The organism is Pseudomonas sp. NY15372, from assembly GCF_048068215.1.
Lineage (GTDB): Bacteria > Pseudomonadota > Gammaproteobacteria > Pseudomonadales > Pseudomonadaceae > Aquipseudomonas > Aquipseudomonas guariconensis_A.
In genome coordinates this window covers 1-90,591 of record NZ_JBLUPY010000017.1, presented here as the reverse complement: position 1 = coordinate 90,591, position 90,591 = coordinate 1, and the positions used below count along the sequence as shown (strand labels likewise).

Sequence of the window (90,591 nt, the reverse complement as noted above, 5' to 3'; positions counted from 1 at the left end):
CTGGCTTTGGGTAAAGGGTTGTCTTCATCGCCGGCAAGCCGGCTCCCACAGGGTGTGGTTGGCGCTGCACCAGTGGGAGCCGGCTTGCCCACAACCATAGAATCTCCCACAAAAGCGGTGCCATATGTGTGCGAGCTGGCTGCCAGCGATGGGGCCGGTGCCGACTTTCAAGACTCGCGCAAGGTCATGCCATTGGCCGGCAGCGGCAGCGCGGTCTTGTAGCGCACCTGCTTGAGGGCAAAGCTCGAGCGGATATTGGCCACCCCCGGCAACCGCGTCAGGTAATCGAGAAACCGCTCCAGCGCCTGGATGCTCGGCAGCAGCACACGCAGCAGGTAGTCCGGATCGCCGGTCATCAGGTAGCACTCCATCACCTCGGGCCGTTCGGCGATCTCTTCCTCGAAGCGATGCAGCGATTGCTCCACCTGCTTCTCCAGGCTCACATGAATGAACACGTTCACGTCCAGCCCCAGCACCTCGGGTGCGAGCAGGGTTACCTGCTGGCGAATCACCCCCAGTTCCTCCATAGCCTTGACCCGGTTGAAGCAAGGCGTCGGCGACAGGTTCACCGAGCGGGCCAGTTCTGCGTTGGTGATGCGAGCGTTTTCCTGGAGGCTGTTGAGAATGCCGATATCCGTACGATCGAGTTTGCGCATGAGACAAATTCACCGGTTTTTTGTGTTTATGCGGAATGTTTATCTGGCCCGTCAGGCAAAGGCAATCAACTTGAGAGAAAAATTCTTCGGCCCTGCCCCTATGATGTATCTAACGCTGACCTACCGGTCACAAGCCGGTACTCAGCAGCGACCGCTTCAAAGCTCACAAAAACAACATTCGAGCGAGCGTAAAAGGCATGAACGAGTACGCCCCCCTGCGTCTGCATGTGCCCGAGCCTACCGGCCGGCCAGGCTGCCAGACCGATTTTTCCTACCTGCGTCTGAACGACGCCGGTCTTGTCCGTAAACCTCCTGTCGATGTGGAGCCCGCCGATACCGCGGACCTCTCCTACAGCCTGATTCGCGTCTTGGACGAGCACGGCAACGCCGTCGGCCCCTGGGCCGAGGACATCGACCCGCAAGTCCTGCGCCAAGGCATGCGCGCCATGCTCAAGACGCGGATCTTCGACAACCGCATGGTCGTCGCCCAGCGCCAGAAGAAGATGTCCTTCTACATGCAGAGCCTGGGCGAGGAAGCCATCGGCAGCGCCCAGGCCCTGGCGCTGCAATACACCGACATGTGCTTCCCGACCTACCGTCAGCAGAGCATCCTGATGGCCCGGGAGGTGTCCCTGGTCGAAATGATCTGCCAGTTGCTGTCCAACGAGCGCGACCCGCTCAAGGGCCGCCAGCTGCCGATCATGTACTCGGTGCGCGAGGCCGGCTTCTTCACCATCAGCGGCAACCTGGCCACCCAGTTCGTGCAGGCGGTCGGCTGGGCCATGGCCTCGGCGATCAAGGGTGACACCAAGATCGCCTCGGCCTGGATCGGCGATGGTGCCACCGCCGAGTCGGACTTCCACACCGCCCTGACCTTCGCCCACGTCTACCGCGCCCCGGTGATTCTCAACGTGGTCAACAACCAGTGGGCCATCTCCACCTTCCAGGCCATCGCTGGCGGTGAGTCGACCACCTTCGCCGGCCGTGGCGTTGGGTGCGGCATCGCCTCGCTGCGGGTCGACGGCAACGACTTCATCGCCGTCTACGCAGCCTCGCGCTGGGCCGCCGAACGTGCCCGCCGTGGCTTGGGCCCGACCTTGATCGAATGGGTCACCTACCGCGCAGGCCCACACTCGACCTCGGACGACCCGTCCAAGTACCGCCCGGCCGACGACTGGAGCCACTTCCCGCTGGGTGACCCGATCGCGCGCCTGAAGCAGCACCTGATCGCCAGCGGCCACTGGTCCGAGGAAGAACACCAGGCGGTCACCGCCGAGCTCGAGGCCGAGATCCTCAAGGCCCAGAAAGAAGCCGAGCAGTACGGCACCCTGGGCAATGGCCACATCCCGAGTGCTGCCTCGATGTTCGAGGATGTGTACAAGGAAATGCCTGAACACCTGCGCCGCCAGCGCCAGGAACTGGGGGTCTGAGATGAACGATCACAACAACAGCATCCATCTGGAATCCGCCATGTCCACCACCACCATGACCATGATCCAGGCCCTGCGCTCGGCCATGGACATCATGCTCGAGCGCGATGACAACGTGGTGATCTACGGTCAGGACGTCGGTTACTTCGGCGGCGTGTTCCGTTGCACCGAAGGCCTTCAGGCCAAGTACGGCAAGTCGCGTGTATTCGATGCACCGATTTCCGAAAGCGGCATCGTCGGCACCGCCGTGGGCATGGGCGCCTATGGCCTGCGCCCGGTGGTGGAGATCCAGTTCGCCGACTACTTCTACCCCGCCTCCGACCAGATCGTCTCGGAGATGGCCCGCCTGCGCTACCGCTCGGCCGGCCAGTTCACCGCCCCGCTGACTCTGCGCATGCCCTGCGGCGGCGGTATCTATGGCGGCCAGACCCACAGCCAGAGCCCGGAGGCGATGTTCACTCAGGTCTGCGGCCTGCGCACGGTGATGCCGTCCAACCCCTATGACGCCAAGGGCCTGTTGATCGCCGCCATCGAATGCGACGACCCGGTGATCTTCCTGGAGCCCAAGCGCCTGTACAACGGCCCGTTCGACGGCCACCACGACCGCCCGGTGACGCCGTGGTCCAAGCACCCGCAGAGCGCGGTGCCCGACGGCTATTACCAGGTCCCGCTGGACAAGGCGGCCATTGCCCGTCCAGGTAACGACGTGACCGTGCTGACCTACGGCACCACGGTGTACGTGTCCCAGGTGGCCGCCGAAGAGACCGGCGTCGACGCCGAAGTCATCGACCTGCGCAGCCTATGGCCGCTGGACCTGGAGACCATCGTCGAGTCGGTGAAGAAGACCGGCCGCTGCGTGGTGGTCCACGAGGCCACCCGTACCTGCGGCTTCGGCGCCGAGCTGGTGTCGCTGGTCCAGGAGCATTGCTTCCATCACCTCGAGGCGCCCATCGAGCGCGTCACCGGTTGGGACACCCCCTACCCTCACGCACAGGAATGGGCCTACTTCCCCGGCCCTTCGCGGGTAGGCGCGGCATTGAAACGGGTCATGGAGGTCTGAATGGGCACGCACGTCATCAAGATGCCGGACATCGGCGAAGGCATCGCACAGGTCGAGTTGGTGGAATGGTTCGTCAAGGTCGGCGATGTGATCGCCGAGGACCAGGTGGTGGCCGATGTCATGACCGACAAGGCCACCGTGGAAATCCCTTCGCCGGTCAGCGGCAAGGTACTGGCCCTGGGCGGCCAGCCCGGTGAGGTGATGGCGGTCGGCAGCGAGCTGATCCGCATTGAGGTCGAAGGCGGCGGCAACCACGTGGACGAGCCGCAGGCCAAACCCGTCGAAGCCGTCGCTACCCCCGCTCCGGCACCGGTCGCCGAGCCTCCGCGCAGCGAACCGCAGGTGGTGGCCAGCCAGCCTGCTACAGCCAGCGCCACCGCGCCCATCGTGCCGCGCCAGGCCAGCGACAAACCTCTGGCCTCCCCGGCCGTGCGCAAGCGCGCCCTGGATGCCGGTATCGAGCTGCGCTACGTGCATGGCAGCGGCCCGGCGGGGCGCATCCTGCATGAAGACCTCGACGCCTTCATCAGCAAGCCCCACAGCACTGCAGGCCAGGCGCCGAGCGGCTACGCCAGGCGCGAAGGCAGTGAGCAGATTCCGGTCATCGGCCTGCGTCGCAAGATCGCCCAGCGCATGCAGGACGCCAAGCGCCGCGTCGCCCACTTCAGCTACGTCGAGGAAATCGACGTCACTGCCTTGGAAGCCCTGCGCCAACAGCTCAACCAGAAGCACGGCGAAAGCCGCGGCAAACTGACCCTGCTGCCGTTCATCGTGCGCGCCATGGTCGTGGCCCTGCGCGATTTCCCGCAGATCAACGCCACCTACGACGACGAAGCCCAGGTCATCACCCGCCATGGTGCCGTGCATGTAGGCATCGCCACCCAGGGCGACAACGGCCTGATGGTGCCGGTGCTGCGCCATGCCGAAGCCGGCAGCCTATGGAGCAACGCCGCCGAGATCGCCCGCCTGGCCAACGCGGCGCGCAACAACAAGGCCAACCGCGACGAGTTGTCGGGCTCGACCATCACCCTGACCAGCCTCGGCGCCCTGGGCGGTATCGCCAGCACGCCGGTGGTCAACACGCCGGAAGTGGCCATCGTCGGGGTCAACCGTATGGTCGAACGGCCCGTGGTGATCGACGGCCAGATCGTCGTGCGCAAGATGATGAACCTGTCCAGCTCCTTCGACCACCGCGTGGTCGATGGCATGGATGCCGCCCTGTTCATCCAGGCCGTACGTGGCCTGCTGGAACAGCCCGCCTGCCTGTTCGTGGAGTGAGCATGCAACAGATCCTCAACACCACCCTACTGATCATCGGTGGCGGCCCTGGCGGCTACATCGCCGCCATCCGCGCCGGCCAATTGGGCATCCCCACCGTACTGGTCGAAGGCCAGGCCCTGGGCGGCACCTGCCTGAACATCGGGTGCATTCCGTCCAAGGCGCTGATCCATGTGGCCGAGCAGTTTCACCAGGCCAGCCGCCTCGATGACCACTCGCCGCTGGGCATCAGCGTGTCCGCACCGCGCCTGGACATCACCCGCAGCGTGGCCTGGAAGGACGGCATCGTCGATCGCCTGACCACCGGCGTCGCCGCGCTGCTGAAGAAGAACGGCGTGAAGGTGATCCACGGCTGGGCCAGGATTCTCGACGGCAAGAACGTCGAGGTCGATGGCCAGCGAATCCAGTGCGAGCACTTGCTGCTGGCCACCGGCTCCACCAGCGTGGAATTGCCGATGCTGCCATTGGGCGGCCCGGTGATTTCCTCTACCGAAGCCCTGGCCCCCAAGGCCCTGCCCCAGCACCTGGTGGTGGTCGGCGGCGGCTATATCGGCCTGGAGCTGGGCATCGCCTACCGCAAGCTGGGTGTGCAGGTCAGCGTGGTGGAAGCCCGCGAGCGTATTCTGCCGACCTACGACGCCGAACTGACCCAGCCGGTGGCCGAGTCGGTGAAGAAACTGGGCATCACCCTGTACCTGGGGCACAGCGTCGAAGGCTACGAGAACGGCTGCCTGCTGGCCAACGACGGCCAGGGCGGGCAACTGCGCCTGGAAGCTGACCAGGTGCTGGTCGCGGTCGGCCGCCGCCCGCGCACCCAGGGTTTCAACCTCGAATGCCTGGACCTGAAGATGAACGGCGCGGCAGTGGCCATCGACGAACGCTGCCAGACCAGCATGCGCAACGTCTGGGCCATTGGCGATGTAGCCGGCGAGCCAATGCTGGCCCACCGCGCCATGGCCCAGGGGGAGATGGTGGCGGAAATCATCGCCGGCAAGGCGCGGCGTTTCGAGCCGGCTGCAATTGCCGCGGTGTGCTTCACCGACCCGGAAGTGGTGGTGGTCGGCAAGACCCCGGAGCAAGCCAGCCAGCAAGGTCTGGACTGCATCGTCGCGCAGTTCCCCTTCGCCGCCAACGGCCGGGCCATGACCCTGGAATCGAAAAGCGGCTTCGTGCGCGTAGTGGCTCGCCGTGACAACCACCTGATCCTCGGCTGGCAGGCCGTGGGGGTGGCGGTCTCGGAGTTGTCCACCGCCTTTGCCCAGTCCCTGGAAATGGGCGCGCGGCTGGAAGATGTCGCCGGCACCATCCATGCGCACCCGACCCTGGGCGAAACGGTCCAGGAAGCGGCCCTGCGCGCCTTGGGCCACGCCCTGCATATCTGACACTGAAGCGGCGACGGCCGATTTGACCCGCTGCGCCCCAGGCGCCGCGGGTCTTTTTTCCCCGGCTTACGCCGTCCTGTAGGAGCGGGCTTGCCCCGCGATCGGGCGCGTAGCGGCCGCAAATCCGGTAAACCTCGGTATCGAGGTGGCTGATTTTACGGCCGCTTCACGCCCGATCGCGGGGCAAGCCCGCTCCTACAGGGGCCGCCTGCAGCTCATTCGAATATGGTGTTCTTGCCCGCCGCCTTGGCCCGGTACAGCGCCCGGTCAGCCCGCGCCAGCAAGTCGTGCTGGTCTTCATCGTCCTGCCAGCGCACCACCCCGAAGCTCATGGTCAAACGGCAATCGCCGATCGGCTCCACCGCCTCCATGGCCTGGCGGATCGCACCTGAAATTTCCAGTGCCTCTTCCACCGGCGTTTGCGGCAGCACGGCAACGAATTCGTCGCCCCCCCAACGCGCCAGCAGGTCCTGAGGGCGCAGGCAACGTCGGACGCACTCGACCACCTCCACCAACGCCGCATCCCCGCGGGCATGCCCGTGGCAGTCGTTGATCGGCTTGAAGTCATCCACGTCCATGACGATCAGCGACAACGGCTGGCGGAAACGCCGGGCTCGTTCGCATTCCTGCTGCAGGGTCTTCTCCAGGCGATAACGGTTGGCAGTGCGGGTCAGCGCGTCGCGCTCGGCAAGCTCGAGGTTCTCGTCGAGCTGACGTTGCAGTTGCTGGTTGACCCAGGACAGCTCCCGGGTGCGCTCGGCCACCAGGGTTTCCAAGGACTGGTTCTTCTGCTGCAGCTCGATCACCAGGCGTTTGCCGGCGTCGATGTTGCGGTGCGCCCCGAGCATGCGTGCCACCGAGCCATCCTCGTTGCGGGCAATGATGTGGCCGCTGTCCTCGATCCATAGGTAGCTGCCGTCCTGGCAACGGCAGCGGTATTCGATACGGTAGCGCTCGTTGCGCTGGTTGATGTAGGCCTCGAAATGGGCCATGACCCGAGGGTAGTCCTCCGGGTGGATGACGCTTTCCCAGGTCAGCACGGTATTGGCCAGGGAATGGCTTTCGTAGCCGAGCATGGCGTACCAGCCGGGGTTGCGGTAGACGTAGCCGGAATTGGCATGCCAGTCCCAGATGCCGTCGCTGATCAGCTCGAACAAGGTATGCAGCTGCTGCTCGCTGAAACCGGCGGGCACCGGCTTGGGCTCCTGACTCATGACGCGCTCCCCTGGGCTCCCCTCGATGGCAAGCATAGCTGCACGGTACAGTGCTGGCAGATAGCCCAAGCGGCCGCTTTCGTGCCTTTGCAAGCCCAGGCGAGCGGGTCTGTAACGTTCACGCAACGCTACAGGAGCGGCTTTGTGCCGCAAAAGGGGCCGCGCAACGGCCCCCCATGGCTCAAGGCTCCTTGACCCCCGTGGTATCCCCGATCAGCGACTCGGCCTTGAGCATCGGCGCCGGCTGCTTGCGCAGACCAGCCACCTGGGCTGCTGTCACCGCAGCCGCCTGGTTGCCCCAGCTGCTGCGGATGAAGTTGACCACGTCGGCCACCTGCTGGTCATTCATCCGCCAGGCAAAGGCTGGCATGGTGAAGGTCGATGGCGCTGTCTGCGTTGCAGGCAAGGTGCCGCCTTCGAGCACGATATGGATCAGCGAAGTGGCATCCTCGCCCTGCAGTACCGGGTTGCCGGCCAACGCCGGGAACACCCGCGCGTAGCCCTTGCCATCGGTGCGGTGGCAGGCGGCGCAATTGTCCACGTAGAGCGCCGCACCGGGCTTGGCGTCGTCGCCCTTCCACAACGCATCGGCGACCTGGCGATCCTCCTGGAACGGCTTGTCGTCCGGGTTCACCGGCGGCAAGGTCTTCAGGTAACGGGCGATGGCGCTGAGGTCGGCGTCGCTCATGTATTGCATGCTGTGCTCGACCACGTCGCTCATGCCGCCGAAGACCGCCGTGCGCTCGTTGCGCCCAGTCTTGAGGAACGCCACGATCTGCGCCTCGCTCCAACTGCCCAGGCCATCCTTGTGATCGCCCCGCAGGCTCTTGGCGATCCAACCTTCCAGTGGCGCGCTGCCGGCCAGGTAGGCATCGCCGTCGTCGGCATCCAGGGCTTTTTCCTGCATGGTCAGTGCTCGCGGCGTGTGGCAGGCGCCACAATGGCCGAGGCCCTCGACCAGGTAGGCCCCGCGAGCCACCACCGGGTCGCGCCCGCCGGCCTCGAACGGCTTGACCTCAGGCGCGAACAACCCGCGCCAGAACGCCAACGGCCAGCGCATGCTCAGCGGCCAGGGGATATCGCTGTCCTTGTTGGCTTGCTCCACCGGCTGCACGCCGTGCATGAAGTAGGCATAGAGCGCCTGCATGTCCTCGTCGCTGACCCGCGCATAGGACGGGTATGGCATGGCCGGGTACAGGGTGCTGCCATTCAGGCCGATGCCCTGGCGCACGGCACGCTCGAAGTCCTCATAGCTGTAGTCGCCGATGCCGCTCGGGTCCGGGGTGATGTTGGTCGAATAGATCGTGCCGATGGGCGTCTCCATGGGCAGGCCGCCGGCGAACGGCTTGCCGCCCTTGGCGGTATGGCAGGCCACGCAATCGCCGGCGCGAGCCAGGTACTCGCCCTGCTTGATCAAGGCGGGGTCGGGCGCATCGGCAGCGTGCAACAGGGTACTGGCGCCCAGGCAGAGGGCGGCGGTCAACAATCGTTTCATGGTCGGCCTCCTATGCCTGCACCAGTGGACCGGGGTTCTTCAGGTACTGCTCGCGAATGGCCCGCGCCGACCAATAGGTCAGCGCCGCCACCAACCCGGTGGGGTTGTAGCCCAGCCCTTGAGGGAAGGCCGAGGCGCCCGGCACGAAAACGTTGTGCACGTCCCAGCATTGCAGGTAGCGGTTGATGGCACTGGTCTTGGGGTCGGTGCCCATGATCGCGCCGCCGTTGAGGTGGGTGGTCTGATACACGGTGGCGTCGAAGTGCTGACCGAACGCCTTCATCGACGCGGCGATGGCCTTGGGCCCCATGGCCTCGGCGATCTTGCGCATCTGCTCGACCATGAAGCGGTTCATCTTCACGTCGTTGTCTTTCCAGTCGAAGGTCATGCGCAGCAGCGGCAGGCCGTAGGCGTCCTTGTACACCGGGTCCAGGTCCAGGTAATTGTCGCGGTAGGACTGGTGCGCGCCATGGGCATCCATCGACAGCATGTGGCTGTAACTGTCGGCCACCGCGGCCTTCCAGGCGCTGCCCCACTTGGGCGTGCCCGGCGGGGTCTTGGTGCCGGAAATGGGCTTGGTGCCAGCCTGGTTGACCCAGAACGGCGAACCGCCGACGAAACCGAGCGGGCCATGGTCGAAGTTGTCGGCGTTGAAGTCATCCACCGCCACGCCATTGCCGCCAGCACCGATGAAGGGGTTGGTGTGGTGGCTGTTCTTGTCGAAGAAGGCGCTCACCGTGGACAGGTTCTGGAAAGCGAAGTTGCGCCCCACCACGCCCTGGTTGCTGACCGGGTCATAGGGTTTGCCGATGCCCGAGAGCAGCATCAGGCGCACATTGTTGAACTGGAAGGCACCGAGGATCACCAGGTCCGCCGGCTGTTCCACCTCACGCCCCTGGGCATCGACGTAGGTCACGCCGGTGGCCAGATTCTTCTCGGCGTTGAGGTTGACCCGCAGCACGTGGGCATTGTTGCGCAGTTCGAAGTTCGGTACCTGGCGCAGGGCCGGCAGGATGTTCACGTTGGGCGAGGCCTTGGAATACATGTAGCAGGCATAGCCGCTGCAGTAGCCACAGAAATTGCACGGGCCCATCTGTGCCCCGTAGGGGTTGGTGTAGGGCCCAGAAGTATTGGCCGACGGCAAATTGTAGGGGTGGTAGCCGACCTCGCGGGCCGCCTTCTCGAACAGCTGCGCCGAGACGGTGTTCTTCTGCGCCGGCAGCGGGAAGTCATCGGAGCGGTCCGGGGAGAATGGGTTGCCGCCCTTGTCGCGCCCCACTACCTGCCCCTTGATCGACCAGGCAGTGCCGGAGGTGCCGAAGACTTTTTCGGCGAAATCGAAGTACGGCTCCAGCTCTTCGTAGCTGACGCCGAAATCCTGGATGGTCATGCCTTCGGGAATGAAGGCCTTGCCATAGCGTTCTTCATAGTGGCTGCGCATGCGCAGCTCCATCGGGTCGACCCGAAAATGCACGCCCGACCAGTGCAGCCCGGCCCCGCCGGTGCCCGTGCCGGGCAGGAAAGCACCGAACTGGCGGTACGGCACGGCCACATCGTTCAGGCTGTGGCGCAGGGTCACGGTCTCGCGGGAGATGTCCATGAACAGCTTCTTGCGCGAGTTGTAGGTCAGCTCGTCCATGGTCTGCGGATAGACGCCATCCGGGTAGGTGTCACGCGCCGGCCCCCGCTCCAGGGCTACCACCTGCAGGCCTGCTTCGGTCAGTTCCTTGGCCATGATGGCGCCGGTCCAGCCGAACCCGACGATGACCGCATCGACTTTCTTCATCACCTGGGCCATTCGCTCAACCTCGCTCGCCACTGATCGATACCGGAGGGAAGGGATAGCGCTCGTCGCGTTCCACCCAATCCATGAAATCGGCGCGCGCGCCGGGGAAGCCGATCAGCTTCCAGCCGACCAGGCCTTGGTTGCCGCCGTGCAGCGGGTCGCTGAAGAAACCTTCGCGGGTATTGAGCCAAAGCATGGCGAAGAAAGTGACAGCAGGCACCGAGGCCAGGGCCGCCTTGCCGCTGTCCAGAGCCTCCAGGGTTTGCTGCTGTTGGGCCGGGTCCAGCTGGGCGAACGGCTTGTTCCATTGCGCCTTGCACCAGGCGTCGGTTTCCTGGATGCCCAGCCGGTAGATTTCCTGGGGGCTGAGTTTGAGCTGGTAACCCAGTTCGGCCGGTGCGTCCGGATGGAAGGGGCCCTGCATGTACCACAGGCCACCGCTGCCGTAGCGGGTATTGAGCTGGCGGTCGATGAATTCCGGTACACCGGCTTCCACCGCACCGGGGCCGAGCGCATCGGCAGGAATGAGCAATGCGACTGCGGCCGAGATGAACGCCCACTCCTGGGCATTGAAGAAGGTCGGCTGGTAGGCGCGGGCGGGTGCCCTGCCCTGTTCGGGGTCCTTGGCGGGTGCAGGTGTGGCGGTATCGGCAAGCACCGCACTGCCCATGCCGGTGCTGGCGAGGGTCGCCACCGGGATGAGGGTCAGTGACTTGCGCAGGAACTCGCGGCGCGCCGGGTGCGCGAAGGCAGGTTCGTCGTTGGACATGGCTTTGGCCTCTTCTTTGACAGGTCAATCAGGTCATACATGGCATTCGCTCCGTTCGTGCGGGGCTGTTGTTGTAATGTCGGGAAAGCATAGACAGTGCTGCCTCCATCGCGGGACAAGCCCGCTCCCACAGGCTGGTGCTCAACACCTGTGAGAGCGGGCTTGTCCCGCGATGGAGTCTGGCGCGGATTAACTGGCCCTGCGCTCCCAGGCGATGGGGTTCACCAGGTTGGCCGGTTTTTCACCCGCCAGGGCGGCGAGCAGGTTGTCCACCGCACAGCGGGCCATGGCCTCACGGGTTTCATGAGTGGCCGAGCCGATGTGCGGGGTCACCACCAGGTTGTCCAATTGCAGCAGCGACGAGTTGGCAGGCAGTGGTTCGTGGACGAACACATCCAGGCCCGCCCCACGGATTCGCCGCTCGCGCAGGGCCTGCAGCAGGGCCGCCTCGTCCAGCACGCGGCCGCGGGCGATGTTCACCAGGATCGCCGAGGGCTTCATCAACGCCAGCTCACGCTCGCCGATGAGGTTCTGCGTTTGCGCGCTCAGGGGCACGCACAGGCAGACGAAATCGGACTCGGCCAGCAAGGCCTCGAGGCTGCGGTGACGCGCCCCATAGCGGGCCTCCACTTCGGGCCGTGGCTGACGGGTGTGATACAGCACCTGCATGCCGAACCCTGCGTGGGCGCGACGGGCCAGGGCCTCGCCGATGCGCCCCAGGCCGACGATGCCCAGTGTCTTGCCGTGGACATCGCAGCCGAACTGGGCCGGGCCGATGCCGGCCTGCCAGTGGCCATTGCGAATCCAGCCATCGAGCTCCACCACCCGCCGGGCACAGGCCATCAGCAAGGCGAAACCGGTGTCGGCAGTGGTTTCGGTGAGCACGTCGGGGGTGTTGGTCAGCAACACGCCGCGGCGGTCCAGCTCGCCGATGTCGTAGTTGTCCACGCCCACCGAGACGCTGGAAACCACCTCCAGCTGTGGCGCCAGGCCCAGCAGCTCGCCATCCAGGCGCAGGCTGGCGCCGAGCAGGCCATGGGCGCCCGGCAAGGCCGCCCGCAGCCGCGCCAGGCCATCGGCCGCTGGCGCCTCGACCAGAGTCACCTCGGCATGGGCCTGCAGGCGCTGCATGAGTTCATCGGACAAACGTTTGTAGAGGACGATGCGTTTTTTCATGGTCGATACCTATTGGCTCGGCGCCAGGTGTTGGCGCCGTGCCTGTTGTGAAGGGTTGAGCACGGCCGTCAGGGCCACCGCTACCAGCAGCGCGCCGCACATGAACAGATAGGAAGCACCCGGGCCGCCGGTGGCACCGTTGAGGTAGCCCACTAGCCAGGAGCCGGAGAACGAGCCCAGCGCGCCCATGCTGTTGATCAGGGCCATGGCGCCGCCGGCAACGTTGCTGGGCAGCAATTCCGGCACGATGGCGAAGAACGGGCCATAGGGGGCGTACATACAAGCGCCGGCGATCACCAGCAGGGTGTACGACCACCAGAAATGCTCGGTGCCAAGGATGTAGGAGCCGTAGAAAGCCAAGGCGGCGATCAGCAGGGGCGGCCAGACGAAACGCTTGCGCTTTTGCATCCGGTCTGACGCCCAGGACACCCCGAGCATGGCCAGCACCGCGCCTAGGTATGGCACCGCCGACAGCCAGCCGGCGGTGACGATGTCCAGCGCCGCGGCCTGTTTAAGGATCGAGGGCAACCAGAGCACGAAGCCGTAGACGCCGATGCTCCAGCAGAAGTATTGCAACGACAGGATGATCACCTTGGGCGAACGGAACGCCTCGCGGTAGTTCTTCACCGGCTTGATGCCCTGCTGCTCGGCGGCCAGGGCCTCGCGCAGCGCGGTTTTCTCCTGTGCCCTCAGCCAAGTGGCCTGCTCTGGGCGATCGTCCACCAGGCGCCACCAGATGAATGCCCACAGCACCGCCGGCAAGCCCTCGATAATGAACATCCAGCGCCAGTCGAAATGCTTGACCAAGTACCCGGACACTACCGACATCCACAGGATGGTCACCGGGTTGCCGAGAATCAGGAAGGTGTTGGCCCGCGAGCGTTCGGCGCGGGTGAACCAGTGACAGAGATAGATCAGCATGGCCGGCATCACCGCCGCCTCCACCACCCCCAGCAGGAAGCGGATGGCGATCAGCAGCGACACGTTCTGCACCATGCCGGTGAGCGTGGCCAGGCCACCCCAGAGGATCAGGCTGACGAAGATCAGTTTCTTGACGCTGCGCTTTTCGGCGTAAATGGCGCCGGGAACCTGGAAGAAGAAATAGCCCAGGAAGAACAGCGCCCCGAGCAGGGACGACAGGGCCGGGGTGATGTGCAGGTCATCGGCCATGCCGGAGGCGGCAGCGAAGCCGTAGTTGGCGCGGTCGAGGTAGGCCAGGCTGTAGGTGATGAAGACGATGGGCATGATGTACCACCAGCGCCTTGGGGCAAGTCGGTCGATCTGCATGGTTGTATCTCCTGAGCTTGTTGTTCTTGTTGCAACAGGTACCGGCCAGGCCGGCAGGTTCGGTTCAACCGCCGAAGCGGCCTTCGTGGGCATTCAATTCATGGCGCTGCGGCAGGCCTTCCATGTCGCCGCGTGATTGCACCGCACGGCTGCCGCACCAGTTGCCGCGGGCCACGGCGCGGTGCAGGTCGTGGCCTTCGAGCAAGGCGCTGACCACGCCCACGGCGAAGGCATCGCCCGCCCCCACCGTGTCCACCACCTGCGCCACGGGGCAAGGCGCGACCACTCCCTCGGCACCCCGGGCATCGCACAGGTAGGCCCCCTCGGCGCCCAGTTTGATGGCCACGCATTGCACGCCATGCTCCAGGTAGAAACCGGCAATGGCTTCGGGGGTTTGTCGGCCCGTGAGCAGGCGCCCCTCCTCCAGCCCTGGCAGCACCCAGTCGGCCTTGACCGCCAGGGCGTTGATTTCCTGGACCATGGTTTGCCGGTTGGGCCACAGCGACGGGCGCAGGTTGGGGTCGAAGGAAATGCTGCGGCCCTTGGCGCGCATGGCATCGAGCAGTTGCCGGGCAAGGTCGCGGCACGATGCTGACAATGCAGGCACGATGCCCGTGGCGTGCAGGTGGCGGGCATTCAGCAGCTCCGGGCACAGCTGTGCCGGCGACATGCGGCTGGCGGCCGAACCGCGGCGGAAGTATTCCACCTGCGGGTCGCTGCCATCGTCGCAGCGCGCCTTGAGCTGAAAGCCTGTGGGGTGCGCGGGGTCGATTTCGACATGAGTGCAGTCCACGCCCTCGCCACGCAGGCTGGCGAGCACAAAGGCCCCCAGCGAATCGTCGCCCACCCGGCTCAGCCAGTTCACCCGCAGGCCCAGGCGCGCCAGGCCGATGGCGACGTTGCTGTCGGCACCGGCAATGCGCTTGCCGAAGCCTGCCACCTGGGCCAGGTCGCCGCACTGCTCGGCCACGAACATGGCCATGGTTTCGCCGAAGCAGAGCACGTCATGTTCAACCATGGCGCACCTGCGCTTCGAGCACGGCCAAGTGTTGGACCTGCTGGCGGGTATAGCCCAACAGATCGTCGGCGACCAACGGATACTCGATGGCACGGGGAACGCCGGGCATGAAATGGGTCATCAACTGCCGCCAGGCAGCCAAGTCCGACGCCTGCGGCGGCACCGCCACCTGGCGCCCGTCGTCACGCCGGGTGACGGCCTTGCAGTGCACATACTGCACCCAGCGGCCCAGCGCTTGTGCGGCCTGCACGGGCGACTCGCCCTGCCAGTACCAATTGCCGATGTCGAAGGTCATGCCCGGTGCCAGGTCAAGGGCGGCGGCACGCTCGAAGAACTGCCGCAGAGGTTCCAAGCGCCCCCCCTGAACAGTCTGGTCGTTCTCCACGAACAGTGCCGTCCTGCGCCCGAGCAAAGGCCGCAGGGCGTGCAGGTCGCACGTGTCGCGGTAATGGCCAAGGGATACTTTCAATGCCACCGCACCGATCCGCTCGGCCAGGTGCAGCCGCTCGGCCACCGCTGGCTCCAGGCTGCCGTCCTCGCGCCACAACTCCAGGGGCGTGGAGAACAGGCTTTCCAGCCCCAGCTCGACACTGGCCTTGGCCAGGGCGTCGGCATCGGGCCAGGTGTCGAACAGCTCCTCACGCCACTCCACGCGGCACGCACCAGCTTGCGCCAACAGCGGCAGGTAGGCGACCTGGCCACGGCGCTTCACGGTATCGGCACCGAAGCTCGACAGGCTGATGGAAACAGGGTTCGCATGCATCGTCGTTGTCCTTGTTCTTGTCGAATGAAACCGGTTTCATTTTCACGCAAAAAACAGCGCGACTCGCGGGTCGCGCTGCGTTCAACTGCGTATCGGGGTGGAGCCTCGCACGATGAGCTGGGCGCGTAGGTCAAGCCGACGCGCCGGCAATTGGCTGCCCTGCAGGCGTTCCAGCAGGCACTGGACCGCTGCGGCCGCGATATGTTCGGTGGGCTGGGCCAAGGCAGTGATACCGCCACCGACCAAGGGGTACCAGTCCAGGTCATCGAGGGCCACCAGGCCCAGTTGCTGGAACAGCTGCTCGCCGCGCCCATGCAGGTGGCGCATGACGTCCAGGGTCGCCACGCCGTTGCAACTGAACAGGGCCTGGGGACCATGGCCGGCGCTGGCCAGGAAGGCCGCCAGCTGCGCAGGCAGGTTGGCGCTCACTTCCAGCACCTGGCCGCGCAACCCGGGCCGCCGGGCGATGGAGGCCTGGAAAGCGGCCACCCGCTCCTGCCGCGAACTGGTTCCGTCGAGGGGTTCACTGACGGCAAGGATGTCGCGGTAGCCACAGGCCTGTAGATGGTCCAGGGCCTGCTCGACGGCATCGGCGTTGTCCAGGCCCACCAGGTCGGTCTGCAGCTCGGCCAGTTGGCGGTCCACCAGCACCATGGGCAGCTCGCGGGCCAGGCTGGCCAGCTCGCCGGCGTGGTGGCCGAGGGTGTTCACGATCAAGCCGTCGACGTTGTAGGCCTGCAACGCCTGCAGGTGCTGGCGTTCCTGGTCGTCGTCGCAGTCGGTGTTGCACACCACCAGGCTGTAGCCATGCTGGCGACAGGCCGTCTCGACGCCGTGCATCACCGCTACTGAATAGGGATTGCGGATATCGGCCAGGAGCATGCCGATCAGGCGCGTACGGCCGCGCTTGAGGGCACTGGCCATGCGGTTCGGGCGATAGCCGAGCTGCTCGATCACCGCCTCGATGCGCTGGGCGGTGGCGTCGGCCAGCAGTTGCCGATCCCCGCCGATATAGCGCGAAACGGTGGCCTTGGAAACGCCGGCAGCCTGGGCCACTTCGCTGATCGTGACCCGTGTACGGGCCTGGGAAAGCGTCTTTTCCACCCGATGACCTTCTTGTATTCGCTTATGTGGGTAGGGTTATGAAAACGGTTTCAATAAAACAGGGAAGCTGGGATTCGTCAAGAGGGTTGCAGTCGTCGAGACAGCTTCGGTGTGTGTGATCGAGCGCCGCGCGGGCGGCGCTCGATCTTGCAGGGTCAATACAGCCGCGCCTTGATCAACGGTCGCAGCAGGTAATTGAGCACGGTACGCTTGCCACTGAGGATATCCACTTCGGCGACCATGCCCGGGATGATCGGCAAAACCTCCGAACCACGGGTCAGCTGGCTACCGTCGGTGCGGATCAGCACCTGGTAGAACGACTCCTTGCCATGGGGCGTATCCTCCTCGATGGTGTCGGCACTGATCTGCTCCAGGGTGCCGCTGAGGTCGCCATAGATGCTGTAGTCATAGGCCGTGATCTTCACCTTGGCTTCCATCCCCGGGACCAGGAAGGCCACGTCCCGTGGTTTGATCTTGGCCTCGACCAGGAGCCGGTCTTCCACCGGGATGATCTCCATGATCGGGTCACCCGGCTTGATCACACCGCCGCGGGTATTGATCAGCACCGTGTTCACCCGCCCCCGCACCGGCGACAGGATCTGCGTGCGGCGCAACTGGTCGTGCCGCTGCTGCACGATCGGTTCCACCTGGGCCAGCTGGGCCTTCTTGTCGGCGCGTTCGGTGTAAGCCTCCTGGAAGTAGGTGTTCTTGAGCTCGGTGAGCTTGCCGGTCAAGGTGGCGATGTCCTGGCTTAGCTTGAGCGCCTCCATCTGGCTGACCGCGCGCTTTTCCACCAATGGCCGCACCAGGTTCAACTGCCGCTGGGCCAGGCCGATCTGCTGCTGCACGGCGCGGGTGCCTTCGTGCAGCTTGGCTCGACGCGAAGCGAACAGCTCCTGCTCCGAGCGCGCCAGCGGGCTTTTGCCGTCGATATCGCTGGGGAACTCGATGCGGTCCTTGCCCAGCACCTCGGCGTCCAGGCGGGCGATCGCCGCACGCAGGACCTGGGACTGGTTGGCCGACTCCTGGTAGTTGGTCAGAAAGTGCGTTTCATCCAGCTGCACCACCGGCTGCCCCACTTCCACCAGGTCGCCCTCGTTGACCAGCAGGCGGTCGAGAATGCCCCCTTCCAGGCTCTGGATCTTCTGGATGCGGCTGAACGGCACCACGCGACCATCGCCCCGGGTCACCTCGTCCAGCTCGGCCCACGCGGCCCAGGCGATGAACAGCACCAGCGTGCCCAGCAGGGTCCACAGCAGCGGCCGATAGGTCGGGTGGGTGGTGGCCAGCAGCGGGTCTTCCAGTTGCCTGCGCAGCGGCAGGTTCTTCGTTTCAACGCCCATGGGCACGCTCCTCGACAACGGGTGAGACCTGGACCTGGTTGCCCTGCACCACCTGTTGTACGGCACCGTCCATCACGACCTGTCCCTGACGCAGGACCACTGCGCGGTCCACCAGGGCCAGCATGCTTTTCTTGTGGGTGGTCAGGATCAGCGTGCGGCCTCCCAGCCAGCGCTGCAGGTAGTTGACCACCTGCAATTCGCTGGCTTGGTCGAAGGCCGCGGTGGGCTCGTCGAGCAACACGATCGAAGGGTCCTGCAGCAGTACCCGAGCCAATCCCACGGCCTGGCGCTGGCCGCCCGAAAGGCTGGCATTGCCCTGGATCGGCATGTCCAGCCCCAGGGCATGGCCCCGCACGAATGGGCCAAGCCCGACGCCGTCCAGGGCCTCGAGCAGGTCTTCGTCAGGCAAAGCGGCATTGGCCAGATTGAGGTTGTCGCGCAATGAGCCATGGAACAGCGCCACGTCCTGGGGCAGGTAGCCGATGCCGCGCTGGCGGTCGGCCGGGTCAATCTGCCCAAGGCTCACGTCGTCGAGCAGCAGGCGCCCCGATTGCGGGCTGGTCAGGCCGCTGAGCAGGCGCAACAACGACGACTTGCCCGCACCGTTGCCACCGAGCAAGGCCACGCGCTCGCCGGCCTTGATGGTCAGTGCCTGCACGTTCACCACCGGCGGGCTGTCGCCATGGGCCACGCGTACGCCTTCGAGCTGGTAATGCCCAGCCAGGCGCTCCTTGTGCACGAAGCGTTGCCCGGAGGGACGTTCCTGGTCCGCCGACATCAACTGGTCCAGGCCTTCCATGGCCACCTTGGTGTGCTGCCAACGGCCCAGAATGCCGGCCACCGGAGACAACGGCGCAATGGCCCGGGAGGCCAGGATCGAACACGCCACCAGGGCACCGACCGTCATCGCTCCGTCGTTGATCCGGTACACGCCGAATACCACCACGCCCACGTAGCACAGCTGCTGGATGATGCTCGAGGTGTAGCTCAAGGCGCTGACCAGGGCCTGGGTTCGCAGGGCCGTGGTCGACAGCTCGCCGGTCAGAGTCTCCCACTGGTGCAGGCAGCGCCCTTCGGCACGGGTGGCCTTGACGGTCTCCAGGTGTTCGAAGGCCTCCAGCAGCACACCGTTCTTCATCGCCCCCTCACGCAGGTTCTGCCGCGACAGCGAGCCGAGCACGCGTTGGGTCAGCAGCCCCGGCAACACCATCAGTACGCAGGCCACCAGCGGCACCCAGACCACATGCCCGCCCACCAGGGCAATGATCAACAGGAAGATCGCCACGAAGGGGATGTCGCTGATCAACGCGGCGCTGGAGGAGGTGAAAAATTCGCGCACCGACTCGAACTCGCGCACCTGGGTGCTGAACGCACCCATCGAGGCCGGCTTGGCCGCCAGCCGCGTACTCAGTACACGGGAGAACAGCAGGGTCGACAGCTGCAGGTCCAGGCGCTTGCCCAGCACCGTCAGCAGATGCCCGCGCAGGATCCGCAACACGCCATCCAGGACGATCGCCGCCATCACGCCACTGGCCAGAATCCACAAGGTGTCGAAGGCGCCGTTGGGCACCACCCGGTCGTACACTTGCATGGCGAACAAGGCCGAAGCGATGGCCAACAGGTTGGCCGCGAAGGCGGCGAACGCCACCTCGGTGTAGGAGCGCCACAGTCGCCGCAGCGGGCCGAAGAACCAGTGTTCGCCCGGCGACTTGGCATAGTCGCCGATGCGCTCGTCAGGGCGGAACCGGCACTTGGCGAAGATCACCGTACCGCTGTACAGCGCCTCGAGTTCGGCCAAGGCCATGCGCTCGACACCGCCATTGCTCTGCGGCACCAGCACCCGTGCGTGCGCCTCCTCCAGCTCCACCAAGAGCACGGTCTGGCCATTTTCGAGCAACAACAGGGCCGGAAGCAGGTAGTTGTCCACCTGGCTCAAGGGCTGCTCGACCACCTGGGCGACGATGTCGGCACGGCGCAGCGCCCGTACCACTTTGCTCAGGGGCAACTGCCCCTGTTCCAGGGCAATGCCATCGACCAGTTCGGCGTCACCGAGTGGACGACCGAGTTGCCGGCACAGCAGTAGCAATCCCTGACGCAACGGATCCTGATGGTTGTCCACCGGCAACGTCACGACCTTCGCTTGGCTGGTATCGATGTCCATGATTCAAACGCCCCTCCACTAATGGGCCCAGCCAACCGACCTGGGCGGCGGCCCGATATTCGACTCGCTTTTGTTCGAAATGCAGGTTGATCAACTGGCGTTCGGCCTCGAAGCGCTCGCGCTGCACGTTGAGCAGGTCGATCACGTCACGCCGACCGACCTCGAACTGCTCGCGGTACAACCCTGCGACCTGCTCCGCTTCCGTCACCTGCTGGCTGAGCGATTGTTCGCGCCAGCGCAGGGTCTCGCCTGTGTCGAACAAGGTCTGCAACTGCCTGCGGATGTCGCGTTGCATGGCATCGGCGGTCCAGCGCGCCGACTCCAGGCGCTGCTGCGCCGCGGTCGGACGCTGGAAGTTGGAAAGCCCCTGGAAGGTGTCCATGCGAAAGCGCAAGGACACCACCGAGTCGTTCTCCAGGTGCCCACCCACCTCGCGCCGCAAGGCCGAGGCTTCCAGGTTCAGTTGCGGTAGCAGCGAGGCCTTGGCCTCACGTACCTGGGCTTCGGCCACGTTGGCATCCTCGACCGCCTTGCGCTGCAAGGGTGAATCGCGGATGACCTGCTTCAGGTCGCTGGCGGCCAGGTAGCGCTGCATGGACATCGGTTGCGGCTCCTCCAGGTCCGCCGCAGGCTGCCCGACCAGGATGTCGTACTGGTTGCGGGCGTCCTGCAGGGTGCCCTTCTCCAGAGACAACTGCTCCTGGGCGCGGGCCAGCTCCAGGTTGGCGCGGTCCAGTTCGCTGCGGTCGGCATAACCGTCACCGCCGCGGTCCTGGGTCATCTGGCGCACGCCATCCAGCCGTTGGAGATGCTGGCGCACAGCCTCCACCCGCTGGGTGGCGGCCAATACGTCCAAGTAGGTCTCGATGATGTCCAGGGCCGCATCGTCCTGGGCCACCCGCACCGCCTCCAGCTGCTTGCGCTCGGTGGCGCTGGCACCGTCGACCTTGCTGCCCACGCGGCCCCAGTCGTAGAGCATCTGGGACACGGTGACGTCGTACACGACCTCACCGAATTCGAATTCCTGTGGCCCGCCGGACATCGACAGGGCCGGGTAATAGCCTCCCTTGGCAATCTTCACCTCGGTGCCGGCGCGTTCGGCCTCGGCGATGGCCGAACGCACATCCGGGTGAATGGCCAGCCCCGACCGTACTGCCTGGTCGAGGGACATAGCCGACGTCAACACCGGCAGGCCGAGTGAAAGGAGCCAGACGGCCCCTTTCACGATCTGCCGCCCCTTGCGGGACTGCGCGGCACGTTTCATCAGACCACGACCTGAACGGTGTTGTCCTCGATCAACAGGGTGCTGCTACCGAACGTGTAGACGTCGTAGGTCACACCGTCGATCAACTGGGTGGTGCCGGTATCGACCGCCCCCGCCACGTTCAGAACGTCGTTGTTTTCACCGGTGATCTGCAACGTGTTGTTGGCATCGGTGATGACATCGACCTCAGCCGCAGTCAGGGTCAGCACACTGCCGCTGTCGCCCTTGCCCAGGTCGATGCGCTCGATGTTGCTGAGCGTGCCGACGCTTGCGCCGTTGTAGTCCAGGTCGATGCCGTTGGCGAGCAACAGTGTGTCGAACCCGGCGCCACCGTCGATGCTGACGAAGTTGTTCGCCGTGATCTGGAGGGTGTCATTGCCGTCACCGCCCTGGACCTGGTCACCGCTGCCCACGTTGAAGATCAAGTCGTGGCCTGCCCCAGCGTTGATGTGTTCGGAGCTGCCGTCGGCACCGGACAGGACATCGTCTCCGGCAGTGCCATTCACATTGATATCACCCAATCCCAAAGTGATACCGTTGCCGCCCACCGTGACGCCATAGGCAGCACTGTCGTTGCCGTTGGCGTCGGTAGCCACGAGATTGACGGAAACCAACGTATTGCCGGTAAGGATATCGGTGATATCTATGCCCAACTGAGGCAGGACATTGAGCAGATTCACGTTGAAGTCCCCGTTGGCGTTGGCCTGGATCGCCGTCAATGTCACCTCTGCCCCGAGCGCGCCTACCCGCACCAGTACACTCGAGTTCGGCTCAGTGGTGCCGCTGATCCCGAGCCGCAAGTCCAGTGGGTTCAAGCTAACGTCCAGGCCGAAGTTGCCGATGGTCACCGGCTGTTCGATGCTGGTACCCACGCCGATGGTGGCCACGTTGCTCGGGTTGCCGGCCGGGTCGCGGCCAACCACCGAGACTTGGGCGTTGAGCAGTTGGTCCCAACCGAAGTCGATGTCCAGGTCGGTCAGCAGGTTCAGCGACGCCAGCCCGCTGTTGTCAGCCGTGACGGTCTCCGAGACAGTCACTCCACCCACGTCCACGGTGACGGTCAGCTCAGTACCCGGCTCCGCGGAAATGGTCAGGATATTGCCCACCAACGACAGCACAGGTGTAGCCGGCGGAATCGTATCGATGGTGAACGGTACCGGTGTCGATACGGTGCCGCCGTTGATATCGGCGGTGACCGTGGAAGCACCTTCCGGGAACGGCCCTTGGCCACCGGGTGGCGTCAGGGTCAGGGTGACATTGCCCGCCGCTATATCGCCTGCGGTGAGGGTATGGCTGACCTCGGCCTCGTAGCCGTTCTGCCCGGCGAACTTGACGGTGACGACCTGGCCAACCTGCATGGTTGGACGCACCGTCACATCCACCTGGATGCCATCGCCGATTTCGGTTGCGTTGATCCAGGTATCGGCGGCCTCCGGCACGGAGAGGGTCGGCGGCGCCAGGTCCGGTGCGTTGATCGTGGCTGGACCACTGACATTACCTGCAGCATCCACGGTAACGCCGGAAAGCAGCTCACCGGTAATCAGCGGTGGCGCGAACGGCAAACTGAAGTTGCCGGCACCATCGACGGTCGCAATGATCGGGTTGGCGGTATCGCCGGCGATGACGATGCGCACCTGGCTGTTGGGCTCGGCGGTACCGGTCAACAGCGCACCGTCGGCACTGATGCTCAGCAGCGGTGCCGAAGGCGCAACCGCATCGACGGTGGTGCTGGCCGGGCCGCTGGTATTGCCGGCCGGATCCTGCGCCACCGCATTGACCACGGTGCCATTAGGCAGCGGCGTGCCAGGGGTGAAGCTCCAGTTGCCGCTGCCATCGGCGGTGGTTTCGCCAATCGGGTTGCCATTGCCGTCGGTGAGGAGCACCGTGGCGCCGACTTCGGCGGTGCCGCTGATGATGCTGCCATTGCTCGCATTGACCACAGGTGTCGCCGGCGCCACCGCGTCGACGGTGGTACTGGCCGGGCCGCTGGTATTGCCGGCTGGGTCCTGGGCCACCGCGTTGACCACGGTGCCGTCGAGCAACGGCGTGGCCGGGCTGAACGTCCAGTTGCCGCTGCCATCGGCGGTGGCCTGGCCAATCGGGTTGCCGTTGCCGTCGGTCAGGATCACCGTCGCCCCCGCCTCGGCGGTACCACTCAGGACGGTGCCATTGGTCGGATCTATCAGCGGCGTGGCCGGTGCCACGGTGTCGACCGTGGTGCTGACCGGGCCGCTGGTGTTGCCGGCCGCATCCTGGGCCACGGCATTGACTACCGTGCCGTTGGCCAGTGGCGTGCCTGGTGTGAAGCTCCAGTTGCCGGAACCATCGGCGGTGACCTGGCCGATCGGGTTGCCGTTGCCATCGGTGAGGGTCACCTGGGCGCCGGCCTCAGCGGTACCGCTGATCACGGTGCCGTTGCTCGGATCCAGGACAGGTGCCGCTGGCGCCACCGAATCCACCGTGGTGCTGGCCGGTCCGCTGACGTTGCCAGCCGGGTCCTGGGCCACGGCATCGACCACAGTGCCATTGGCCAACGGAATACCCGGCACGAATACCCAATTGCCACTGCCGTCTGCGGTCGTCTGGCCGATCGGATCACCGTTGCCATCGGTGAGGATCACCGTCGCGCCAGCCTCGGCGGTACCGCTGAGGACAGTGCCGTTGCTCGGGTTGATGACCGGCGTAGCAGGCGCCACGGCATCGACGGTGACGCTGGTCGGGCCGCTGGTGTTGCCAGCCAGGTCCTGGGCCACCGCGTTGATGACGGTGCCGTTGGCCAGGGGCGTGGCAGGCGTGAAGCTCCAGTCGCCGTTGCCATCGGCGGTGGCCTGGCCGATCGGGTTGCCACCACCGTCGGTGAGGATGACCGTGGCACCGGCTTCGGCGGTGCCGGAGATGTCCACGCCGTTGCTCGGGTCCACGTTCGGCGCGGCCGGCGCCACGCCGTCCACGGTGATGACCGCGGGGGCGCTGTCGACGTTGCTGGGGTTGCGGGCCACCACGTTGACTACCGTGCCGTCCGGCAGCGGGATGCCGGGGGTGAACGACCAGTTGCCACTGCCGTCGGCGGTGACTTGGCCGATGGGGCTGCCGTTGCCGTCGGTGATGATGATGGTGTTGCCCGCATCGGCGGTGCCGCTGATCACCGAGCCATTGCTCGGGTCGACCTGTGGGATCGATGGTAGCGAGGTATCCACGGTGGTGGTGCCTGGCAGACTGGTGTTACCTGCCGCATCGGTAGCCGTGGCATTGACCACGGTGGCATTGGGCAGTTGTGTGCCTGGGGTGAAGCTCCAGTTGCCGCTGCCATCGGTGGTGGTTTGGCCAATCGGGTTGCCGTTGCCATCGGTCAGGGTGATGGTGCTGTTCGGCTCGGCGGTGCCGTTGACCAGGTTGCCATTGGTGGGGTTGACCACCGGCGTCGCTGGTGCGACGGCATCCACCGTAGTGCTGCCTTGCGGGCCGGTGTTGCCCGCCGGGTCCTGGGCCACGGCGTTGACTACGGTACCGTCTGGCAGTGGTGTGCTCGGGGTGAACGACCAGTCGCCGTTAGCATCGGCAGTGGTTTCGCCGATAGGGTCGCCATTGCCATCGGTGAGAATGACCTTGGCCCCTGGTTCTGCGGTACCACTGATCGAAGTACCGTTGCTCGGGGAGACCACCGGCGCTGCCGGCGCGACCGAATCCACGGTCGTGGCCGCTTGCGGCCCGGTGTTGCCGGTCGGGTCGGTCGCGGTGGCCACAATGACGGTGCCGTTGGGTAACGGGCTGGCTGGCGTGAACGACCAGTTGCCGCTGCCATCGGCGGTGACCTGGCCGATCGGGTTGCCGCCGGCATCGGTCAAGGTCACGGTGGCGCCGGGTTCGGCGGTACCGCTGATGGTCGTGCCATTGCTTGGGTTGATCACCGGCGCAGGTGGCGCGCTGGAGTCCACGGTCACGGTGGCCGGCGGGCTATCGTTGCCAGCAGCGTCCTGGGCCACCACGTTGACGACGGTACCATTGGGGACCGGCGAGCTCGGAGTGAAGCTCCAGTTGCCAGCCCCATCGGCTGTGGTTTCGCCGATTGGGTCGCCGTTGCCGTCGGTGAGAATGACCTTGCTGCCCGGCTCGGCCGTGCCGGTGAGGGTGTCGCCCTGGGAGAGGTTGACGGTAGGCGTTGCCGGCGCGATGCCGTCCACGGTCACTGAGCCCTGCGGGCCGGTGTTGCCGGCCGGGTCGGTTGCAGTGGCGTTGATCACGCTGCCATCAGGAAGCGGGATGGCCGGGGTGAACGTCCAATTGCCGCTGCCATCGGCGGTCACTTCGCCGATCGGATCGCCGTTGCCATCGGTCAGGGTCACGGTGCTGCCAGGCTCGGCAGTGCCGCTGATGGTGCTGCCGTTGCTTGGATTGACCACTGGCGCTGCCGGTGCCACGGCATCGACCGTGACGGCGGCTGGCGAGCTGGTGTTGCCCGCCTCGTCCAGGGCCACGGCTTCGACCACCGTGCCATGGGGCAGCGGCGTGGCCGGGGTGAACGACCAATTGCCACTGCCATCAGCGGTCGCCTGGCCAATCGTGTCGCCATTGGTGTCCAGGAGCAGCACGGTGGCGCCAGGTTCGGCGGTACCGCTGAGTTCCGCGCCATTGCTCGGCTCGATGACCGGCGCGTCGGGTGCCACGGCGTCCACGGTGATGCTGGCCGGGGCACTGTCGATATTGTTGCCAGGGTTGCGTGCCACGACATTGACGACCGTGCCATCGGGCAGCGCAGTGCCCGGGTTGAACGACCAATTGCCGCTGCCATCGGCGGTGGTCTGGCCGATCGGGTTGCCGTTGCCGTCGGTGATGATGATCAGGTTACCCGCATCGGCCGTACCACTGATCATCGCGCCGTTGCTGGCGTCGACCTGCGGGACGTTCGGCACCGAAGTGTCGACGGTTGCGGTGCCCGGGCCGCTGGTGTTGCCGGCCGCATCGGTGGCCGTGGCATTGATCACGGTGCCGTTGGGCAACTGAGTGCCAGGGGTGAAGCTCCAGTTGCCGCTGCCGTCGGCGGTGGCCTGGCCAATCGGGTTACCGCTGCCGTCGGTCAGGGTGATGGTGCTGTTCGGCTCGGCGGTGCCGCTGACCAGGTTGCCGTTGGTTGGATTGACCACCGGTGCCGCAGGCGCGACCGAGTCCACCGTGGTGGAGCCTTGCGGGCTGGTGTTGCCGGTCGGGTCGGTGGCCGTGGCATTGACCACGGTGCCGTTGGGCAAGGGTGTGGCCGGCGTGAACGACCAGTTGCCGCTGCCATCGGCAGTCACTTCACCGATCGGGTTACCGTTGCCATCGGTCAGGGTCACGGTGCTGCCCGGTTCGGCGGTGCCGCTCAGGGTATCGCCCTTGCTCGGCTCGATCACCGGTGCGGCCGGGGCCACGCTGTCCACGGTGACAGAGGTCGGGCCGCTGCTGTTGCCGGCCGGGTCCTGGGCCACGGCATTGACCACGGTGCCGTTGGGCAGCGGAGTACCTGGGGTGAACGACCAGTTGCCGCTGCCGTCGGCAGTGGTTTGGCCGATCGGGTTGCCGTTGCCGTCGGTGAGGATGATGGTGGCGCCGGCCTCGGCGGTACCGGTGATGTCCGCGCCATTGCTCGGTTCGACGACCGGTGCTGCAGGTGCCACACCGTCCACGGTGATGATGGCCGGTGCGCTGTCGACATTGACAGGGTTACGTGCCACCACGTTGATCACAGTGCCATCGGGCAACGGTATGCCTGGGGTGAACGACCAGTTGCCACTGCCGTCGGCGGTGACCTGGCCGATCGGGTTGCCATTGCCGTCGGTGATGATGATGGTGTTGCCCGCATCGGCGGTGCCGCTGATCACCGAGCCATTGCTCGGGTCGACCTGCGGGATCGACGGCAGCGAACTGTCCACCGTGGTCGTGCCTTGCGGGCCGGTGTTGCCGGCCGCATCGGTGGCCGTGGCGTTCACCACGGTACCGTTCGGCAGTTGCGTGGCGGGGGTGAACGTCCAGTTGCCGCTGCCGTCGGCGGTCACCTCGCCAATCGGGTTGCCGTTGCCGTCGGTCAAGGTCACGGTGCTGTCGGGCTCGGCGGTACCGTTGATCACGTTGCCATTGGTGGGGTTGACCAGCGGCGCTGTCGGCGCAACGCCGTCGACCGTGGTGCTGGCTTGCGGGCCGGTGTTGCCCGACGGGTCGGTAGCGGTGGCGTTGACCACAGTGCCGTCAGGCAGCGCGGTGCCCGGGGTGAACGACCAGTTGCCGCTGCCGTCGGCGGTGGTTTGGCCGATCGGGTTGCCGTTGCCATCGGTCAGGGTCACGGTGCTGCCCGGCTCGGCAGTACCGCTCAGGGTGGAGCCGTTGCTTGGGTTGAGCACAGGGGCGCCCGGGGCTACCGCGTCGACGGTGATGGTGCCCTGCCCGCTGGTGTTGCCGGTCGGGTCAGTTGCGGTGGCGTTGACCACGCTGCCATTAGGCAACGGGGCGCTCGGAGTGAACGACCAATTGCCGCTGCCGTCGGCGGTGGTCTGACCAATCGGGTTGCCGTTGCCGTCGGTCAGGGTCACGGTACTGCCCGGCTCGGCGGTGCCGCTCAGGGTAGTGCCGTTGGTCGGGTTGACCACGGGTGCGGCCGGTGCGCTGGAATCTATGGTGACGCTGGCAGCAGGGCTGGTGTTGCCTGCGGCGTCCTGGGTCACGACGTTGACGGCCGTGCCATTGGGCAGCGGCGTAGCTGGGGTATAAGTCCAGTTGCCGCTGCCATCGGCGGTAGTTTCGCCAATGGGGTTGCCGTTTCCGTCGGTGAGGATCACCTTGCTGCCCGGCTCGGCAGTACCGGTGAGCGCGGCGCCATTGCTCAAGTTCACGGTCGGGGTCGCAGGCGCGACGCCATCCACGGTGGTGCTGGCTGGCGCGCTGGAGTTGCCCGACGGGTCGGTGGCAGTGGCGTTGACCACGGTGCCGTCAGGCAGCGCCGTACCCGGGGTGAACGACCAGTTGCCGCTGCCATCGGCAGTGGTTTGGCCGATCGGGTTGCCGTTGCCATCGGTCAGGGTCACGGTGCTGCCAGGCTCGGCGGTACCGCTCAGGGTGGAGCCGTTGCTTGGGTTGAGCACAGGGGCGCCCGGGGCTACCGCGTCGACGGTGATGGTGCCCTGCCCGCTGGTGTTGCCTGCAGGGTCCTTGGTCACGACATTGACCACCGTACCATCCGGCAGCGGAGTGCTCGGCGTGTAGGTCCAGTTGCCATTGCCATCGGTGGTGGTTTCGCCGATGGGGTTGCCGTTGCCGTCGGTGATGACCACGGTGCTGCCCGGTTCGGCGGTGCCGCTGATGGTGGTGCCATTGCTGGGGTTGACCACCGGAGCGTCGGGGGCCACGGCATCGACGGTGACCGTGGCTTCAGGGCTGGTATTGCCAGCGGCGTCCTGCACGACCACCTTGACCACCGTACCGTCGGGCAGCGGGGTGTCGGGCTTGAAGGTCCAGTTGCCGTTGGCATCTGCAGTGGTCTGGCCGATCGGGTTGCCGTTGCCGTCGGTGAGGATCACTTTGCTGTTCGGTTCGGCGGTACCGCTGAAGCTCGAACCGTTGCTCGGGTTGATCTTCGCAGCGTCTGGAGCGACGGTGTCCGGGGTGGTACCACTGTCGCTGCCACCGCCGCCGCCACCACCGCTGTTACTGGCAAGAGCAATACCGCCGCCAACGATAGCCACGCCAGCGAGCAGTGCCCCACCAGAGACGCCGGCCGCGCCAGCGGCTGCTGTCAGGGATTCGAAACCAGCCGCACCTTCCTGGGGAACGTAATTGGCGGCGATCACACCGTCAGTATCCGCAGCGGCAAGATCGACTGCGACCAGCTTGTCATCTTCCCCGACCAGGAACAGTTCGCTAGGCGCCTGGCCTTCTGCGTAGAAGTTGGCGATGCGCACGGCTTCGCCATTTTTCAGGTGTACGACAAGATCGGAGCCTTGGCGGGAATATTCGGCTACCGCGTCCGGTGAAATTCCGAGTGCAACGTTACTGCTTTGGGTAAGGGTGAGCTGGCCATCCACCGCTACTGCCGGGGCATCTGCAAGGGCGTGTGAAGGTTGGGTGGAAGCAATAACTTTCGCTTGAATCGACATTCAAACTTCTCCTTGTATTGGTGCGACATGGCAAGGGCCAATCGGCATCCATTGCGAACCCTCAAGCGGGAGACCGTACCGGGAACAAGCCAATATCCTGTGCCCATAGCGCAAGTCTGCTGACGTTGCTATCCGAACCAAAACTCCTGGCAGCCGGACACAATTACGCCCCGCACTGAAACGTTCAAACAGTCGCTTGTATATAAAGTCCAGATCACACAACGAGTCACGTACAGCCCTTGATATAGGCATGCCTGAACCCGAACGCGTTGAACAACTCGATCATTCCCCGCCAACATCCGTTGGTACTCGAACCGTTCCCTTTCCCCTCCTGCACGAACCGGGTGTAGTTGGTTATATATAGGACTAATCGCTTCTATATATATCCCTCTCTCACCGTAAACTTCGATACAGCATAAGAAAGAGCAAACCGAACGAAACGTCAAGGCGCCGAATGAAAAACCTTTTTTGCGAGAACACCGATGCTGATGGGGCTACGAGGCCAGGGCCGCCAAGACATACCTGACAGCGGAAAGCGACACCCGATTGGCATTAACCGGAAATATATAACTCACTTAGTAACTAATCCGGAGGACGAAATACGAAGACACTTGAAACACAGGCTGACCGTATACAGAGCGATTGCGACGTCATTCGCATTTTTTACGACACACCCGCACGCCCCTCGAAAAACCGACTTGCCCAGCGGATAAAAAAGATGTTATCCAAACAAGACCCATGGACGGGAAACTTCGACTTCGAATAAATCACATAATTAAAAAGGTTTTTGCCTGGGCGCTACCGAACAAGAGCGTGAAGAGGGCTCGGAGGAAACATGACGGGAGTGAAACATGACGATGGCGTCCCCGGCAGGAATCGAACCTGCACCAAGGCCTTAGGAGGGCCCCGTTCTATCCATTAAACTACGAGGACGGATAGTGCGGCTCCCAATGAACATGTCATGCAAGGGAGCTTGATGTGACGTCCCGCGGGCAGGGCTGCATGCGAGACGGCGAGCATCTTAACCAGCGACCGACCGTTTGTCATGCCTCAATCCATGTTTTACCTGTAATCCTTTTCGGCATTTCCAGGCTCATTGCCACAGCTAACCGCCGGGTGCGTGGGCAGCCCTGGCGATCAGCCCTTCGTCGGCCAGGAGCTGAAGCAATGCGGCCACGGTCGTGGTCAGCGACAGCGAATTATCTAACACATGCACATCCGGTTCGTCATGACGCTGCAACCGTGCATTGCGCTCGAGCCGCTGCTCGACTTCCTCGGTTGTTTCCCGCCCCCTGGCAAGCAGGCGCCGCTTCAACACCTGTGGCGCGACGTCCAACCGGATAGCCAACAGGCCTGGATAGCGTCGCCGCGCTTCAGGCAGGTAACCGCGGGAACCGTTCACCAGCACATGGCGACCGGCTGCCAACCATTGATCCACCTGCACCGGGATACCGTACTGCAACCCATTGGCCTGCCAATGCATCGCAAACGCGCCCGCCTCGCGCATTGCCTCGAACCGCTCGGGGCTCACCCCATGAGCTGCCTCCCCCTTGGATTCGGCCGAGCGCGTGATCACCCGCCTGGCGATTTCGATGTCGTGGGCCAGCAATTGCGTACGGGCTGCATCGATCAGGGAATCTTTTCCCGATCCGGAAGGTCCAATCAGAAATATCAGGCGACCTGCCGTGTGGGACGTGCTGCTTGCGTCATATCGCATAGCCACTATGCTCAAGTGAGGAAACCTGCGTATTTTAGAGATTTTCCATGGCTTTTGCTGATTTTTAACAGCTTTTGACGGCAATCAGCCGACAGCATGGTGAGTCAAAAAAGGCGAAACTTTTCAAACCAGTCCTCATTTCTGATAATTGGTACTGGCAAAAAGCCTTTATTCGGATCACTATTTGTCACAGAATTGACGCCAAGGAAACGCCGGCCTTAGGGCAAGATGAGCACCCAAATGAGATCCCGGTTGAACATTTTGGTGTCGCCACGGTCGTACCACCACCACCGTGCGGCCAATTTGAGAACCGCTCCCCCTGAACCAGAAAACCGGTCAATGTATATGCGCCCAATGAAACAGGCTATCTATTCGAGCCGCACCGCTGACAAGTTCGTCGTCCGCCTGCCAGACGGAATGCGTGAGCGCATTGCCGAGGTAGCGCGCAACCACCATCGCAGCATGAACTCCGAAATCATTGCACGCCTGGAACAAAGCCTTATCCAGGAAGGTGCATTGGGCGACGAGCTCAGCATGCGCCTGGACAGCCCTGAGCTGAGCCTGCACGAGCGGGAACTGCTGCAACGCTTCCGCCAACTCTCCCATCGCCAGCAGAACGCGCTGGTTGCCTTGATCGCCCACGACGTGGAAATGGCTGCAGACGCTTCCTGAGGTTTGCACCGACCACAAAAAAAGCCAGCTGCTGCTGGCTTTTTTGTGGTCGAAACATTCTGCACGCCCTCCCCCGTAGGAGCGGCCTTTGGTTCAAAGCAGGAACAGCGTAGCCAGGCCTAGGAAGATAAAGAACCCGCCGCTGTCGGTCACAGCGGTGATCATCACACTCGAGCCCATCGCCGGGTCGCGCCCCAGACGTGTCAGCGTCATCGGGATCAACACCCCCATCAGTGCGGCCAACAGCAGGTTCAGGGTCATCGCGGCGGTCATCACCAGGCCAAGCGACCAACTGCCATATAGCCAGAAGGCCACGGCACCAATCACTCCACCCCAGATCAGACCATTGAGCAGCGATACTGCCAGCTCCTTGCGCATCAACCGGCTGGTATTGCCGGGCGACACCTGATCCAGGGCCATGGCACGCACGATCATGGTGATGGTCTGGTTACCCGAGTTGCCACCGATACCCGCCACGATCGGCATCAATGCCGCCAGGGCGACCAGCTTCTCGATGGAGCCCTCGAACAGACCAATCACCCGGGAGGCCACGAAGGCGGTGATCAAGTTGATGGCCAGCCAGGCCCAACGGTTGCGCAGCGAACGCCAGACAGAGGCGAAGATATCCTCTTCCTCGCGCAGACCCGCCATGTTGAGCACTTCGCTCTCGCTTTCCTCACGGATCAGGTCGACCATTTCGTCGATGGTCAAACGGCCGATCAGGCGATCACTCTTATCGACCACCGGCGCGGAAACCAGGTCATAGCGCTCGAACGCCTGGGCGGCATCGTAGGCATCTTCCTCGGGGTGGAAAGTGACCGGGTCATTGGCCATGACTTCAGCGACTTTCTTTTCCGGGTCGTTGACCAGCAAGCGCTTGATGGGCAATACGCCCTTGAGGATGCCGTCGTAGTCGACCACGAACAGCTTGTCGGTATGGCCGGGCAGCTCCTTGAGCCGGCGCAGGTAGCGCAGCACCACTTCCAGGCTGACGTCCTCGCGGATAGTCACCATCTCGAAGTCCATCAGCGCACCGACTTGTTCCTCGTCGTAGCTCAGGGCTGAACGTACACGTTCGCGCTGCTGGGCATCGAGGCTCTCCATCAGTTCATGGACAACGTCGCGAGGCAGCTCCGGCGCCAGGTCGGCCAGCTCGTCAGCGTCCATTTCCTTGGCGGCAGCGAGCAGCTCGTGATCGTCCATGTCGGCGATCAGCGTCTGACGCACCGCGTCGGATACTTCCAGCAGGATGTCGCCGTCACGCTCGGAACGCACCAACTGCCAGACCGTCAGGCGGTCGTCCAGCGGCAGGGCTTCAAGGATGTAGGCGATGTCGGCGGGGTGCAGATCGTCGAGCTTGCGCTGCAGCTCGACCAGGTTCTGGCGGTGGACAAGGTTTTCCACCAGGTCGTGATGATGACCTTCCTGACGATGGGTCAGGTCCTCGACCACCCGTTGGCGCTGCAACAGTTCGATCACCTGGGCCAGGCGATCCTGCAGGCTCTCTTGGGCTTTCTTTACTTCGACTTCGGTCATAGGCGAACTCCACTCCCAGCAGCGGAGCACGCCGGGAGAATCAATCGGTCAGATCTAGCTTGGCAAATCGTGTTATCGAGTAACTACTGGGTAAGTCCATGGTGGTATTCCACAAGCCCCGGCGGGGCTGACGGGCGCAATCATACACTGCATCAGCTGTCAGATCGCTTAAAATTTTGGCCAGAACAATCGTTTGCGCGTTAAAGCTATGACAACGCTCGAAGCCATCAGTGCGACGGTGGCGCGGCGGAAAAAAGCACATCGCTTGCGCTGAGGATGCTTGGCTGTTGATGCAGCAGTTACAGCTGAGCTTAGTTCGACATCACTGACAAATCAGTGATAACGAAAAAGAAAAAGCCCGCTCATTGAGCGGGCTTTTTGGTGTGGCGGACTCAGGAGGATTCGAACCTCCGACCGCTCGGTTCGTAGCCGAGTACTCTATCCAGCTGAGCTATGAGTCCGTAGGTGGTATTTTTAGACCAGATTACCACTGGTTGATGAAGCTGCCTTGATTAACAAAACCGCCCCATTAAATGGCGGACTCAGGAGGATTCGAACCTCCGACCGCTCGGTTCGTAGCCGAGTACTCTATCCAGCTGAGCTATGAGTCCGTGTCTTGCCGCGCATTATAGTTCGCTGAATCGTTTTGCCAAGCACTTTTTCGTTTATTTTCAACGACTTAAGTGATTCGGCCAATTACAGCGCCCTACACGAAAAATGGCGGTGAAGGGGGGATTCGAACCCCCGATACCCTTATGAGGTATACTCCCTTAGCAGGGGAGCGCCTTCGGCCACTCGGCCACCTCACCGCAACACGGGGCGTATAATAACCAGACCCCTCCCCGTTTGCAAACCCTTTTTTGAAAAAAAATCGAGAAAAATTAAAGGGTTGGTTCTTCGTCCTTCTCTTTCTTGATCCGCAGGTAGATTTCCTCACGGTGAACGGCCACTTCCTTGGGCGCGCTCACACCGATACGCACCTGGTTGCCTTTGACCCCCAGGACCGTGACGGTGATTTCGCCGTCACCAATGATCAGGCTCTCGGCGCACCGACGAGTCAGAATCAACATAGCTTTCTCCTCAAGCAATTCAATCAGGGACAACAGTCTGTAGTAGGCTGGGCCGGCCATACATGGCACAAAACCCGGGTAAGCCACTGCACGAGGCAGGACAGGCGCCTGCGCAGCAGCCAGAAACGCGAAGGGCGCGGCAAGCCGCGCCCCTCCAGGCAGCGAGTTACTCGCTCTGTCGGGCAGGAGCGTCGAGTTCGAACGCGGTATGCAGCGCGCGAACGGCAAGCTCCAGGTACTTCTCTTCGATGACCACCGACACCTTGATTTCGGAGGTGGAGATCATCTGGATGTTGATGCTCTCCTTGGCCAGGGCTTCGAACATGCGGCTGGCAACACCTGCGTGGGAGCGCATGCCGACACCGACGATGGAAACCTTGGCGATGTTGGTGTCACCGATCACTTCACGCGCACCGATCTCGCGAGCAGTGTTTTCCAACACGCTGTGCGCCTTCTCGTATTCGTTGCGGTGTACGGTGAAGGTGAAGTCGGTGGTGTTATCGTGCGAGACGTTCTGCACGATCATGTCGACTTCGATATTCGCCGCGCTGATCGGGCCGAGGATCTTGAAGGCAACGCCCGGGGTATCCGGTACGCCACGAATGGTCAGCTTGGCCTCATCACGGTTGAAGGCGATACCGGAAATGATCGGCTGTTCCATGGATTCCTCTTCATCGATGGTAATGAGGGTACCCGGACCCTCCTTGAAGCTGTGCAGCACGCGCAGCGGGACGTTGTACTTGCCGGCGAACTCCACCGAACGGATCTGCAGCACCTTGGAGCCGAGGCTGGCCATTTCCAGCATCTCCTCGAAGGTGATCTTTTCCAGGCGCTGTGCCTGGGGCACTACCCGTGGGTCGGTGGTGTAGACGCCATCGACATCGGTGTAGATCTGGCATTCGTCGGCCTTGAGCGCCGCCGCCAGTGCCACACCGGTGGTGTCGGAGCCACCACGCCCGAGGGTGGTGATATTGCCGTGCTCGTCGACCCCCTGGAAGCCTGCCACCACAACCACGCGGCCGGCCTTGAGGTCGGCGCGGATCTTCTGGTCGTCGATCTGCAGGATACGCGCCTTGTTGTGCGCGCTGTCGGTGAGGATCCGCACCTGGTTGCCAGTGTAGGACACCGCCGGCACGCCACGCTTGATCAGGGCCATGGCCAGCAAGGCGATGGTCACCTGCTCGCCGGTCGAGACGATCACATCCAGCTCGCGTGGAACCGGCTTGTCGGTGATCTGCTTGGCCAGGTCGATCAGGCGATTGGTTTCTCCGCTCATGGCCGACAGCACCACCACCAGGTCGGTGCCTTGTTCGCGGAATTGCTTGACCTTGTCGGCAACCTGCTCGATCCGCTCGATGGAACCGACAGAGGTACCGCCAAATTTCTGTACGATCAACGCCATTTCAAAGGTGCCTCAGCCCTCAAGGGCCCCAAAAAACAATCCAACATGAAGGGGCAGCGACTAGACCGCTGCCCCTTCATCTCAAAGTCCCTGCTCGGCGAACGGCACGGCCAGGGCCAGGGCCTTGTCCAGCGCAGCGACGTCGACGCCACCACCCTGGGCCATGTCCGGGCGACCACCGCCCTTGCCGCCCACCGCAGCAGCGGCTTGCTTCATCAGATCGCCAGCCTTGAGTTGGCTGGAGAGGTCCTTGGTCACGCCGGCCACCAGCACGACCTTGCCCTCATGCTCGCTGCCCAGCAGGATCACTGCGTGGCCGAGCTTGTTCTTCAGCTGATCGACCAGGGCCAACAGGGCCTTGCCATCCTGACCATCCAGGCGTGCGGCAAGAACCTTGGCACCTTTGACCTCAACGGCCGCGTTGGAGAGATCGTCCCCGGCGGCGCTGGCGGCCTTGGCCTGCAGCTGCTCGAGCTGCTTTTCAAGCTGGCGGTTGCGCTCGAGCACAGCCGACAGCTTGTCGATCAGGTTGTCACGATTGCCCTTGACCAGCTGCGCGGCTTCCTTGACCTGCTCTTCGGCAGCGTTCAGGTAGGCCAACGCAGCGGCGCCGGTGACTGCTTCGATACGGCGCACGCCAGAGGCCACGCCGCCTTCGCTGATGATCTTGAACACGCTGATATCGCCGGTGCGCTTGGCATGGATACCACCGCACAGCTCCACCGAGAAATCGCCGCCCATGCTCAGCACGCGCACGGTATCACCGTACTTCTCGCCGAACAGGGCCGTGGCGCCCTTGCGCTTGGCGGTTTCGATATCGGTGATTTCGGTCTGCACCGCGGTGTTCTTGCGCACTTCGCGGTTGACGATCTCTTCCAAGGCCTTGATCTGCGCAGGCGTCACCGCCTCGAAATGGCTGAAGTCGAAACGCAGGCGCTGGCTGTCGACCAGCGAGCCCTTCTGCTGTACGTGCTCGCCCAGCACCTGACGCAGCGCTTCGTGCAGCAGGTGAGTGGCGGAGTGGTTCAGCGAGGTGGCGTGCTGCACATCGGCATCGACGTGGGCCTCGATCTGCGCACCCACGCTCAGCGCACCGCTGGCGACCACGCCGTGGTGCAGGAAGGCACCACCGGTCTTGGTGGTGTCGCGCACGTCGAAACGCACGGCGCCAGCCTGCAGGTAACCGGTATCACCGACCTGGCCGCCGGACTCGGCATAGAAAGGGGTGCGGTCCAGGACCACGACGCCCTGCTCGCCTTCGCCCAGTTGCTCGACGGCCTGGCCGTCCTTGTACAGGGCAACGACCTTGCCCTGCCCTTCGGTGGCGCTGTAGCCGAGGAACTCGGTGGCTACATCGACCTTGACCAGGCTGTTGTAGTCCATGCCGAAGGCGCTGGCGGAACGGGCACGCTCGCGCTGGGCCTCCATCTCGCGCTCGAAGCCGGCTTCGTCGATGGTCAGCTCGCGCTCACGGGCGATATCGGCGGTCAGGTCCATCGGGAAACCGTAGGTGTCGTACAGTTTGAACACCACGTCACCCGGCACTACATCGCCCTTGAGCTGGGCCAGGTCCTGCTCGAGGATGCGCAGGCCCTGCTCGAGGGTCTTGGCGAACTGCTCTTCCTCGGTCTTGAGCACGCGCTCGATGTGCGCCTGTTGGGCCTTGAGTTCCGGGAAGGCTTCACCCATCTCGGCCACCAGGGCAGCGACGATCTGGTAGAAGAAGCTGCCCTTGGCGCCCAGCTTGTTACCGTGGCGGCAGGCACGACGAATGATGCGACGCAGCACGTAGCCACGGCCTTCGTTGGACGGCAGCACGCCGTCGGCGATCAGGAAGCCGCAGGAACGGATGTGGTCGGCGACGGCCTTCAGCGAAGGTTGGTCGTCATTGCTGCAGCCGATGGCCTTGGCCGCAGCCGACAGCAGGTTGCGGAACAGGTCGATCTCGTAGTTCGAATGCACGTGCTGCATGACCGCACTGATGCGTTCCAGGCCCATGCCGGTGTCCACCGACGGCGCCGGCAGCGGGTGCAGCACGCCATCTGCGGTGCGGTTGAACTGCATGAAGACGTTGTTCCAGATCTCGATGTAGCGGTCGCCGTCTTCTTCCGGCGAGCCGGGTGGGCCGCCCCAGATGTCCGCCCCGTGGTCGTAGAAGATCTCGGTGCAAGGGCCGCAGGGGCCGGTGTCGCCCATGGTCCAGAAGTTGTCGGACGCGTACGGGGCGCCTTTGTTGTCGCCGATGCGCACCATGCGCTCGGCCGGCACGCCGATTTCCTTGGTCCAGATGTCGTAGGCTTCGTCGTCACTGGCATAGACGGTGACCCAGAGCTTTTCCTTCGGCAGGTTCAGCCATTTGTCGGAGGTCAGGAAGGTCCAGGCGAAGGTGATCGCGTCGCGCTTGAAATAGTCGCCGAAGCTGAAGTTGCCCAGCATTTCGAAGAAGGTGTGATGGCGCGCGGTATAGCCGACGTTTTCCAGGTCGTTGTGCTTGCCGCCGGCGCGTACGCACTTCTGGCTGCTGACAGCCCGGGTGTAGGCGCGCTTTTCCTGGCCGAGGAAGCAGTCCTTGAACTGGTTCATGCCGGCATTGGTAAACAGCAGGGTCGGGTCATTGCCCGGGATCAGGGAGCTGGAGGCGACTCGAGTGTGCCCCTGCTCCTCGAAGAAGCGAAGGAAGGCTTCACGGATTTCTGCGCTTTTCATTAGGTTCTTCCACGGAAACGGCGGCCGTTACGGCAAACACGTCGAATCGACGAAACGACGGCAAAGGGCCGCATTATATCGGTCCTGCTGGCTCGGTGCAGTGGGTTTGTGCGACAGAAATCGTCGTTTGGACGGATTTTCGGGTCGACGCGAGCAAAAGCATGACCGGGATGCTAAAGCCAGCCTTTCGCTACTGGCAAGCGCATTACCGCCCCGGGCACAAGAAAATGGTGCCAGGGGGATCAAAAAGGCCTTTATGGGCGTATTGGGATCCAAAATAGTCATTAGACGGCAAGCCGCCCTCACCTTTGCGGGAGCGGCGGCCCGACTTGCCCCGCGATCAAAGGCGAAGCCCTGCCAGGTGATGTGATATCGGGCCCGACCCAATCGCGGGACAAGCCCGCGCCTACAGGCTCAGCCCAGACGTTGCCCGGAGTCCGGCACGATCAGGATCCCAGCCCGTAATCCATTCCTGACCTTGGGGTTGGGGAAGATGATACGCGCGCCCTCCTCCTCGACGATCCAACGCATCTCGGCCAGATCCTCGGCCAGCAGGTAGCCTTTGCTCAGCTCGGAGAAGTTCTCGATATCCGCCGGCAGGTGCAGGTGGAAGCTGTCGCTGTGCTTGATGATTTCCCGGGCAACGCTGAACAGTTGCAGGCCATCGAGGTTGTTGTCCCCCTCTGGCTCGGTCCCTTCGATGATCTGCACCAGGCGCGTCTGCAGGCGGTCGAGATTCACCTGCTGGTTCTGCCCGAACGGCCGTGCCTTGCCCAGCTCCAGGGTGAAGGCCTCGACCTCCAGCTGCTCGTAGGTGAAGGCACTGAAAGTGATCGACGACTTGCTTTGCAGCAACACCGCCTCCATGCCGGCGGCGCGCAACCGCGCCAGCTCATGCCGGGAATGCTGACGCCCTTCCTTATAAGGGTACAGAGCGAACTGTTCGATCTTCGAGCCACGGATCGCCGTGTGCAGGTCGTAGTGCAGGCGGGTGCGTCCAGGCAGGCTGAAGAACACCCGGGCGAACTGTTCCAGCTCCGCCGCGCGCAAGGCCTCGGCGCCACTGGAAAGCTCATGGCGGCCATTGAACAGGCGGTTGATGTCCTGCTCGACGAAACGCTCGCCCTTGCGGATGGCCTCAGGGTTGCCGAACAGGAACAGGACCCGCGCACGGGGCTTGATCTCGCCTCGCGCCACGCCGTGCAACAGTTCGTCAAGCAATTCGATGGGCGCAGTCTCGTTGCCATGAATGCCTGCCGAGAGCAGCAGGTCCAACCCAGTGTCCTTGCCCTCGGGCGGGCGTACCTCGAGGGCGCCCTCGCCCAGCCAGCGCAAACGCACGCCGCCAACGGTCACTTGCGTCTTCTCGGCCGGTTCATGGTCGGCCAGGGTCAGGTCAAGCAGTTTTCCGAGGGCGAGCATAGGGCGTTTCCTTAGTGATGGTGACCGCAATCCGGACCATGCACGTGGTCGTCGTCACCGACTTCGGCAGGTTCCATTTCCAGTTGCAGGCTGACCAGGTTGGTGGCCATGGGACGCAGCAGCAAGTTGGCGTACTCGGTATCACCGTCCTCGACGTCGACGCCGATCAGCAGCTGGCCGCGGCCGTCCTGCTGGATCCATACCTCCTTGCCTTGCCAGACCACCGCAAAGCGGGTGCAGGAGGTTTCCAGCTGGGTGCCGTCGTTGTCTTCAAGGATCAGCCGCAGGGCATCGGACATTACAAGTTCTCTCTTCAAGGTTGGCGTTGGAACGGATAGACCGAGCCCAGCTTCAGGATCCGGGTCAGTTCATCCAGGGCCGTACGGCATTCGTCCAGCAGCTGCGGGTCGGCCAGGTCCGCCTCGCCCAGGCGATCGCGGTAGTGCTTGTCGACCCACTGGACCAAGGTGTCGTACAGCGGCGCGGTCATGATAACGCCTTGATTGACCGCCGCCAGCTCATTGTCCTTCAAGGCCACGCGCAACCGCAGGCAGGCCGGGCCGCCACCGTTCTGCATGCTCTGCTTGAGGTCGAACACCTTGACCTCCTTGACCGGGCCGCCCTGGCTGGTCAATTGCCCCAGGTAGGACCAGACGCGCTCGTTGTTGCGGCACTCCTCCGGCACCACCAGCAGCATGGAGCCGTCCTCGCGGCTGAGCAGCTGGCTGTTGAACAGGTAGGAGCGCACCGCGTCTTCCACCGTCACCGCCGCGCGAGGCACACGGATCGCCTGGAAGTTACCGCCCTTGGTGGCCAGTTTAGCCTGCAACTGGCCAAGCACCGCGTCGGTCTCGAGGAAGGCATCCTCGTGGTAGAACAGCACTTCACCGTTGCCCACCGAGATCACGTCGTTGTGGAACACGCCTTGGTCGATCACCGCCGGGTTCTGTTGAGCGTAGACCACACCGTCGTCGGCGAGCCCGTGCAAGCGCGCCACCGCCTGGGAAGCCTCGAGGGTCTGGCGTGCCGGATACTTCTGCGGCGCAGGGTAGCGGCTGTCGAAGGCGCTGCGGCCATAGACGAAGAATTCCACCCCAGGCTCGCCATAGGTGCGACAGAACCGCGTGTGGTTGGCCGCGCCTTCGTCACCGAACTGGGCCACCGCCGGCAGGGCTTCGTGATGAGCGAAATGCCTTTCGTCCGCGAACATGGCACCCAGCACACGGCTGGTGGTCGGGTGCTCGATACTGCGGTGGTACTTGCAGTTGAGGTTGGCGGCGGTGAAATGCACCCGGCCATCAGCGGTGTCGGCGCTCGGGCTGACCGTGGCGGCGTTGGCCACCCACATGCTCGAAGCCGAGCAACTGGCTACCAGCAGCGGCATGGCGTCCTTGGCGGCGCGGCGGATCACTTCGGCATCGCTGCCGGTAAAGCCCAGGCGACGCAGGGCGGCCACATCCGGGCGTTCCTGCGGCGCCAGCACGCCCTGCTTGAAGCCCATGTCGGCCAAGGCTTTCATTTTTGCCAGGCCTTGACGCGCCGCCTCACGCGGGTTGGACTGCTGCTGGCTGTTGCTCTGCGAAGCCACGTTGCCGTAGGACAGGCCGCCGTAGTTGTGGGTCGGCCCCACCAGGCCATCAAAATTCACTTCGTAGGATTTCATCGGCAAGGCTCCGAGACCTGTTGTTATAGGGTGACGCCCGGCGTCAGGGTCGCCGGCAGGGTGAGGCTGGCGGTTTCCAGCGAGGCCACCGGGTAGGCGCAGTAGTCGGCAGCGTAGTAAGCGCTGGCGCGATGGTTGCCGCTGGCGCCCACGCCGCCGAACGGCGCGCTGCTCGCGGCGCCGGTCAACTGCTTGTTCCAGTTGACGATGCCTGCGCGACTGCGCAGCCAGAAATACTGGTAGCGCGCACGCGAGTCCGACAGCAGCCCGGCGGCCAGGCCGTACTGGGTATTGTTGGCTTCATCGATGGCCGCCTCGAAATCGGCGTAGCGGATCACCTGCAGCAGCGGGCCGAAGAACTCTTCGTCCGGGCGCTCGCCCACGGCGGTCACGTCGAGGATGCCCGGGGTCAGCAAGGCGGCGTCGGCCTGGGGCTGGGTCATCTCCAACAGCGCCACGGCGCCCTTGCCCACCAGCTCGGCCTGGGCGGCCATGAGCGCGCGGGCGGCCTGCAGGGAGATCACCGACCCCATGAAGGGCGCCGGCTGCTGGTCGAACGCGCCGACACTGATGCTGCGGCTGACCTCGACCAGGCGCTGGATCAGCGCGTCACCCCAGGCACCTTGCGGCACCAGCAGGCGGCGGGCGCAGGTGCAGCGCTGGCCTGCGGAAATGAACGCCGACTGAACGATGGTGTAGACCGCCGCATCCACGTCCTGGACTTCGTCCACCACCAGCGGGTTGTTGCCGCCCATCTCCAGCGCCAGGATCTTGTCCGGGCGCCCGGCGAACTGCTGGTGCAGCAGGTTGCCGGTACGGCTGGAGCCGGTGAAGAACAGGCCATCGATTCCCGGGTTCGCGGCCAGGGCCACTCCCGTCTCGCGGCCACCCTGGACCAGGTTCAGCACACCGGCCGGCAGCCCGGCCTCGATCCAGCACTTGACGGTCAGCTCAGCCACCTTGGGGGTCAGCTCGCTGGGCTTGAATACCACACAGTTACCCGCTAGCAGCGCCGGCACGATATGCCCGTTGGGCAGGTGCCCCGGGAAGTTGTAAGGGCCGAACACGGCCACCACGCCATGGGGCTTGTGTCGCAGCACGGCAGTGGCGTCGGCCAGCGGCCCGCTCTTTTCGCCGGTGCGCTCGCGGTAGCTCTGCACCGAGATGGCTACCTTGTTGACCATGCTGGTGACTTCGGTGGCCGATTCCCACAAGGGCTTGCCGGTTTCCTCACCAATGCAATGGGCCAGTGCGTCCGCATTGGCCTTGAGCTTGTCGGCGAAGGCTTCCAGCACGCTGATACGCGTATCCAGGCTCAGTTGCGCCCAGGCCGGGAAGGCCTGGCGCGCCGCCTGCACGGCGGCCTGCACCTGCGCTTCGTCGGCGCCCAGCCCCTCCCAGACCACGGCCTGGGTGACGGGATTGAGCGATTGCAGAGCCTGGCCCTGCCCGGCCTGCCATTGGCCGGCGATGTAATGGGTCGTCATTTACTGGGCCTCCCGGCTGGCGGACAGCGGCACGGCGCGCACATTGTCGCCGGCGCCCAGGCGCAGGCGCTTGGCGGTCTGGGGGTCGACCACCAGGGTGCCAGCTGCCAGGCGCGCAGGTGCGGCGGTGATGCGGCAGTCCTCGCGCTTGCGGTTATGGATGAGATAAGGGGTGGCGTCATCGCCCGGCGTGCCAACGGCCAGCACCAGGGTCTGGCTTTCACGCACGGCACGGATCTTCGAGGTTTCGCATTCGATGGCAGGGCCTGCGTCGAAAATGTCGACGTAGCCCTGGTAGCTGAAGCCTTCGCGCTTGAGCATGGCCAGGGCAGGCTCGGTATCGGTGTGCACTCGGCCGATGACGTTGCGCGCGGCCTCCGACAGGAAGCAGGTGTACAACGGGAACTTGGGCATCAGTTCGGCAATGAACGACTTGTTGCCCACACCGGTCAGGTAGTCGGCCTGGCCGAATTCCATCTTGAAGAAATGTCGCCCCAGGCTCTCCCAGAACGGTGAACGGCCATGCTCGTCGGACATGCCGCGCATCTCGGCGATGATCTTGTTGCCGAACAGTTCCGGGAATTCGGCGATGAACAGCATGCGCGCCTTGGACAGCAGGCGGCCATTGAGGCCAGTGCGGTAGTCGCTGCGCAGGAACAGCGAGCACAGCTCGGAGTTGCCGGTCAGGTCGTTGGCCAGGAACAGAGTAGGGATCTCGCGGTAGATCTTGAGCTCCTGGGAAGCGCTGACGGTCAGGCCGACGCGGTAGTTGTACCAGGGCTCGCGCAGGCCGACGGCGCCGGCGATGGCGCAGATGCCGACCACCAGGCCTTCGTCGTTCTCCAGTACGAACAGGTAGTCGGTGTCGGCACGCTCGGCTTCGCCACGGAAGCTCTTCTCGGCCCAGCCGACCCGGTGCCCGAGGCGGTCCTCGTTGGCCGGCAAGGTGGTCAGGCCGGTGCCAGTGCTGCGTGCCAATTCGATCAGCGCGGGTAGGTCGCTGCTGCGTACGGGACGAACGATCATGCTATCTCCTTGTGCGGCGGCCTGTGCCTGCCGCGAATCTCTCGATACCGCCCCGAGGGGCTCAGGCGGCGACCAGGCGCACGCTGCCACCTTCACCGACACCCAGGGCATCGGCGGCTTCACGCGTCAGGCTGACCGGCTTGCCTGGCACCCAGTCCAGCTCCAGCAATACCGCGCGGTAGTCCTGCAACTGGCCGTTGCACACCAGGTAGGCGCGCCCACCCTTGATCGGGCTGTCGTCGAGCTTGACCGGCACCACCCGGCTCTGGGCGATCGAGCGAATGCCCGAGGTGCGTGCGTGCAGGGTCGGGCCACCGTCGAAGATGTCGATGTAGTGCTCGGTCTCGAAGCCTTCGCGCATGAGGATGTCGAAGGTGATCTGCGCCCGCGGGTGGACCTGGCCCATGGCTTCCTGGGCTTCGTCCGCCAACAACGGCACGTAGATCGGGTAGTGAGGCATCAGCTCGGCGAGGAAAGTACGGCTCTTCAGGCCGCACAGGCGCTCGGCGTCGGCATAGTTGAGGTCGAAGAAGTTGCGGCCGATGGCATCCCAGAACGGCGACTCGCCCTGCTCGTCGCTGTAGCCGACGATCTCGGTGACCACCGAATCGGCGAAACGCTCGGGGTGCGAGGCCATGAACAGCAGGCGGCCACGGGAATTGAGCTCAGCCCAGCTGCTGTTCACCAGTTCCGGCAGGACATAGAAGCTGGTCAGCAGGCTGTTGCCGGTCAGGTCGTGACACAGCGACAACACATGGATCTTGTTGTGGATCTTCAGCTCGCGCGAGGCGTGCACGAAGGTCTCGTTGCGAAAGCTGTAGAACGGCTCGGAATAGCCTGCCGAGGCGACGATCGCCGAGCAGCCGGCGAGCTTGCCGGTCTCACTGTCTTCGAGCACGAAGAAATAGCTTTCCTCGCCGTTGAAGCTCACTTCGGCAGCGAAGGACGTTTCCGAGGCGGCGATCTTATCGCCCAGGCGACCGGCGTCGTCCGGCAGCGAGGTGACACCAATGGGGCTGTCGGCAGCCATGCGCTGCACTTCGTTCAGGTCCGCCATTTGCGCGGGGCGCATCACCAGCATGGTGTCACTCCTTTGGGAAAACAGGCCGACAGGTCGGCACGGAAAAACGACGGGCGCGCTGTCTCGTTGCAACATGGGCGCCCGCACTGGAATTCTGGTATCGCCGCCCCTGGCCAAGGTCAGGCGCGGCGAAGGGACCGCAGGGCTGTCAGCCCTGGGTCAGCTTGGCCACGGCGCGTTCGAAGCGCGCCAGGCCTTCGTCGATGTCGGCATCCTCGACCACCAGGCTCGGAGCGAAGCGCACCACGTCCGGGCCGGCCTGCAGGACCATCACGCCCTCTTTCTCGGCGGCATTGAGAATGTCCTTGGCCTTGCCTTTCCAGGCATCGCTGAGCACGCAGCCGATCAGCAGGCCGACGCCACGAACCTGGGTGAACAGGCCGGACTGCTGGCCGATCTTCTCCAGGCGGGCCTTGAAGCGCTCATGCTTGGCCTTGATGCCCGCGAGGGTTTCCGGGGTGTTGACCACATCCAGCACCGCACAGGCCACGGCGCAGGCCAGCGGGTTGCCGCCATAGGTGGTGCCGTGGGTACCGACGGCCAGGTGCTTGGCAAGGTCGGTGGTGGTCAGCATGGCGCCGATCGGGAAGCCGCCGCCCAGGCTCTTGGCGCTGGTCAGGATGTCCGGCGTAACGCCGTAGTGCTGATAGGCGTACAGCGAACCGGTACGGCCAACACCGGTCTGCACTTCGTCGAAGATCAGCAGGGCGTTGTGTGCGTCGCACAGCTTGCGAGCGCCTTCCAGGTAGGCTTTGTCGGCCGGTACTACACCGCTCTCGCCCTGGATCGGCTCGATCACCACAGCGCAGGTCTTGTCGGAGATCTGTGCCTTGAGCGCTTCCAGGTCGTTGTACGGCACGTGGCTGATGCCGGTGATCTTCGGGCCAAAGCCGTCGGAATACTTGGGCTGGCCACCAACGCTGACGGTGAACAGGGTGCGACCGTGGAAACTGTTCACGGTGGCGATGATCTCGTGCTTCTCGGGGCCGAAGCGGTCGTGGGCGACGCGACGGGCCAGCTTGAAGGCAGCCTCGTTGGCCTCGGCGCCGGAGTTGCAGAAGAAAGCGCGCTCGGCGAAGGTCGCGTCCACCAGTTTGTGGGCCAGGCGCAGGGCCGGCTCGTTGGTGAAGACGTTGGATACGTGCCAGAGGGTATTGGCCTGTTCGGTCAGGGCCTTGACCAGCGCAGGGTGGCAATGGCCCAGGGCGTTGACCGCGATACCGCCGGCAAAGTCGATCAGCTCGCGACCGGACTGGTCCCAGACGCGGGAGCCCTCGCCTCGCACAGGAATGAAGGCCGCCGGAGAATAGTTGGGAACCATGACCTGGTCGAAATCGGCACGTTGCACCGGGGCTTGCTCAACGGACATCTGAGTCTCCTGAAGAGGAACGCTGGCCTGGAAGTGGCGAGCGATGAGGGGATTGTAAGGACTGATCGACGCCTGTCCTTGCTGCCAGGCGACAACTTGTTACAGCGCTAAACCTTGTTTTACAGAGGTTTTCGGCAATGCGACAAACACTGTCGCAATCGCGCAGTGTACGGGAGAGAGGGGGATGGGTGAACGGGTGTTCACGGGGAATTGCAGGTGGTGGGTGTAGGATGGAGGGCGTTGCTGTTGCGATCTTCGCCCAAGCGCCAAACCCAAGGCATACACTCCAGGCCACCCTCCCTTCAGCCTTTCTCCGCCGGCGCCGAACTCAACTCGAACGGGCTGCTGCTGCGTCGCTGGTTGCGGTCTTCTCGTGGCGTTGCGCCAAAGAAGTTACGGTAGGCGCTGGAGAAGTGCGGCCCTGAGGAGAACCCGCACGACAACCCGATCTGGATGATCGACTTGCTGGTCTGCATCAACATCTGCCGCGCCTTGTTCAAGCGCAGCTCCAGGTAGTACTGGCTCGGTACGCGGTTGAGGTATTGCTTGAAGATCCGCTCCAACTGGCGGCGGGACACGCAGACATGCTGGGCGATCTCGTCGGTGGTCAGCGGCTCTTCGATGTTCGCCTCCATCAACAGCACCGCCTGGGTCAGCTTCGGATGGCTGGAGCCCAGGCGATTCTGCAGCGGAATACGCTGGCGCTCGCCTCCCTCGCGAATACGCTCGACCACAAGCTCTTCAGACACTGCCCCAGCCAGCTCCGCCCCGTGATCACGGGCCAGCACCGCCAGCAGCAGATCGGTCACGGCCATGCCACCACACGCGGTCAGGCGGTCACGATCCCAGTCGAACAAGTGGCTGGTGGCGATGACCTTGGGGAAGCGCTCAGCGAAGTCATCCTGCCAACGCCAGTGCACCGCCGCCCGGTAACCATCCAGCAGGCCCAGCGCCGCCAACGGATACACCCCGGCGGACAATCCGCCGATCATGCAGCCACTGCGCGCCAGATGCTTGAGCGCAGCGGACAACGCCGCTCCCATGGCCGAGGGCGGCTCGTCCGCCAGCAGAAACAACTTGTGACAGCCTTCCAGGCGGCCATTCCACGGCTCGCCAGGCAAGCGCCAGTCACCGTCCGGGCCGGCATCGGCCTGAAGGAAGGTCAATTCGTAGACCACATCCGGGTGAACCCGCTGGGCCACCCGCAACACTTCCTCGGCCAACGCCAGGGTCAGCGGCCGAGTGCTCGGCCAGATGAGAAATCCGATTCGCTGGGTGGTCATAGGGCGTGGTCCGAAACCTGGGGTCGTTCGAGTCTGTGGCGCCGGGTCAAGCTGCACCTCGCAGCGCAGCATGCCCTATTCTGGTGCAAAGGTGCAGCCTTTACTTCAGGCTGCCGGAGAGAAACTGCTTGAGTCGCTCCGACTGCGGATTGACCAGCACTTCGCGCGGATTGCCGCGCTCTTCCACCAGGCCCTTGTGCAGGAATACCAACTGGTTGGACACCTCGCGGGCAAAGCCCATCTCATGGGTTACCACGACCATGGTCCGGCCTTCCTGAGCCAGCGACTGCATGACCTTGAGCACATCGCCGACCAGCTCCGGGTCCAGGGCCGAAGTCGGCTCGTCGAACAGCATCACCTCAGGCTCCATGGCCAGGGCACGGGCGATCGCCACGCGCTGCTGCTCGCCACCGGACATGTGCCCTGGGAAGGCATCCTTGCGGTGAGCCACACCGACCTTGTTCAGGTAGTGCTCGGCCTTTTCCAGCGCCTCCTTCCTGCTCACGCCCAGCACATGTACCGGCGCCTCGATCACGTTCTCCAACGCGGTCATGTGCGACCACAGGTTGAAGTGCTGGAACACCATCGACAGGCGCGAACGCATGCGTTGCAGCTGCTTGGGGTCGGCGGCCTTCAGCGCACCGTCTTTGCCGGCCACCAGCTTGAGCTCTTCGTTGTTGAGCAGGATCTTGCCGGCATGCGGCTGCTCGAGCAGGTTGATGCAGCGCAGGAAGGTCGACTTGCCCGAACCACTGGAGCCGATGATGCTGATCACATCGCCCGCCTTGGCTTCGAGCGAGACGCCCTTGAGCACCTCATGGCTGCCGTAGCGCTTGTGCAGGTCTTGGACTTGGAGTTTGTACATGCTGTCGGTTCTCACAGAGCGTTCAGTGCTTGCGCGGCGCCAGGTAGCTGAGCCAGCGGCGTTCGGCCATCTTGAACAGGCGCACGAGGATGAAGGTCAGGCACAGGTAGAACACGCCCGCCGTGATGTAGGCCTCGAAAGGCAGGTAGTACTGGGCATTGACGGTACGCGCCGCGCCCGTGATGTCGATCAGGGTAACGATCGACGCAAGGCTGGTGGTCTGCAGCATCATGATCACTTCGTTGCTGTACTGCGGCAACGCCCGGCGCAGGGCCGAGGGCAACAGGATGCGCCGGTACATCTTCATGCGCGACATGCCCATCGCCTTGGCCGCTTCGATCTCGCCGTGGGGCGTGGCCCGCAGGCTACCGGCGATGATCTCGGCAGTGTAGGCACTGGTGTTCACCGCAAAGGCCAGGCAGGCGCAGAAGGTCGCACTGGACAGCCAAGGCCAGAACATACTTTCACGCACGGCCTCGAACTGGGCCAGGCCGTAGTAGATCAGGAACAGCTGCACCAACATCGGTGTGCCACGGATGACGTACGTATAAAGCCACGCGAGCAGGTTCACCACCGGCTGCTTGGACACGCGCATCAGGCCCAGCGGGATGGCCGCCAGCAGGCCGAAGAGCAGCGACAGCGCCAGCAGCTTCAAGGTGGTCAGCAGCCCGCCCAGGTACAGCGGCATGGCCTCCCAGATGACGTTGTAGTCGAAGATCATAGTTCAGCCGCCTTTACGCCCACCGAATAGCGTCGTTCGAGGTACTTCAGGGCCACCAGCGAGACGCTGGTGAGCACCAGGTACAAGGCCGCCACCGCCAGGAAGAAGGTGAAAGGCTCGCGGGTGGCGTCGGCCGCCTGCTTGGCCTTGAACATCATGTCCTGCAGGCCGACCACCGAGATCAGCGCCGTGGCCTTGGTCAGTACCAGCCAGTTGTTGGTGAAACCAGGGATCGCCAGGCGAATCATCTGCGGCACCATGATGCGGAAGAACACCTGCCGGCTGCTCATGCCATAGGCCACGCCCGCCTCGGCCTGGCCCTTGGGAATACCCAGGAAGGCACCCCGGAAGGTTTCCGAGAGGTAAGCACCAAAGATGAAGCCCAGGGTGCCGACACCCGCCACGAACGGGTTCAAATCGATGTAGTCTTCGTAGCCGACCAGCGGCGCGACGCGGTTGATCACATCCTGGCCGCCATAGAAGATCAGCAGGATCAGCACCAGGTCAGGAATGCCACGGATCACCGTGGCATACATATCGCCCAGCCAGGCCAGCCAGCGCACTGGCGACAAGCGCAGCGCCACGCCGATCAGGCCGAGCACGATGGCCAGGGCCATCGACGACAGGGCGAGCTGCAGCGTCAGCCACGCCCCGTCGAGGATGACTGCCCCGTAGCCTTTCAACATGATTGGGATTCCTCGGGACTTGGAATGAAAAATGGTGCAAACCTCAGAGCCTCTGCTGTTTGCACCATTGCACAGGTGAAACCCGACGTCTTACTGAGCTTCAGGCCCGTAGATGTCGAAGTTGAAGTACTTGTCCTGGATCTGCTTGTACTTGCCGTTGGCACGAATCGCATCGATCGCGGCATTGATGCGCTCGCGATTGGCGTTGTCGCCCTTGCGCACAGCGATGCCGACGCCATCACCGAAGTACTTCACATCGGTGAACGATGGGCCCACGAAGGCAAAGCCCTTGCCGGCGTCGGTCTTGAGGAAGCCGTCTTCGAGCAGGGTCGCGTCGGCCACGGTGCCATCCAGGCGACCGGCGGCGACATCCAGGTAGATTTCGTTCTGGGTGCCGTAAGGCACGACGGTGGCCCCCTTCGGCGCCAGGACTTCCTTGGCGAAGCGGTCGTGGATCGAACCGCGCTGCACGCCGATCTTCTTGCCCTTGAGCTCAGCCAGGCTTTCGCTGACGGTGGTGCCTTCCTTCATGACCAGGCGTGCCGGGGTCAGGTAGTAGCGCTTGGTGAAGTCGACCGACTTCTTGCGGTCGTCGGTGATCGACATGGACGACAGGATGGCGTCGATCTTGCGCACCTTCAGCGCCGGGATCAGGCCGTCGAACTCCTGCTCGACCCAGGTGCACTTGGCTTTCATCTCTTCGCACAGGGCGTTGCCGATGTCGTAGTCGAAGCCGGCGATGCTGCCGTCCGGTTGTTTGAAGGCGAAGGGTGGATAGGCGGCCTCGATACCGATCTTCAACGGTTTTTCATCGGCCTGCGATACCAGGGAAAACACGGACAGCGCCAGGGCGCCAAGCAGTGCGAGCTTCTTCATCAGGTAACTCCATCGGTACAGGGCAATACAAGGCAGTTGTAACGGCTGCCCGACATGCGAATGGGTACAACGCGAGCCGCGCAGGGTTCGACCAAGGTCGCAGACCACGAGCGAGTGAGTGGCATTTTAGCGACAGCCCCGTGGTCGATATTTCTTCAAAGCGACAACTAGTTACAGAAGCGCCTGAAACCGCGGCGGGCGATATTGACAGCTCCAGCAAAATATGCAAGAGCAAAAGAAAAATAACCTATAAGCCAAGCAATAAGTGGACCTATTATTGGCAAAGCCTTGTATTCCGGCAAGTCCAGCGTGGCGGGATGCAAAAAATCCTACAGCTTCGCACTGAAATAGCACATGAATGTTTCGGCTCGCCCCGCTTCTGTGCGAAACGGGTGACAGGAAAGGTTACCGATGCAAGTCGGGTAACAGCATTCAAGTAAAGCAAAAACCCCGCCGGTTGCCCGGCGGGGTTCAAGGGAGAACTTGGATTGCCTTGCGGGCCCAATCGCGGAACACGCGCCCCCACAGGATACGAATGTGGGGGCTTGCCCCGCGATCAAGGCGCCCAGCGGCCTCGACTCAGGCCGATGCCAGGCTCATCGCCTTGTGGGTATCGATCAGGTGCTGCACCACTCCAGGGTCGGCCAGGGTCGAGATATCCCCCAGCGCATCGTATTCCCCGGTAGCGATCTTGCGCAGGATACGCCGCATGATCTTGCCCGAACGGGTCTTCGGCAGCCCGGGTGCCCATTGGATGACATCCGGCGAAGCGATCGGGCCGATCTCCTTGCGCACCCAGTTCTTCAGCTCCAGGCGCAACGCCTCGCTCGGCTCCACGCCAGCATTGAGGGTGACGTAGACATAGATGCCCTGCCCCTTGATGTCGTGCGGCACGCCCACCACCGCCGCCTCGGCGACCTTGGCATGGGCCACCATGGCGCTCTCGATCTCAGCGGTGCCCATGCGGTGGCCGGACACGTTGAGCACGTCATCGACACGGCCAGTGATCCAGTAGTAGCCATCCTCGTCACGACGGGCACCGTCACCGGTGAAGTACATGCCACGGAAGGTCTTGAAGTAGGTGTCGACGAAGCGGTCATGGTCGCCGTACAGCGAGCGCGACTGGCCCGGCCAGGAATCCAGGATCACCAGGTTGCCTTCGGCCGCCCCCTCGATCAGGTTGCCCAGGTTGTCCACCAGCGCCGGCACCACACCGAAGAACGGGCGCGTGGCCGAGCCTGGCTTGAGGCCCGTAGCCCCTGGCAGCGGGCTGATCAGGATGCCGCCGGTTTCGGTCTGCCACCAGGTATCGACGATCGGGCAGCGCGCCTTGCCCACGGTCTGGTAGTACCAGTTCCAGGCCTCGGGGTTGATCGGCTCGCCCACCGAACCCAACAGACGCAGGCTGGAGCCGTCGGCACCTTCGACCGCGGCCTGCCCTTCGGCCATCATGGCGCGGATGGCGGTCGGTGCGGTGTAGAGGATATTGACCTGGTGTTTGTCGATGATCTTCGACACGCGAGTGATGTCCGGGTAGTTCGGCACACCTTCGAACAAGAGCGTGGTGGCGCCGTTGGCCAGCGGGCCGTAGACGATGTAGCTGTGGCCGGTAACCCAGCCCACATCGGCGGTGCACCAGTAGACTTCGCCAGGGCGGTAGTCGAATACGCGCTCGTGGGTCAGCGCGGCATAGACCAGGTAGCCGCCAGTGGTGTGCAGCACGCCCTTGGGCTTGCCGGTGGAACCGGAGGTATAAAGGATGAACAGCGGCTCCTCGGCACCCATTTCCTTCGGCGCGCAGTGGCTGGAGGCCACTTTCATCAGGTCTTCGTACCAGATGTCGCGATGCTGGTGCCAGGCGATGTCGCCACCGGTGCGCTTGCACACGATGATCTTCTGCACGCTGCTGGTTTCAGGGTTGGTCAGGGCCAGGTCGACGTTGGCCTTGAGCGGGGTACGACGGCCGCCGCGCACGCCTTCGTCGGCAGTGATCACCACCTTGGAGCGGCAATCGATGATGCGCCCGGCCAGGGCCTCCGGCGAGAAGCCGCCGAACACCACCGAGTGGATCGCGCCGATGCGCGCGCAGGCCAGCATGGCCACCACGGCTTCCGGGATCATCGGCATGTAGATGGTCACCACGTCGCCACGGTGCACGTCCTGGCCACGCAGGGCGTTGGCGAACTTGCAGACTTGCTCGTGGAGTTCGCGGTAGGTGATGTTGCGGCTTTCGGAAGGGTCGTCGCCTTCCCAGATGATGGCGACCTGGTCGCCACGCTCTGCCAGGTGACGGTCCAGGCAGTTATAGGAAACGTTCAGAGTGCCATCAGCGAACCATTTGATATCGACATGATGATCGTCGAAGGAGGTCTGCTTGACCTTGGTGAAGGGCTTGATCCAGTCCAGGCGCTGAGCCTGCTCGCGCCAGAAGCCGTCCGGGTTGATCACCGACTGCTGGTACATGGCCTTGTAGGTGGCCTCGTCGGTCAGCGTCTTGGCTGCTACCTCGGGACGAACGGGATACAGTGGAGCCGCACTCATCTGTTTTACCTCGGTGTAATAGTTGTTTTTGTATGGAAACGTTTGTAACTGTACCAGAGCGTGAAAAACCATTCGACGTTGGTAGTAGCGAAACACGGCTTTTCCTACAAAGCCTTACACAATGGCTCTAGCCCAAGGCCTACAGGGCAGGCGCACGCAAATTCGAGCACGCGACCAAAGGGATTGTTACCGATTCTGTCAAAAGGCGAAAAAACTTTATCAAAACGCCATCTGTTTCCCTCCCCTGCCCCGCCCTAGAATTCACCACGCCACAACGGCAAGGCGATTAACTTCTGAAACAGCAGCCCCCACGAAGGCAAAGTTGATCCCTCTCTCAATGTGATAGTTGAAAACCCTGATGTACTCGCGGCGCCACAAGCGCCGCGTGCCCCCTCACGACCTTAGACAGGTAAATTGAAAATGAAAGCGTTACTGGTATTGGTACTTGGCGGCCTTTGCAGCGCGGCGATGGCCGATGAAGTTGCAAAGGATGTCGAGCAGATTCCGGTTGAACAATACACTTACTCGCAGCACCTGGACATCGCCCGGGTTCTGTCCATGAGCGAAGTGCCCAACGTCTGCGAAGTGGTTCCAGCCCGCATGACCTATGAGGACTCGCAGGGCCAGAAGCACATTCTCGAGTACCGCGTGATGGGGAACGGTTGTTCCAACGGCTGATTTTTCAATAGGGCCCCGCCGGGGCCCTTTCACGGCGAAAGAATATATCGATGATCCGCCTCTGGAACCGGCCTTACGCCGCGAAAGGGCTGCAACGCAACCTCATTCAAATGCCCTTTGATTATTCCGCTGTTTTATTGAGCGCATAATCCCGCAACTTGTTGGCGATCGTGGTATGTGAAACGCCAAGCCGCTTGCCTAACGCCCGACTACTGGAATATTCCGTCATCAACGACTCCAAGACGGCTTTTTCAAAACGCCCGACAATTTGCGCAAGATCCCCGTCCAACGAAAACTCACCCAAGGGTTGTCGCGCACCATAATCCGGCAATCGGATATGCTCCCCTTTCACCACCCCGCCCTCGCACAACGACACGGCTTGGAACAGCACGTTTTCCAGCTGGCGCACGTTGCCGGGCCAATGGTACTGGCTGAGCTTTTCCATCGCTGCCGGCGCCAGGCGCGGCAGCGGGCAGCCGATCTGTCGGCTAGCCTGGTCGAGAAAGTGCTGCACCAACCCTTCCAGGCCATCCATGCATTCGCGCAGGGGCGGGATGTGCAAGGACAGCACGTTGAGGCGGTGATAGAGGTCCTGGCGGAACTCACCGCGGGCACATAGTTCGGAGAGGTCGACCTGGGTGGCGCAGATGACCCGCACGTCCAGATAGACCTCTTCATCGCTGCCCACCCGCCGGAAACAACCATCCTGCAGGAAGCGCAGCAGCTTGACCTGTAGGCGCGGGCTCATTTCCCCCACACCATCGAGGAACAAGGTCCCGCCAGCAGTCAGCTCCAGCAACCCCAGCTTGCCCTCGGCGCGGGCACCTTCGAAGGCTCCCGGGCCATAGCCGAACAGCTCGGTCTCGGCCATCGACTCCGGCAGGCCGGCACAGTTGAGCGCCATCAATGGCGCTTGGCCACGAGGGCTTGCCAGGTGGCAGGCGCGAGCGAGCAGCTCCTTGCCGGTGCCGGTTTCGCCCTCGATCAGCAAGGGCGCGTCCAGCGGCGCCATGCGCCTGGCCTCGCGCACCACCGCGGCCATCACCCGCGAGCTCTGGAAGATGCTGTCGAAGCCACGCAACTCCTGCTTGCGCACGTTGTAGATACGCTCGCCGATGCGGTCCGCCCGGTGCAGGGTCAGTACGGCCCCGGCCAACGCTTCGCTGTCGTCGTGCTCGGACTGCAGCGGCGCGATATCGGCCAGGAACACATCGCCCTTGACCTTGATGCGCAAGCCGTTGATCCGCGACTTGTTGGCCCGCACCAGCTCGGGCAGGTCAAAATCCTCGACGTAGCGGTCAAGCGGGATGCCCGGCACCTCGTCGACCCGCACGCCCAGCAACTGGGCGGCACTGCGGTTGGCGGCGACGATGCTGCCGCCCATGTCGATCGACAGCACCGGGAAATCCAGGGCACCGAGCAGCGCATTGAGCTCCATGTGCCGCCGCTCGCTGGGCATCAGGCCGACCCGCTTGACCCCGAACACGCCGGCGATCGATTCGAACTTCGGACGCAGCGCCTGGAACTGCAGGTTGATCAGGTTCGGGCAGTGCAGATAGATGGCATTGCCGTGGTCACCGCCGACCTCCCCGCGCAAGACGTTGATGCCGTATTCCACCAACAGGTTGAGGATGTCCCGCAGGATGCCGATGCGGTTCTGGCAATGCACTTTGATACGCATGGAAAAGCTCCGAGGCACGCGTTTTTTTCAGCGGCCGATGGAAAAGTCGTAAAGATAAGCTGACAAAATCAACCTAGTCGCCAGCTGGATGTACGTGATTTTCCGGGATCCAGGCTTTTTTGTAAAATTATCGTTACATAAATCGCGTGTGAGCCAACGCTCCTGATACCTCGCACCCCGTGCAAATGCGCCAACATGGGGATATTCCTAAGGCATGTCCTGAACATAACAAGAAAGCCCTCACCAGGAGAGCCACATGAAACAGACGCAATACGTGGCACGCGAGCCCGATGCGCACGGTTTTATCGACTACCCGCAACAGGAACACGCGGTGTGGAACACCCTGATCACCCGTCAGCTGAAGGTGATCGAAGGTCGCGCCTGCCAGGAATACCTGGACGGTATCGACCAGCTCAAGCTGCCCCACGACCGTATCCCCCAGCTCGGTGAGATCAACAAGGTGCTCGGCGCCACCACCGGTTGGCAGGTCGCCCGCGTCCCGGCCCTGATTCCGTTCCAGACCTTCTTCGAACTGTTAGCCAGCAAGCGCTTCCCGGTAGCCACCTTCATCCGTACCCCGCAGGAACTGGACTACCTGCAAGAGCCGGACATCTTCCATGAGATCTTCGGCCACTGCCCGCTGCTGACCAACCCCTGGTTCGCCGAGTTCACCCATACCTACGGCAAGCTGGGCCTGGCGGCCACCAAGGAAGAACGCGTCTACCTGGCCCGCCTGTACTGGATGACCATCGAGTTTGGCCTGATGGAAACCCCGCAAGGCCGCAAGATCTATGGTGGCGGTATCCTGTCCTCGCCGAAGGAAACGGTCTACAGCTTGTCCGGCGAGCCCGAGCACCAGGCCTTCGACCCGATCGAAGCCATGCGCACGCCGTATCGCATCGACATCCTGCAGCCGCTCTACTTCGTCCTGCCCGACCTCAAGCGCCTATTCGACCTGGCCCACGAAGACATCATGGGCATGGTTCACCAGGCCATGAAACTGGGCTTGCATGCACCGAAGTTTCCACCCAAGGCGGCCGCCTGAGCCACCTTGCCGATAACAACTCAAAACGGAAAAAAGACACCCATGAATGCCTTGAACCAAGCCCATTGCGAAGCCTGCCGTGCCGACGCACCAAAAGTTTCCGACGAGGAACTGGCCGAACTGATCCGCGAGATCCCGGATTGGAACATCGAGGTCCGCGACGGCCACATGGAGTTGGAGCGCGTCTTCCTGTTCAAGAACTTCAAGCATGCCTTGGCGTTCACCAACGCCATCGGTGAAATCGCCGAAGCCGAAGGCCACCACCCAGGCCTGCTGACCGAGTGGGGCAAGGTCACCGTCACCTGGTGGAGCCACTCGATCAAGGGCCTGCACCGCAACGACTTCATCATGTGCGCACGCACCGACGAAGTCGCCAAGACCGCCGAAGGGCGTAAGTGATGCATTTCGCGGCCATTGGCCGGGTTCCCGGCGACCCGATCCTCGGGCTGATGGAAGCCTATGCCCGTGACAGCAACCCGGCGAAGTTCGACTTGGGCGTAGGTGTATTCAAGGACGCCCAGGGCCTGACGCCGATCCCTGCAGCGGTCAAGCAAGCCGAACAGCGCCTGGTGGAGCAGCAAGCCACCAAGAGCTACGTCGGCGGCCATGGCGACGCGGCGTTCGGCCGCCTGGTCAGCGAGCTGGTACTGGGCAGTGCCTCGCCACTGCTCGCCAGCCAACGCGCCGGCGCCACCCAGACCCCCGGCGGCACCGGCGCCCTGCGCCTGGCGGCGGAATTCATCGCCCATTGCCTGCCCGGGCGTGGCATCTGGCTGAGCGACCCGACCTGGCCGATCCACGAGACCATTTTTGCCGGCGCCACGCTCAAAGTGTCCCACTACCCCTATGTGGGTGCGGACAACCGCCTGGACGTGGCGGGCATGCTCGCGGCCCTGGAACAGGCACCGGAAGGCGACGTGGTATTGCTGCACGCCTGCTGCCACAACCCCACCGGTTTCGACCTGGGCCAGGACGACTGGCGCGCCGTGCTCGAGGTGGTGCGCAAACGCAACCTGCTGCCGTTGATCGATTTTGCCTACCAAGGCTTCGGCGACGGCCTGGAGCAGGATGCCTGGGCGGTGCGCCTGTTCGCCGCCGAGCTGCCGGAACTGCTGATCACCAGCTCCTGTTCGAAGAACTTCGGCCTCTACCGCGACCGCACCGGCGCTTTGCTGGTGTGCAGCCATGATACCGAGAAGCTGCAGGATGTGCGCAGCCAGCTGGCGCTGCTGGCCCGTAATCTGTGGTCCACACCGCCCGACCATGGCGCCGCGGTAGTGGCGCAGATCCTTGGCGACCCAGCCCTCAAGGCCCTGTGGGTCGAGGAAGTGGACGCCATGCGCCAGCGCATCGCCGAGCTGCGCCAGGGCCTGGTCAAGGCGCTGGAACCCCACGGCCTGGCCGAGCGCTTCGCCCACATCGCCGCGCAACGCGGGATGTTCTCCTACACCGGACTGAGCCCGGAGCAGGTACGCCTGTTGCGCGAGAAGCACAGCGTGTACATGGTCGGCACCGGTCGGGCGAACATCGCTGGCGCCGATGCGCAGCGCCTGGAGCAGTTGGCAGCGGCAATCGCCGACGTCTGCCAGTAGTCCTGCACTAGCCTGACCGACCTCATCGCGGGACAATCCCGCTCCCACAAGGTTATCGACGATCCTGTGGGAGCGGGCTTGTCCCGCGATTTGGCCGGCACTGGCATACCCGCGAACGGCGCCGCAAGGCGGAAAAATTTCAAACTGTCATCCAGACTCCTGTATCCTGCCCGAGCTTTTCGAAGCCTCACACGCGCCTGGCGCAGTCTTTTCACTCACACTTGCGAGGAACGACGAGATGCATGAAATCCCGAATCTTCCCTTCCCAAGCCTGAACCCCGAAGAGCAAACCGTTGCCGCCCACGCCGAACCGGCGCCTGCCGTCGAGCAGGACAACGACGATCAATCCAGCGCCGACCAGGAATAACCGCGCACCCCTCCGACAGTGTGAAAACGGCTGACTCGCGGGACTTTGCCCGTCATCGCGTTTTCACACCGTCCAGATGCCCGCCAGTCTATTCTCGCGCTTCAATCCTTCCGTCTTCCTACTTCGCATGAGCTGAGCACCCGCTTCGATTCGTGTCACCTCTCACGACCCTGGGGGCGCTGTGCACCCTATCGCGGGACAAGCCCGCTCCCACAAAGGGCGCAAAATCAAATGGTTATGCGTTGCCCTGTGGGAGCCAACTGTCTTGAGTTGCTTGCCCCGGTCCTATCGCTGGCAAGCCAGCTCCCACAGGTACGGCGGTATCTCTGAAGACAGCGCAGGCCTGGTGGGAGCGGGCTTGTCCCGCGATGAAGGCTGCACACATCAGCGCCGGGCGTACTGCAACACCACTTCCAGCGGATGGCGCATCTGCCGCTCGGTCATACGCTTGACCTGGCTGCGGCAAGAATAGCCGGTCGCCAACGCCTCCCCTTCCTTGTCCAGCTTGGTCGCCCAGGACTGCTCGAAGATAGTCCGCGAGGTCTGCTGGTTGCGCGCCTCATGGCCATAGGTGCCCGACATGCCGCAGCAGCCGGTGGCCTCGGTGACCAGCTTCAGGCCCAGGCGGGCGAACACCTGCTCCCATTGGCGGGTGCTGGCCGGCACGTTGGTCTTCTCGGTGCAATGGGCCATCAGGCGGAAGTGGCCGGCATCGGCCGCAGGCTGCTCGGGCAATACGTCCATCAACCACTCCTGGGGCAACAGCACCTTGGGGCAGCCCTCCAGGCCATCGACCTTCTGGTACTCCTGGCGATACACCAGGGTCATCGCCGGGTCCAGGCCCACCAGCGGCACGCCGCATTCGGCAAGGGCCTTGAGCTGCGTGGCATTGCGGATCGCGGCCTTGGCGAAGGCACCGAGGAAGCCCTGCACGTGCAGCGGCTTGCCGTTGGCGCTGTAGGGGGCCAGGAACACGCGGTGGCCCAGGCGGTGGGCCAGCTCGATGAACGAGGCCAGCAACGGCGTCTCGAAGTAGCGGGTAAAGGCATCCTGCACCAGCACGATGCTGCGCTCGCGCTGGGCCGGGGTCAGCTCGCGCAGGGCCGGGACACTGGCCATGCCGACGCGGCAGCGGCTCAGGGTCGATTGGAAGTTGAAGCGGCTGATCAGCGGGCTGTCGACCATGCCGACCTTGTCGGCCAGCAGCTTGCTTACCCACTTCGAGCCCATCACTGCGTTGTACAGGCCCGGCGCATGGGCCAGATAGGGAATGGTGAACTCCAGCGAACCGATCAGGTAGTCGCGCAGCGGGCGCTGGTAACGGCCATGGTACAGCTCGAGGAAGCGCGAGCGGAAGTCAGGCACATTGACCTTGATCGGGCACTGCCCCGCGCACGACTTGCATGCCAGGCAGCCGGCCATGGCGTCGTACACCTCGTGGGAGAAGTCCTCCTGGCCCTGTTTGCGTGCCCGGGCGTTGCGCAGCCGTGCCGGCAGGCCCTTGAGCCAGCCTCCCTTGTTGCGCGCCGCAGCCAGCACGTCGATGTCCGACTCGCCCTGCAGGCGCAGCCACTCGCGGATCAGCGAGGCTCGGCCCTTGGGCGAATGCTGGCGCTCGCGGGTGGCCTTCCAGGATGGGCACATGGCGTCGTTGGGGTCGTAGTTGTAGCAGGCGCCATTGCCGTTGCAGTGCACGGCGCTGCCGAAACTCTGCCAGACACGCTCGTCGATGCTGCGATCGAGGTCACCGCGCAGGCTCACGCCATCGACCGGCGTCAGCCCCTCGGCGCTGTCCGGCGGGGTGCAGATCTTGCCCGGGTTGAGCTGGTTGTGCGGGTCGAATGCACCTTTGAGGCGCTGCAATGCCGGGTACAGCTCGCCGAAGTACTCCGGCACGTATTCCGAGCGCAGGCCCTTGCCATGCTCGCCCCATAGCAGGCCACCGTAACGTTGGGTAAGCGCCGCCACGGCATCGGAAATCGGTTTGACCAGTGCCGCCTGCGCCGGGTCTTTCATGTCCAGCGCCGGACGCACATGCAACACGCCAGCATCGACATGGCCGAACATGCCATAGGCCAGGCCATAGCCATCGAGCAAGGCGCGGAAATCGGCGATGTAGTCGGCCAGTTGCTCCGGCGGCACCGCGGTATCCTCGACGAACGGCTGCGGACGCACCTCCCCTTCGACGTTGCCCAGCAGGCCCACCGAACGCTTGCGCATGGCGTAGACCTTGGTCACCGCCTCGGCGCCCTCGGCCAGGGTATGGCCCAGGCGCTCGACGCTGGTATCGGCCTGCAGATGGTCGATAAAGGCTTGCACCCGGGCGTTGACTTCGGCCGGCTCGTCACCGCAGAACTCGACGAGGTTGATGCCTAGGGTCGGCCGCTCGGCGTCGGCCGGGAAATACTCGGCCACGCTGTGCCAGACGATATCCTGCATCGCCAGCATCAGCACCTTGGAGTCCACGGTCTCGATCGACAGCGGCTTGTGCGCCATCAGCGCATTGGCATCGCGCAGGGCATCCATGAAGCTGGAGTAGCGCACATTGACCAGCACCGCATATTTGGGGATCGGCAGCACATTGAGCTTGGCCTCGACGACATAACCCAGCGACCCTTCCGCCCCGCACAGCACGCTGTTGAGGTTGAAGCGGCCCTGCTCGTCGCGCAGGTGCGCCAGGTCGTAGCCGGTCAGGCAACGGTTGAGCTTGGGGAAGGTGCTTTCGATCAGCTCGGCCTGGGTCTGCTGGATTTCCCGGGCCGTGCGGTACACCTCGCCCACCCGGCCAGGCGCGGCACAGGCCTGCGCCAGCGCCGCCTCGTCGATCGGCAGGCTGTGCAGGCGCTCGCCGCCGAGCAACACGCTATGCAGCTCCAGCACGTGGTCGCGGGTCTTGCCGTAGGTGCAGCTGCCCTGGCCACTGGCGTCGGTATTGATCATGCCGCCGACGGTGGCGCGGTTGGAGGTGGACAGCTCAGGGGCGAAGAACAGCCCGTGGGGCTTGAGAGCCGCGTTGAGCTGGTCCTTGACCACGCCGGCCTGGACCCGCACCCAGCGCTGCTCGACGTTGATCTCGAGAATCGTGTTCATGTGCCGCGACAGGTCGACGACGATGCCGTCGGTCAGCGACTGGCCATTGGTGCCGGTGCCACCGCCACGCGGGGTCAGCTTGATGTCGCGAAAACGCGGCTCGGCCATCAACGCGGCCACCCGCGCCACATCGTCGGCGTCCATCGGGAACACCGCCGCCTGGGGCAGGCGCTGGTAGATGGAGTTGTCGGTGGCCAGCACGGTGCGGGTGCCGTAGTCGGCACTGATCTGGCCACGGAAGCCGCTGGCGCGCAGGGCTTCGAGGAATTCGGGGTAGTGAGCGGCAGGCGCACGGGTCGACAGCTGGGCGATCATCGAAGGATGGCCTCTTGATAGGGCTAATTCACGGAAATCCTGTCGTCCCGGCATGAGTTGCTCAGGCGAGGATGACGAATGTGCCAATGTTCCTGTAGTTTCCAGCTGGGGGCAAACGGATATTCCTGCCGCTATCAATGAGCTTTATGAATGAATTACCGCCACCTGACGCCATCGATGTCGTTGCTGCTGGCCTTCGAGGCTGCCGCCCGGCATGAAAGCTACACCCGCGCCGCCGCCGAACTGTCGCTGACCCAGAGCGCGGTCAGCCGCCAGGTCCAGGCACTGGAGCACCAGCTTGGCCTGACGCTATTCCGGCGCGAAGGGCGCCAGGTGCAACTGACCGATGTCGGGCGCCTGTACCAGCGTGAGCTCAGCGAGGCGCTGGGGCGCATCCGCAGCGCGACCCTGCAGGCGCTGGCGTATCAGTCCGGTGTCGGCACCTTGCGCCTGGCCACCTTGCCCACGTTCGGCTCCAAATGGCTGCTACCGCGACTGCATGCGTTCTATACGGCGCACCCGGGGATGCTGGTGCACATTCATTCACGAATCGAAGCGATCAATTTCGAGACCAGCGAGATCGACGCGGCCATTGGCGTGGCGACCCATGACCTGCCCGGGTTGATCTGCCATCGGCTGCATGCCGAGGAGCTGGTGGTCATCCTACCGCCGCAGGCCGCGGCCGATGCACAAGGGTGGGGGCCGGGGCGTATCAGCGAGCAGGTGCTGCTCAATGTGGCCAACAACCCCCATGCGTGGGGCGAGTGGTTTTCGCACCATGGCCTGCCGCATCGGGGGATGCGGCTGGGGCCAAGCTTCGAATTGACGTCGCACCTGATCCAGGCGGTACGGGCAGGCATCGGGATCGGGCTGGTGCCGCGGATCCTGGTGGAAGAAGAGTTGGCCAGCGGGGAGCTGTTCAGTGCCGGAGAGGCCTTTGCCAGCCAGCGCAGCTATTACCTGATCTACCCGCCACGCAACGAGGCGCTGCCTTCGCTGCGAGCGTTCCGAGGATGGCTGCTGGGGCAGATTTGAGGCGCCTGGGCCCTCAGGCCGCTTGAGCGTTCAGGTGCAGTGGTGGTGCTACAGGCCCTATCGCCGGCAAGCCGGCCACAGGACTTTCCGGGCACCCTCGGTTGCGTTGTAAGCCGGTTTGCCGGCGATGGGCCGTGGCAATAAAAAAACCGATGCCAGTCACCTGGCACCGGGTTGGGATGCAACCGACAGAAGCTTACTTGGCCACGGACCCGGCAGCCGAGGCTACCGGCCCACTGCGCTTGCTCTTGATCGCATAGAACAGGTACATCACCACCAGCCAGACCGGAATCGCGTACACCGACACCTGGATGCCAGGGATCATCAGCATGATTCCCAGGATCAGCACCACGAATGCCAGGCAGATGTAGTTGCCGTACGGATACCACAGCGCCTTGAACAACGGCTTCTGGCCAGTACGGTCCAGGTGCTGGCGGAACTTCAGGTGCGAGTAGCTGATCATCGCCCAGTTGATCACCAGGGCCGCCACCACCAGCGACATGAGCAGCTCCAGGGCGTGCTGCGGCATGAAGTAGTTGAGCAGCACGGCGACCAGGGTCACGGCAGCCGAGGCCAGGATCGAACGCACCGGCACCCCACGCTTGTCGATCTTCGCCAGGCCCGCCGGGGCATCGCCCTGTTCGGCCATGCCATAGAGCATACGGGCGTTGCAGTAGGTGCCGCTGTTGTACACCGACAGCGCTGCGGTCAGGACTACGAAGTTCAGCAGGTGGGCGGCCACATCGCTACCGAGCAGCGAGAAGACCTGCACGAACGGGCTGCTGCCGTAGCTGCCGCCAGAGGCGTCGATGCTGGCGACCAGGCTGTTCCACGGGGTCAGCGACAGCAGGATGACCAGAGCGCCGATGTAGAAGATCAGGATACGGTAGATGACCTGGTTGATCGCCTTCGGGATCACGGTCTTCGGCTTGTCGGCCTCGGCGGCGGTGAAGCCCAGCATTTCCAGGCCGCCGAAGGAGAACATGATGATCGCCAGGGCCATCACCAGGCCGCTCACGCCATTGGGGAAGAAGCCGCCGTGGGCCCACAGGTTGGTCACCGAGGCTTCAGGGCCGCCGCTGCCGCTGGTCAGCAGGTAGGCACCCAGGCCAATCATGCCGACGATGGCCATCACCTTGATGATCGCGAACCAGAATTCGGCCTCGCCGAACACCTTGACGTTCATCAGGTTGATCGCGTTGATCAGGATGAAGAAGCCTGCCGCCGTGACCCAGGTCGGGATCTCCGGCCACCAGTAGTGGATGTACTTGCCGACAGCGGACAGCTCCGACATGCCAACCAGAATGTACAGCACCCAGCAGTTCCAACCCGACAGGAAGCCGGCGAAACCGCCCCAGTATTTATGCGCGAAGTGGCTGAAGGAGCCGGCGACGGGCTCTTCGACGATCATCTCGCCCAGTTGGCGCATGATCATGAAGGCGATGAAGCCGCAGATGGCGTAGCCGAGGATCATCGACGGGCCGGCGGACTTCATCACGCCGGCCGAGCCCAGGAACAATCCGGTACCGATGGCCCCACCCAGGGCGATCAGTTGGATATGGCGGTTTTTCAGGCCACGCTTGAGCTCGCCTGAAGGCATGTTTTGTCCACTCATGAACGAAGTCACCTGCTTGTTTTTATCTGTGACGAAATCGGACCCACCGCGCTCGTGGCGCAGCGGAATGGGCAAGGTGGTTACCTTGGGTTTCTTGGACGAGGTGATGACACCGAGGGCCCAGGCCCTGGGCGACTCAACCAGGCGTCAGCAAGAGTGCGCGGTACGCATTGGGGTCACAGGTAAAACGCGGCGCATTGTATACCCCTGCGAGCGCGCAGGCGTCAACGCGTTGCGTCATTTCCTGATGAAAAAACGCACCGGTCCTGGGGGGAAGGCCTGGAAAGGCGGAGAGATCGGCGTACATGGCGCCTCCATTTGTTGTTCTCGATGCCCGGCTCTGCGGCCCGGCTTCTGCACACGGCATGGGCGCTATATCACCGTGGGGCGAGGGCTTGGGCAAGGGGGCGAGCGGCGGCGGAGCGGCTCTGCGATGCAGTTCTTGGCAAAATCTGTTTACACGATGGGGCGTAGCTGGGAAAAGCAGGGGGATTCGTAAAATAATCGTTACAAAATGGTTCGAAAACTTGCCAGACGTTCGGAAAAGTTTCGTTAGATCAGTGGCTTGGAAAATAGACGCACGAAAAAGGGCCGCTGCGCAGCCCATCGCGGGGCTAGCCCGCTCCTACAGGGACGGTGTCATTTCTGTAGGAGCGGGCTAGCCCCGCGATGGGCCGCACAGCGGCCCTTTTCAACGCCAGGAGGTCAGCCGCGCGGCTTGCCGCGGCCACGACCTGCCGGCTTGTCACCCTCGGGCTTGCCCGGACGCTTGCGCATCTCGCTCGGACGCTCGGCCACGGCGCTGCCGCGCCCAGCCTTGCGTGGCGCAGCCTCTTCGCGCACTGGGCGTTCAGCCTGGCCATCCTGGGCCGGGCGCAGGCTGCGCACGCGTTCACCACGGCCCAGCGGGCGGGTGGACTTACGCTGCATGCGCTCGAGCTTGTCCTTGGCCTTGAGGTTCAGCGCCGGCAGCGCCACAGGCTGCAGCCCGACTTCGGCGGCGAGGATGTCGATCTCGCCCTGGGTCATTTCGCGCCAACGGCCCATCGGCAGGTCGGAGTTGAGGAACACCGGGCCGAAGCGCACGCGCTTGAGGCGGCTGACCACCACGCCCTGGGACTCCCACAGGCGACGCACCTCACGGTTGCGGCCTTCCATCACCACACAGTGGTACCAGTGGTTGAAGCCTTCACCGCCCGGTGCCTTCTGGATGTCGGTGAACTTGGCCGGGCCATCCTCGAGCATCACGCCCGCCTTGAGCCGGTCGACCATGTCGTCGTCGACCTCACCGCGCACGCGTACGGCGTACTCACGGTCCATCTCGTAGGACGGGTGCATCAGCCGGTTGGCCAGTTCACCGTCGGTGGTGAACAGCAACAGGCCGGTGGTGTTGATGTCCAAGCGGCCGATGTTGATCCAGCGACCCTCTTTCGGGCGCGGCAGGCGGTCGAACACGGTCGGGCGACCTTCAGGGTCGTCACGGGTGCAGATCTCGCCATCGGGCTTGTTGTACATGATCACCCGGCGGGTGGCCTCGGCGGCCTCCACGCGCTTGATCAGCTTGCCGTCGACGGCGATGGCGTCATGCAGGTCGACGCGCTGGCCGAGGGTGGCCTCGACGCCATTGACCTTGATACGGCCCTGGCTGATCCAGGCCTCGACGTCACGACGCGAACCGACGCCGATACGTGCCAGCACCTTCTGCAGCTTTTCGCCAGACGGTGGGGTGGGTTGGGTTTCTTGCAGGTCTTGGTCACTCATCTGGGCACCTCCCGGTGTATGTAGTGAAAGCGGTTTCTGGCGACGGATGCGCCAAAGGGGCGCGCATCATACGCGGTTCGGTGGGCGAACGCACTGCAGCGTAGAAGGTTTTCATGAGCAAGCCACGGTTTTCTGCCCGGTGGTGCTGCCAGGTCAGCAACACCCCCCCCTTGTAGGAGCGGGCTCGCCCGCTCCTACAAGGGGGGGACAGACTTCAAGGCTTGGGCTCACCTTCGACTTCAGGTTCCGAGGCCTCGCCGCGCAAATCATCGAAATCGGTCTTGAGCCCCTCCTCCATGGCATCCAGCTCCACCAGCAAGCTCCGGAAACTGGTCTCCTCCCGCGGCGGCGCCTCGCCTTGCTCGGCCTCATCCAGGCTGGCATCGGCCAGCGCCTGCAGGTGTGCCGGCACCGGTGCATCGTCCGGGTCCAGCAGCGGCTCGGGTTCCAGTTCGCGCAACTCGGCCAGGGCCGGCAGCTCGTCCAGGCTCTTGAGGTTGAAATGGTCGAGGAAGGCCTTGGTGGTGGCGAACATCGCCGGCCTGCCAGGTACCTCGCGGTAGCCAACGATACGGATCCACTCGCGCTCCATCAGGGTCTTGATGATATTGCTGTTCACCGCCACGCCGCGTACATCCTCGATCTCGCCGCGGGTGATCGGTTGACGGTAGGCGATCAGCGCCATGGTCTCGAGCAGGGCACGCGAGTATCGCTGCGGCCGCTCTTCCCACAGGCGCCCGACCCAGGGTGCGTAGTCTTCGCGGATTTGCAGGCGATAACCGCTGGCCACCTCCTTGAGCTCGAAGGCGCGACCGTTGCAGGACTTGCCCAGCAGCTCCAGGGCTTTCTTGAAAACAGCCGGCGCCGGGCGCTCGGCCTCCTCGAACAGTTCGTACAGGCGCTCCAGGGACTGCGCCTTGCCAGACGCCAGCAGGAAGGCCTCGATCAGCGACGCCAGGTCGCGCGGTTCATTCAGGTTCATCGTCAGGAAAGGCTAGCTCGTTGTCACTCGGCCCGGGCACGGACATGGATAGGGGCGAAAGGCTCATTCTGCACCAGTTCGATGAGCGACTCCTTCACCAGCTCGAGAATCGCCATGAACGTGACCACTACGCCAAGCTTGCCTTCCTCCAGCGTGAACAGTTCGACGAAGGGTACGAAACCACCGCCCTTGAGCCGCTCGAGCACCTCGCTCATGCGCTCGCGGGTCGACAGCGTCTCGCGGGTGATCTGGTGGCTCTCGAACAGGTCGTTGCGGCGCATCACCTCGGCCATGGAGAGCAGGATCTCTTCCAGCGCCACCTCCGGCAGCAGCTTGCGCACCTTGGCTTGGGGCGCCTCCAGGCGCGGTACGACCACCTCCCGACCCACCCGCGGCAGCTCGTCGATGCCCTCGGCGGCGGCCTTGAAGCGTTCATACTCCTGCAGCCGGCGAATCAGTTCGGCACGCGGGTCGCCTTCTTCCTCCTCGACCTCGCTTGAGCGCGGCAACAACATACGCGACTTGATCTCGGCAAGCATGGCGGCCATCACCAGGTACTCGGCGGCCAGTTCCAGGCGCACGCTCTTCATCAACTCGACATAGGCCATGTACTGGCGGGTGATTTCCGCCACCGGGATGTCGAGGATGTCGATGTTTTGCTTGCGGATCAGGTACAGCAGCAGGTCCAGCGGCCCTTCGAAGGCCTCTAGGAATACTTCCAGGGCATCCGGCGGGATGTACAGGTCCACCGGCAGCTCGGTCACGGCCTCGCCATAGACCAGCGCCAGTTGCAGCTGTTGCGGCGCTTCGCTGTCGTTGACCGGTGCGGCGGCCTCTTGAGCCTGGCTCACGCCGGGGCCAGGAACGGCGCGGGGTCGCCACAGCCGACACGGATCACTTCCGGGTCGTCGCCGGACAAATCGATGACTGTGGAAGCCTTCAAGTCGCCGAAGCCCCCGTCGATGATCAGGTCGACATGGTGTTCCAGGCGCTGGCGGATTTCGTACGGGTCGGTCATCGGGTCTTCATCGCCCGGCAGGATGAGACTCACGCTCATCAGGGGCTCGCCCAGCTCTTCGAGCAACGCCAGGACGATCGGGTTGGAGGGCACGCGCAGGCCGATGGTGCGGCGCTTCTCGTGCATCAGCAGACGGGGCACTTCGCGCGTGGCATTGAGGATGAAGGTGTACGGGCCAGGTACATGCGCCTTGAGCAGACGGAAGGTCGCCGTGTCGATCTTGGCGAACGTACCCATCTGCGACAGGTCGCAGCACAGCAGCGTGAAATTGTGGTTCTTATCCAGCTGGCGCAAGCGTCGAACCCGCTCCACGGCGGTCTTGTCGCCGATCTGGCAGCCCATTGCGTAGGCCGAGTCGGTGGGGTACACCACCACCCCACCCTTACGGATGATCTCGACGGCCTGCTTGATCAGGCGCGCCTGCGGGTTTTCCGCATGGATCTGGAAAAATTGGCTCACGTAGTCATCCTGTTCATACCGCCATAGGCTGTTCATGGCTGAATCGGCGCCACAGAGGTGGCAGGTCCTCGGGCAATGGCCGGTAGGCACCGATCTCGCCCCAGGTGCCGGGGCCGTGGAAGTCACTGCCAGCGCTTGCCAGCAGGCCGAACTCACGGGTAAGGATGGACATCGTGCCCACCTGCTCGGCCGGCATCATCCCGTTGACCACCTCCAACGCCTGCCCGCCTGCCTGAATATAGTCGGCAATGAGCCTTCTGCGCTTGCTGCGAGTCAGTTCGTAGTGCATGGGATGGGCCAGGCTCACCCATGCGTTGGACTGACGCAGCGTCGCGACAGTTTCCTCGAGAGTCGGCCAGTGCAGCTTGACGTCCCCTAGCTTGCCGGCCCCCAGCCACTTGCGAAAGGCCTCACCGCGGTCCTTGACGTGGCCTGCGCGCACCAGGAACTCGGCGAAATGCGGCCGCGCCGGTGCGTTGCCACTGTCGCCCAGCGCCTGTTGAACGGCCCGGGCGCCCTCGAGGGCGCCGGGCATGCCCTTGGCTGCCAACCGTCGGTCGATTTCCTCCGCACGCAACCAGCGACCCCGGTGCAGGGCCTCGATGGCCGCCAGCAGCGCAGGGGCATCGAGCGGGAAGTCGTAGCCCAGCACGTGGATGGTCGCGCCACCCCAGGTGCATGACAGTTCCACGCCGCTGACCCAGTGCATGCCGTTGTCAAGGCAAGCCTGGCGGGCTTCTGGCAGGCCCTCGATGGTGTCGTGGTCGGTCAGGGCCAACGTCCGCACCCCGTGCTCGTGGGCCCGGGCGACCAGGGCCGAAGGCGACAGGGCGCCATCGGAGGCCGTGCTGTGACAGTGCAGATCAACATTCATGGAGGAGCGCTTTCGCTGGAATCGATGTTTGATATTATGCCGTCACATCCCGCTTCTGGCTGCCACTGTGAAACAATTCATCGATTTCATCCCGCTTCTGCTGTTCTTCATCGTCTACAAGCTCGACCCGCGCCCCATCGAAATGGCTGGCCACAGCTTCGAGTTCGGCGGTATCTACAGCGCCACCGCCATGCTGATCATCAGCTCCCTGGTGGTGTATGGCGCGCTGTTCCTGCGCCACGGCAAGCTGGAAAAAGGCCAGTTGCTGACCCTGGTCGCCTGCCTGGTATTCGGCGGCCTGACCCTCGCCTTCCACAGCGAGACCTTCCTCAAATGGAAGGCGCCGGTGGTCAACTGGCTGTTCGCCCTGGGCTTCGCCGCCAGCCATTTCGTCGGCGACCGGGTGCTGATCAAGCGCATCATGGGCCACGCCCTGACCCTGCCGGACGCCATCTGGACCCGCCTGAACCTGGCGTGGATCGGTTTCTTCCTGGTCTGCGGCGCGGCCAATCTGTTCGTCGCTTTCACCTTCCAGGACTTCTGGGTCGACTTCAAGGTGTTCGGCAGCCTGGGCATGACCGTGATCTTCCTGGTGGCCCAGGGCGTATACCTGTCGCGCCACCTGCATGACAACGACCCCTCCACCTCTAAACCCAAGGATTGACATGCTCTACGCCATCATCGCAAGCGACGTCGAAGGTTCCCTGGAAAAACGCCTGGCCGCCCGCCCCGCCCACATCGAGCGCCTGCAGCAGCTCAAGGCCGAAGGCCGCGTGGTACTGGCCGGCCCGCACCCGGCCATCGACAGCAACGACCCAGGTGCCGCCGGCTTCACCGGCAGCCTGATCGTCGCCGAGTTCGACTCCCTGGCCGCCGCCCAGGCCTGGGCCGATGCCGACCCGTACATCGCCGCCGGGGTCTACGATAAAGTCGTCGTCAAGCCGTTCAAGCAAGTCCTGCCCTGACCCTTCCCGCCGCTCCCTTGGCGAACACTGCCAGCGCCCCGCCGTCGCAGGGCCTGGCTGACCCGGCCAGTACACCCCTTGCCGCAGCATGCGGTATCTTGGCCGGTGGCGGGCATCGAGAACGCCGTCAATGGTTGAATTGAGTGAGTCATGAGCGAGCTGTTACTGATTGATGATGACCAGGAGCTCTGCGAGCTGCTTGCCAGCTGGCTGAGCCAGGAAGGATTTACCGTGCGCGCCTGCCATGATGGCCAGAGCGCACGCCAGGCCCTGGCCGCCCAGGCGCCCTCGGCCGTGGTACTGGATGTGATGTTGCCCGACGGCAGTGGCCTTGAACTGCTCAAGCAACTGCGCACCGAACATGCCGAGCTGCCGGTGCTGATGCTCTCGGCCCGGGGCGAACCCCTGGACCGTATCCTGGGCTTGGAACTGGGCGCCGACGACTACCTGGCCAAGCCCTGCGACCCACGAGAACTCACCGCCCGCCTGCGCGCCGTGCTGCGACGCAGCCACCCGGCCGCCACCAGCAGCCAGCTGGAGATCGGCGACCTGACCTTCAGCCCCGCACGCGGTGTGGCCAGCATCGACGAGCGGGAAATGAGCTTGACCCTCTCCGAGAGCCGTATCCTCGAGGCGTTGCTGCGCCAGCCCGGCGAGCCCTTGGACAAGCAGGAGCTCGCGCAGCTCGCCCTGGGTCGCAAGCTGACCCTGTACGACCGCAGCCTGGACATGCACGTCAGCAACCTGCGCAAGAAGATCGGCCCCCATCCCGACGGCCGACCGCGCATCGTTGCCCTGCGCAGCCGAGGCTACTACTACTGCCTGTAAGCATGCCGGGGCCGCTGCGCGCCCCATAGCCGGCAAGCCAAGCTCCCACAGATACGGCACAGCACTCGAGGGCAGCGCGGTCGAGGTGGGAGCCGGCTTGCCGGCGATGGAGCACGTAACGGCCCTGCTTCGTCTTTACCAAGCCTTTACCGTCCGTTGACCGCACTTGACGGTGATCTCCCTAGACTGAGCTCATCCGGTAACCACCGGCCCATGAAAGGAGAAACACCATGCGCAAGACCCTTATCGCCCTGATGTTCGCCGCCGCCCTGCCGACCGTGGCCATGGCCATGCCCGACGGCGGTCACCAGCATGGCGGCCCGCATCATCGCGGTGACGCGCCTTTCGCCCAGTTGGACCTGAGCCGCGACCAGCGCCAGCAGATCGGCAAATTGATGGGCGAGCAGATGAAACAGCGCCGCGACATCACCGAACGCTACATCGCCAAGCTGCCGGCCGCCGACCAGAAGGCCATGAAGGATGAGATCAAGGCCAGCCACGACAAGACCCAGGCCAGCATCCGTGGCCTGCTCAAGCCCGAGCAGCAGAAGAAGTTCGATGAGCTGCAGAAGGAACGCGCCACACGCAAGGCCGAATGGCAGGAGTTCCAGGCCTGGAAGGCTGAAAAAGCCGGCAAGGCCCAGTAAGCTGTCTGCTCAACGCCCGGCCCGCCTCATCGCGGGCCGGGCTTTTCACGCTTTCAGGAGGTTGCTCTTGCGTTCACTGTTCTGGCGCATCCTGGCCAGCTTCTGGCTGGCCATCGCCCTGGTCGCCGGTTTGTCGATCCTGCTTGGCCACATGCTCAACCAGGACGCCTGGATCCTCAGCCGCCACCCCGGCCTCAACACCCTGGCCAGCCATTGGGCCCAGCACTACGAGCAGGAAGGCCTCGAATCCGCCCAACGTTTCCTGGAACGACGCAAGCACCGCTACAAGATCGATGTGCAAGTTCTGGACGACAATGGCCAGGCCGTGGTGCCCGGCACCTTTCCCCGTCGCGCCGCCGCCTTCGAAGCACGCCAGCACAATGACCAGCGCCACCTGCCCTGGCGCCGCCTGACCGAGGAGTACACCAGCCCCCAGAGCGGCGAGACCTACCTGCTGATCTATCGCATCCCCCACCCGGAGCTCAACGCCTGGCACCGCGAAAGCCTGCTATGGCCACTCAGTGCCCTGGGCATCGCCCTGGTGGTGCTGACCCTGTTCAGCCTGCTGGTGACGCTCTCCATCACCCGCCCCTTGAGCCGCTTGCGCGGCGCCGTGCATGACCTGGGGCAAACCAGCTACCAGCAGAACAGCCTGGCGCGCCTGGCCGCCCGGCGCGACGAGTTCGGCGTGCTGGCCAACGACTTCAACAAGATGGGGGCGCGCTTGCAGAGCCTGATCGGCAGCCAGCGCCAGCTGCTGCGCGATGTCTCGCATGAACTGCGCTCGCCGCTGGCGCGCCTGCGTATCGCCCTGGCCCTGGCCGAGCGGGCCGAGCCGGAGCAGCGCCAGGCGTTATGGCCACGCCTGACCCGCGAATGCGACCGGCTGGAAGACCTGATCAGCGAAATCCTCGCCCTGGCCCGGGTCGACGCCGAACAGTCCCATGCTGAGCCCGTGGACCTCAACGCCCTGCTGGGCAGCGTGCGCAAGGATGCCCAGCTCAGCGCCCCGGAACAGGAGGTGCGCCTGGAGGCCACGCCTGGCTTGACCCTGCTGGGCTGGCCGACACTGATCGAGCGTGCCGTGGACAACCTGGTGCGTAATGCGTTGCGCTTCAACCCCGCGGGGCAACCGATCGAGCTGCGCGCCGAAACCGAGCAGGGCCGTATCGTGCTGAGCGTCCGCGACCACGGGCCAGGCGTGGCCGAGGAACACCTGGCCCAGCTGGGCGAGCCGTTCTTTCGTACACCGGGGCAAGAGGCGCCAGGGCATGGGCTGGGGCTTGCGATTGCCCGGCGCGCGGCGGAGCGTCACGGGGGCAGCTTGAAGCTTGGGAACCATCCGCAGGGTGGGTTCGTCGCGACCCTGGAGCTGCCCTGCGAGATCGTTGCGGGATGACGGGGCTGCTGCGCAGCCCTTTCGCGGCACAAGGCCGCTCCTACCATAGGCCTTGCGCGGTGAAAGGGCCGCAAGGCGGCCCTGCCCCTCACTCGCCCCAGGCGCTGACGAAATCGGCAGTTTCCAGCACCGGCACCGTGCGCGGCTCGGTGGCAGGGGTGCCGACATACAGGTAGCCGATCAGCTCTTCGTTCTCGGCAAGTTCCAACCCCCGGTGCACATGGGCATCGAACGCCATGTCGCCGGTGCGCCACACTGCGCCGATACCTTGGGCATGGGCCGCGATCAGGATGCCATGGGCCGCGCAGCCTGCCGCCAGGCGCTGCTCGGACTTGGGAATCTTGAAGTGATCCTGCAGCCGGGCCACCACCACGATCAGCAACGGTGCCCGCATCGGCATGGCCCGGGCCTTGTCCAGGGCCGCCTGGCTGGCATCGCCCTTCTGGCGCAGCGCTTCGGCGAACAGCTCACCGAGTTTGTCGCGGCCCTGGCCTTCGATGGTCAGGAAGCGCCATGGGCGCAGTTGGCCGTGGTCGGGGGCGCGCAGTGCGGCCTGGAACAGCGCTTCGCGCTGGGCGGCATTGGGCGCCGGGTCGGTCAGGCGTGGCACGGAAACACGGTTGAGCAATGCGTCGAGAGCCTCCATGGGCTACCCTCCTGGCAGAGAAATGTGCGGGCATTCTCAAGCGCCAGGCTATAAGCTGCAAGCCACACAAAAAGCAGCCTATGCATCACCCCGTCCATGTTTGGCACTTGCAGCTTGCCGCCTGCCGCTTAAAATGGCGCCCTTCCGTTTCGAGTCAGAGCAGATCACATGGCGTTGCCGACCTTAAGGATCATTGGTTTCATCATCGGCATCTTCCTGATCACCCTGGCCGTTAGCATGGTCGTGCCCATGACGACGCTGGTGGTCTTCGAACGTACCGGCGACATGCCGTCGTTCCTCTGGTCAAGCCTGATCACCTTCGTCGCAGGGCTTGCCTTGGTCGTCCAGGGGCGGCCAGAGCATGTGCACCTGCGCCCCCGTGACATGTACCTGCTGACGGTCAGCAGCTGGCTGGTGGTGTGCGTGTTCGCCGCACTGCCGTTTCTGTTGACCCAGCATATCAGCTACACCGACGCGTTCTTCGAAAGCATGTCCGGCATCACCGCCACCGGTGCCACGGTGCTCAGCGGGCTGGACAACATGTCACCGGGCATTCTCATGTGGCGTTCGATGCTGCACTGGCTCGGCGGCATCGGCTTCATCGGCATGGCGGTGGCGATCCTGCCGCTGCTGCGCATCGGCGGCATGCGCCTGTTCCAGACCGAATCCTCGGACCGTTCGGAAAAGGTCATGCCGCGTTCGCACATGGTCGCCAAGTCGATCGTGCTGGTGTACATCGGCATCACCCTGGTCGGCAGCCTGGCCTTCTGGTGGGCCGGCATGCGGCCGTTCGACGCCATCAACCATGCCATGTCGGCGATTTCCACCGGCGGGTTCTCCACCTCCGACCAGTCCCTGGCCAAGTGGGACATTCCGGCGGTGCACTGGGTCGCGGTGGTGGTGATGATCCTCGGCAGCGTGCCCTTCACACTGTACGTGGCCACCTTGCGCGGCAACCGCAAGGCGCTGATCCGCGACCAACAGGTGCAGGGCCTGCTCGGTCTGCTGGTGACCACCTGGCTGGTGCTGGGTACCTGGTACTGGGCCACCACCGACTTGCACTGGCTCGACGCCTTGCGTCACGTGGCGCTGAACGTCACCTCGGTGGTCACCACCACCGGCTTCGCCCTGGGCGACTACAGCCTGTGGGGCAATTTCTCGTTGATGCTGTTCTTCTACCTGGGCTTCATCGGCGGCTGTTCCGGCTCGACTGCCGGCGGCATCAAGATCTTCCGTTTCCAGGTGGCCTACATCCTGCTCAAGGCCAGCCTCAACCAGCTGATCCACCCCCGTGCGGTGATCAAGCAGAAATACAATGGCCACCGCCTCGACGAAGAGATCGTGCGCTCGATCCTGACGTTCTCGTTCTTCTTCGCCATCACCATCTGCGTCATCGCCCTGCTGCTGTCGTTGCTGGGCGTGGACTGGATGACCGCCCTCACCGGCGCGGCCGGTACCGTGTCGGGCGTGGGCCCAGGCCTGGGCGAGGTGATCGGCCCGGCGGGCAACTATGCGACCCTGCCGGACGCGGCCAAGTGGATCCTGGCCGGCGGCATGCTGCTGGGCCGACTGGAGATCATCACGGTGCTGGTGTTGTGCATGCCGGCGTTCTGGCGTCACTGACCGGCGCGGCCTCCAGGCGCGCCCGGTACTCGCTCGGCGTCACGTCGAACCAGCGGCGAAATGCCCGATAGAAATTGCTCGGGTCGGCGAACCCCAGCAGGTAAGCGGTCTCCAGCAAGGTCATGCCGGGCTGGGCCAGGTACTGCTCGGCCAGCTCCCGGCGAGTGTCGTCCAGCAACGTCTGGAAACTGGTGCCCTCCTCCTGCAACCGGCGCTGCAACGTGCGCTGGGAAAGATGCAGGGCCTGGGCGAGGGTTTCGCGCTTGGGCTCGCCCTGGGGCAGGATGCGACACAGCACCTGGCGGACCCGATGGGTCACCCGGCTCTCCGAGAAGCGCGCCAGGTATTCTCCGGCGAAACGGTCGTGGAGCACGGCCATGGCCTCGTTGGCGGTAGGCAGCGGCGCTTCCATGTCGGCACGCTCGAACACCAGCGCATCATGAGGCGAGCCGAATACCAACGGAGCATGGAAGGCGACCTTGTAGGGTTCCACGTTCTTCGGCTGCGGCCCTTGGATCAACACGCGCCGCGGCTGGATCGGCCGACCGCTGAGCCAGGTGCACAGCGACAGCGCACAGGCCAGCGAGGCCTCGCCGCTGTGCCGCGTCGGCGGCAGGTGGTCGCCGTGCACGGTCAGGCCCAGCGCATAGCCTTCCGGGCCCAGGCGAAAACTCAGGTCGGCGCTCTCGGCGATGATCCGCTGGTAGCGCACCAGGCGCTCGAACCCTTCGGCCAGGGTACGGCTGGACATCAGCGCATAGCCCACCACATGGAAGGAGGCCGGGCGCACCACCCGCGCCATGTTCAGGCCGATGGCCTCGTTGCCGGAAAGATCTACCGCCAGTTGCCAGAGCCGAGTCATGGAGTCCTGGGTGAAGCGCGCATCCGGATCGTCCAGGGCCGCGAAGTCCAACCCGAGCTGCCTGAACATGGCCTGGCAATCGAGGCCCTCCAGCTCCAGCGCCTTGACGATCCCTGATGCCCAGCTGGCCGACGTGGTTCTTTCGCTCATGGCAGGCTTCTTGTGCTGACCGCAGCAGGCGGCGAATCGAAAAGATATTCATTTGGCGCCAATTGTCACTGGCCGCCCCCGACAATGACTCTAGACTCAATTCAGGCTCCACGCCGTGTAACCTGCCCACCTCGCACACCAACGGGGAGCACCGTCATGCATTCAACCGCGCAGTTCCGCAGTTTTGCCGAGTTCTACCCGTATTATCTGGGCGAACACAGCAACCCCACCTGCCGTCGGCTGCACTTTGTCGGCACCAGCCTGGTCATCGCGCTGCTCGCCTATACGTTCGCCAGCGGCAAGTGGTTGCTGTTGCTGGCCGTGCCGCTCGCAGGCTATGGCTTTGCCTGGGTCGGGCATTTCTTTTTCGAAAAGAACCGCCCCGCCACCTTCACCCATCCGCTGTACAGCCTGATTGGCGACTTCGCCATGTTCCGCGACGTCCTGCGCGGTAAGGTCAGCCTATAGGCATCGACTAGACGGGCTCGCGCAAGGTCGCCGTCCGTTCGGCCTCACGCGCCTGTGCATCGGCCAGGCGATACAACTCGATTTGCCCGTCCCAGTGCTCGATCAGTGCAGTGCAGGATTCCACCCAATCGCCACAGTTGAGGTACTCGACCTCGCCGACTCGACGAATCTCGGCATGGTGGATATGCCCGCAGACCACGCCGTGGAAACCACGCCGGGTGCACTCGTGGGCGATGGCATCCTCGAAATCGCTGATGAAGTTCACCGCGCCCTTGACCTTGTGCTTGAGGTAGGCCGACAGCGACCAATAGCCATAGCCGTAGCGGGCGCGCCAGTGATTGAGCCAACGGTTGAGCACGAGGGTGAACTCGTAGGCACGGTCGCCCAGGAACGCCAGCCAGCGATGGTAGCGGGTGATCACGTCGAACTGGTCGCCGTGGATCACCAGCAGGCGTCGGCCATCGGCGGTCAGGTGCTCGGCCTCGTCGACCAGGTGGATGTTGCCCAGGATCAACTTGGAGTAGCGACGCAGGAATTCGTCATGGTTGCCGGTGACGTAGATCACTTCGGTGCCGCGCTTGCTCAAGGTGAGCAGGCGGCGAATGACGTTGGTATGGGCCTGGGGCCAGTAGATGCCGCTGCGCAGCTTCCAGCCGTCGATGATGTCGCCGACCAGGTAAATGCGATCGGCGTGGTAGCGCTTGAGAAAATGCGCCAGGTGCTCGGCCTGGCAGTCCCGGGTGCCCAGGTGCACGTCGGAGATCCACAGGGTGCGCACGCGCTGCTTGCGTGACGGTTGGGCGAGTTCTACGTGGGACATGGGCAGGCTCCGGCACTGTTTGCTGGAGCCTGGCAGTTGTGCATGACAGGTTGGTGGCAGGCGTGTGACGACTGACCGGTGACGACCGTTGCAGGTGTACACTTGCCCTCTGCACTGCGAGGAGCCCCCATGACCGCCGGCCCGATCCTTTCCCTGCGACATTACCGCCACGATCTGATCGCCCACAGCCACGAGCACCCGCAACTGGTGTTCGGCCTGGGCGGGCGGCTGGATTTCGAAGTCCAGGGCCGCGGCGCACAAGTCGACCGACAAGGCTTGATGGTGGTGCCGGCTGGTGCCCATCACGCCTGCGGCAGCCCCTCGGGCAGCCGTTGCCTGGTGCTGGATGTCCCGGGCGAGCACTGGCTTCACGAACAACTGGGAAACCATGCCGATGCCAGCCGCCGGCTGCTCGACAAACCCGGCGCCCTGAGCCTGGACAACCGCCAGCAGCAACTGGTCGACTGGCTCGCCAGCAGCCCGGTGGACGATCCGCTGATCGCGCGGCAGGGCGCGGTCCTGCTGCTGGCCAGCCTCAATGCACAGGACGCCCCCTCCCTGGTGCAGCGACGCCTGCCCTACGCCGCGTTCGATGCCCACATCGAGCAGCATGCCGCCCACCCGCTGCAGGTCGCCGACCTGGCGCGCCTGGCCGGTCTCTCCAACGCACGCCTGCATGCACGTTTCGCCGCCGAATGCGCCATGACCCCCATGGACTACATTCGCCAGCGCCGCCTGCTCAAGGCCCGCCGCCTGTTGAAGGAAACCCGACTGTCCATCGGCGAAATCGCCGCGCAAGTCGGCTACAGCTCCCAGAGTGCCTTCTCGGCTGCCGTACTGCGCGATTTCGGTTGCTCGCCGATGGCCTTGCGCCGCGAGCCTGGCGACAATTGACGCGAGGATCGCGACAGACAGCGGGTGATGGTCCTCGTAGACTGGCCCTTCGGTATCGAGCCCAATCGCAGGACTGCCCCTATTCAAGGTGACCACTGTCATCACAAGGACCAGCATGAACCACCGCACCGCCCTCGGCGCCCTGCACATCGGCGCCCTCTTCTTCGGCCTCACCGGGGTCTTCGGCAAGCTGGCGACCAGCGCCAGCCCTACGATTATCGTGTTCGGTCGCGCGGCCTTCGCCGTGCTCGCCCTGGGGCTGTTCGCCAGCCTGGCACGCCAGGGCTGGCAGCGCCTGCAGGCCCAGGACCTGCGCCGCCTTTTGCTCGGCGGCGTGTTGCTGGCCGGTCACTGGGTGAGCTTCTTCATCGCCGTCAAGGTTGGCGGCGTGGCCATCGCCACTTTGGGCTTCGCCAGCTTCCCTGCGTTCACGGTGATCCTCGAAGGCCTGCTGTTCCGTGAGCGCATCCGCCGTAACGAAGCCGTGTTGGTGCTGCTGGTGAGCGTCGGCCTGGTGCTGGTCACGCCCGCCTTCGACCTGGCCAGCGAGGCCACCGGCGGGCTGCTCTGGGCCTTGCTCTCCGGCCTGCTGTTCTCGCTGCTGTCGCTGACCAACCGGGCCGGCTCCGGGCGCCTGCCTGCGGTACAGGCCGCGCTGTGGCAAAACCTGGTGGTCGCCCTGTGCCTGCTGCCGGTGGCCGCGCCGGGGCTGACCGCCGTGAAGCCCATGGACTGGCTATGGATCGGCTTGCTGGGAATTTTCTGCACCGGTGTCGCCCACAGCCTGTTCGTCGCCAGCCTGTCGGTGATCAAGGCGCGCACGGCGGCGGTGGTGTTCGGCATGGAGCCGGTCTATGGCATCGCCGTGGCCTGGGTGGTGTTCGCCGAAACGCCGACCCTGCGCATGCTGGCAGGCGGCGCGCTGATCATCTTCGCCATCGTGTTGTCCAGTCGCATGGCCGCCGAGCAGCCGCCCAGGCAGCGGCCCGTGGCCGAGGGCGCCTGATCAGCGATCGTTGTGGCCAAGGTCGCGCTGTGGGTCGATCTGGTCGCGCACCCGTTGCTTGAGCACCTTGGCTTCGGGGAAGCCGCCATCGGCCTTGCGCTCCCAGAGCTGCGTGCCGTCGCAGGTGATACGGAACACGCCACCGGTGCCCGGCTCCAGGGCCACGCGGCCCAGGTCGTCGGCAAAGGTGCTGAGCAGTTCCTGGGCCAGCCAGGCGGCTCGCAGCAGCCATTGGCACTGGGTGCAATACGTGATGACGATTTCGGGCTTGGCCTGGGGCATGGCAGCGCGTCTCCTTCGGGGATGAGCCGCTTATACTAGCGGTCTTTGCCCACGGTTTTGAGACTCACGATGCGCCGCTTGCTGTTCTGCCTTTTACTGACGCTCACCTCCTTCGCCACCCTGGCCGCCGAACCGGCCAGGCCCAAGGTCGGCCTGGTGTTGTCCGGCGGCGCTGCCCGGGGCCTGGCCCATATTGGCGTGCTCAAGGCCCTGGAAGAACAAGGGGTGCACATCGATGCCATCGCCGGCACCAGCATGGGGGCGGTGGTCGGCGGGCTGTATGCCTCCGGCTACAGTGTCGAGGAGCTGGAAAAACTCGCCACCACGCTCGACTGGCAGCAGGCCCTCTCCGACGCCCCACCGCGCAAGGACGTCCCCTTCCGGCGCAAGCAGGACGACCGTGACTTCCTGGTCAAGCAGAAGCTGAGCTTTCGCGACGATGGCAGCCTGGGCCTGCCGCTGGGCGTGATTCAAGGCCAGAACCTCTCCCTGCTGCTGGAAAGCAAGCTGGCCCACACCGCCGACACCCGCGACTTCGACAAGCTGCCGATCCCCTTCCGCGCCGTGGCCACCGACATCGCCAGCGGCGAAAAGGTGGTGTTTCGCCGGGGCCACCTGCCCCAGGTGATCCGCGCCAGCATGTCGATCCCGGCGGTATTCGCCCCGGTCGAGCTGGACGGCCGCCTGCTGGTGGACGGCGGCATGGTCGACAACATCCCCCTGGATGTCGCACGGGACATGGGCGTGGATCTGGCCATCGTGGTCGACATCGGCAGCCCGCTGCGTGACCGCAAGCAACTGGCCACGGTGGTCGATGTGCTCAACCAGTCGATCACCCTGATGACCCGGCGCAACTCCGAGGAACAATTGGCCAGCCTGCGCCAGGACGACATCCTCATCCAGCCGCCCCTGGCCGCTTTCGGCGTCACCGATTTCGGCCGTGCCCAGGACATGATCGATGCTGGCTACCGCGCCACCCGAGCCCTCGATACCCGCCTGGCCGGCTTGCACAACGCCGAAGGCGACAGCGGCCTGGCGGTGGCCCGCTCGCCGCGCCAGCGCCGGCCGGTGATCACCGCGATCAAGGTGGAGAACGACTCGAAGGTCAGCGACGACGTGATCCGCTACTACATCCGCCAACCCCTGGGCGAACCCTTGGAGCTGGACCGCCTACAGACCGACATGGGTACCCTCTATGGCCTGGACTACTTCGACCGGGTGCAATACCGGGTGGTGCACAAGGGCGACGACAACACCCTGGTGATCAATGCCCGCGGCAAGCGCGGCGGCACCGACTACCTGCGCCTGGGCCTGAACCTGTCGGACGACATGCGCGGCGACAGCGCCTTCAACCTTGGCGCCAGCTATCGGGTCAACGGCATCAACCAGCTGGGCGCCGAATGGCTGACCCGCGCCCAGATCGGCGACCAGCAGGAGCTGTACAGCGAGTTCTATCAGCCACTGGACGTGGGGTCGCGCTACTTCATCGCGCCCTACCTGGACCTCGGCTCGCAGAACATCGAGGCCACGCTGGACAACGACCCGGTGGCCGAATACCGCCTGGAGCGCTACGGCTTCGGCCTAAACCTGGGCCGGCAGATCGGCACCTATGGCGAAGTTCGCCTGGGGGTGGGCAAGGCGTGGGGGGAAGCCGAGGTGCGCATCGGCGACCAGGACCTGCCCAAGGTCAGCTTCAATGAAGGCTTCTATGAGCTGAAGTACTCTTTCGACACCTTCGACAATGTCTATTTCCCGCACAGCGGCGAGGACATCGGCCTGACGCTACGCAAGTACGACAAGTCCCTGGACTCGGACCACGACTACCGCCAATGGCAGCTCAAGCTCGACAAGGCTTTCAGCAGCGGGCCCAACTCCTGGGTGCTGGGCGGGCGCTACGGGCGCACATTGGACGATGCGGAAGTGGTGACGTCGAGCTTCGTGTTCGGCGGTGCCAGGCAACTGTCGGGCTTTCGCCAGGACTCGGTCTCCGGGCAGAACATCAGCCTGATGCGCATGGTCTACTACCGCCGGCTGACTCCGCGCGCCTACCTGCCCCTGGATTTCCCGCTGTACCTGGGCGGCTCATTGGAGCGGGGTCGGGCGTGGAACAACGACAATGAATTCGACAGTGGCTATATCAACGCGGCGAGTATCTTCCTGGGCCTGGAAACGCCGCTTGGGCCGTTGAACATCAGCTATGGGGCCAACAGCGAGCACCAGAAGGCGGTGTACCTGAACCTGGGGCACACCTTCTGAAACCCCGCGCGCCCTTGTAGGCGGCTTGCCCCGCGAAAGGGCTGCACAGCAGCCCATTTCATTCGTTCAAGACTTCTCGAGGTTCGCCAGAATCTTCGCATGCACACGCATGCAGACCTCCAGGTCAGCCTCATCGACCCCGGTGAACAGCTCCTGGCGCAGGGCATTGGCGATGGTCTCGATCTGCTCGATCAATGGCTTGGCCGGTGGGCACAGCAGGATCTTCTTGGCGCGCCGATCCTCCATCACCGCCTGGCGCCGTACCAGCCCTTGGCTTTCCAGGCTGTCGAGCAAACGCGCCAGGGTCGGCCCTTCGACGCCTACGCTCTGGGCCAGTTCACGCTGGGTGGGGGCATCGTCGAATCGGGCCAGGTGCAGCAGCACCAGCCAGCGGGCCTGGGACAGATTGAGGCCGGCCAGGCGGCGGTCCAGCTCGGCGCGCCAGCCGCGGGACATCTGGGCCAGCTGCATGCCGAAGCGGTGTTGGTTATCGGTCAGGGGCATAAGTGACTCTATGAACAGAACTAATTATTAGCCAGCTAACCATGGCCCGCGCTAACAGGCAAGGTTCGTGGGCGCCAGCGTGTCCGGGAATCGTCAAAAAGCATGACAAGAATCAGCTACAGCTCGAACTCGGCCGCCAACGCCGCACGTACGCAGTGCAGCACCCCCTCCGGCACACGCGGGCCGAACAGCGCCGAGACCGTGGCCACCGGCGGCAGCTCGCCCTCGCCGTCGAGGAAGGCGTCCTGCACCTCCATCAACAACTCTTCTGGCAGGTCAAGCGCCTGCTCAAGGGTTAGCTCCTGACGGCCGAGGGCCTCGGCCAACAGGCTGTAGACGTTCTTTTCGCTGCAATTGAGCTGGCCAGCGATCTGTGCCGGGGTCATGCCGGCACGGGCCAGGCTGACCAGCTCGTGGCGCAGGTCCAGTACCACCTTCGGCGCTTCTTCGCCCTCCCCACCGTTGAGCACATCGAGGAAGGCCTCGCCGTAGCGCTCGAGCTTGCGCGCCCCCACGCCGCTGACCTGGGCCATCTCGCTGAGGCTGGTCGGCTGGCTGCGCAGCATTTCCAGCAGCGTCGAGTCGGGGAAGATGACATAGGGCGGCACGCTGTGTTCGGCGGCCAGCTTGCGCCGCAGGGCGCGCAGGGCTTCCCACAGCTCGCGCTCCTCGGCCCGCACCAACTGGCTGGCCGGGCTGCCGCCGCCGGAGGACTTGACCACGGTCTGGGGCTTGAGGTCGCGGCGTAGCTGCAGGTTCACCTCGCCGCGCAGCAATGGCCGGCAACTGTCGGACAAACGCAGGCCACCGTAGCCTTCCAGGTCGATGTCCACCAGCCCGCGTGCCACCAACTGGCGGAACAGCGAGCGCCACTCGTGCTCGCTCAGCGCCTTGCCGACGCCGAAGACCGACAGTTTTTCGTGGCCGAAATTGCGCACCTTCTCGGTGTCCTTGCCCACCAGCACATCCACCAGGTGGCCCACGCCATAGCGCTGGCCGGTGCGGTACACCGCCGACAAGGCCTGACGTGCCGGCTCGGTGGCGTCCCAGGTCTGCACCTGGTCGACGCAGTTGTCGCAATGCCCACACGGTTGTTCGAGCACTTCATCGAAATAGGCCAGCAGGGACTGGCGACGACAGCGGGTTTCCTCGCACAGGGCCAGCATGGCGTCGAGCTTGTGCTGCTCGATGCGCTTGTGGCGCTCGTCACCCTCGGAGTTCTGCAGCATCTGCTTGAGCATCACCATGTCCTGCAGGCCGTAGGCCATCCAGGCGTCGGACGGCAGGCCGTCACGGCCGGCACGGCCGGTTTCCTGGTAATAGGCCTCCATCGACTTGGGCAGGTCGAGGTGGGCGACGAAGCGCACGTTGGGTTTGTCGATGCCCATGCCGAAGGCAATGGTGGCGACCATGATCAGGCCTTCCTCGTTGAGGAAGCGGTGCTGGTTGGCCGAACGCGTCTCGGCGGCAAGGCCGGCATGGTACGGCAGGGCCGGGAACCCCTGTTCGCAGAGGAAGGCCGCGGTTTCGTCGACCTTCTTGCGCGACAGACAATAGACGATGCCGGCGTTGCCGCGGCGCTCGCCGAGGAATGCCATCAGCTGCTTGCGTGGCGACTCCTTGGGCACGATGCGGTAGAAGATGTTGGGCCGGTCGAAACTCGACAGGAAGCGTTCGGCGCCCTGAAGGTGCAGGCGCTGGACGATTTCTTCGCGGGTGCGCATGTCGGCGGTGGCGGTCAGGGCGATGCGCGGCACATGGGGGAACAGCTCCGCCAGCTGGCCCAGTTGCAGGTATTCCGGCCGGAAGTCATGGCCCCATTGCGAGACGCAGTGAGCCTCGTCGATGGCGAACAGGGCGATGTCCAGGGTGCGCAGGAACTCCAGCATGCGCGGCTGCACCAGGCGCTCAGGGGCCAGGTAGAGCATCTTCACCTCGCCGCGGCGCAGGCGCCCGGCCAGTTCACGCTGCTGTTCGGGGCTCAGGGTGGAGTTCAGCGCAGCGGCGGCCACGCCCAGTTCATCGAGGGTGGCGACCTGGTCGTCCATCAGCGCGATCAGCGGCGAGACCACCACCGCAAGCCCCGGACGCAGCAAGGCCGGGACCTGGAAGCACAGCGACTTGCCGCCGCCGGTGGGCATCAGCACCAGGGCATCGCCACCACTGGCCACGCATTCGATGATCGCTGCCTGGCGCCCCCGGAAACTGTCGTAACCGAAGATGTCCTTGAGGACGCGCTGAGCCTGTTCGAGCATTGAAAACTCCAAAATCGCCATACCATCCTGGACACAGGCTGGACGAAAAATCCGCGGGGCACACTCACGAATGCGTAAGCGGCTTTTGCCGGAGGGCCGGGAAACGGCGCCCCTGGATGAAAAATCGCGGATTATACCCCAGTGCCTGCTCATGCAGGGGCCCCAGGCGCCTTCCTGCGACAGACGTTCCCTTTGCCCCCCAGCCGCCGCAAGGTGCTAGAATTCGTTATCGTTTATTCCCCAAGGTAGCCCTGTAATGTCCTTCGCCGAGCAACTGACCCGCCTGCAAGCCTTCCTCGACGCCGACGAGCTGCACGAAGAAGCGCTGGACTACGTCGCCGCCCACGGCTACCTGACCGCGCTGTCGATCTGCTCGGAAGACGTTCCTGAGCGCGAATGGATCGACGCCCTGTTCGCCGAAGAACCCCATTACGCCAGCGAGGCCCAGCGCACCGAGATCGAGGCCACCCTGGTCGCGCTCAAGGCGCACATCGGCCGCCAGCTGGCCAGCGACGATGAATTCGAGCTGCCGTGCGACCTGGACCTGACCGACGAGCCGGACGACTCCGACCTGCGCGGCTGGTGCATCGGCTTCATGGAAGGCGTATTCCTGCGTGAAGAGGCCTGGTTCGAAAACGCCGAGGAGGAAGTCAGCGAGATGCTCTTGCCGATCATGGTCGGCTCGGGCCTGTTCGACGAACAGCCAGAGTTCGAAGACATCGCCAAGAACGCCAGCCTGCAGGACGACATGATCGTGCAAATCCCAGAAGCGCTGACGGCACTGTTCCTGCTGCTGCACGCCCCGGACGAGAAACCTGCCCTGCTCAAGCCGCGCCACCACTAAGCCGGTCATGCGCTACCTGCTGCTGGCCATCGGCTGGCTCAGCGTCGCGCTGGGGGTGTTGGGGATCTTCCTCCCGGTGTTGCCCACCACCCCGTTCCTGCTGCTGGCGGCGGCTTGCTTCGCCCGTAGCTCACCGCGTTTTCATCGCTGGTTGGTGAACCACCCCAAGCTGGGGCCGTGGATCCGCGACTACCTGAGCGGCCAGGGCATCCCGTTGCGAGGCAAGGTCTACGCCATCGGCCTGATGTGGGCCAGCATCGGGTTGTCGTGCTATCTGGTGCCGCTGTTCTGGGCGCGAGTTTTCATGCTGTCCAGCGCGGTACTGGTCAGCCTGTACATCCTCAAGCAGAAAACCCTGCACCGGCCCGGCTGAGCGTCATTCGCCAAGGGTCGAGGGTTCGGATTCCACCACCAGTAACAAGCAGCCGTGGGGCGAACGCAGCCAGTGTTCGGAGCCGGGCGCATAGACCAGGCTGTCGCCGGCGCGGAACAGCTGGCCGTCGACATCCATCACCTCGCCTTCCAGTACCTGCAACAGCTCGACGGCTGCATGGCGGTGCGGTATCGAACGGCTACCGGGGGACATCTTCATCCAATAGGCCTGCCAGGGGCCGGCATCGGCCAGGGTCTTCCAGGAAACGCCGTGCAGGCGCTGGCCACCCAGAAGCATGGGCTGCCAAAGGGCCTGGGCCGGGCTGTGGACTTCGCGCTGGGGCATTGGGCTGATTCCGAAGAGGCTTGAGCCCAGTCTAGGAGACGGCCGATTGCCCAGCGCCACAGGTGCGACCCGCGCATATGCTCTGGCGCCGCTTATCGCTGACAAGCCGGTCCCTACCTGCCTTGCATGGCCTCTGTGGGAGCGGGCTTGTCCCGCGATCTAGGGCGAAGCCCTTGTCATCAGCCGCAATGGCAGGCCCGCCCCAATCGCCGGCAAGCCGGCTCCCACAGGGATCGCGCCAGTTCTTGGACATTTCGCAAGACAGTTGCTCCCACACGGGGTACCTTCATTCCCGGAGAGCCGCCTTACACCGTATCCACCTTCAGCGAATGGTCATTGAGCATCCCGTTGATGATGGTCGCCGTGTCCTGCCCTGCCGCGACCACTCCACCGGCACCTGCCGTCACGCCGTAATGCTGCGCCAGGTCGACACCGGCCAGGTCGATGGTCTGGGTTGGTGCGGCGCCAGCCACGCTGCTGACTTCGATGGTCGAGACCACATTGACACCCGAGCCTGAGACCTTGAAGTGCAGGTAGTCATCCAACGAGGCAGTAGTACCGTTTTCGCCCTGAAGCAGCTGCGACAGGTCGAGACGATCGCTGCCCGGGGTGAACGCCAGCACAGTGTCGTGCCCCATTTCGCCCTTCTGCCAGACGAAAGTGTCGTTGCCGCTGCCACCGTTGAGCGTATCGTCGCCTAGGCCGCCGAGCAGGACATCGTTGCCCGCGCCGCCGTTCAGGGTGTCGTTGCCCAACCCGCCGATCAGCAGGTTATCGCCACCGTTGCCGGTCAGGGTGTCGTTGTAGTCCGAGCCGATCAGGTTCTCGATACCGTTCAGGGTATCGCTGCCGGCACCACCCGTGCTCTGCGCAGTGGTCAGGTTCAGGTTGACGGTCACGCCGCCGGTGGCCGAAGCGTAACTGGCAGTGTCGATGCCCGCGCCGCCATCGAGCAAGTCATTGCCCGGGCCACCGATCAGCAAGTCGTCACCGTCGCCGCCGTAGAGCAGATCGTCGCCGCTGCCGCCGACCAGCACGTCGTGGCCGAGGCCGCCCTGCAAGGTGTCGTTGCCGGCGCCGGCCAGCAGGGTGTTGTCGCCGTCGGTGCCGGTGAGCACGCTGCCGGCCTGGTAGGTGATATCGACATTGCCCGTGGCCGTGCCACCATGGCCGTCACTGGCAGTGTAGGTGCCGTTGTACACCTCGTTCTGGGCATTGCTGTAGTCGATGGTCATGGTCAGCTTGTAGAACTCGGCACCCGAACCGAAGTTGCTGTCGGTCACGTTGCGTACCAGGATGGAATAGTCACCGCTATGGCTGGCCGTGAAGAAGTGGCCATCGGTAATGGGTTGATAATCGCCCACGTCATCCTTCCAGAACATCTGCAGGTTGCCGGTCGGCACGTCGTGGTCGAGGGTCAAGGTCTCGCCTTTTTTCAAGTGGACCGTCATGACATCCTGGTCGTTGGCATTGCTGGCTCCGACGTCCCGTACGAAGGCATCGACGATCAGCGCGGCGACCATGCTGTTGGCTGTGCCTCTGAAGGCACTGCGTGGCAGATCTTTGAAGCGGTTTGTCTGGCTCCCCCCCGTGCCGTTGAAATCGATGACCGGAATACCGTTGCCCACGCTGAAACCTTCGCCCTTGACGGAGAAACCGGTGTCGAAGGTGATCGGCGAGGCCGTGAGCTTGTCGTTATCCGCATCGCTGTCGTTGGCCAGCAGCACCTCGGCCGGAACGGTGATGCTGGCCCCGGTGATGTTGGTGATGATGTGGTCGGAGCCAGCGACAGGCGCGGTATTGGTGTAGATGTTCACCGTCAGGGTGGCACTGCTGGGATCGCCGTCGTTGTCGCTGACGGTGAAGCCGAAGTTTTCCTGTTGGGTTACGCCGGTATCCTTGGGCGGGGTGTAGATGAAGTCCCCGGTGTCCATGTCCACCAGCAGCGTGCCGCCCAGGTTGGTCTTGATGTTGAAGGTATTGGTGGCGGTATCGAAAGTGCCGTGATCCGCCCCACCGCTGGCTGTGTAGGAACCTTCGCCACCGTTGGCCTTGGGATCGTAGGTGTAGGTGGTGCCATCGACCACCAGCGCCTTGATGAAGCCGCCATCGGCCCCCAGCTCGCCGCCACTGAGCAGGCTACCGGTGATCGGTGCACCCAGCACCGTGCCGGACAGTACAGCATTCAGTTGGTTGAGGTCGGTCACCACGACCGAGTTGGTATCGGTGTGGGTGCTGCCATCGTAGGCCAACGGGTTGAGGTTGCCCTCGTTCACACCACTGCCAAGGCCAATGGCGTAGGACTTGATGCCATTGTCGTCGAGGAACGTTTCCCAACTGGCTTCCCTGTCGGCGGTGATGCTGTGGCCGCTGGTCGGTTCACCATCGGAGAAGAAGTACGAGATATTCTGGGCACCGGCCAGTTTGCCGCTAGCCACGAAGGCCGTCTTGGCAACGTTGACGGCTGAGTCGTAGTAGGTCGCCCCACCGGCGCTCAGGCCATTGACGATGTTCTTGGCCTGGGTGAGCGATACCCACACCGAGGACTCCTGCGTTGCGCCATCGGAGAAGGTGACGATCTGCACCTTGATGTCGCCCATCTCGTCATACTTGTCGAGCAAGGCGTTGATCGCCTGCTTGGCCAATTGCAGGCGGGTCAGGCCTGGTACGCCTGAGGCGAAGTCCATGCTGCCAGAGACATCGATCACCAACAGCAGGTTGGAATCCACCTGGCCTGGGGAAACGGCGCGCTCGGCATCGACTGCCGAAGGCACATCGTCGACGATGGTGACGTCGATGCTGCCATTGGCGATGCTGCCGTCGGTGTCGGTCGCGCTAACGGCGAGGCTTTCACTCAGGTTGTTGGTGCCGTTGGCGTCCGGGTGGGTGGCATTGTCGGCCAGTGTGTAGCTGTAGCTCACCACGCCGGTGCTGGGGTTGTAACCGGTGATGGTCAAGGTGTTGCCCAGATCGGTCGTCGCCGATTGCGGGAAGCCTGCCACCACACCGCCGCTGACCACAGCGATGCCGCCGACTGTCAGGGTGTCCAGCCCGTCCAGGGCGGTGACGGTGAAGCTGCCGCTCTGGGTGAGTTCGCCTGCGTCAGGGCTGGTGCCGTCGGCAAGATGCTTCTCATAGACGATCAGTTCGCCGCCGGTGATGTCCAGGCCTGTGAAGGTGACTGGGTTGTCGAGGTTGGTGACGTTCAATTCCAGCACTGCAGTGCGCACATCACCGTCGGCATCGGTCAGCGTATAGGTGAATTGCTCTATGCCACTGCCGCCGCCGTGCAGATTGAAGAAGTCGGGGTCGCTGGCGTTGAGCGTGTAGGTGTACGCGCCATTGGCCGACAGCACCAGAGTGCCGTAGGTACCCACGAAGGTGCCGGCGGTGATCGGGCCACTCGGGACGCGGTCGGCGCCCTGGGTATCGTTGCTCAGCACATTGCCGGTGAGCGTGGTGTGCTGCTCGGTGGCGGTTTCG

Annotated in this window: 69 protein-coding genes, 4 tRNA genes and 2 pseudogenes; 23 read left to right on the top strand and 52 right to left on the bottom strand. The window is 64.1% G+C overall.

The window, feature by feature from the left end:
* Positions 1-167: 167 nt before the first annotated feature.
* The gene (gene bkdR / locus ACNFG0_RS14150) at positions 168-656 is read right to left on the bottom strand and encodes a Bkd operon transcriptional regulator BkdR (RefSeq protein WP_196146849.1); all 489 of its coding nucleotides are present in this window, start codon (positions 654-656) and stop codon (positions 168-170) included.
* 197 nt (positions 657-853) lie between these two features.
* Here bkdR and ACNFG0_RS14145 point away from each other — a divergent pair, with 197 nt between their 5' ends.
* Genes ACNFG0_RS14145 through lpdA form a run of 4 tightly spaced genes read left to right on the top strand, consistent with a single transcriptional unit; the run spans position 854 to position 5,806 of the window.
* Positions 854-2,086: a 3-methyl-2-oxobutanoate dehydrogenase (2-methylpropanoyl-transferring) subunit alpha gene (locus ACNFG0_RS14145; RefSeq protein WP_196146848.1), complete on the top strand. Its 1,233-nt coding sequence runs from the start codon at positions 854-856 to the stop codon at positions 2,084-2,086.
* Position 2,087: 1 nt separating this feature from the next.
* Positions 2,088-3,146 carry an alpha-ketoacid dehydrogenase subunit beta gene (locus ACNFG0_RS14140; RefSeq protein WP_196146847.1) on the top strand — a complete coding sequence of 353 codons (1,059 nt, stop codon included), beginning with the start codon at positions 2,088-2,090 and terminating at the stop codon, positions 3,144-3,146.
* Positions 3,147-4,424 carry a dihydrolipoamide acetyltransferase family protein gene (locus ACNFG0_RS14135; protein WP_196156481.1) on the top strand — a complete coding sequence of 426 codons (1,278 nt, stop codon included), beginning with the start codon at positions 3,147-3,149 and terminating at the stop codon, positions 4,422-4,424.
* 2 nt (positions 4,425-4,426) lie between these two features.
* Positions 4,427-5,806 carry a dihydrolipoyl dehydrogenase gene (gene lpdA, locus ACNFG0_RS14130; protein WP_196146845.1) on the top strand — a complete coding sequence of 460 codons (1,380 nt, stop codon included), beginning with the start codon at positions 4,427-4,429 and terminating at the stop codon, positions 5,804-5,806.
* Positions 5,807-6,021: 215 nt separating this feature from the next.
* On the opposite strand, the gene ACNFG0_RS14125 is transcribed toward lpdA, so the two are convergent.
* From ACNFG0_RS14125 to phnN, 15 genes and pseudogenes are all read right to left on the bottom strand, one after another.
* Positions 6,022-7,020, bottom strand: coding sequence for a sensor domain-containing diguanylate cyclase (locus ACNFG0_RS14125; protein ID WP_196146844.1), 999 nt, complete (start codon positions 7,018-7,020; stop codon positions 6,022-6,024).
* 128 nt (positions 7,021-7,148) lie between these two features.
* Positions 7,149-8,515, bottom strand: a pseudogene (locus ACNFG0_RS14120) (c-type cytochrome).
* A gap of 10 nt (positions 8,516-8,525) precedes the next feature.
* The gene (locus ACNFG0_RS14115) at positions 8,526-10,313 is read right to left on the bottom strand and encodes a GMC family oxidoreductase (RefSeq protein ID WP_416765286.1); all 1,788 of its coding nucleotides are present in this window, start codon (positions 10,311-10,313) and stop codon (positions 8,526-8,528) included.
* A 4-nt stretch (positions 10,314-10,317) separates the two neighbouring features.
* The gene (locus tag ACNFG0_RS14110) at positions 10,318-11,070 is read right to left on the bottom strand and encodes a gluconate 2-dehydrogenase subunit 3 family protein (protein WP_416765285.1); all 753 of its coding nucleotides are present in this window, start codon (positions 11,068-11,070) and stop codon (positions 10,318-10,320) included.
* 189 nt (positions 11,071-11,259) lie between these two features.
* A complete protein-coding gene (locus tag ACNFG0_RS14105; RefSeq protein ID WP_416765283.1) occupies positions 11,260-12,246 on the bottom strand; it encodes a 2-hydroxyacid dehydrogenase in 987 nt (328 codons plus the stop codon).
* Positions 12,247-12,255: 9 nt separating this feature from the next.
* Positions 12,256-13,533 (bottom strand): MFS transporter, encoded by a 1,278-nt coding sequence (locus ACNFG0_RS14100; RefSeq protein WP_196146839.1) that lies wholly within the window; start codon positions 13,531-13,533, stop codon positions 12,256-12,258.
* A gap of 64 nt (positions 13,534-13,597) precedes the next feature.
* Entirely contained in the window at positions 13,598-14,551 is a 954-nt protein-coding gene (locus ACNFG0_RS14095; protein WP_416765281.1) for a sugar kinase, read from the bottom strand.
* The gene (locus tag ACNFG0_RS14090; protein ID WP_416765279.1) at positions 14,544-15,314 is read right to left on the bottom strand and encodes a sugar phosphate isomerase/epimerase family protein; all 771 of its coding nucleotides are present in this window, start codon (positions 15,312-15,314) and stop codon (positions 14,544-14,546) included. The genes ACNFG0_RS14095 and ACNFG0_RS14090 overlap by 8 nt, the downstream gene beginning before the upstream one ends.
* An 81-nt stretch (positions 15,315-15,395) precedes the next feature.
* Positions 15,396-16,418, bottom strand: a complete 1,023-nt coding sequence (locus tag ACNFG0_RS14085; RefSeq protein WP_416765277.1) for a LacI family DNA-binding transcriptional regulator — start codon at positions 16,416-16,418, stop codon at positions 15,396-15,398.
* Between the two features lie 155 nt (positions 16,419-16,573).
* Positions 16,574-17,761, bottom strand: a complete 1,188-nt coding sequence (locus ACNFG0_RS14080; protein ID WP_196146835.1) for an HlyD family efflux transporter periplasmic adaptor subunit — start codon at positions 17,759-17,761, stop codon at positions 16,574-16,576.
* Complete coding sequence (locus ACNFG0_RS14075) at positions 17,751-19,922, bottom strand: type I secretion system permease/ATPase (protein ID WP_416765275.1); 2,172 nt, start codon at positions 19,920-19,922, stop codon at positions 17,751-17,753. The genes ACNFG0_RS14080 and ACNFG0_RS14075 overlap by 11 nt, the downstream gene beginning before the upstream one ends.
* A pseudogene (locus ACNFG0_RS14070) lies at positions 19,918-21,186 on the bottom strand (TolC family protein); the annotation flags it as partial. The pseudogene ACNFG0_RS14070 and the gene ACNFG0_RS14075, both read right to left, overlap by 5 nt.
* Positions 21,186-29,306 (bottom strand): Ig-like domain-containing protein, encoded by an 8,121-nt coding sequence (locus ACNFG0_RS14065; RefSeq protein WP_416765274.1) that lies wholly within the window; start codon positions 29,304-29,306, stop codon positions 21,186-21,188. The gene ACNFG0_RS14065 and the pseudogene ACNFG0_RS14070, both read right to left, overlap by 1 nt.
* Before the next feature lie 858 nt (positions 29,307-30,164).
* Positions 30,165-30,239 (bottom strand) — tRNA-Arg (locus ACNFG0_RS14060).
* A 172-nt stretch (positions 30,240-30,411) separates the two neighbouring features.
* A complete protein-coding gene (phnN, locus tag ACNFG0_RS14055; protein WP_416765291.1) occupies positions 30,412-31,023 on the bottom strand; it encodes a phosphonate metabolism protein/1,5-bisphosphokinase (PRPP-forming) PhnN in 612 nt (203 codons plus the stop codon).
* 345 nt (positions 31,024-31,368) lie between these two features.
* On the opposite strand from phnN, the gene ACNFG0_RS14050 reads away from it, so the two are divergent.
* Positions 31,369-31,695, top strand: coding sequence for an Arc family DNA-binding protein (locus ACNFG0_RS14050; RefSeq protein WP_003254499.1), 327 nt, complete (start codon positions 31,369-31,371; stop codon positions 31,693-31,695).
* Positions 31,696-31,788: 93 nt separating this feature from the next.
* Here the strand turns inward: ACNFG0_RS14050 and mgtE are convergent, their stop codons facing one another.
* The 20 genes from mgtE to acs all read right to left on the bottom strand — a co-directional run bounded on the left by mgtE (position 31,789) and on the right by acs (position 53,429).
* Entirely contained in the window at positions 31,789-33,231 is a 1,443-nt protein-coding gene (mgtE, locus tag ACNFG0_RS14045; protein ID WP_196156403.1) for a magnesium transporter, read from the bottom strand.
* Between the two features lie 384 nt (positions 33,232-33,615).
* Positions 33,616-33,692 (bottom strand) — tRNA-Arg (locus tag ACNFG0_RS14040).
* A gap of 73 nt (positions 33,693-33,765) precedes the next feature.
* Positions 33,766-33,842: transfer RNA gene (locus ACNFG0_RS14035), tRNA-Arg, on the bottom strand.
* A 107-nt stretch (positions 33,843-33,949) separates the two neighbouring features.
* Positions 33,950-34,040, bottom strand: a tRNA-Ser gene (locus ACNFG0_RS14030).
* Positions 34,041-34,112: 72 nt separating this feature from the next.
* Complete coding sequence (csrA, locus tag ACNFG0_RS14025; protein ID WP_043209419.1) at positions 34,113-34,301, bottom strand: carbon storage regulator CsrA; 189 nt, start codon at positions 34,299-34,301, stop codon at positions 34,113-34,115.
* Positions 34,302-34,467: 166 nt separating this feature from the next.
* Positions 34,468-35,703 (bottom strand): aspartate kinase, encoded by a 1,236-nt coding sequence (locus ACNFG0_RS14020; RefSeq protein WP_196145531.1) that lies wholly within the window; start codon positions 35,701-35,703, stop codon positions 34,468-34,470.
* Between the two features lie 81 nt (positions 35,704-35,784).
* Positions 35,785-38,409, bottom strand: a complete 2,625-nt coding sequence (gene alaS, locus ACNFG0_RS14015; RefSeq protein WP_416765273.1) for an alanine--tRNA ligase — start codon at positions 38,407-38,409, stop codon at positions 35,785-35,787.
* 414 nt (positions 38,410-38,823) lie between these two features.
* Positions 38,824-39,831, bottom strand: coding sequence for a succinylglutamate desuccinylase (astE, locus tag ACNFG0_RS14010; protein ID WP_416765271.1), 1,008 nt, complete (start codon positions 39,829-39,831; stop codon positions 38,824-38,826).
* An 11-nt stretch (positions 39,832-39,842) separates the two neighbouring features.
* Positions 39,843-40,130 carry a topoisomerase II gene (locus tag ACNFG0_RS14005; RefSeq protein ID WP_196145534.1) on the bottom strand — a complete coding sequence of 96 codons (288 nt, stop codon included), beginning with the start codon at positions 40,128-40,130 and terminating at the stop codon, positions 39,843-39,845.
* Between the two features lie 14 nt (positions 40,131-40,144).
* A complete protein-coding gene (astB, locus tag ACNFG0_RS14000) occupies positions 40,145-41,494 on the bottom strand; it encodes an N-succinylarginine dihydrolase (RefSeq protein WP_416765270.1) in 1,350 nt (449 codons plus the stop codon).
* 23 nt (positions 41,495-41,517) lie between these two features.
* Positions 41,518-42,981 (bottom strand): succinylglutamate-semialdehyde dehydrogenase, encoded by a 1,464-nt coding sequence (gene astD / locus ACNFG0_RS13995; RefSeq protein ID WP_196166908.1) that lies wholly within the window; start codon positions 42,979-42,981, stop codon positions 41,518-41,520.
* Positions 42,982-44,007, bottom strand: coding sequence for an arginine N-succinyltransferase (astA, locus tag ACNFG0_RS13990; RefSeq protein WP_416765268.1), 1,026 nt, complete (start codon positions 44,005-44,007; stop codon positions 42,982-42,984). It abuts the gene before it with no gap.
* Positions 44,008-44,068: 61 nt separating this feature from the next.
* Positions 44,069-45,088, bottom strand: coding sequence for an arginine/ornithine succinyltransferase subunit alpha (gene aruF, locus ACNFG0_RS13985; protein WP_196145537.1), 1,020 nt, complete (start codon positions 45,086-45,088; stop codon positions 44,069-44,071).
* A 148-nt stretch (positions 45,089-45,236) separates the two neighbouring features.
* A complete protein-coding gene (locus ACNFG0_RS13980) occupies positions 45,237-46,457 on the bottom strand; it encodes an aspartate aminotransferase family protein (RefSeq protein WP_196166907.1) in 1,221 nt (406 codons plus the stop codon).
* Positions 46,458-46,759: 302 nt separating this feature from the next.
* A complete protein-coding gene (gene argR / locus ACNFG0_RS13975) occupies positions 46,760-47,740 on the bottom strand; it encodes a transcriptional regulator ArgR (RefSeq protein ID WP_196145539.1) in 981 nt (326 codons plus the stop codon).
* Positions 47,741-47,840: 100 nt separating this feature from the next.
* Positions 47,841-48,605 carry an ABC transporter ATP-binding protein gene (locus tag ACNFG0_RS13970; protein ID WP_196145540.1) on the bottom strand — a complete coding sequence of 255 codons (765 nt, stop codon included), beginning with the start codon at positions 48,603-48,605 and terminating at the stop codon, positions 47,841-47,843.
* Positions 48,606-48,627: 22 nt separating this feature from the next.
* Entirely contained in the window at positions 48,628-49,326 is a 699-nt protein-coding gene (locus ACNFG0_RS13965; RefSeq protein WP_196156395.1) for an ABC transporter permease, read from the bottom strand.
* On the bottom strand, positions 49,323-50,012 hold the full coding sequence (locus tag ACNFG0_RS13960; RefSeq protein ID WP_196145542.1) for an ABC transporter permease: 690 nt from the start codon (positions 50,010-50,012) through the stop codon (positions 49,323-49,325). Before ACNFG0_RS13960 ends, ACNFG0_RS13965 begins: the two co-directional genes overlap by 4 nt.
* A 90-nt stretch (positions 50,013-50,102) precedes the next feature.
* Positions 50,103-50,888, bottom strand: a complete 786-nt coding sequence (locus ACNFG0_RS13955) for an ABC transporter substrate-binding protein (protein ID WP_196145543.1) — start codon at positions 50,886-50,888, stop codon at positions 50,103-50,105.
* A gap of 579 nt (positions 50,889-51,467) precedes the next feature.
* Complete coding sequence (acs, locus tag ACNFG0_RS13950; protein WP_196145544.1) at positions 51,468-53,429, bottom strand: acetate--CoA ligase; 1,962 nt, start codon at positions 53,427-53,429, stop codon at positions 51,468-51,470.
* Between the two features lie 420 nt (positions 53,430-53,849).
* On the opposite strand from acs, the gene ACNFG0_RS13945 reads away from it, so the two are divergent.
* Positions 53,850-54,107: a DUF2790 domain-containing protein gene (locus ACNFG0_RS13945; protein ID WP_196145545.1), complete on the top strand. Its 258-nt coding sequence runs from the start codon at positions 53,850-53,852 to the stop codon at positions 54,105-54,107.
* Positions 54,108-54,228: 121 nt separating this feature from the next.
* Here ACNFG0_RS13945 and ACNFG0_RS13940 read toward each other — a convergent pair whose 3' ends face one another.
* Positions 54,229-55,788: a sigma-54-dependent transcriptional regulator gene (locus ACNFG0_RS13940; protein ID WP_196156392.1), complete on the bottom strand. Its 1,560-nt coding sequence runs from the start codon at positions 55,786-55,788 to the stop codon at positions 54,229-54,231.
* Between the two features lie 256 nt (positions 55,789-56,044).
* Between ACNFG0_RS13940 and phhA the strand changes: the two genes are divergently transcribed.
* The 4 genes from phhA (at position 56,045) to ACNFG0_RS13920 (ending at position 58,792) form a co-directional block, all read left to right on the top strand.
* Positions 56,045-56,833 carry a phenylalanine 4-monooxygenase gene (phhA, locus tag ACNFG0_RS13935; protein ID WP_196145547.1) on the top strand — a complete coding sequence of 263 codons (789 nt, stop codon included), beginning with the start codon at positions 56,045-56,047 and terminating at the stop codon, positions 56,831-56,833.
* Between the two features lie 42 nt (positions 56,834-56,875).
* The gene (locus ACNFG0_RS13930; protein WP_196145548.1) at positions 56,876-57,232 is read left to right on the top strand and encodes a 4a-hydroxytetrahydrobiopterin dehydratase; all 357 of its coding nucleotides are present in this window, start codon (positions 56,876-56,878) and stop codon (positions 57,230-57,232) included.
* Complete coding sequence (locus ACNFG0_RS13925; protein ID WP_416765262.1) at positions 57,229-58,425, top strand: amino acid aminotransferase; 1,197 nt, start codon at positions 57,229-57,231, stop codon at positions 58,423-58,425. Before ACNFG0_RS13930 ends, ACNFG0_RS13925 begins: the two co-directional genes overlap by 4 nt.
* Before the next feature lie 238 nt (positions 58,426-58,663).
* Positions 58,664-58,792 carry a hypothetical protein gene (locus ACNFG0_RS13920; RefSeq protein ID WP_268867027.1) on the top strand — a complete coding sequence of 43 codons (129 nt, stop codon included), beginning with the start codon at positions 58,664-58,666 and terminating at the stop codon, positions 58,790-58,792.
* Positions 58,793-59,176: 384 nt separating this feature from the next.
* On the opposite strand, the gene ACNFG0_RS13915 is transcribed toward ACNFG0_RS13920, so the two are convergent.
* The gene (locus ACNFG0_RS13915; protein WP_416765261.1) at positions 59,177-62,197 is read right to left on the bottom strand and encodes an FAD-binding and (Fe-S)-binding domain-containing protein; all 3,021 of its coding nucleotides are present in this window, start codon (positions 62,195-62,197) and stop codon (positions 59,177-59,179) included.
* Positions 62,198-62,347: 150 nt separating this feature from the next.
* On the opposite strand from ACNFG0_RS13915, the gene ACNFG0_RS13910 reads away from it, so the two are divergent.
* Positions 62,348-63,232, top strand: coding sequence for a LysR substrate-binding domain-containing protein (locus ACNFG0_RS13910; RefSeq protein WP_196145551.1), 885 nt, complete (start codon positions 62,348-62,350; stop codon positions 63,230-63,232).
* Positions 63,233-63,428: 196 nt separating this feature from the next.
* Here ACNFG0_RS13910 and ACNFG0_RS13905 read toward each other — a convergent pair whose 3' ends face one another.
* From ACNFG0_RS13905 to ACNFG0_RS13880, 6 genes are all read right to left on the bottom strand, one after another.
* Positions 63,429-64,847, bottom strand: a complete 1,419-nt coding sequence (locus ACNFG0_RS13905) for an amino acid permease (protein ID WP_196145552.1) — start codon at positions 64,845-64,847, stop codon at positions 63,429-63,431.
* Between the two features lie 705 nt (positions 64,848-65,552).
* Positions 65,553-66,608: a 23S rRNA pseudouridine(2605) synthase RluB gene (rluB, locus tag ACNFG0_RS13900; RefSeq protein WP_416765259.1), complete on the bottom strand. Its 1,056-nt coding sequence runs from the start codon at positions 66,606-66,608 to the stop codon at positions 65,553-65,555.
* Between the two features lie 214 nt (positions 66,609-66,822).
* Positions 66,823-67,590 (bottom strand): SMC-Scp complex subunit ScpB, encoded by a 768-nt coding sequence (scpB, locus tag ACNFG0_RS13895; protein ID WP_196145554.1) that lies wholly within the window; start codon positions 67,588-67,590, stop codon positions 66,823-66,825.
* A gap of 23 nt (positions 67,591-67,613) precedes the next feature.
* Positions 67,614-68,312, bottom strand: coding sequence for a segregation and condensation protein A (locus ACNFG0_RS13890; RefSeq protein WP_196156163.1), 699 nt, complete (start codon positions 68,310-68,312; stop codon positions 67,614-67,616).
* A 125-nt stretch (positions 68,313-68,437) separates the two neighbouring features.
* Positions 68,438-69,067, bottom strand: coding sequence for an L-threonylcarbamoyladenylate synthase (locus ACNFG0_RS13885; protein WP_196156160.1), 630 nt, complete (start codon positions 69,065-69,067; stop codon positions 68,438-68,440).
* A gap of 13 nt (positions 69,068-69,080) precedes the next feature.
* Complete coding sequence (locus ACNFG0_RS13880) at positions 69,081-69,941, bottom strand: PHP domain-containing protein (protein ID WP_196145556.1); 861 nt, start codon at positions 69,939-69,941, stop codon at positions 69,081-69,083.
* A gap of 67 nt (positions 69,942-70,008) precedes the next feature.
* Here ACNFG0_RS13880 and ACNFG0_RS13875 point away from each other — a divergent pair, with 67 nt between their 5' ends.
* The 5 genes from ACNFG0_RS13875 to ACNFG0_RS13855 all read left to right on the top strand — a co-directional run bounded on the left by ACNFG0_RS13875 (position 70,009) and on the right by ACNFG0_RS13855 (position 73,780).
* Entirely contained in the window at positions 70,009-70,605 is a 597-nt protein-coding gene (locus ACNFG0_RS13875; protein ID WP_196156158.1) for a septation protein A, read from the top strand.
* Between the two features lies 1 nt (position 70,606).
* Complete coding sequence (locus tag ACNFG0_RS13870) at positions 70,607-70,906, top strand: YciI family protein (protein ID WP_070092114.1); 300 nt, start codon at positions 70,607-70,609, stop codon at positions 70,904-70,906.
* Positions 70,907-71,056: 150 nt separating this feature from the next.
* Entirely contained in the window at positions 71,057-71,734 is a 678-nt protein-coding gene (locus ACNFG0_RS13865) for a response regulator transcription factor (RefSeq protein ID WP_196145558.1), read from the top strand.
* A gap of 230 nt (positions 71,735-71,964) precedes the next feature.
* Complete coding sequence (locus tag ACNFG0_RS13860) at positions 71,965-72,381, top strand: Spy/CpxP family protein refolding chaperone (protein ID WP_196156157.1); 417 nt, start codon at positions 71,965-71,967, stop codon at positions 72,379-72,381.
* A 61-nt stretch (positions 72,382-72,442) separates the two neighbouring features.
* Positions 72,443-73,780: a sensor histidine kinase gene (locus ACNFG0_RS13855; RefSeq protein WP_196166903.1), complete on the top strand. Its 1,338-nt coding sequence runs from the start codon at positions 72,443-72,445 to the stop codon at positions 73,778-73,780.
* Positions 73,781-73,868: 88 nt separating this feature from the next.
* Here the strand turns inward: ACNFG0_RS13855 and ACNFG0_RS13850 are convergent, their stop codons facing one another.
* Positions 73,869-74,426 (bottom strand): NAD(P)H nitroreductase, encoded by a 558-nt coding sequence (locus tag ACNFG0_RS13850; RefSeq protein ID WP_416765255.1) that lies wholly within the window; start codon positions 74,424-74,426, stop codon positions 73,869-73,871.
* Positions 74,427-74,594: 168 nt separating this feature from the next.
* On the opposite strand from ACNFG0_RS13850, the gene ACNFG0_RS13845 reads away from it, so the two are divergent.
* The gene (locus tag ACNFG0_RS13845; RefSeq protein ID WP_196145562.1) at positions 74,595-76,049 is read left to right on the top strand and encodes a TrkH family potassium uptake protein; all 1,455 of its coding nucleotides are present in this window, start codon (positions 74,595-74,597) and stop codon (positions 76,047-76,049) included.
* Here ACNFG0_RS13845 and ACNFG0_RS13840 read toward each other — a convergent pair.
* The gene (locus ACNFG0_RS13840; protein WP_196145563.1) at positions 76,006-77,061 is read right to left on the bottom strand and encodes an AraC family transcriptional regulator; all 1,056 of its coding nucleotides are present in this window, start codon (positions 77,059-77,061) and stop codon (positions 76,006-76,008) included. The two genes, ACNFG0_RS13845 and ACNFG0_RS13840, sit on opposite strands and share 44 nt — an antisense overlap.
* Positions 77,062-77,217: 156 nt before the next feature.
* Here ACNFG0_RS13840 and ACNFG0_RS13835 point away from each other — a divergent pair, with 156 nt between their 5' ends.
* Positions 77,218-77,529, top strand: a complete 312-nt coding sequence (locus tag ACNFG0_RS13835) for an Mpo1-like protein (protein WP_416765253.1) — start codon at positions 77,218-77,220, stop codon at positions 77,527-77,529.
* Positions 77,530-77,536: 7 nt separating this feature from the next.
* Here ACNFG0_RS13835 and ACNFG0_RS13830 read toward each other — a convergent pair whose 3' ends face one another.
* Positions 77,537-78,349: a UDP-2,3-diacylglucosamine diphosphatase gene (locus ACNFG0_RS13830; RefSeq protein ID WP_196145565.1), complete on the bottom strand. Its 813-nt coding sequence runs from the start codon at positions 78,347-78,349 to the stop codon at positions 77,537-77,539.
* 129 nt (positions 78,350-78,478) lie between these two features.
* On the opposite strand from ACNFG0_RS13830, the gene ACNFG0_RS13825 reads away from it, so the two are divergent.
* On the top strand, positions 78,479-79,243 hold the full coding sequence (locus ACNFG0_RS13825) for an AraC family transcriptional regulator (RefSeq protein ID WP_196145566.1): 765 nt from the start codon (positions 78,479-78,481) through the stop codon (positions 79,241-79,243).
* 115 nt (positions 79,244-79,358) lie between these two features.
* On the top strand, positions 79,359-80,249 hold the full coding sequence (locus tag ACNFG0_RS13820) for a DMT family transporter (RefSeq protein ID WP_416765251.1): 891 nt from the start codon (positions 79,359-79,361) through the stop codon (positions 80,247-80,249).
* Here ACNFG0_RS13820 and ACNFG0_RS13815 read toward each other — a convergent pair whose 3' ends face one another.
* Positions 80,250-80,531 (bottom strand): SelT/SelW/SelH family protein, encoded by a 282-nt coding sequence (locus tag ACNFG0_RS13815; RefSeq protein WP_196145568.1) that lies wholly within the window; start codon positions 80,529-80,531, stop codon positions 80,250-80,252.
* 69 nt (positions 80,532-80,600) lie between these two features.
* On the opposite strand from ACNFG0_RS13815, the gene ACNFG0_RS13810 reads away from it, so the two are divergent.
* The gene (locus ACNFG0_RS13810; RefSeq protein ID WP_196156150.1) at positions 80,601-82,787 is read left to right on the top strand and encodes a patatin-like phospholipase family protein; all 2,187 of its coding nucleotides are present in this window, start codon (positions 80,601-80,603) and stop codon (positions 82,785-82,787) included.
* A gap of 66 nt (positions 82,788-82,853) precedes the next feature.
* On the opposite strand, the gene ACNFG0_RS13805 is transcribed toward ACNFG0_RS13810, so the two are convergent.
* Together ACNFG0_RS13805 and recQ are read right to left on the bottom strand one after the other, a co-directional pair.
* Entirely contained in the window at positions 82,854-83,291 is a 438-nt protein-coding gene (locus ACNFG0_RS13805) for a MarR family transcriptional regulator (RefSeq protein ID WP_196145570.1), read from the bottom strand.
* Between the two features lie 116 nt (positions 83,292-83,407).
* Positions 83,408-85,546 carry a DNA helicase RecQ gene (gene recQ / locus ACNFG0_RS13800; RefSeq protein WP_416765248.1) on the bottom strand — a complete coding sequence of 713 codons (2,139 nt, stop codon included), beginning with the start codon at positions 85,544-85,546 and terminating at the stop codon, positions 83,408-83,410.
* Positions 85,547-85,802: 256 nt separating this feature from the next.
* Between recQ and ACNFG0_RS13795 the strand changes: the two genes are divergently transcribed.
* Entirely contained in the window at positions 85,803-86,390 is a 588-nt protein-coding gene (locus tag ACNFG0_RS13795) for a YecA family protein (protein WP_196145572.1), read from the top strand.
* A gap of 7 nt (positions 86,391-86,397) precedes the next feature.
* Positions 86,398-86,763 (top strand): YbaN family protein, encoded by a 366-nt coding sequence (locus ACNFG0_RS13790; RefSeq protein ID WP_416765246.1) that lies wholly within the window; start codon positions 86,398-86,400, stop codon positions 86,761-86,763.
* A 3-nt stretch (positions 86,764-86,766) separates the two neighbouring features.
* On the opposite strand, the gene ACNFG0_RS13785 is transcribed toward ACNFG0_RS13790, so the two are convergent.
* Both ACNFG0_RS13785 and ACNFG0_RS13780 read right to left on the bottom strand, forming a co-directional pair.
* A complete protein-coding gene (locus ACNFG0_RS13785; protein WP_196145574.1) occupies positions 86,767-87,108 on the bottom strand; it encodes a cupin domain-containing protein in 342 nt (113 codons plus the stop codon).
* A 305-nt stretch (positions 87,109-87,413) separates the two neighbouring features.
* Positions 87,414-90,591: type I secretion C-terminal target domain-containing protein (locus tag ACNFG0_RS13780; protein WP_416765244.1), on the bottom strand; the 3,178-nt coding region annotated here is incomplete at its 5' end.

Bases quoted from the DNA above. Each gene is read 5' to 3' on its own strand.
- ACNFG0_RS13825 (WP_196145566.1), top strand. From the start codon at position 78,479: ATGACCGCCGGCCCGATCCTTTCCCTGCGACATTACCGCCACGATCTG.
- ACNFG0_RS13860 (WP_196156157.1), top strand. From the start codon at position 71,965: ATGCGCAAGACCCTTATCGCCCTGATGTTCGCCGCCGCCCTGCCGACC.
- ACNFG0_RS13845 (WP_196145562.1), top strand. From the start codon at position 74,595: ATGGCGTTGCCGACCTTAAGGATCATTGGTTTCATCATCGGCATCTTC.
- astE (WP_416765271.1), bottom strand. From the start codon at position 39,831: ATGCTCGCCCTCGGAAAACTGCTTGACCTGACCCTGGCCGACCATGAA.
- ACNFG0_RS13830 (WP_196145565.1), bottom strand. From the start codon at position 78,349: ATGTCCCACGTAGAACTCGCCCAACCGTCACGCAAGCAGCGCGTGCGC.
- astD (WP_196166908.1), bottom strand. From the start codon at position 42,981: ATGACGACCCATTACATCGCCGGCCAATGGCAGGCCGGGCAGGGCCAG.
- ACNFG0_RS13865 (WP_196145558.1), top strand. From the start codon at position 71,057: ATGAGCGAGCTGTTACTGATTGATGATGACCAGGAGCTCTGCGAGCTG.
- ACNFG0_RS13905 (WP_196145552.1), bottom strand. From the start codon at position 64,847: ATGAGTGGACAAAACATGCCTTCAGGCGAGCTCAAGCGTGGCCTGAAA.
- ACNFG0_RS14125 (WP_196146844.1), bottom strand. From the start codon at position 7,020: ATGAGTCAGGAGCCCAAGCCGGTGCCCGCCGGTTTCAGCGAGCAGCAG.
- ACNFG0_RS13790 (WP_416765246.1), top strand. From the start codon at position 86,398: ATGCGCTACCTGCTGCTGGCCATCGGCTGGCTCAGCGTCGCGCTGGGG.
- ACNFG0_RS13785 (WP_196145574.1), bottom strand. From the start codon at position 87,108: ATGCCCCAGCGCGAAGTCCACAGCCCGGCCCAGGCCCTTTGGCAGCCC.
- ACNFG0_RS13940 (WP_196156392.1), bottom strand. From the start codon at position 55,788: ATGCGTATCAAAGTGCATTGCCAGAACCGCATCGGCATCCTGCGGGAC.
- ACNFG0_RS14080 (WP_196146835.1), bottom strand. From the start codon at position 17,761: ATGGGCGTTGAAACGAAGAACCTGCCGCTGCGCAGGCAACTGGAAGAC.
- ACNFG0_RS13945 (WP_196145545.1), top strand. From the start codon at position 53,850: ATGAAAGCGTTACTGGTATTGGTACTTGGCGGCCTTTGCAGCGCGGCG.
- ACNFG0_RS13835 (WP_416765253.1), top strand. From the start codon at position 77,218: ATGCATTCAACCGCGCAGTTCCGCAGTTTTGCCGAGTTCTACCCGTAT.
- ACNFG0_RS13815 (WP_196145568.1), bottom strand. From the start codon at position 80,531: ATGCCCCAGGCCAAGCCCGAAATCGTCATCACGTATTGCACCCAGTGC.
- ACNFG0_RS13915 (WP_416765261.1), bottom strand. From the start codon at position 62,197: ATGATCGCCCAGCTGTCGACCCGTGCGCCTGCCGCTCACTACCCCGAA.
- csrA (WP_043209419.1), bottom strand. From the start codon at position 34,301: ATGTTGATTCTGACTCGTCGGTGCGCCGAGAGCCTGATCATTGGTGAC.
- ACNFG0_RS14005 (WP_196145534.1), bottom strand. From the start codon at position 40,130: ATGTCCGATGCCCTGCGGCTGATCCTTGAAGACAACGACGGCACCCAG.
- ACNFG0_RS13850 (WP_416765255.1), bottom strand. From the start codon at position 74,426: ATGGAGGCTCTCGACGCATTGCTCAACCGTGTTTCCGTGCCACGCCTG.
- ACNFG0_RS13870 (WP_070092114.1), top strand. From the start codon at position 70,607: ATGCTCTACGCCATCATCGCAAGCGACGTCGAAGGTTCCCTGGAAAAA.
- ACNFG0_RS14020 (WP_196145531.1), bottom strand. From the start codon at position 35,703: ATGGCGTTGATCGTACAGAAATTTGGCGGTACCTCTGTCGGTTCCATC.
- ACNFG0_RS13980 (WP_196166907.1), bottom strand. From the start codon at position 46,457: ATGTCCGTTGAGCAAGCCCCGGTGCAACGTGCCGATTTCGACCAGGTC.
- ACNFG0_RS14090 (WP_416765279.1), bottom strand. From the start codon at position 15,314: ATGCATGCGAACCCTGTTTCCATCAGCCTGTCGAGCTTCGGTGCCGAT.
- ACNFG0_RS13805 (WP_196145570.1), bottom strand. From the start codon at position 83,291: ATGCCCCTGACCGATAACCAACACCGCTTCGGCATGCAGCTGGCCCAG.
- ACNFG0_RS14050 (WP_003254499.1), top strand. From the start codon at position 31,369: ATGCGCCCAATGAAACAGGCTATCTATTCGAGCCGCACCGCTGACAAG.
- alaS (WP_416765273.1), bottom strand. From the start codon at position 38,409: ATGAAAAGCGCAGAAATCCGTGAAGCCTTCCTTCGCTTCTTCGAGGAG.
- ACNFG0_RS14075 (WP_416765275.1), bottom strand. From the start codon at position 19,922: ATGGACATCGATACCAGCCAAGCGAAGGTCGTGACGTTGCCGGTGGAC.
- ACNFG0_RS14105 (WP_416765283.1), bottom strand. From the start codon at position 12,246: ATGAAAAAACGCATCGTCCTCTACAAACGTTTGTCCGATGAACTCATG.
- ACNFG0_RS13810 (WP_196156150.1), top strand. From the start codon at position 80,601: ATGCGCCGCTTGCTGTTCTGCCTTTTACTGACGCTCACCTCCTTCGCC.
- phnN (WP_416765291.1), bottom strand. From the start codon at position 31,023: ATGCGATATGACGCAAGCAGCACGTCCCACACGGCAGGTCGCCTGATA.
- ACNFG0_RS14140 (WP_196146847.1), top strand. From the start codon at position 2,088: ATGAACGATCACAACAACAGCATCCATCTGGAATCCGCCATGTCCACC.
- ACNFG0_RS13820 (WP_416765251.1), top strand. From the start codon at position 79,359: ATGAACCACCGCACCGCCCTCGGCGCCCTGCACATCGGCGCCCTCTTC.
- rluB (WP_416765259.1), bottom strand. From the start codon at position 66,608: ATGAGTGACCAAGACCTGCAAGAAACCCAACCCACCCCACCGTCTGGC.
- ACNFG0_RS13965 (WP_196156395.1), bottom strand. From the start codon at position 49,326: ATGATCTTCGACTACAACGTCATCTGGGAGGCCATGCCGCTGTACCTG.
- ACNFG0_RS14115 (WP_416765286.1), bottom strand. From the start codon at position 10,313: ATGGCCCAGGTGATGAAGAAAGTCGATGCGGTCATCGTCGGGTTCGGC.
- bkdR (WP_196146849.1), bottom strand. From the start codon at position 656: ATGCGCAAACTCGATCGTACGGATATCGGCATTCTCAACAGCCTCCAG.
- ACNFG0_RS13795 (WP_196145572.1), top strand. From the start codon at position 85,803: ATGTCCTTCGCCGAGCAACTGACCCGCCTGCAAGCCTTCCTCGACGCC.
- recQ (WP_416765248.1), bottom strand. From the start codon at position 85,546: ATGCTCGAACAGGCTCAGCGCGTCCTCAAGGACATCTTCGGTTACGAC.
- mgtE (WP_196156403.1), bottom strand. From the start codon at position 33,231: ATGACCGAAGTCGAAGTAAAGAAAGCCCAAGAGAGCCTGCAGGATCGC.
- ACNFG0_RS13930 (WP_196145548.1), top strand. From the start codon at position 56,876: ATGAATGCCTTGAACCAAGCCCATTGCGAAGCCTGCCGTGCCGACGCA.
- phhA (WP_196145547.1), top strand. From the start codon at position 56,045: ATGAAACAGACGCAATACGTGGCACGCGAGCCCGATGCGCACGGTTTT.
- ACNFG0_RS14065 (WP_416765274.1), bottom strand. From the start codon at position 29,306: ATGTCGATTCAAGCGAAAGTTATTGCTTCCACCCAACCTTCACACGCC.
- ACNFG0_RS14095 (WP_416765281.1), bottom strand. From the start codon at position 14,551: ATGGTTGAACATGACGTGCTCTGCTTCGGCGAAACCATGGCCATGTTC.
- ACNFG0_RS13970 (WP_196145540.1), bottom strand. From the start codon at position 48,605: ATGTACAAACTCCAAGTCCAAGACCTGCACAAGCGCTACGGCAGCCAT.
- ACNFG0_RS13910 (WP_196145551.1), top strand. From the start codon at position 62,348: ATGAATTACCGCCACCTGACGCCATCGATGTCGTTGCTGCTGGCCTTC.
- aruF (WP_196145537.1), bottom strand. From the start codon at position 45,088: ATGCTGGTGATGCGCCCCGCGCAAATGGCGGACCTGAACGAAGTGCAG.
- argR (WP_196145539.1), bottom strand. From the start codon at position 47,740: ATGACCACCCAGCGAATCGGATTTCTCATCTGGCCGAGCACTCGGCCG.
- ACNFG0_RS14110 (WP_416765285.1), bottom strand. From the start codon at position 11,070: ATGTCCAACGACGAACCTGCCTTCGCGCACCCGGCGCGCCGCGAGTTC.
- ACNFG0_RS13840 (WP_196145563.1), bottom strand. From the start codon at position 77,061: ATGAGCGAAAGAACCACGTCGGCCAGCTGGGCATCAGGGATCGTCAAG.
- scpB (WP_196145554.1), bottom strand. From the start codon at position 67,590: ATGAACCTGAATGAACCGCGCGACCTGGCGTCGCTGATCGAGGCCTTC.
- acs (WP_196145544.1), bottom strand. From the start codon at position 53,429: ATGAGTGCGGCTCCACTGTATCCCGTTCGTCCCGAGGTAGCAGCCAAG.
- astB (WP_416765270.1), bottom strand. From the start codon at position 41,494: ATGAAATCCTACGAAGTGAATTTTGATGGCCTGGTGGGGCCGACCCAC.
- ACNFG0_RS13960 (WP_196145542.1), bottom strand. From the start codon at position 50,012: ATGTTGAAAGGCTACGGGGCAGTCATCCTCGACGGGGCGTGGCTGACG.
- ACNFG0_RS14135 (WP_196156481.1), top strand. From the start codon at position 3,147: ATGGGCACGCACGTCATCAAGATGCCGGACATCGGCGAAGGCATCGCA.
- lpdA (WP_196146845.1), top strand. From the start codon at position 4,427: ATGCAACAGATCCTCAACACCACCCTACTGATCATCGGTGGCGGCCCT.
- ACNFG0_RS13955 (WP_196145543.1), bottom strand. From the start codon at position 50,888: ATGAAGAAGCTCGCACTGCTTGGCGCCCTGGCGCTGTCCGTGTTTTCC.
- astA (WP_416765268.1), bottom strand. From the start codon at position 44,007: ATGATCGTTCGTCCCGTACGCAGCAGCGACCTACCCGCGCTGATCGAA.
- ACNFG0_RS13880 (WP_196145556.1), bottom strand. From the start codon at position 69,941: ATGAATGTTGATCTGCACTGTCACAGCACGGCCTCCGATGGCGCCCTG.
- ACNFG0_RS14145 (WP_196146848.1), top strand. From the start codon at position 854: ATGAACGAGTACGCCCCCCTGCGTCTGCATGTGCCCGAGCCTACCGGC.
- ACNFG0_RS13920 (WP_268867027.1), top strand. From the start codon at position 58,664: ATGCATGAAATCCCGAATCTTCCCTTCCCAAGCCTGAACCCCGAAGAG.
- ACNFG0_RS14100 (WP_196146839.1), bottom strand. From the start codon at position 13,533: ATGCAGATCGACCGACTTGCCCCAAGGCGCTGGTGGTACATCATGCCC.